Origin of the sequence: Nonomuraea sp. NPDC052634 (assembly GCF_040678535.1) — a bacterium.
GTDB classification, from domain to species: domain Bacteria; phylum Actinomycetota; class Actinomycetes; order Streptosporangiales; family Streptosporangiaceae; genus Nonomuraea; species Nonomuraea fastidiosa.
This window is the reverse complement of sequence record NZ_JBFATY010000008.1, coordinates 57,672-171,956: the sequence shown is the minus strand read 5'-3', so window position 1 is coordinate 171,956 and position 114,285 is coordinate 57,672. Positions and strand designations below refer to the sequence as shown.

Sequence of the window (114,285 nt, the reverse complement as noted above, 5' to 3'; positions counted from 1 at the left end):
GGCGCGATCGCCCGCAGCCCGGCCGCCGCCAGCTCGGGCATGACGTGCCGGTAGAGGAACGACCAGCTCGGCTCGCCGTGCAGCAGCACGACGGGCTCGCCGCCGGCGGGGCCGGCCTCGACGTACGCCATCCGCAGACCGTCGCCGACCTCGGCGTAGCGCGGCTCGTAGGGAAAGTCGGGCAGTCCGGTGAAGCGCTCATCCGGGGTGCGCAGAATCCGCATAGAACAATATTCTCATCAGCGCCGCTGGTGCCGTCCGGGAAACTCGCCGACAAGCACCTCCTTGGGCGTCACCCACAGCACGTCCGAGCCCGCCTGCGCCACCCCGCGCACCTCCACCCAATACCGGCGCTGCGTCGGATCGGAGGCGAACACCGCCACCCTGGGGTCCTCCTCGATGGCCCGCCACGCCTCGGTCTCGGCGATCAGCCGCAGCTCGCCCGACGAGGTGACGCCGGCCACCGCGCCCGCCACCCGGGGGCCGAGCGCGTCGCCGTAGGACAGCACGATGCTGCGGGCGTAGGAGAAGGTCTGGCGGACCTGCGCGTCCAGCGGGACCGAGGGCTCCGCGCCCATCGGCAGGTCGCACATGAGCATCGACGAGCGCCACGGGCCGGGACCGCCGCGCCACCAGGCGAGCAGCGCGCGCCCCGCGTACACCACGGCCGTCGCGAGCAGCGCGCCAAGCCCGATCCGCCACGGCCACGCCTGCCCCAGCAGGCCGCCCGCCGCGCAGCCCGCCGCGCCCAGCACCACCAGCGCCGCGGCCGCGGACAGCGCACGGTCGCCGTGCCGACGGGCCCGCAGGTAGCTCCGCACCATCGGGTACGGTACCGCCACCGCGGCCACCGCCGCCCGCGGCTCCACCGCCAGCGCGCCGCCCACCAGCGCCACCAGCACCGTCCACGTCCTGCCGAGCACGATCCACAGCAGCACGCCCACGTTGCGCCGGGCCGTGCGCTCGGCCGCGCGCGCCGGCAGCGTCTCGGCCAGCGCCAGGAGCGGACGTCCCCGCCACGTCTCGGCCAGCACCCTGACCGCCGCCAGTGCAGGCCAGCTCAGCACCACATAACCGGCCAGCCCCGCCCAGACCGGGTCCAAGGCGGGCGGCAGGGCCGGCACCGCGCCCAGCAGCAGCCAGGCGGCGAACGCCGGGATCGCCAGCGCCGCCGACACCACCGACACCCCCAGCCAGGGATCGCGGCACAGCATCGCCCTGGCGTACGCCCACGGCGTCACCCGCCGCGCGTGCCTGACGGTGAGCGGCACCAGCAGCGCCAGCACCGCGAACCCGCCGAGCCGCGCCTGCGCGCCCCAGTCGAGCAGCAGCGCGGCGGCGGCCACGGCCAGCGTGGCGATCGCCGGCAGCAGCCTGACCTGGCGCGACCACACCTCCAGCGCCCGCCTGGCCCGCCCCGTATCGCGGTGCGCGACCGGCCACGCCGGATCGTGGTGCGCGCGCGGCGGGTCCCAGCGCACCAGCGCCAGGCCCAGGTTGACGCGGGCCTGCGGGTTGCCGGGGTCGATGGCCAGCGCGGCCCGGTACGAGCGCTCGGCGCGTACGTGCTCGCCCCGCAGCAGCGCGAGGTCGCCCAGCATGACGGCGGGCGATGGCTGCTCGGGCGCGAACTTCCCGGCGAGCGCCGCGTGCTCGACGGCCTCCTGCCAGCGGCCGGGGATCCGGCGCAGCACCGAGGCGAGGCGCAGCCTGGCCGGCCATGAGCCCGGCGACAGCTCCACGGCGCGCCGGGCGGCGGGCAGGGCGTCGGCGTCGCGGCCGAGCCGCTCGTGGGCGAGGCTGATGAGCCGCTGCGGCCACTCGGCCGTGGGCTCGCGGTCGGCGGCGTAGCGCGCGGCGTCCAGCGCGGATTCTGGACGGCCGGCGTTCAGCCTGGTCACGGCCTCTTCGCACCATTCGCGGGAGGACCGGTCGGATGGCTCGGTGGTGCTGTCACGTCCGTCGGTCCCCACAGGTCCCATGATCGGCTGTCAATCGATCGATGGATAGATCCCGACATATGGCTGTATCTCTCTAGAGAGATCCGGCCTGACCGTGGATCGTCCGATACCGCTATGACAAGTGCCTGACATGGCCTAAGCTGCCACGCAAGCCCGAGCGCCGGAGCCACGACACCCCACCGCGGCTTCGCCGCCGGTCGATCAACAGCACGTGCGGGCCCTGTGATTCGGATCGGCCTGCAAGGAGGCCCATGACCGTCACACAGGCCGCACCCGTCGTACGCGTCGCCGACCGGAACCCCCAGGAGCGCCGCTGGTCCATCCTGGTGCTGCTCTGTCTGAGCCTGCTGCTCATCACGGTCGACGCGACCGTCCTGCACATCGCGGTGCCCGCGCTCACAGCCGCGCTCGAGCCCTCCGCGGTGCAGCTCCTGTGGATCATCGACATCTACTCGCTGGTCGTCGCGCCGCTGCTGATCATGTTCGGCACGCTCGGCGACAAGTACGGGCGTAAACGGCTCGTCCTCTGGGGGTTCGCGCTGTTCGGCGTGGCCTCGGCGGGTGCCGCGCTCGCCCCGACGCCGCTGACGCTCATCCTCGCCAGGGCGCTGCTCGGCGTGGGCGGCGCGATGATCATGCCGGCCACGCTGTCGCTGATCCGCCAGGTCTTCACCGACCGGCGCGAGCGGGCCATCGCGCTCGGCGTCTGGAGCGCGGTCGCCGCGGCCGGCGCCGCCGTCGGCCCGCTCATCGGCGGCGTGCTCGTCGGCATCTGGTGGGGCGCGGTCTTCCTCATCAACGTGCCGATCCTGCTGGTGCTGCTGCCCGCCGCCGTACGCCTGCTGCCCGAGTCGCGCGAGCGCCCCGACCGGCCGTGGGACGCCGCCAGCGCGATCCTGTCGGTGCTCGGCATCCTGGCGCTGGCCTTCGGGCTGAAGGAGGCCGGGTCGGGCAGCCTCATGCCGCTGTGGGCCTCGGTGCTGGTGTTCGCGGCCGGGCTGGGGCTGCTCGCGGCGTTCGTTCACCGGCAGACGCGGCTGCGCGAGCCGTTCCTGCAGATCGGGCTGTTCAAGCGGCGGCCGTTCACCACCGGCGTCGCCGGGGTGCTGCTCGGCGTGTTCGCGCTGGTCGGGCTCCAGCTCATGCTCGCCCAATACCTGCAGCTCGTGCTCGGCGACAGCCCCGTACGCGCGGCGCTGCGCATGCTGCCCCTGGTCGCCTCGGCCATCGCCGGCGGGCTCGCCGCCGCCCACATCCTGCCCAAGATCGGCATGCGGGCCACCATGAGCGGCGGCCTCGCCCTCGTCGCGCTCTCCCTGACCCCCACGCTGACCTGGGGCGTCGAGGGCCATCCCGTGATGCTCGCGTGCTGCTTCATCGGCATCGGCTTCGGTGTGCAGGTGGCGCTGCTCGCCGCGTCCGACACGATCATGGCGGCGGCGCCCGAGTCGCAGGCGGGCGGCGCGGCGGCGATCGAGGAGACCGCGTACGAGCTGGGCGCCGGGCTCGGCGTGGCCGTGCTCGGCACGATCACCACCATCGTCTACGCCCCCGGGCTCCCGCCCGTCCCCGGCGTGCCGGACAGCGGCATGGACGAGGCCCGCCAGTCGCTGGCCTCGGCCGCCCACGTCGCCGAGCAGATCGGCGGCCAGACGGGTGGTGCGCTGCTCGACGCGGCCCGGTGGGCCTTCGTCAACGCCCTGCACACGACCGTCGTCGTGAGCGTCGTCCTGCTCAGCCTGACCGCCGTGCTGGTGGCCATGCTGCTCCGCCGTGATTGAGGTGTGCCATGTCCCGATCAGGGCAGACATCTACCGTGAGACAGGCCCTCCGTGACCTCGCCGCTCTGGTCGCCCGCTTAGGCGTGGGCGGGATCTTCTTCTCCAACGGCTGGGCCAAGCTCGAAGACGGCCTGAAGATCACCGGCGCGAAGTTCATGGAGCAGGGCGCGCCCGCCCCCGGCGCCTGGGCCACGGTCACCATGCTCGCCGAGCTCATCGGCGGCGCGCTGCTCATCGCCGGGCTCGCCGTCTCCATCACGGGGCTCGTCCTCTTCGCCGAGGCGCTGGCCGTCTTCCTGGTCGCGCCGCCGCTCAACCCCATCACCCTCAACGAGCTGATCCTGCTCGCCGCGGCCTCGCTGCTGCTCGCCGTCGTCGGCGCGGGACGGGTGTCGGTCGATCACATGGTCGTCATCAGACGCAGGGAGTCGGAGGCAGCCGACGAGTTCGCCGCCGACACCGAGGCCGACCGCGTGATCGCCGCGCTCAAGGGGCCCGAGGCGCCCAAGCCGCCCGATCCGATCGAGAAGCCCGCCGAGCCCGCCGCCACACCGGCGCAGGCCCGTACGCCCGCCAAGCCCCCCGCGAAGACACCCGCCAAGCCCCCCGCCAAGACACCCGCCAAGCCCCCCGCCAAGACACCCGCGAAGCCCTCCGCGAAGACGCCCGCGAAGGCACCGGCCGCGGACGAGGACACCGTGCCGCACCCCAGGCCGGGCGCCACCGCCAAGGATCAGGGCGACGGCGGCGAGGATCAGGGCGACGGCGGCGAGGGCACGGCGTCCCCCAGCGACACGCTCGTGGCCGGGCGCAAGAAGTCCGCGCCGCGCAAAAGCCGGCCCGCCTCCGGGTGATCCGAAATCCCTTGGGTTCCAGCCCGCGCGGCGTTAGACTCCCCGACACATGAGACCGATGAAGATCCTCGCCCTGGCCGCGCTCGCCGTCTCGTTAACCGGCTGCCAGGCGGGCGGGCTCTTCGCGCAGGAGCCCAAGCCGGCGGCGGCCCGGTCCGCGAACGACACGGCCCAGGAGGCGGCACAGGAGACGGCACAGCAGCCCGCCCAGAAGCCGGCGCAGCCGGCCGCCCCGACCTCCACCGCACCGCCCGACAAGGTGCTGGCGAGCAGGGAGAGCTCGTTCGAGCACACCAAGTTCAGGGTCGACATCGTGCAGTTGCTGCGCCGCGACCGCTTCGTCAACCTCACCTTCACCGTCACGGTGCTCGATGATGGCGGCGATGTAACCGGCTGGAGTGTGCACAGCGCCTTCTCGGCCTCGCCCAGCGCTCAGCCGAAGGTGGACGGCGTCTTCCTGGTGGACGTCAAGAACGCCAAGAAGCACCTGGTGGCGGTCGACAGCGAGGGCAAGTGCGTGTGCTCCCGGATCCAGGCGCTGTTCCTCAAGAAGGACGACACCGCGGTGCTCTCGGCCACGTTCGCCGCTCCGCCGCCCGACGTGACGACCGTGGACGTGCACATCCCGAACGTGGGGACGCTGTCCGATGTTCCGATCTCTTAGCGCCGCCGCGCTGGCCCTGCTGCTCGGCGGCGCTGCCGAGCCGACCCAGCCGCCGCTCGCGGGGGAGACCCCGGTCAACGCGCCGGTCCTCGACATCGACCCCAGGACCCTCGACGTCAGCGGCAAGGTGCTCGACATCACCGAGCGGACCTCCAACCTGGACGAGTCGGTGACGAACGAGACCAGCGGCCGGCAGCGGACGATCATCGTCGCCGCCGACGTGCTGTTCGCCTTCGACAAGGCCACGCTCTCCGGCAAGGCCAAGAGCCGCCTCGACCAGGCGGCCGACGTACTGAAGAAGGAGGCGCAGGGCAAACCCGTCTCGATCGACGGCTACACCGACTCCAAGGGCTCCGACTCCTACAACCTCGACCTGTCCAAGCGGCGGGCCGAGGCGGTGCGCGACAAGCTGGCCGAGCTCGTGCCCGGCGTCCAGTTCAGCGTGGCGGGGCACGGCGAGGCCGACCCCGTCGCGCCGAACACCCTGCCGGACGGCAAGGACAACCCGGAGGGGCGCGCCAAGAACCGCCGCGTGGAGATCTCCTTCACGAAGTGAGCGGGGCTCACATGCCGGCGGTGAGGCGGGCGACCGTGCGCATCTTGTTCATCGCGTCCAGCGCCGCCACCTTGTACGACTCCGCCAGCGTCGGATAGTTGAACACCGCGTTGACCAGGTAGTCGATGGTGCCGCCGCACCCCATCACGGTCTGCCCGATGTGCACCAGCTCGGTGGCTCCCGTACCGAAGACGTGCACGCCGAGCAGCCGCCGGGTCTCGGGGGAGACCAGGAGCTTGAGCATGCCGTACGAGTCGCCGATGATCTGCCCTCTGGCCAGCTCCCGGTAGCGGGAGACGCCCACCTCGAACGGCACCTTGTCGCGGGTCAGCTCGTCCTCGGAGCGGCCGACGAAGCTGATCTCGGGGATGGTGTAGATGCCGATGGGCGGCAGCTCGGCCAGGTCGCCCGCCGGTTCGCCGCAGGCGTGCTGGGCGGCCAGCCTGCCCTGCTCCATCGAGGTGGCGGCCAGGGCGGGGAAGCCGATCACGTCACCGACGGCGTAGATGTGCGGCACCTCGGTGACGAAGTTCTCGTCCACCTTGATCCGGCCCCGGTCGTCGGCGGTCAGCCCGGCGGCCTCCAGGCACAGCTCGGCGGTCTTGCCCTGGCGGCCCGCCGAGTACATGACGCAGTCGGCGGGGATGATCTTGCCGCTCTCCAGCAGGGTGAGCGCGCCGCGGGGCCGCCGCTCGACGGCCGCCACGTTCTCGCCGAACCTGAAGGTGACCGCGAGGTCGCGCAGGTGGTACTTCAGCGCCTCGACGATCTCCAGGTCGCAGAACTCCAGCATGCGGTCGCGCCGCTCGACCACCGTCACCTTGGTGCCGAGCGCGGCGAACATGGAGGCGTACTCGATGCCGATCACACCGGCGCCCACGACGACCAGCGTCTCGGGGATGCGGTCGAGCCGCAGGATCGCGTCCGAGTCGATGATCGTCTTGTCGTCGAACTCGACGCTGTCGGGCCGGGCCGGCGAGGTGCCGGTCGCGATCACGATCTTGTCGGCGGTGACCTTCTTCTCCTCCTGGCCCTCGCCGGTGATGCCGATCGTGTGCGGGTCGAGAAAGCGGCCGGTGCCCTGGAGCACGGTCACGTGGTTGCGGGCGAGCTGGCTGCGGATCACCTGGATCTCGCGGCCGATGACGTGCTGGGTGCGCATGCCGAGGTCGGCGACCGTGATCTCCTCCTTGACGCGGTAGCTCGCGCCGTACAGCTCGCGCTGGTTGAGCCCCGTCAGATAGAGGACCGCCTCGCGCAGCGTCTTCGACGGAATCGTGCCCGTGTTGATGCAGACGCCGCCGATCATGTTCCGTTTCTCGACCACCGCCACGCGCCTGCCGAGTTTCGCGGCCGCGATGGCCGCCTTCTGACCGCCCGGTCCCGAGCCCAGCACCACAACATCGAAGTCCGCCACGCCGTCCAGTGTGCGGGCGGCACATCCGGCGGAAAACCCCCTTCTGGAAGACTCCGGGCTATGGCTCGCAGATTCACGCAGGTGGACGTCTTCTCCGACACCCCGTACCTCGGCAACGCGCTCGCGGTCGTGATCGACGGCGAGGGGCTGAGCACCGAGGACATGCAGCGCATCGCCAGGTGGACGAACCTGTCCGAGACCACCTTCCTGCTGCCGCCGGGCAGCCCTGAGGCCGACTACCGGGTCCGCATCTTCACCCCCGACCAGGAGCTGCCGTTCGCCGGGCACCCCACGCTGGGCTCCTGCCACGCCTGGCTGGAGGCGGGCGGCGAGCCCCGTACGAAGGGGCAGGTGGTGCAGGAGTGCGAGGCGGGGCTCGTCACGCTGCGGATCACCGATGACGGCCTGGCCTTCGAGGCGCCCCCGCTGGTCCGCTCGGGCCCGGTGGACGAGGGGCTGCTCGGCGGGGTGGCCGCCGCGCTCGGGGTGGAGCGCGGCGACATCGTGGCCGCCGAGTGGGTCGACAACGGCCCCGGCTGGATCGGGGTGCTGCTGGCGGACGCCGAACGGGTGCTCGCCCTGCGGCCCGGCACGATGCCGCAGGCGGTCGGCGTGGCCGGGCCGTACCCCGAGGGCTCGGAGTGCGCCTTCGAGGTGCGGGCGTTCTTCCCGCAGCACGGCGCCACCATCGAGGACCCGGTCACCGGCAGCCTGAACGCGTCGCTGGGGCAGTGGCTGCTGGGCAGCGGGCGGGCACGCGCCCCCTACATCGCCTCCCAGGGCACCGTGATCGGCAGGCGGGGCCGCGTCCGCATCTCCGCGGACGACGACGGCCGGGTCTGGGTGGGCGGCGCGGTCACCACCTGCGTCACCGGCGGCCTCACCCGCTGAACCGCTGCGCGAGCGCGAACCGCACCCGGTCGCCTGGCCGCAGCTGCGCGGCCACCGGCAGGTCCGCGCTCAGCACCACCGCGATCACCGGGTAGCCGCCCGTGGGCGGATGGTCGGCGAGGAACACGATCGGCTGCCCGCTGGGCGGCACCTGGATCGCCCCCGTGACCATGCCCTCGCTCGGCAGCTCGCCCTGCCTGGCCCGCGCCAGCTCGGCCCCGAGCAGCCGCACGCCCACGCGGTTGCTGTCCTGGCTCACCTCGTACGGCCGGTCGCACAGCACCTTCAGCGCGCCGGCCTCGAACCAGTCGTCGCGCGGCCCCGGCACCACCCGCAGCACGGGCGGCCGCGGCCCGGGCAGTGGCGCCTGATCGACGGTGATCGTCCCGTCGGGCACGCCGACCGGCAGCACCGTGCCCGCCCGCAGCGGCGGCGGCCCCAGCCCGGACAGCGAGTCGGTGGACCTGCTGCCCAGCACCGGCTCGACCGCGATGCCGCCGCGCACCGCCACGTACGTGCGCAGCCCCTCGGCAGGCAGGCCGAACCGCAGCTCGGCGCCGGCCGGCACCCAGAACGGCGCCCCCATGCCGGGCCGCACCCCGGACGCGCCCGCCGCCCGCACCTCCAGCGGCGCGCCGGTCACCGCCACCCAGGCGGCGTCGGCGAAGCGCAGCCGGGCGCCGCCGAAGGTCAGCTCGATCCCGGCCAGCCACTCGGCGTTGCCGACCAGGCGGTTGGCCAGCCGCAGCGCGGGCGCGTCCGCCGCGCCCGAGCAGGGCACTCCCAGATGCGCGAACCCCGGCCGCCCGAGGTCCTGGACCGTCGCGTACGGCCCCGGCGCCACGACCTCGATCATGCCGCCTCGAATCGCACCCGGGTGCCGGGACGGAACAGCGACGGCGGGTCGGCCGTCACGTCCCACACCCGCACCGGCGTCCGCCCGATCAGCCGCCACCCGCCGGGCGAGGCCGTCGGATAGACCGCGGAGTACGGCCCCGCGATCGCCACCGACCCGGCGGGCACCGACGTGCGCGGCGTGTCCAGCCTGGGCATCTCCAGCACCGGATCGAGGCCGGTGAGATAGGCGAAGCCGGGGGCGAACCCCAGCCAGCCCACCACCAGCTCGCGCCCGGTGTGCCGGGCGATCACCTCGTCCGCGGAGATCCCGGCGAGCTTCGCCACCGAGTCGAGGTCGGCCCCGTCATAGACCACGGGGATCGTCACCAGCGGCCGGTCGGGCGCGTCGCCCGCCGCCGCCCTGCCGCTCTCCTCGCGCACGACCGACTCCAGGCGCGCCCGCAGCCGTCCCTGATCGGCCCCAGGCGCCACCACCAGCACCGTCTCGGGGCCCGGCACGATCTCCACCACCCCTTCGGGACGCTCTTCCCGCAGCGCCGCGTCCACGCGGTGCGACAGCTCCAGCGATCCCGTCTCCACGAGCAGCCCGTGCTCCCCGGCCGTCCTGATCACGCGAACGCCTGGAGGACCACTCCGGCGGACAGCAACGCGTCGCGCACTCCCTGCGCCAGCCGGACCGCGTCAGGCGTGTCTCCGTGGACGCAGATGGATCGGGCGGAGATCGGCACCGAACCGCCGTCTACGGCCGTCACAGAGCCTTCCAGGGCCATCTGGCGGGCACGTGAGGCCACCGCCTCGGCGTCGTGGATGACCGACCCGGGCTCGCGGCGCGGCACCAGCGTCCCCTTCGGCGTGTAGGCCCGGTCGGCGAACGCCTCGTTCACCGTCGGCACGCCCTCGGCCGCGGCCACCTTGTGCACCACCGAGCCGGGCAGCGTCAGCACCGGCAGCGAGGGGTCGTAGTCGGCCACCGCCTCCACCACCGCCGTGGCCTGCGCCTCGTCGCGGCAGATCCGGTTGTAGAGCGCGCCGTGCGGCTTGACGTAGGAGACCCGGCCGCCCATCGCCCTGGCGATGCCGTCGACGGCGGCGAGCTGGTAGAGCACCTCCGCGCACAGCTCCTCGGGCTCGACCTCCATCTCCCTGCGCCCGAAGTGCGCCAGGTCGCGATAGGACACCTGAGCCCCGATCGCCACGCCCCGGTCGACGGCCGCCGCGCACGTGCGCCTGATCGTCACCGGGTCGCCCGCGTGAAACCCGCAGGCCACGTTCGCGCTCGTGACGATGTCCAGCAGCGCGAGGTCGTCGCCGAGCCGCCAGATGCCGAAGCCCTCGCCGAGATCGGCGTTCAGGTCGATCACCATGCCACCCACCATGCCACCCACCATGCCACCCACCATGCCACCCACCGTGCCGTCCACCATGCCATCCACCATGCCACCCATCATTGGGGCAACGGCTATCTCGGCGCGACGAACAACGTCTGACCGGCCGCGCCGATCTCGCCGTTCTCGTCATAAAGGGTGCTCCGGGTCAGGCCGCGGCCGGACGGGCCGTGCACGGTCGCGGAGTCCATGCACATCCATTCGCCGGTCGCGGCGCGGAACAGTGAGATCGTCAGATCGACGTTCACGAACAGGTGGGTGTCGAAGCCGAGCGCGGCGCTGATGCCGTTGCCGCTGTCGGCGAGCAGCGCCACCCGTTCGAACGGGGCCGGCTCCTCGCCCTCCACCAGCGGCACCCGCTGCCTGGCCCATACCGTCGCGGGGCCGGCCTGCGCGGGGCCTCCGGCGACGAAGCGCCACTCCATCGCGCGGCCGTAGCCGAAGCCGGAGGCGATCCAGGAGTCGTCGACCGGCGCCGAGCCGGGCGGGGCGGGCGCGTCCGCGGCGCCCACGGAGGAGGTCTCGGCGGCGCGGATCCGCCACAGGGTGGCCCTGACGTACTCGCGGCCGCCCGACGACACGCTCGCCGACAGGCACTGCACGCGCTTGCCGTCGCGTACGACGTCGGTGCTCACCTCGAGCTCGGCCACCGGCACCGGAGCGAACACGTCGGCGGCCAGCCTGGACGGCTCGAGCCCCGGGCGCGGCGCGGTCTGCGCCAGCTCGTGCGCGATCAGCGCGGCGACGGGGCCCATGTGCTGCGTACGCGGATCCCACGGGCCCTGGGTGTGCTCGGAGGCCAGGTAACGGCCGCGGGCGAGCCGCCGGTAGAACGCCATGGAAGAAGACTCTAAAACTCGTCCGGGATGTCCGCGATGTCGTCGAGCGCCGCCGCCAGCTCGTCGGGATGGCCGCCGATCCGCTCGACGATCTCGATCAGGACATGGAGCACGTCGTGGCGGTCGTGGCCGAGATCGAGCAGCCGCTGCGCCGCCTCCCAGAGCTGCGGCGGGTCGCCGTCCCACAGCCGGCTCGCGATCTCCTCGTGCCAGGCCAGGTGCTCCTGGTCCATGCCCGCGTCGTGGTCGATCTCGAGTAACGTACGGCGGTCCGCGGGGTCGGCCGGGTCGAGCCGGTCGAGGTCGATGCCGTTGTGCGTGCCCTGCAGGTAGGGGAAGGCGAAGGCCCGCCTGGCCAGCGCCGACAGGTCGCCGTCCGGCAGCAGCCGCTCGAGCAGCGCCCGGTCGAGCCCGAACGTCGTCGGGTCGCGGTAGGCCTCGGGGAACTTCCCTATCGCCTCCCACACCGCGTCGAGCGTGGCCTTGAGCCCCTGCTCGGGCAGGCCCGTGCGGCGCGCGGCGAAGCGCACCCACGCCGCCAGCACGTGCGGCATCGCCTCCTGCTCCGCCTCGCTCAGCATCACCTTGCGCGGCAGCCAGTCGAGCAGGAACGTCTCGCACTTGATCGGGCTCACCCGCAGCGGCCGGTTGAAGTCCTGCTCGCAGCCGTAGTCGATGATGTGGTCGGCGCAGCGCGAGGCCGCCGACGGGTCGGACAGGTGCTCGGCGTCGTCGGAGGCCAGGAACTCCGCCGCCAGCATGGCCCGCCGCTCCCTGCTGTAGGGGGCCTCGCTGTGCAGCGGCGCGGGCCGCTTGCGCCCGGGGGGCAGCGCCTTCAGCCTCGCCCTGGCGAAGGCGTGGTAGGCGCTGTAGCTGTCGCTGACCGGCGGCGGCGTCTTCGGCTCCCTGGTGGCCTTCATCGCCGACTCCAGCAGCGCCCTGGCCTGGTCGGGCTCGATCTCCTCGAAGATCAGCAGCGGGTTGTCCTCCGCCTCGGCCCTGGCCTGCTCCAGCAGCTTGTCGACCTGCGAGGAGACCCAGGCGTCGCGGGCCATGCCGTTCATGTTGTAGTCGACCACCAGGACCAGCGCGTGGCGGTCGATCGGCTGGTCGCTGTCGTTCCACCGGTAGGCGAAAGTGCAGATCACGGTGTCCTGGTCGCCGTAGGCGTCGCGCGAGACGTAGCAGCCGGCCGGCTTGACCGCGCCCACCCGGTCGGCCCAGCCGGGACGGGCCACGCCCGACTCCATCATCGCCAGCGCCGCGCCCTCGGCCTTGGCGCCCTGGCGCGCGGTGCCCAGGTAGGCCAGGCAGATCAGCAGGGTCAGCGAGGCCGGAGTGCCGGCCTTGGCGGCGTAGTCGACCAGCCCCTCCCCGAGCACCTGCTCGACGTCACCGCCCCTGACGCGCCTGCCCCACCAGGCGCCGATCATGTCGGAGACCATCAGCTCCGCGTCGAGGGGAGTGCGTACGGCCAGCAACTCACGAGCCGCCTGCAGCATCTCCTTGAACACGTCATCTGGAGGAGTGCTCTCCCCGGGAACTCGTCGGTGTCGGCGCACACCCTCACTCTCTCGTATTCCGGGCGCGGACAGTGCGGAGAACACGGCCCGGTGACCTCGATGTTATCGGCGATGGCGAGCGCGCCGGCACACGCCGATCAGGACACTTCGCGCCACGCCTGCCTCGTCCCGCGCGCCTCGCCGCTCCCTCAGCGGTGGCCGCGCGGCGGCGGCGCGGAGTTGACGATCGCGAGCAGGTGCTCGCGCGCGATGCGTTCTACGATCTCGGGTGTCGCCGAGATGCCCAGATGCTGCGCGCACGCGCACACGTCGGCCACGCATCGGTCGATCGTGTCCACGGGCACGGTCAGGAACTCTTCGGCCAGCCTGTGACTGACCGGCTCCCGCAGGAACCGTGTGGCCAGAGCGAGCATAGGAGTGAGATTCCTCTGGAACCCTAGGGGCAAACCCCCAGGAATGTCTGCAGGGCGACTTGCGCTCCCATTTCACCTTTTCTCGGGCGCGTGTCAAGGCTCCCTAGAGCCTGTGTTCACTTCACCCGGCGGGCTTTCATGCGAAGCTGTCTCCATGCGCATCCAGCTCGCCCAGCGGAGTGAGGCCGACGAGCTCCTCGGCCGCAGCCCGCTCGCCCTGCTCGTCGGCATGCTGCTCGACCAGCAGATCCCCATGGAGTGGGCGTTCACGGGGCCGTACACGATCTCCGAGCGGCTCGGGCACGACCTGACCGCCGAGGAGATCGCCTCCTACGACCCCGAGGCGTTCGCCGCCCTGCTCGCGGAGAAGCCGGCCGTGCATCGCTACCCCAAATCCATGGCGGCCCGCATCCAGGCGCTGGCTGCCTATATCGTCGAGCACTACGACGGAAGGCCGGAGAAGATCTGGGCCGACGCCGCCGACGGTCAAGAGTTGGTGAAACGACTCATGGCCCTGCCGGGATACGGCAAGCAGAAGGCCCAGATCTTTTCGGCATTGCTGGGCAAGCAGTTGGGGATCCAGCCACCAGGCTGGCGGGAAGCAGCCGGACTCTACGGCGAGGAGGGGTCGTACCGGTCGGTGGCCGACGTGGTCGACGCCGACAGCCTGGCCCGCGTGCGGGCGGCCAAACAGGAGGCCAAGCGCGCGGCCAAGGGCCAGTAGGGCCAAGAGGCCGTGGCGGGGATCCGCCCCGGCGATCTGGCGCTGTAACCTGATCTTGCTGCGCAATGTGGAGCGACTTTGACAGGATGCGTAGACCCTAGAGGCGACAGGGCCGCGGCGGGGGCTTCCGTCCGTACATGCCCATCGTCGATGATGTACTGCAGGATCCGGTCGCCCGGAGCTGCGCTACGCCGATACACAGTTATGGAGATGTGCCGCGTGGGAGACCCTGGCACGCGACGGAGGTGCGGACCATGAGCGCCGAGACCTCCGTTCCCCGTCCCCGGGAGTCGGATGTGGACATCTCAGACTCCGCCCTCTTCAAGGGCATGCTGTCGGAGGCCGAGTTCGCCTTCGCGTTCTTCGACGCCGAGGGCCGCATCCAGCGGGTCAACGACGTCTTCAGCGACGTCGTCAACGTGCCTGCGGACCGCATGCTCGGCCGGCAGCCGGTCGAGGTGCTGGCCGCCGACCTCAGCCAGATCATCACGCACGCCGTGCAGGCGGTCATCGAGGGTGACGCGCCGGTCACCGAGGGTCGCGTCCGCGTGCGCACCGCCGAGGGCGACACGCGGCACTGGTCGCTGTCGTTCTCGCCGGTTCACGACGACACGGGCGAGCTGCGCGCGATCGCCCTGATCGGCCTCGACGTGACCGAGAGCCGCCAGACCGAGGAGGCGCTGCGCCGCAGCGAGGAGCGCTACCGCTCGCTCGTCGAGGCGCAGTCCCAGCTCGTCTGGATCACCTCGCCCACCGGCGCCGTGGTCGAGGACGCGCCGCAGTGGCGCGCCATCACCGGCCAGGGCCTGGAGGAATACCTCGCCAACGGCTGGCTCGACGTCGTCCACCCCGAGGAGCGGCAGCAGACCGAGGAGGCCTGGCGCGAGGCGCTGCGCGGCCGCACGATGTTCGAGTGGAACTACCGGGTGCGCACCCGGGCCAGCGGCTACCGCCACTTCGAGGTGCGGGCCGTGCCGATCATCCGCCATGGCAGGGTGGTGGAATGGGTCGGCGCCAACACCGACGTCACGCCGCAGCGCGAGGCCGAGGAGATGCGCGGCAGGCTGACCGACCAGCTCGGCGCCGCCGCCCTGCGCACCGCCCGGCTGCAGGGCGCCACGGCCATGCTGGCCGAGGCGCTGACCGTCGAGCAGGTCGTCCAGGTCATCATCGACGTCGGCCGCACCGCCCTGGCCGCCGACCGCTCCGCCGTCGCGCTGCTCGACACCGACCGCGCCGCGCTCAAGCTGATCAACGGCGAGGGCATCATGGAGGCGTCGGGCGTCACCGGTGACGAGATCCCGCTGTCGCACTCCAACGTGATGACCATGGCGGTCAACAGCCGCCGCCCGGTCTTCGCCGAGTCCCCCGAGTCGCTGAAGGCCCAGCTCCTTGAAGCGGGCGGCGACGAGGAGATGCTGGAGCAGTTCCTCGCCCAGGGCGACGAGCAGGCGTGGGTCGGCCTGCCGCTGCTGGCCGCGGGCCGGGCGCTCGGCGCGCTGCGCTTCTCCTTCACCCGCCCGCAGAAGATCTCCCAGGAGGACGGCGTCTTCCTGGAGGCGCTGGCCGGCCAGTGCGCGCTGGCGGTCGAGCGGGCCACGCTGTTCGAGCGCGAGCACCGCACCGCCGAGACGCTGCAGCGCAGCCTGCTGCCCGACCGCCTGCCGGTGGTCAAGGGCCTGGTGCTGGCCCAGCGCTTCCGCTCCGGCAGCCGCCACGTCCAGGTCGGCGGCGACTGGTACGACGCGTTCGTGCTGCAGGACGGGCGTGTCGCGGCGGTCGTCGGCGACGTCATGGGCAAGGGCGTCAAGGCGGCGGCCGGCATGGGCCGCATCCGCAACGCCATGCGGGCGCTGGCGCTGACCAACCCGCCGCCCGCGGCCGTGCTCACCGGTCTCGACCGCGTCTTCGAGGCCACGGAGGAGGAAGAGCAGGTCACCACGCTCGCCTACATGGTGGTCGAGCCGGTCACCGGCGAGGGCACGCTCGCCATGGCCGGTCATCCGCCACCCGTCCTGGTATCGCCGCAGGGCACGGCGATTCTCTGCGACGCCGAGCCCGGCACTCCGCTAGGCTGGCCGACCAGCCGTCGGCAGTTCAGGTTCGTGGTGCCGCCCGGCCACACCGCCGTGCTCTACTCCGACGGTCTCGTCGAGAACAGGAAGCGGGGGCTGGATGCGGGACTCGCAGAGCTTTGCAGTGTTGTGACCGAAGCGCCGCCGGAGGTGGTGAGCAGTCCTCACATGCTGCTGGACTTCCTGGTTGACCGGATGTTGTCTGGATATGAACAGGATGATGACGTTACCGCGCTCGCAATTCACGTCCCACCGGCCACGAAGAGTGACTGAATGAAACAGTCATAACGGTTGCTTTCGGGTATCAGTGCCCCGCTTACGTACGCACTACTGTCTTGGTCGGCCTAGGGTGGAGGTCAACCGCCGGGAGGTGGCCGTATGGATCGCGGGGTCGTGCCACAATGCTGTGCAGGTCCGTCGCGGTCCGCACGGCCTCACCGATCTCCGAGAGAGGCAACAGCCCCCCAGCGGGCATCTGGGTCCATAGTCGCCACGCGTTCGTTCGAGAGGTGTTCGTGTCGCCTGCAAGTTCGACTCGCTCGAAGCCACAAGAGCTGAACGAGCCCGTCATTCAGCGACTGCTCGAGCGTGGGCGCTCGCAGGGTTTCCTCGAGTCTGAGGATGTCCGTCAGGCCTTCGAGGAGGCGGACATCCCCATGTCGCACGCCGCCGCGTTCTTGCGGAACCTCAGCAAAGAGGGCGTGACCGTGGTGGTGACCGCCGCGGATTCGGCTGCGCCGAAGAAGTCTCGTCCAGCAAAGCGCCGCACCGCCGCCCCCGTCAAGACCAAGACGGCGGCGGCCGCAAAAGAGCAGCAGCCCGAGACCGTGACCGCGGTCGTGGGCACCGCTGAAGCCGAGCCGGCCGCCAAGAAGGCGGCCCCTGCCAAGAAGGCCGCTCCGGCGGCGAAGAAGGCCGCGGCATCCGCCGCCGCCAAGAAGGCCGAGCCGAAGAAGAACGCTGGGCCTGCCGAGAGCAAGACCAAGGCGACCAAGGCGCCCAAGACGGCCGACGTCCCGCGCGCCGACGCCGATGACGACGAGGACCTTGAGCTCGACGGCGACGTAGTGCTCGACGACCTCGAGGACATCGACGTCGACGACGAGATCGTGACCGACGACGACGCCGAGGCCGACGCTGACGACGACGCCGACGACGACGACGCGCCCAAGGCCGCCGGGTCCGCCGACGAGAAGAACGAGGACGAGGTCCTCATCCTCTCCGACGACGACGATGACGCGCCGGTCGCCCAGGTCGCCGCCGCCGGCGCTACCGCCGACCCGGTCAAGGACTACCTCAAGCAGATCGGCAAGGTCCCCCTGCTCAACGCCGAGCAGGAGGTCGAGCTGGCCAAGCGCATCGAGGCCGGCCTGTTCGCCGAGGAGCAGCTGGGCAGTCCCGAGGCCGAAAACCTGCCGGTCGACGTCAAGGCCGAGCTGGAGTGGATCGCCGAAGACGGCCGCCGCGCCAAGAACCACCTGCTGGAGGCCAACCTCCGGCTCGTGGTCTCGCTGGCCAAGCGCTACACCGGGCGCGGCATGCTGTTCCTCGACCTGATCCAGGAAGGCAACCTGGGCCTCATCCGGGCGGTCGAGAAGTTCGACTACACCAAGGGCTACAAGTTCTCCACGTACGCCACGTGGTGGATCCGGCAGGCGATCACGCGTGCCATGGCCGACCAGGCGCGGACCATCCGCATCCCGGTCCACATGGTCGAAGTGATCAACAAGCTGGCCCGCGTCCAGCGGCAGATGCTGCAGGACCTCGGCCGTGAGCCCACGCCGGAAGAGCTGGCCAAGGAGCTGGACATGACGCCCGAGAAGGTCGTCGAGGTCCAGAAGTACGGCCGCGAGCCCATCTCCCTCCACACCCCGCTGGGCGAGGAGGGCGACAGCGAGTTCGGTGACCTCATCGAGGACTCCGAGGCCATCGTCCCGGCCGACGCCGTCAGCTTCACGCTGCTGCAGGAGCAGCTGCACTCGGTTCTCGACACGTTGTCGGAGCGCGAGGCGGGCGTCGTGTCGATGCGGTTCGGCCTCACCGACGGCCAGCCCAAGACGCTGGACGAGATCGGCAAGGTTTACGGGGTCACCCGTGAGCGCATCCGCCAGATCGAGTCCAAGACCATGTCGAAGCTGCGTCACCCGTCCAGGTCGCAGGTCCTCCGCGACTACCTGGACTGATCCTTCCCCTCGGGGCCCCGCGCGGGCGGCCCCGCCTGGGTGTGCCAGACGCCCCGCCGGAATGTGGTTCCGGCGGGGCGTTTCGGCGTTCCGCTGCGCCGCTTGGCGGGCCTACTTCCGCGGCGCTGCCGCTGCCCCCCTGATTCACGCAGTGCTGCTTCTGCGGCGCTGCTTCTGCGGCGCTGCGTTCGTGGTCCCGCTTCCGTGGGTCCTCTCCCGTGGCCCTGCGTCTGCGGCACTCGGGCCTTTCCACGCTGTGCCGGGACACGCCGTCCGGGCGCGTTGTGCCGGGACACGCCGTCCGGGGGCGCTGTGCCGGGTCGTGCTGTCCGGGCGCGTCGCCCGGGGTCCTTCGTCGGTCGGAGGGGTTGGTCGCGTTCAGGCCGACAGGTGCACGTCCAGGACCCAAGGGCGGGTGGCGCGGGCCGGAGCGGTGAGGCGGGTGATGTAGCCGAGGGAGTCGAGGAGTTTCGCCAGCTCGTCGGGGGTGGACGGCTGGGTGGGCTGGTGGAGGAGGGCGCGGGCGATCTCGCCCCGGGTGGCCTTGGCCATGTGGCTGACGACCTTGCCGTCCCTGAACACACGTACCGTCACCGAGCGCGACCCCGGCTGCCAGGCCCCCGCGTACGTGGCCGAACGCAGGTCCACCACCAGCCCCGGCAGCCGGTCGAGCTCCTTGGAGATCCCCGGACGCCAGAAGGCGGCAAGACCGCCGAGCGGCGGCAGGCTGACGCCCATGGACAGGCGGTAGGGCGGGATGCGGTCAGTGATTTTCACCACACCCCACAGGCCGGAGAAGATCAGCAGGCTCTCCTCTGCCCGCGCTCGCGCCTCGCCGTCCAGAGTCGCCAGGCCGAGGTTGTCGTACAGGACGCCGGTGTAGAGGGCGCCGGCGGGCAGGGTGGGCGCGGTCGCCAGCGCGAGGTTCTTGTCCAGCTCGCCCGCGAGGCCCGGCGTCAGGCCCAGCACCTCAAGGGCGTCGCGGCGCTTGGAGGCGCGTACGAGCGCGTTCATCACCCGCTTGCGTGACTTGCCGAGTGAGGGGAAGGACAGCTCGCCCACGGGCGGGCCGTCGCCCTCCGACGCCTTGCCTTCGGACGGCGGCAACAGGATCAGCACGGTCACCTAGCCTATGGCCCTTACCGGGGCACCTTTCCGAAGGGGCTCCCGGCTCCGCAAGGGCTTCCGGCGCGCGGGTGAAAGGTCCGTCGCTAGGCTGCGCGGGTGAATTTCGACCTGCTCGTTCATGAGGCTTGGCCCGCTTATGAGGTGCGGGCGTACGAGGGCTGGCTGCTGCGACACTCCGGCGGGGTGACCAAGAGGGCGAATTCCGTGCTGGCGCTGGAGCGGCCGGCCGATCTGGACCGGGCGATCCGGGCGGCCGAGGACTTCTACCGCGAGCGCGGGCAGCGGTGCGTGTTCTCGGTGGGTCCTGGGACCATGCAGGGGCTGGACGACGAGCTCGAACACCGGGGGTACGAGGTGGTCGATCCCACGCTCATCATGTCGGGGACGCCCAAGGGCGAGCCCGCCCCCGAGGTCAGGATCCAGGAGCGGCCCTGGCCGGGCTGGCTTGAGACCTGGTGGGCCGTGGACGGCCGGTACGCCGACGGGATCGCGGCGGCCGAGCGGATCTGCACCGGCGTGCCGGCCTGGTACGCCGCGTACGAGGAGGACGGCCGGGCGGTGGCCGTGGGCCGGGCGGTCCCGCAGGGCGACACGCTCGGCATCTACTGCATGGCGACGCTGCCCGAGGCCCGGCGCAGGGGACTGGCGAGGACGGTGCTGCGAGCGCTGGTGGCGCACGCGGGCGGCGGACCGGCGTACCTGGTGGTGACGTCGCGGAACGCGGGCGCGCAGGCCCTCTACCGCGGCGAGGGCTTCACCGCCGTGGGCCGCTACCACTACCGCGCGGCCCCTCTCTGACCCGCACCCCCTACCCCGGTATCACCGCGATCAGGTTCCCCGGTATGACGACACGGCGGCCACCTCCCCTCTAGCCTTCGCCCCCCAGGGATCGGCAGGCGGGAGCGAGGGGGAGACAGGCATGCGGCCGTACGAGACGGCGCCGTCCACCGCGAAGGCGACCACGGGCGCCGATCCCGGCCTGCCGCACGAGGGGACCGGCCTCGTCGGCTCCCGCCGCCGGGCGCTGCGCCGCACGCGCGCCGCCGCGGACCGGGGAGAGGCCGGTCCCGGCCCGAGTCCGTCCGAATCCGGGTCTTAGGCTGTGTCCATGACCTCGAAGGTCGTCGGTCCGCGCGCGGTGGTCGCGGGCTCGTCGCGCCGGTGGGTACGGCTGATGCCCGCGGTCACCGCGCTCGCGCTGTGCGTCTGCCTGCTGCCGGCCACCGGCATCCTGCTCACCAAGTTCTACGGCCTGATCGCCGGCGTCGGCGCCGTGCTGACCATCACGCAGGTGGCGCCGCTGCTCCTCGCCGTCGTACGGCCGCTGCCCGCCTGGGGCATGATGTTCACCGCCGACGTGGCCGGGGCGCTCGTCCTGCGCGCCGCGGACTTCCCTGAGCAGCTGATGTGGCCGTTCCCGTCCACGGTGATCCTCGCCCACACCGCGGTCTGCCTCGCCCTGGGCCTGAGCGAGCGGGGCCGGACGCTGCTGCTGGTGTGGACGGCCACGGCGGTCGCGAACGTGATGCTGCTGTTCTTCACACCGCACGGCGTCGAGGCCAGGAACCTGCTGTTCACCGTGCTCGGCGGGGCCGCCCTGCTGATCGGCGGCGTGCTGCGGGAACGCGCCGAGGTGCGGCGCAAACTGGTCGAGCAGGAGACGATCAGCGAGGCCGAGCGCGCCCGGCGGACGCTGCTGGAGGAGCGGGCCAGGATCGCCCGTGAGCTGCACGACGTGGTGGCGCACCACATGTCCGTCATCACCGTCCAGGCCGACACCGCCGAATACCGCCTCGACCGGTTGCCGCCGGAGGTGCGGGAGGAGTTCACGAACATCGCCGCGACCGCGCGCAACTCGCTCGGCGAGATGCGGCGCCTCCTCGGCGTCCTGCGCAGCAGCGAGGAGACGTACGAGGAGCTCGCGCCCCAGCCGGGCCTGGCGCAGATCGGGCAGCTCGTGGACGCGACCGCGCGGGCGGGCGTGCCGGTGGACTTCGTTCCCTGCGACGTGGAGGTGCCCGCCGCCGTCGGCCTGTCGGCGTACCGGATCGTCCAGGAGGCCCTCGCGAACGTCGTGCGGCACGCACCGGGAGCGCGCACGCAGGTCTCCTTGTCGGTGCCGGAGCCGGGCGACGGCGGCGACGGCGCCGGGCGGCTGAACGTCCTCGTCGTCAACGGGCCGCCTCCCCAGCAGCCCGCCGCGCCGTTAGAGTCGAGCAGCACCGGGCACGGGCTGGTCGGTATGCGCGAGCGGGTACGGCTGGTCGGCGGCACTCTCGAGCTCGGACCGCTGCCGGACGGCGGCTTCCGGGTGGCCGCTCGGCTGCCCTTGAGCGAAGAGGACTCCACGTGACGACACGCGTCATCATCGTCGACGACCAGGCCATGGTGCGCGCCGGTTTCGCGGCACTGCTGGCCGCGCAGGGCGACATCGACGTGGTGGGCGAGGCGTCCGACGGCGCGCAGGGCGTGGAGCTGAGCCGCCGCACCCGCCCCGACGTCGTGCTGATGGACGTGCGGATGCCCGTGATGGACGGCCTGGAGGCCACCCGCCGGCTGCTCTCGCCCCCGGCGGGGGTGACCCATCGGCCCCGCGTGCTCATGCTGACCACGTTCGACGTCGACGACTACGTCTACGAGGCGCTGCGGGCCGGTGCCAGCGGCTTCCTGCTGAAGGACGCGCAGCCGGGCGACCTCGTCGCGGCGGTCCGCATCGTCGCCAGGGGAGACGCGCTGCTCGCCCCGTCCGTGACGCGCCGGCTCATCGCGGAGTTCGCCAGGCAGCGTCCCCTGACCCGCGGCAAGTCCGCGCAGCGGCTGAAAGAGCTGACAGAACGCGAGACCGAGGTGCTGACCCTCGTGGCGCGCGGCCAGTCGAACCAGGAGATCGCCCAGACCCTGATCCTGGCGGAGCAGACCGTCAAGACCCACGTCAGCCGCATCCTCACCAAGCTCGACCTGCGCGACCGCGCCCAGGCCGTGATCTTCGCCTACGAATCCGGGCTGGTGACCCCGGGCGAGTAGCACGCCCGCACGCCACCCCCTACTGCGGTATCCCTGCTTTTGGCTCCCCGGTATGACGCGGCGGACACGGCCGCCGCCGCAGACTCCTACTCAACCTTTTGAGCCCATCCCCCACGTGAACGGGGTTCTTCCAGGTCTCGGCTCGAAGGTGAACGCCTGTCGCACACCGGGCCGACATCCGGCCTACGCGACCTGACGCCATCACCCAGGAGGTTCCGCAGTGCCACCACAGGACGACACGACCGCACCCGCCGCTACCGAGACGAAAATCGTACGGGCGGGTGACTTCGAGGTCGGGGTCATCGAGAGCGGGTCCGGCGTGCCGCTCGTGCTCGTGCACGGCGGAGAGAGCGACCGCACCCAGTTCACGGCGCTGCGGTCCCACTTCGGCCCGGGCATCCGGGCCATCTCGTACGACCAGCGCGACTCGGGCGTCACCGTCAACCCGCCGCATCCGTACACGATGGCCGACCTCGCCGACGACGTCGTGGCCCTGCTGGACGCACTGGACCTGCCTCAGGCGCACCTGCTGGGCACGTCGTTCGGCGGCGCCGTCGCGCAGCACGCCGCCCTGCGGCACCCCGAGCGGATCGCCTCCCTCATCCTGGTCGCCACCGCACCCAGCTGGGCCATGCAGAGCGGGGTGGCCGACGAGCTGCTGTCCATGAGTTACGAGGAGCGGCAGCGCAAGGCGCTCGACCTCTTCTTCACCCCCCAAGGCCAGGCCGCGCAGGGCGACCGGGTGAAGGTGCTCGTCAAGCGCAGCCCCGAGCAGAACGCCCGCCGCGAGCAGGTCATCCAGCAGCACGAGGTCCGTGACCGGCTGCCGGAGATCACCGTGCCGACCCTCATCGTGCACGGCTCGGAGGACCGGCTGGCCCCGTTCGCCGACGCGCAGCTGATGGAGAAGGAGATCCCGAACGCCCGGATGCGGGTCATCGAGGGCGGACGGCACGCGATCGCGACGGAGTTCCCCGACACGATCGCGCGGTGGGTGCGCGAGTTCATAGGGGTGGACGCGTGAGCGCCGCCGCCGCACCCCGGCACGTTCAGAAACGCAAGGAGATGCAGCATGAGTGACGCGGCCCGCGAGGTTGCGGATCAGATGGCCAAGGCGGCCGGGGAGTGGATCGACTCCCTGGACGCCGAGCAGCGCAAGCTGGGTGTCGGACCGGTTCCGGGCGCGGGGGAGGCGTCCGAGGCCGAACGCACCAGCTGGTACTACACGCCCACCGACCACGGCGGGCTGACGTTCTCCCAGCAGCGGCCGGCCCAGTACCGCATGGCGATGCGGCTGCTCGCGAGCGGGCTGTCGGAGGCCGGGTACAACACGGTCGCCACCGTCATCGGCCTGGAGAACGTGCTCGACCGCGTCGAGGACTTCTCGGTGTACTGGGGCCGCGAGCGCTCCCGCGACCCCGGCATGTACTACCTGCGCGTCTTCGGCGAGCCCGGCGGGACCGAGCCGTGGGGCTGGCGCTTCGGCGGCCACCACATCTCGGTCAACTTCCTCGTGATCGACGGGCGGGTCGCCGCCAGTACGCCCCTGTTCATGGGCGCGGACCCGGCCGCCTCGCCCCTGCTCGGCGGTGCGCTGCTGCGCCCGCTGGGAGCGCCCGAGGACCTGGCCGGCGAACTGGTCCGCTCCCTGGGGCCCGATGCGGCCAGGCAGGCCATCCTGCTGCCGCGGCCGCCGTACGACGTCGTGGCGGGCAACAGCCCCCGGGTCGACGACCGCCTGATCAAGCGCCGCGAGCTGTGGCGTCCCGAGCAGAACGTGCCGGACCGCCCCGACCAGCCGCACACCCTCCTGGACGACGAGGAGCGGCGCGCGGTGTCGCTCACGCCGCCGCTCAAGGGCGTGCCCGCATCCGAGCTCGACGCCGGGCAGCGTGAGCTGCTGCGCGCCCTGCTCGGCACCTACCTCGGCCGGGTGCAGGACGGCATCTCCCCGCTGTCGCGCTACGACGACCCGGCGCAGCTCGACGCCGTGCACTTCGCCTGGGCCGGCTCGACCGAGCCCGGCGCGCCGCACTACTACCGCCTCCACGGCCCGCGGCTGCTCATCGAGTGGACCAAGGTCCACCGGGGCGCCAACCACTCCCACGCCGTCTGGCGGGACCCGGAGACCGACTTCGGCGGCGACGTGCTGGCCGAACATCACGCCGCACACCACGCGTCCTGATTCACGGCGTCCCGAGCGCCCCCGCACCCCCGGTCCGGCACGTGACCCCGTCCCGCGTGTCCACCCCCCTCACGGCCCGAGCCCCCACGCGTACGCACGCCACGGGGCCGAGCCGGCGTGTACCCAAGCCACCCGTGCCCCCCGGAACGGAAGGTCACCATGGCCGGTCAGCACCACGCACCGACCGACGCACCGCCTCACCAGACCCGCCCCACGCTGCGCGGACTCTTCGGCATGTCCGCATCCACCCACTGGCTGGCCTCCGCGACAGCCCAGTCCGTGCTGGAACGCGGCGGCAACGCCTTCGACGCCGCCACGGCGGGCGCGTTCGTCCTCCACGTCGCCGAGCCCCACCTCAACGGGCCCGGCGGCGACCTCGTCGCCGTGCTGGCCACCGCCGACGACCCGGCCCCGCGCGTGCTGGCAGGTCAGGGCCACGCCCCGCGCGCCGCCACCATCGAGCACTTCCACGCCGAGGGGCTCGACCACGTCCCGGGAGCGGGCGCCCTGGCCGCCGCCGTCCCCGGCGCCGTCGACTCCTGGCTCTGGCTGCTGGCCGAGCTGGGCACCTGGGAGCTCGACGAGGTCCTCGCCTACGCCATCGAGTACGCCGAGCACGGCGTGCCCGTCGTGCCCCAGCTCGCCCGCGTCCTGGCCACGGTCGAGGACCTCTTCCGCGAGCACTGGCCGACCTCGTACGAGCTGTGGATGCCCGGCGGCCGCGTCCCGCACCCGTACAGCACGCTCACCAACCCCGTCTACGCCCGCACCCTGCGCAGGCTGATCGCCGAGGGCACCGGCATGACGCGCAGGGCGCGGATCGAGTCCGCGCGCCGCGCCTGGCGCTCCGGGTTCGTGGCGACCGCCGTGGAGGAGGCCGCCGCCGTGCCGCACCGGCACTCCTCGGGCACCGACCACGCCGGAGTCATCACCGCCGCCGACTTCGCCGACTTCGAGCCCTGGCTCGAACCCGCCGTCACCGCCAGGTTCCGCGGGATCACGGTGGCCAAGGCGGGCCTGTGGTCCCAGGGGCCCATGCTGCTGCAGGCCCTCACCATGCTCGACCACTTCGACGACGCGCGGATCGACCCGTCGACCGCCGAGGGCGTCCACACCATCACCGAGGCGCTGAAGCTGGCCATGGCCGACCGGGAGGCGTACTACGGGGACCTGGACCCGGCGGACGCCAAGAAGGTGCTGGGCCGGCTGCTGTCCCCCGAGTACGCCAAGGAACGCGCCGGTCTGATCGGCCCGGTCGCCGCCACCGAGTTCCGGCCCGGCGACATCGGCGTCAGGCGGCCGTACGTACCGCCTCTGGAGACGCGCCGGCCCGAGGTGCAGGCCGACGGCGTGGGCGAGCCCACCGTGCAGCAGACCGGGCAGACCAGGGGCGACACCTGCCACATCGACGTCGTGGACCGCTGGGGCAACATGATCTCCGCCACGCCGTCCGGCGGCTGGCTGCAGTCCTCCCCGGCCATACCCGAGCTCGGTTTCGCGCTCGGCACGCGGCTGCAGATGACGTGGCTCGACCCGGCCGCGCCCTCGTGCCTCGTGCCCGGCCGCCGTCCGCGGACGACGCTGACGCCCACCCTGCTGCTGCGCGACGGCGCCCCCGTGGCCGCGCTCGGCACACCCGGCGGCGACCAGCAGGACCAGTGGCAGCTCATCTACCTGGTGCGCACCCTCGCCCTGGGCTTCGACCCGCAGCAGGCGATCGACGCGCCCGCGTTCCACACCACCGCGGTGCCGAGCTCGTTCTGGCCGCGCACCTGGACGCCGGGCGGGCTGGTGATCGAGGGACGCGTGGACCTGGCGATCGTGGACGAGCTGCGCCGGCGGGGCCACGACGTCACCGTCTCAGGGCCGTGGAGCCAGGGCCGGCTCTCGGTCGTCACCCGCGACCCGGACAGCGGCGTCCTGGGGGCGGCGGCGAACCCGCGCGGCGCACAAGGCTACGCGGTGGGTCGATGAGCAGCGTGGCGACGATGGCGCGACGGGTCTCGCTTCCCGGCCTGATGCTCGCGCTCACCTTCGCGACGGGCGTCGTGGACGCCGTCGGATACCTGCGGCTCGACCAGGTGTTCGCGGGCAACATGACCGGCAACGTGGTCATCCTCGGCATGGCCGCCACGGGCACCACGGACCTGCCGGTGCTCGGCCCCGCCGTGGCGCTCGTGCTCTTCCTCGCCGGCGCCGCGCTGGGCGGGCGGGTGCTGCGCACCGCGGAATCCGGCTGGGACGTCCGGTGCACGGGCCTGCTGACCGGCGTCGCGCTGATCCTGGGCCTGGCGGCGCTCGTCCTGGTCGTCGCAGGGGCGGACGCCATCCCGGGCCTGCGCCCCGCGATCGCCGCCTCGCTCGCCCTGGCCATGGGGATGCAGGCGGCCACGGCCCGCCACCTGGCGGTCAAGGACGTCACCACCGTCGTGGTCACCTCCACACTCACCGGGCTCGCCGCCGACTCCCGGCTGGGCGCCGCCCGCTCCCAAGGCGCGTTGCGGCGGGCCGCCGCCGTCGCGTGGATCATCCTCGGCGCGGCGGCCGGCGCGGCGCTGTGCCAGGTGCACGAGGGCTTCGCGGTCGCGGTGGCGGCGCTCGTCGTCCTCGCCGTCAGCGCTCTCGGCCACCTCGCCGCCCGGTCTGATTCCCACCCGGTGCCGGCCACGACAGGACAAGCCACCCCTCCGGCGGACACCCCCGCGTCCGCGCGGCCGGTGGCGCGTACGGACAAGGGCGTCCCGCGTGCCACCGGCCCTCATCTCGCCCGGCACCAAGGGAAAGGACGCCCATGACCACACCCCCCACCGCCCCGCCGGTCCGCATGAGCAGGGCCGCCGTGGCGGCGCTCGCACTGCTGGCCATCGCCATGGGCTCGCTGGAGTCCGTCGTGGCGCCGACGCTGCCGCTCCTGCAGCGCGAGCTGAACATGACCCCGACGGAAGGGGCGCTGCTCAACATCGTGCTCGCCGTCACCGGCGCGCTCGTCGCCCCGATCGCCGGCAAGTTCGGCGACCGCTACGGCGGCAAGCGGGTCCTGATGCTGCTGACGGCCATCGTCTCGGCAGGCGGCCTGACCTCCGCCGTCGCGCCCAACCTGCCGGTGCTCCTGGTCGGCCAGATCCTGCAAGGCGCGATGGTGGGCTCGCTGCCCCTGGCGGTCATCGTGGTGCGCAAGCACCTGCCGCAGGGCGAGGCCAAGGCCGCCATCGGGCTGATCAGCGGGATGCTGGTCGGCGGCTCGATGGTGGGGCTGCTGGTCGCGGGACCGGTGGCGGAGTCGCTCTCCCGGCACTGGATGTTCGCGCTGCCCACCATCGTGATCATCGCGGTCACCCTGCTGACGAAGAAGCTGCTGCCCGCCGACGCGCCGGGGGCATCCGACGGCTCGCGCCTCGACTGGCCCGGCCTGCTGCTGCTCAGCGGCGTGCTGTGCACCCTCATGCTCACGCTGATCCTGGCGGCCGACGCGGTCTCGCAGCCGCTGCCGTTCATCGTGATGCTCGTCGTGCTGGCCGCCTTCGTGACCGGGTGGATCGCCGTCGAACGCCGCGCCACCGCGCCCATGATCGACCTGCGGATGCTGGCCCGCCCCGTGGTCTGGAAGTCGTGCGTGGTGACGTTCGTGATCTGCCTCGGCACCGCCAACGGCGCCTACCTCGTGCCTCAGCTGCTCGACGTGTCAGGCGACGGATACGGCTTCGGGCTGTCCCCCAGCGCGATCGGCTTGATCCTCCTGCCCGGCGCCGTCGCCTCGACGCTGGCCGGGCCGCTCGGCGGGATCGGCGAGCGGCGCTTCGGCCCGCGCGCGATGACCTTCGTCTCGACCGTCATGATGGCCGTCGCCCTGCTCGGCCTGGCCGTCGCGCACGACGAGATCTGGCAGGTCACGCTCGGCAAGGCGATGATCGCGCTGGCCAACGGCCTGTGTGTCACGGCCATGATGACCAGCGTCGCCTCCTCCGTCGCCGAGAACGAGACCGGCATCGCCACCAGCATCATCCTGGTGACCCGCGTCACGGGCGGGGCCGTGGGCGGCATGCTCGGCGGCGCGCTTCTCACCGCTCAGATTCCCCCCGGCTCACACGTGCCGGCCGAGTCCGGCTTCGTCACCGGCTTCTTCATCGCAGGCATGACCGCGGCGCTGTGCCTGTTCGTCGTCCGCACCATGAACAAAGGAGTCAAGGCATGACACTCACCGATGCATCCGGCGGCGGCCGCGTCTCGCCCGCCCGCACCGTCCTGGTCTCCGGAGCGAGCATCGCGGGTCCCGCCGTGGCGTACTGGCTGAAGCGCTACGGCTACGAGGTCACCATCGTCGAGAAGGCGCCCGCGCCGCGGGGCGGCGGCTACGCCATCGACATCCGCGGCACCGCCCTGGGCGTCATCGAGCGCATGGGCCTGCTGCCCTGGCTGCAGGAGGTGCAGGTCCATGTCAACCGGAGCACCTTCGTGGAGAACGACGGCGACGTGGTGGCCACCCTGCGCCCGCAGGCCGTCACCGGCAGCGTCGCGGGCCGGGACCTGGAGATCCGGCGCGGCGACCTGACCGAGGCGCTGATCTCGACGGTCCGCGACGACGTGGAGTTCATCTTCAACGACTTCATCGTCGGCATGAGCGAGACCGGCCACGGGGTGGACGTCACCTTCAAGTCGGGGACCGCCCGCACCTTCGACCTGGTGATCGCCGCGGACGGCATGCACTCGCACACCCGCGAGCTGGTCTTCGGCCCCGAGCAGCCGTTCCACCGCTACATCGGCTACTGCTTCGCCATCTACACCATGGACAACATCCTCGATCTCAAGGACGAGATCGTGATGTGGAACGATCCCGGCCGGGCCGCCGCCTTCTACGCGGCGAAGAACGAGGTGAACGCCATGCTCACCTGGGCCCAGCCGGAGACGCCGTTCCACGCCTTCGGCGACCTGCAGGCCCAGCGCGACCTGATCAGCGAGGTCTACGCCGGCGCCGGCTGGGTGGTGCCGGACATGGTGGCCGCCCTGCAGAAGGCGGACGACGTCTTCTTCGACGCGGTCGCGCAGATCCGCATGCCCCGCTGGACCAGCGGCCGCCTCGCGCTGGTCGGCGACGCCGCGCACGCGCCGTCGTTCCTCACCGGGCAGGGCACCAGCACGGCCCTCGTCAGCGCGTACATGCTGGCGCTCTCGCTCGCGCGCGCGAACGGGGACCACGTGGCGGCCTTCGCCGCGTACGAGCGCGACACCCGCGGCTTCGTCACCGCGAACCAGGACCTGGTGGGCACGGGCCGCGCCACCCTCATGCCGACCACCGCCGAGGAGCTGAGGAAGCGCGACGACAGACTGCGCAGCCTCAGCGAGCTGCCGCCCACGCAGGGCAACCCGGTGCATTCCTCGCTCGTCCTTCCCGAGCCTTACACCGGCCGGTAGGCCACCCGCCTCCCGGGTGCCGGGCGCGGTCTGGGGCCGGGCCTCCGGCGGGCGCCGACGACGCCGCTCGCCGCCGCCTTCGTCCCTCGGCCGCGCCCGCCACCCGGGCCTCCCAAGCCCCGTCCCGGGCCCTACCGGCGGCCTCCGGTCGCCCGGGACGGCTTCTCTCCTCGGCACGGACGCGGACGACACGGTCGCGGACCGGGCCGCACCGGCCCTGCTCCGGACGGTCATCGCGTGGTGGCGGAGAGCACCGGGTGGCGGACCGATGAAAGCACGACGGCGACTCCGAGCGGACCCGGAGTCGCCGTCGTGCGTTTCGCTCTATGTGGTTGTCTTACACGACCAGCGCCGTATCAGCGCTCGTCGTTGCGGGCGGTTGCAGGGGTTTCGCTGAGCCGGGCCGACTCGTCCACGATGTCGGCGCCCTTTTCGCGCAGCGCTGCGATGTGCTGACGCCCATGGTGAGCGCAGAACAGCAGCTCCCCACCCACAGGCAGGGTCGCGCGAATGTAGGCCTGGGCGCCGCAGCGGTCGCAGCGGTCGAGGGCCGTCAGCGGCTTAACGGGGGCGAGAGCTCCAGTCACGTATCGCCTTTCGTGTCACCCTCGCCGGAGCGAGGATCTGGCGTCAGTCACTTGGAACAACATCTAACCGGACGTGGACGTTCCCAACCGCCCCCTCGCTACGCCCAGAGCGGAATGTGTCCGAAAGTAATGACGATCAGCCCGTTGGTAACGGCAAACGAGCGGCCATGGCAAGCTTGTACGCGCGCGTGCGGTAAGAACGGTAGGCTACGCACACGTGTTCGATGACTAGGCCAGGGGAGCTGAAGTGACGCTAGTGGAGGCGGGTTACACGGCTCGTCACCTGTCGGTGCTCGAGGGTCTCGAGGCCGTCCGCAAGCGCCCGGGCATGTACATCGGGTCCACCGACAGCCGCGGGCTCATGCACTGCCTCTGGGAGATCGTGGACAACGGCGTCGACGAGGCGTTGGCCGGCTACTGCGACCGCATCGAGGTCGAGCTCTACGCCGACGGCTCGGTCGAGGTGCGCGACAACGGCCGCGGCATCCCCGTCGACATCGAGCCCAAGACCGGCCTGGCCGGCGTCGAGCTCGTCTACACCAAGCTCCACGCGGGCGGCAAGTTCGGCGGCGGCTCCTACGCCGCGTCCGGCGGCCTCCACGGCGTGGGCGCCTCCGTGGTCAACGCCCTGTCGGCGCGCCTCGACGTCGAGGTCGACCGCGACGGGCGGGTCCACGAGATCAGCTTCAGGCGCGGCGTCCCCGGCATCTTCGACGGCGAAGGCCCCAAGGCCAAGTTCAAGAAGAAGTCCGGCCTGCGCATCGGCGACACGATCCCTAAGAACGTCACCGGCACCCGCGTCCGCTTCTGGGCCGACAGGCAGATCTTCCTCCCCGACGCCGAGATCTCCCTCGACGAGATCCACGTGCGCCTGCGCCAGACCGCGTTCCTGGTCCCCGGTCTGACCCTGGCCGTCTACGACAGCAGGCACGAAGAGCGCACCGAAGAGGAGTTCCGCTTCGACGGCGGCATCGCCGAGTTCGTCGAGTTCCTGGCCCGCGACGAGCCGCTCTGTGACGTGCTGCGCCTGCAGGGCGTCGGCCACTTCCACGAGACCGTGCCCGTGCTCGACGAGCAGGGCCACATGACGCCCACCGAGGTTCAGCGCGAGCTGAGCGTCGACGTGGCGCTGCGCTGGGGCAAGGGCTACGAGTCCACCGTGCGCTCGTTCGTCAACGTCATCGCCACGCCCAAGGGCGGCACCCACCTGACGGGCTTCGAGCGCGGCCTCGTCCGTACGATCAACGAGGTCCTGCGCGAGACCCGCCTGCTCAAGAACGGCGACGACCCCGTCACCAAGGACGACATCTCCGAGGGCCTGACCGGCGTGGTCACGGTCAGAGTGCCCGAGCCGCAGTTCGAGGGGCAGACCAAGGAGGTGCTCGGCACCTCCGCCGCCAGCCGCATCGTCTCCCACGTCGTCTCGCGCGAGCTGAAAGAGCTGTTCACCAACCCGCCGCGCGGCTACAAGCAGCCGCTCAGGTCGGTGCTGGAGAAGATCGTCGCCGCCGCCAAGGCCCGCATCGCCGCCCGCGAGCACCGCGACAACCAGCGGCGCAAGAGCGCGCTGGAAAACTCCGCGCTGCCCGCCAAGCTGGTCGACTGCCGCAGCGACGACGTCGACCGCAGCGAGCTGTTCATCGTCGAGGGCGACTCCGCGCTGGGCACCGCCAAGCTGGCCCGCGACTCCGAGTTCCAGGCGCTGCTGCCGATCCGCGGCAAGATCCTCAACGTCCAGAAGGCGTCCGTGAGCGACATGCTCAAAAACGCCGAGTGCGCGGCCATCATCCAGGTCGTCGGGGCCGGTTCCGGGCGCACGTTCGACATCGACTCCGCCCGCTACGGCAAGGTCATCCTCATGGCCGACGCCGACGTCGACGGCGCCCACATCCGCTGCCTGCTGCTCACCCTCTTCCACCGCTACATGCGGCCGATGGTCGAGGCCGGGCGCGTCTTCGCCGCCGTGCCGCCGCTGCACCGCATCGAGCTGATCAACCCGGGGCGCGGCAAGGAGAAGTACATCTACACCTACTCCGACGCCGAGCTGCAGAAGGTGCTGCGGGACCTGGAGCGGCGCGGCAAGCGGTGGAAGGACCCGGTGCAGCGCTACAAGGGTCTGGGCGAGATGGACGCCGACCAGCTCGCCGAGACCACGATGGACCCGCGCCACCGCATCCTGCGCCGCGTCCGCATCGAGGACGCCGAGGCGGCCGAGCACATCTTCAACCTGCTGATGGGCAGCGAGGTCGCGCCGCGCCGCGAGTTCATCGTCAACAGCGCGGCCGAGGTCGACCGCGACCACATCGACGCCTGACCCCGCGCCATCGGGTCATCCGGTCTCATCGATCGGCCGGGCTGCCGCGGCGTGGCCCGGCCGGTCGCCCTGGCCTGACTCACGCGGGCCGCGGTCCGGGGAGGTCTGCTGGGCGGCGTTCGGCTCGGCCCGACGTCGCGATCGGCTCGGCCCGATGTCGCGATCGGCTCGGCCGGGGGCGCCTGATCCCGCGCCGGGTGGTTTCTCGGTGAGCAAGGCGGAGCGCGCAGCTCGCCCGCCGACCCGGCCGACGCGACCAGGCCGGTCGGATCGACTCACGAGGTCGAGTCGCTCGGCGCGACTCACGCGGCGGGGCTGGTCGGTTCGACTCGTGAGATCGGGCAGCTCGGCGCGACCCGCGCGGCGGGGTCGGTCGGTTTGACTCGCGAGGTCGAGCCGCTCGGCGCGACACGCGCGGGCCGCGCTGCCCGGCCTGAAGCGGTCGGCGGGGGCGCCCAGCCTGAACCGGTCCGCTGGACGCCTGTTCGCCGGTCCGCCCGACGTGCCCGGTCGGCCTGACGTGCCCGGTCGGCCTGACGTGCCCGGTCGGCTCGACGCGCCCGATCTGCCGGCCCGCGTCCGCGACGGCGGGGCGATTTATCGGGTCTCGGGCAGAGGTTGATCCGAAACGGCCTTCAGCGTGGCCCGAGAGGCTTCTGCGTAGGGCCGGGACGAAGCCAGAGACGGGAGGGGCCGACGGGCCTCAATGGGCTTGTGAGGCGTTTAAGGCGTGCCTTGGTCACCTTTGACCGCCTGCGGCTCTTGCCTTGCGCTGATGGCGTCTCAGGGCCGTACCGAAGCCCTTCAGCTCGGTCAGCCGGTGTACGGCGACAACCGGCCGGTGTGTACGTCGTAGATGGCGCCGGCCACCGGCATGTCCGAAGGCAGGAACGGTGTGCTCGCGATCCGGGTGAGGTCGTGGCGGAGCGCGGCGGCCTGGTCGGGGACGGTGTGGAACTCCAGGCTGCGGGTGTCCACCCCCTGGGCCAGGGTGAGCTCGTGTACGTCGGCGTCCGTCACCTTCGTCATGCCGCAGTCCGTGTGCGGCATCACGAGCACCCGCTCCACGCCGAGCAGGTAAACGGCCAGCACCAGAGTGCGCAGGACGTCATCGGTGACGCGAGCGCCGGCGTTGCGCAGGATCTTGGCGTCGCCGGGCTTGAGCCCGAGCAGGCCGAGCGGGTCGATACGGGAGTCCATGCAGGTGACCACGGCCAGCCCACGGGCCGCGCGGCCGGTCAGCTCAGAGGCGCCGAAGCTTTCGGCGAACGTGGCGTTGGCGGCGTAAAGGTCGTCGAACGCACTCATGCCTCAAATGATCCCGCACCTCATATAAGTGATGTTCGCGGGGGCCCGACTGGCCGTACTTGGCAAACGTCCCACGAAAGAGCCTCACTTCGAGTGATGATGTCGTAGCCGTACGTACGTCACCGAAGAAGGTTTGTCGTGAGTAGGTCAGAATCGCTCGCCGAGTACCTCCGTGCTCAAGCCCGGCGTCGCCTCGACCGCGTGGAGTCCAGGGATGAGGGGCGGAACGCCAGGTGCGCGCTCGCGCTCCTCGACGCCGCCGCCTACGCGGCCACCCTGCCTGACGACGACCCGCTCATACAGATGCTCGACCAGGCCGGTTGCTTCGGTCCGCTGGGGTGCGAGGAGTTCGATCCGGGGGAGGCCGGCACCAAGCTGATCCGGCACTGGGAGGGCGGGGAGCCGCACGATCTGCTCCTTGCTCTGCCCGCCGCCATCGCCGCCGCCGCTTCCTAGCCGGGCCGCCGGGCTCGCCGGTTGCGCGCACGCCGGACCGCCTCGGCGGCCGCACCGGGGCGCATGCTGGACCGCCTCGGCGGCCGCACCGGGGCGCATGCTGGACCGCCTCGGCGGCCGCACCGGGGCCCGGCGGCGCTGAGCATGCCGGACCGCCTCGGCGGCCGCACCGGGGGCCCGGCGGCGCTACGCATGCCGGCGTGGTGGACGCCGGTGCCGTGACGCACCGGCCGCGACAGCGCCCGGCCGAACCGCGCCGAACGGGTCTTGCGAGGCTGCCGAGGCGGTGCCGGACGAAGGGCTCAGGCAGGCTCGTTGCCCGGCTTCCACTTGATGCCGCAGCCGATCGACGGGTTCTGCTCCTGCGGCACCGGCTTGCCCTCCAGCACGGCGTCGATGGCGGCCCGCAGCGACGCGCCGGTCACCGGCTCCTTGTTCCCGGGCCGCGCGCCGTCGAACTCGCCCCGGTAGACGAGCCGCAGGTCGCCGTCGTACAGGAAGAAGTCAGGGGTGCAGGCGGCGCGGTACGCCTTGGCCACCTCCTGGGTCTCGTCCAGCAGGTACGGGAACGTGAACCCCGCACGCCGCGCCTGCTCGGCGAGGTGTGTGGGATCGTCATCCGGGTAATTCACACTGTCGTTGCTGCAGATGGCGACCATCGACAACCGCGCGCCGTAGTCCTTGGCCAGCGCGCCGATGCCGTCTTCGATGCGCCGCACGTACGGGCAGTGGTTCGACAGGAAGGCGACGAGCGTGGCGGGCGAGCCTTCGAGGTCCTTCAGCGAGACGCTGCCGCCGTCGATGGCGGTCAGGTCGAAGGCGGGCGCGGGAGTGCCGAGTGGAACCATGAACGAGTTAGCAGCCATGACGTCCATTGTCATCATGGAGAGGCGGGACAGTGATGGGCGGGATCGCCGCGTTCAGGACCACCGTGCTCGATTGCCCCGACCCTAGGGGGCTGGCGGAGTTCTACTCCCGGCTGCTGGGCTGGCCGATCACCTCGGCGGACGACGAATGGGTGGTGGTCACCGACGGCGGGTCGCCTTTCCGGCTGGCGTTCCAGCTCGCCCCCGACCACCGGCCGCCCGACTGGCCGGGCGGCTCGCGCCCGCAGCAGATGCACATCGACGTGACGGTCACCGACATGGACGAGGCCGAACGCCAGGTGCTCGCGCTCGGGGCGCGCAAGCACGAGCACCAGCCGAGCGAGGACGACTCCTTCCGCGTGTTCCTCGACCCGGCGGGCCACCCGTTCTGCCTCTGCGTCGATTCAGCAACCGACTGACGCGGGGCGTACGAGCCCGGGCCGGGCGATGGGGACTGCTCCCGGCCCGGGATGAGGGGCTGACCTCCGCACATCGCGAGAGGTCAGCCCCGACTCCCAGCGCGCAGCCCGAAGGCCAGAGCCCGGAGCCTCCGAGCGTCAGCGGGTCGCCTGGACCAGCAGGTCCACCGCCTTACGGACGTTCCCTGCGGCCACCTCATGGTCGGCGAGCGCCTGCAGGCCGGGGCGCTTGCCGGCCTGCCGCGCCACGTCGCGGGCGACCGACGCCACGGCGTCGTCCACCTCGTACGCATCGCTCTTCGACCGGTCGAGCAGCGTCGCGGCGGCCGCCGACGCGCCGAGCACCGTACGCCGGTCGCGGACGGAGCCGTCGGCGTTCCAGTGGCGGCAGGACAGGGCCGGGGTGAGCGCGAGTGCCGCCGCCTTGGACGCGACGTCGCCGCGCGCCGGCCGGTCGCGGGCCGCGGCGATCAGGTCGGCGACGGCGGCACCGCGTACGGCTCATCGACGACCGGGCCGGAGTGAGACGGGCGCGGGGGACGCCGGAGCGTCCCCCGCCCGCCGTTACTCCTCGTCGGAGGCGGACGATGTCTGCTCGGTGGCCGAGTCAGAGCCGCCCGGCAGGGCCTCGGGGCTGGAGGCCAGCGCGCCGCCGATGGCGCCGATGGTGTGGGTCAGGCGTACGCCGGAGCCGTCGCGGCGGCCCAGCTCGCCGGGCAGCGGCACCGGCTTGCCCACCGCGGAGACCGCCTTGGCCGGGGCCGGGCCCGCCCAGGCGAGCAGCAGCACGTCTTCGCCCTTGAGGAACCGCTGGGCGCGGACGCCGCCGGTGGCGCGGCCCTTGGGCGGGAACTCGGCGTAGTCGGAGACCTTGCCGCCGCCCACCTGGGTGCCGGGCAGCGCCGTGGAGGACCCGGCGATGGTGACCACATGGGCCGGACGCTGGGGATCGACGGAGCCGAACCAGATCACCCGCGCGCCCTCGTCGAGCCGGATGCCGGCCATGCCGCCCGCGGGCCGGCCCTGGGGACGTACGAGCGAGGCTGGGTAGCGCAGCAGCTGCGCGTTGGAGGTGATGAACACCAGGTCGTGCGACTCCGACACCAGCTCGACCGCGCCCACGACGCGGTCGCCCTCCTTCAGCGTGATCACTTCGAAGTCGTCGCGGTTGGCCGGATAGTCCGGCACCACGCGCTTGACCACGCCTTGGGCGGTGCCGAGCGCCAGGCCGGGACCCTCGGGATCGAGCGAGCCCAGCCCGACCACCTTCTCGTCGGGCTCAAGGGAGACGTACTCGGAGACCGGATGCCCGCCCGACAGCGACGGCGGGTCGTCCGACGACGGCAGCGTGGGCAGATCGACCACCTGGATGCGGATCAACCGGCCGTGTGAGGTGATGACGCCGACCTCGCCGCGTACGGATGTGCGCACCACGCTGACCAGCACGTCGTGGGCCGACCGCTGGCCGTCGCCGGGCAGCGGCGAGGCGTCGGCGGTGCGGGCCAGCAGGCCGGTCGAGGACAGCAGCGCCAGGCATGGGTCGTCGGCGACCTGCAGCTCCGTCACCGGGGCGCGGGTCACGCCCGGCGACTCCAGCAGCTCCGTGCGGCGCGGCGTGCCGTACTTCTTCGCGACGTCGGCCAGCTCGCTGGAGACCACCTGGCGCAGCTTGGTCTCGGAGGAGAGGATCTCGTTGAGCTTGGCGATCTCGTCGGTCAGCGTCTCCTTCTCCCGCTCCAGCTCCAGCTTGTCGTAGCGGGTCAGGCGGCGCAGCGGCGTGTCGAGGATGTAGGACGCCTGGATCTCGGTGAGGTCGAAGACCTCCATCAGGCGGGTGCGCGCCTGGGAGGAGTCGTCGCTGGACCGGATGACCTGGATGACCTCGTCGATGTTGAGCAGCGCGATGATGAGGCCGTCGACCAGGTGCAGGCGCTCCTCGCGCTTGCGCCGGCGGAACTCCGAGCGGCGGCGCACGACGTCGAGCCGGTGGTCGACGTAGACTTGCAGCAGCTCGCGCAGCCCGAGCGTGCGGGGCTCGTCGTCGACCAGCGCGACGTTGTTGATGCCGAACGTCTCCTCCATCGGCGTGAGGCGGTAGAGCTCTTCGAGCACCGCCTCGGGGATGAAGCCGTTCTTGATCTCGATGACCAGCCGCAGGCCCTTGTGGCGGTCGGTGAGGTCCTTCAGGTCGGCGATGCCCTGCAGCTTCTTGCTGGTCACCAGCTCCTTGATCTTGGCGACCACGCGCTCGGGGCCCACGTTGTACGGCAGCTCGGTGACGACGATGCCCTTGCGCCGCGGCGTGATCTGCTCGATGGAGCACTTGGCCCGCATGCGGAACGTGCCGCGCCCGGTCTCGTACGCGTCGCGCACGCCCTGCAGGCCGATGATCTGGCCGCCGGTCGGCAGGTCGGGCCCCGGCACGAACTTCATCAGCTCGTCGAGCGTCGCGTCGGGCTTCTTGATCAGGTGGCGGGCGGCGGCGACGACCTCGCCGAGGTTGTGCGGCGCCATGTTGGTGGCCATGCCGACCGCGATGCCGCTGGTGCCGTTGACCAGCAGGTTGGGGAAGGCCGACGGCAGCACGACCGGCTCGGTCTCCTGGCCGTCGTAGTTGGGCTTGAAGTCGACCGTCTCCTCGTCGATCGACTCGACCATCAGCATCGCCGCGGGGGCCAGCCTCGCCTCGGTGTAACGCATGGCGGCCGGCAGGTCGTCGGGCGAGCCGAAGTTGCCGTGGCCGTCGATGAGCGGCAGGCGCATCGAGAACGGCTGGGCCAGGCGGACCAGGGCGTCGTAGATCGCGCTGTCGCCGTGGGGGTGCAGCTTGCCCATGACGTCGCCGACGACGCGCGAGGACTTCACGTGGCCGCGGTCGGGCCGCAGGCCCATCTCGTTCATCGAGTAGAGGATGCGCCGCTGGACCGGCTTGAGGCCGTCGCGAGCGTCGGGCAGCGCCCGCTGGTAGATCACCGAGTAGGCGTACTCGAGATAGCTCCTGCGCATTTCAGAGGAGACGTCGATGTCGACGATCCGCTCCTCGAAGTCCTCGGGCGGGGGTGCTGTCGTGCGTCGGGCCATCGTATGCTGCGCGGCTGCCTCGGCCGTCGCGCCGAGGGGAAGCGCATCCTCCTTCTGTTCTTGTGCTCTAACCGTAGCCGTCAGCTCGCTGGAGAAGCGTCAGATCGGCGTGCGAGGCGGCGATGCGGCCCGTCTCCCGGCGCCGCGCGCGGGCGGCGGGCCGGCGCGGCCACGCGGCCGGAAGGGGTGGGGACGTCTTCGCCTATGGCAGATGATCGCACGAGCCAGGTCGTCTGTGGCGTATCCATGGTGTCGCTCACGCTTGGGGTGCCCGGGGAGAAGATGGCGTCGACCATCATGCCGAGGCTCCGATCCTACTCGATCCGTACGAGTTATCGCAGACTTGTTCGATCGGCGCGCGCTCCTTTGGCCGATCAACTGCTTGGTCTTGCGTTCGGTGCGAGGGATCCGCATCCGTCTCCGGAAGGCGTCATGATCGAGTTCCATCCCGTGACCGAGCACATCGGAGCGCCCGGGTTCCAGTGCGGGCTGCGCCGGCGCCCGGGCAGGCCGGCCTTCTGGGACATCCGCTCCACCCAGCACCACGCCGTCGCCGACTCCACCGAGCGCCGCCGCATGCACCGCGTCACGATCAACGCCTTCCCCGAGCACGCCGACCCGGCGTGAGCCGCGTCCGGGGGCGGGATCGGCGAATTCCGTCGCCCGGAGCTGGTAACAAGGGAGGCATGATTGATGCCCCCGACGCCGCGATGCTGCGGGAAGAGGCCGAAGAGCGGCTGCAGGCCCTGGCCGGCGAGCACGCCAGGCTGCGTGACGACCAGTGGGCCGCCATCAAGGCCCTGGTGCTCGACCGCCGCAGGGTGCTCGTCGTGCAGCGCACCGGCTGGGGCAAGTCGGCCGTCTACTTCGTGGCCACCGCGCTGCTGCGCGAGCTGGGCGAGGGCCCCACCGTGATCGTCTCGCCGCTGCTCGCGCTCATGCGCAACCAGATCGCCGCCGCAGAGCGCGCCGGCATCAGAGCCGTGACGATCAACTCCGCCAATCCCGAGGCGTGGGAGGAGATCTACGGCCAGGTCGCCGACGGCATGGTCGACGTGCTGCTGGTCAGCCCCGAGCGGCTCAACAACCCCGACTTCCGCGACAACGTCCTGCCTGAGCTGGCCGAGAGCGCCGGGCTCGTCGTGGTCGACGAGGCCCACTGCATCTCCGACTGGGGACACGACTTCCGGCCCGACTATCGCCGGCTGTCCACGCTGTTCGCGCAGCTCCCGCCCGGCATCCCCGTGCTGGCCACCACCGCCACGGCCAACGCCCGCGTCACCCGCGACGTCGCCGAGCAGCTGCGCCTGCCGCCCGAGCTGCGCGGCGAAGACGACGACACGCTCGTCCTGCGCGGCCCGCTCGAGCGCGACAGCCTCCACCTGAGCGTCGTCCGCCTGCCCACCGCCGAGCAGCGGCTGGCCTGGCTCGCCCAGACGCTGCGTGAGCTGCCCGGCTCCGGCATCGTCTACACCCTCACCGTGGCCGCCGCCCACGAGATCGCCGGCTACCTGCGCGACCAGGGCTTCGAGGTGGCCGCCTACTCCGGCCAGACCGAGCCGTCCGAGCGCCTGGCCGCCGAGGAGGCGCTGCTCGGCAACAAGATCAAGGCGCTGGTCGCCACGAGCGCGCTCGGCATGGGCTTCGACAAGCCCGACCTCGGCTTCGTGGTCCACGTCGGCGCGCCGCAGTCGCCGGTCGCCTACTACCAGCAGGTCGGCAGGGCCGGGCGCGGCGTCGAGCGGGCCGAGGTCATCCTGCTGCCCGGCGCCGAAGACCGCGAGATCTGGGCGTACTTCGCCTCGCTGGCCTTCCCGCCCGAGCCCCTCGTCCGTACCACGCTCAAGACGCTCGAAGAGCGCGGCGTCATGTCCACCCAGGCCCTGGAGTCCGCGGTCGATCTCAGCCGGGGCCGGCTGGAGATGATGCTCAAGGTGCTCGACGTCGAAGGCGCCGTACGCCGGGTCAAGGGCGGCTGGGAGGCCACCGGCGCGCCGTGGGAGTACGACACCGAGCGCTACTCCCGCATCGCGGCGGAGCGCCGCGCCGAGCAGGAGGCCATGCTGGCCTACCTCACCACCACCGAGTGCCGCGAGCAGTTCCTGCGCCGTCACCTCGACGACGACACCGCCACGCCCTGCGGCCGCTGCGACAACTGCACCGGCAGCCACCGCTCCACCGAGATCGCCGCACAGGCCGTCGAGACCGCGCGCGAACGCCTTACCAGGCCGGGCGTCGAGATCGAGGCCCGCAGGCAGTGGCCCACCGGCATGCCCGACCTGTCCGGGCGCATCAAGCCCGAGCTGGGCGCCGAGCCCGGCAGGGCGCTCGGGCGGCTCACCGACATCGGCTGGGGCAACCGGCTGCGCGAGCTGCTCGCCGGCGACGACGCCCCCGTGCCCGACGACGTGTTCGCCGCCGTGGTCAAGGTGCTGTCGGCGTGGGAGTGGAAGGAGCGGCCCGTCGCGGTGGTCAACGTGCCGTCGGCGAGCCGGCCGAAGCTCGTGCGCGGGCTGGCCGAGCGCCTCGCGCAGGTGGGGCGGCTGGCCTATCTGGGGGAGCTGGGCTACCGCGCGGGCTCGCCGGGGCGGCAGTACAACAGCGCGCAGCGGGTGCAGGCGGTCAGGGCCACCCTCGCCATGCCGAAGGATCTCAGCGCCGCGATCGGGCGGTGCGGCGGGCCCGTGCTGCTGGTGGACGATCGTGTCGACACCGGCTGGACCATGACGCTGGCCGCGGCTCAGGTGCGCCACGCGGGCGCGCCCGCGGTGCTGCCGCTGGCGCTCGCCGTGACCAGCTGAGGAAGGGCTTCCTTTGAGAACGGCCTGAGGGCTGGAACGGCGGGCCAGGGGCTCGAAGGGCCGCCGGAGCGAAACGGCGGGCCAGGCTCGGGCGGGCCGCCGGGCAGAAACGGCGGGCCCGGCTCGAAGGGCCGGCCGATCAGAACGGCGGGCGGGCGCCCAGGTGCAGGATCGCCTTGGACGCCAGCCTGCAACCCGAGGCCAGCGCCTCGGCCGGGGGCTTGCCCTCCAGCCACGGCGGCAGGAACCCGGCACAGAACGCGTCACCGGCCCCCGTGCCGTCGACGACCTTCTCGACCGGCTCGGCGGCCACCCGCACGGGGTCGGGGCGGCCGTTGCTGAACCACAGCGCGCCGTCGGCGCCCATCTTGATCACGACCTGCGGGAACCACGCCGTGAGCACCTTGGCCGCCGCCTCGGCGTCGTCGCGGCCGGTCAGCACCTTGGCCTGGTCGACGTTGGCGAACAGCAGCTTCGCGCCGTTGGTCCACTCGAGGAACGGCTCGGCTCCCGTACGCTCCAAAGGCGCCGACGACGCGCAGTCGACCGAGATCGACATCCCGGCGTGCCGCGCCATGTCGAGCGCCGCGAGCCCGGCCTCGCGCGACCCCTCGTTGATCAGCGTGTAGCCCGACAGGTGCAGGTGGGAGCCCTGGGTGAACAGGTCGCGCGGCAGGTCCTCGGGCGACAGGGCGGCGTTGGCGCCGGGGTCGGACAGCATCGTGCGCTCGCCCTTGTGGGTGACCAGCACCACGCACGTGCCGGTGGGACGCTCGGGGTCCATGACGAGCCGGGCGTCGACGCCGTAGCCCATGAGTTCCATGTCGCGGTTGCGACCTGTGATGTCGGCGCCTCTGCGGCCGATGAAGGCCACCTCCGCGCCCTCGACGGCGAGCCAGGACGAGATGTTCGCCCCCGAGCCTCCGCCGTGCATCGTCACGATCGCCGGGGTGTCGCTCGCCCGGGCGAGCGCATAACGGGCGCGCGCGACCGCGTCGGTCATGAGATCGCCCACCACGACGACCCGCGTCATGATGTCACCACCTTGCTGCCTACAGATCGAGCCTGGCCACGGCAAAACGCCACCGCAAAACTAACAGCTTCCGAGCTGCTCGTGGGGCGTACCCCTATTACCGGGCAGGAGTCGATGCACAAGCGTTGCCCAATGGGGCCCCAGCGTCTTGACATGTGGGATCCGGGTTTACGCTCGTGTCTGTGGAGGCACAATATCCGGCCCACTGGGAGGCCGATGTCGTCCTTGCCGACGGAGGCACCGCGCACGTGCGGCCCATCAAGCCCGCCGACGCCGACCGCCTCCGTTCGTTCTACTCCCGCCTGTCCGACGAGTCGATCTATTTTCGGTTCTTCGGCCCGCGCCCCCGGCTCTCCGACCGCGAGGTCGAGCGCTTCACCAACGTCGACTACGTCAACAGGGTCGCGCTGATCGCCACCATCGGCACCGAGATGGTGGCCGTCATCCGCTACGACCGCACAGGACCCGGCGAGGCCGAGGTCGCCTTCCTCGTCGAGGACGCCCACCAGGGCAGGGGAGTGGCGTCCGTGCTGCTCGAACACCTGGCGGCCACCGCACGCGAGCGCGGCATCGAACGCTTCATCGCCGACGTGCTGCCCGCCAACATGCGCATGATGGGGCTGCTGCGCCAGGCCGGTTACACGGCGCAGAGCCAGTTCGAGGACGGCGTCGTACGCATGACGCTCGACCTCACGCCCACCGAGACCTCCGCCGAGGTCACCGCCGCCCGCGAGCACCGCGCCGAGTCCCGCTCGATCGCCCGGCTGCTCACCCCCGGCTCCGTCGCGGTGATCGGCGCCTCGCGCGAGCCCGGCGGCGTCGGCCAGACCGTGCTGCGCAACCTGCTGGCCGCCGACTTCACCGGCCCTGTCTACCCCGTCCACCGCGAGGTGCGTGCGGTGGCGGGCGTGCGCGCGTACCCGAGCGTGACCGCCATCGACGACAAGGTCGATCTCGCCGTGGTCGCCGTGCCCGCCGAAGGCGTCATCGACATCGTCAAGGAGTGCGCGGAGAAGGGCGTGCACGGCCTGGTCGTGGTCTCGTCCGGCTTCGGCGAGACCGGCCCCGAGGGCAGGGCCAGGCAGGACGAGCTGGCCCGCATCGCCCGCTCCTACGGCCTGCGCGTCGTCGGCCCCAACTGCCTCGGCATCGCCAACACCGACCCCGCCGTCAAGCTCAACGCCACGCTCGCCGCCACCGTCCCCGGCCGGGGCAACGTCGGCTTCTTCAGCCAGTCGGGCGCGCTCGGCACCGCGCTGCTCCAGCGGGTCGCCCAGCGCGGCATGGGCATCTCGACGTTCGTCTCGGCGGGCAACCGGGCCGACGTCTCGGGCAACGACCTGCTGCAGTACTGGGAGGAGGACGACTCCACCGAGGTCATCCTGCTCTACCTGGAGTCGCTCGGTAACCCGCGCAAGTTCACCCGGCTGGCCAGGCGCATCTCCCGGCGCAAGCCCGTCGTGGTGGTCAAGAGCGGCGGCACCCCGTCCGGCCACTCGGCCGCCGAGCTGGGGCTGCCCGACTCGGCGATCAGCTCGCTGTTCGAGCAGGCGGGGCTCATCAGGGTGGACGACCTCATCCAGCTCTTCGACGTGGGGCAGCTGCTGGCGTACCAGCCGCTGCCCGACGGCCCGCGGGTCGCGCTCGTCACCAACTCCGACGCGCTCGGCCTGCTCGCCGCCGACGCCTGCCTGTCCGCGGGTCTCGAACCCCGAGAGCCCGTCAACCTCGGCCCGGCCGCGGGGCCCGGCGAGTACGGGGCCGCGCTCGCCGGCGAGCTGGCCTCCGGCGAGGTGGACGCCGCCGTCGTCATCTACATGCCGCCGATCCCGGGCGACACCGACGCGGTGGCCGCCGAGCTGCTGCGCGTCTCGAAGGGCTCCGGCAAGCCGGTGCTCGCCACGTTCGAGGGGCATCTCGGCATGCACCCGGCGCTGCGCGTCCCCGGGGACGAAGGGCCCGCACGCGGGTCCATCCCGTCGTACGCCGCCCCCGAGGAGGCCGTACGCGCACTCGCCCACGTCGTCCGCTACGCCCGCCGCCGCGCCCAGCCGGTGGCCCCGCCGCCCGAGCTGACCGGCATCGACACCCAGCGGGCGCGGACGCTGGTCCGCGAGACGCTGGCGGGCACCGCGCCCGAGACCCCGCCTGGCGGGTTCGCCCAGCCGGGGCCGCCCGTCGAGATCGACGCGGCCGAGCTGCTGTCCTGCTACGGCGTTGAGGTCTGGCCCGCCGAGGTCGTCCGCTCGCCCGACGAGGCGGTGGCCGCGGCCGAACGGCTCGGCTGGCCGGTGGTGGTCAAGGCGGCCGACCCCGCGGCCTCGCGGCGGGCGGGCACCGTACGCCTCGGGCTGACCGGCCCCGAGATGGTCCGCCACGCCTACGCCGAGCTGGTGCGCGAGCACGCGGAGCTGGCCGTGCAGCGGATGGCGCCGCAGCCCGCCGTGCCGACCGTGGTCGGGGTGATCGAGGACCCGGCGTTCGGGCCGGTGGTGTCGTTCGGGCTGGGCGAGGTGACCGCGCGGCTGCTGGCCGACCAGAGCTTCCGCCTCGCGCCGCTCACCCGCGAGGACGCCTCCGACCTGATCCGGTCCGTACGCGCCGCGCCGCTGCTCTTCGGCCAGTACGGCTACCCGCCCGTCGCGGTGGACGCCCTGGAGGACCTTCTCGTACGCGTCGGGCGGCTCTCCCACGATCTGCCCGAGGTGGCCAGGCTCGACCTCGACCAGGTGCTCGTGGGGGAGTCGGCGGTGGTGATCCTCAGCGCCCGCGCGACCCTGCGCACCCCGGCGGGGCCGCGGCTCGACGGCGGCCCGCGCCGGCTGTCGTGACCGGGCCTGTGGGCGCTGACGGGGGTGCGTCAGCCCTGAGCGAAGGGGGAGGGGCCGAGTGCCCGCTGATGACCCGGCAAAAGACGTTATAGAGCGTTATATCCGGCGGGTGAGTGCACTGCCCGTCCCTGGCAGGATGGAGCCATGAGGGAAACCCGAGTCTCAGCCGCGGGCCTGCGCGACGCGATCGAGCGCAGCGGCTACTACCCCGACCTCGTCACCGATGCGGTCGAATCCGCGCTGGGCAAGGAGGCCGTGACCGCGTTCGTGGTCCACCACGAGGCGACCTTCGATCCCGCGATGGAGGTGCGCCGCCACGTCACCGTGCTGGTGCTGACCGCGACCCGGCTGCTCGTCTGCCACACCGACGAGCACCCCGCGGTGGAGGGGGTCTCGGCGTCCCACGCCTCCACCACCACCGAGGCGGTGCGGCTGAGCCGCGTCCAGTCGGTCGCGGTCACCCGTGTGGTGCCCGACCCCGCCTCCTACGTGCCCGGCGTCCCTCCCACGGAGGTGACGCTCACCATCGGCTGGGGCGCCATCTCTCACGTCGATCTCGAGCCCGCCACCTGCGGCGACGAAAACTGCGAGGCCGACCACGGCTACACCGGCGCCATCACCGCCGACGACCTGTCGCTGCGCGTCAGCGAGGCCGCCGACGGGCCCGAGGCGGTCTCCCATGTGCTCGCCTTCGCCAAGGCCCTCTCCGAAGCCACCGCCCGCGCCACCGCCTGACCCTCGCCCACCCGCGCACCTCTCACCCGCCAACCGCCACCCCACCCGGCTGCGAGCGCCGCGCGCAGATCACCCGTGCCCGCGCCGTGTCGCCGCACGCGGATCAGGCCCGCTCCTGGGCCGTGTCGCCGCGCGGATCAGGCCCGCGCCCGCGCCGCGTCTCCGCGCGCCGTCCCGTGCTCGGGCTCGCGTGCGGTGTCCGCGTGGGCGGCTTCCGCTGTGCACGTGCTCGCGCACCTAGCGCGCTCAGCGCCGGCGTTCGTGCGGCGGGACTGTGGAGTGCCGTTCGCGCCGGGCGCCGACCCGTGCTGACGCATGCGGCACCTGGGCTTGCGGGCACTCGCCCGCGCCGCGCTGAGCGTGTCGGTCGCTGAGCGTGTCGGCCCGCTGAGCGGGCGCCGTTTCACGCCCCCGCACCCACGGCGAGTCGTCCGTGTCGGTGCCGTGCGCACGCCAGTCCGTCAAGAGCCGCTCGTGCCGGTGCTTGCGCGGTGGGCCTGCGGGGTGTTGTCCGCGTCGCGCGCCGCCCCCGGCGACGCCACCGGCGACTCCACCCGCGCCTGCGCGCTTGAGCACTGCCTGCGCCCTGACCCGTACCAGCGTCGTCCGCGCCGCGTGCTCGCGTCGACCTACGCCTGCGCCCGCCCCCGCCCTGGCCCGGGAGCGTTGGTCGCGTCGGTGGTCAGGTCGTCTCCGCGTCCGCCTGCTGGGCGTCGTCCGCCCTGCGTCTGTGTGGTGGGGCCGGCGCAGTCTCGGCGGTGCGGTTCCTGGGCGCTCGCCTGGCTTTTCGCGCTGCTCTGCCGCCCCTGCTGAGGGTGTCGCGGAGCGCCGGGCGGCCGATCGGGGCGGGGCTAGACTGAGGGGCATGCTGGTGCCCGGATACGGCGGCGCGTCGCTGGCCGACTTGCCGGGTTCCCTGCTGGCCGCGCTCGGGCTGCCAGAGCCTAACCTGCTCGACCTCGATGCCGCCGACCGTGTGTGCCTGTTCCTGGTCGATGGTCTCGGAGCGGAGCTGCTCGACGCCCACCCCGAGCGGGCCCCGTTCCTGGCGGCGCACCGTACGTCCAGGACGCTCAGCGCCGGGTTCCCCGCCACCACCGCCACCAGCCTGTGCACCCTGGGCACCGGCCTGACGCCCGGTGAGCACGGCATGGTGGGCATGATGCTGGCCGTGCCCGGCACCGGAAGCATGCTCAACTGCCTGCGCTGGACCTTCCCGGGCGACGAGCCGATCGACCCCGAGGTGTGGCAGCCGGCCCCCACCGTCTACCAGCGCGCCGCCGCAGCGGGCATCGAGCCGGTCTACGTCGCCCCCGCCGAGCTGGCGGGCACCGGTCTGAGCCGGGCCACCTTCCGCGGCGTCCGGCACGTGGCGGCCGGCTCGGTCGACGAAAGGGTGGCGAGGGTCCACGACGTGCTGCGGGAGCGCCGCCGTTCCCACGTCACCGTCTACTACGGCGACCTCGACGCCGCCGGCCACATGCACGGCTGGGGCGGCGACGAGTGGCTGCGGCAGCTCGAGATCGTCGACGCCATGGCGAGCCGCCTGGCCGAAGGCATGCCGCCCGGCTCCGCCCTCTACGTCACCGCCGACCACGGCATGGTCAACGCCACCGAGAAGATCGATGCGGAGAGCGTCCCCGAGCTGGCGGAGGGGGTGGCGATGCTGGGCGGCGAGGCCAGGGCACGCCACGTCTACACCCGTCCGGGGGCCGCAGGGCAGGTGCTCGACGCCTGGCGGGAGACGCTGGGCGACAAGGCGTGGGTGGTGTCGCGCGAGGAGGCGGTCGAGTCGGGCTGGTTCGGCCCCCGCGTACGCGAGCCGTGGCTCGCCCGCATCGGCGACGTCGTGGCCGTCCCCCGTACCGACCTGGCCATCACCGCTCCCAGCAGGCATCCCGTCGAGGCGCAGTTCGTCGGTTACCACGGCTCGCTGACGGCGGCAGAACAGCACGTCCCGCTTCTGGAGGTACGCCCGTGACCAGCCCGCTCATCACACCCGCCGCGCTCGCGGAGCTCGCCGATCGTGGCGGGGTCACCGTGCTCGACGTGCGCTGGCGGCTCGGCGGGCCGCCCGGCATCGAGTCCTACCGCGAGGGCCACATCCCGGGCGCCGTCTACTGCGACCTCGACACCGACCTGGCCGGCCCGCCCGGCACGGGCGGGCGACACCCGCTGCCCAGTGCGGAGGCGTTCCAGAGCGCGATGCGGCGGCTCGGCGTCTTCGACGGCCGCCCTGTCGTCGTGTACGACGACGCGGCCGCCACGACCGCCGCCCGCGCCTGGTGGACGCTGCGCTACTTCGGCCACCAGGACGTCCGCGTGCTCGACGGCGGCCTGCCCGCCTGGATCGCGGCCGGTCACCCCGTCACCAAGGAGGTGCCCGCACCCGTCGAGGGCGACTTCACCGCCAGGCCGGGCGGCATGCCGATGCTGTCGGCCGACGAGGCGGGCGAGCTGGCCGGGCGCGGCGTGCTGCTGGACGCCCGCGCCGCCGAGCGCTACCGCGGCGAGGTGGAGCCCGTCGATCCCGTGGCCGGGCACGTCCCCGGTGCGGTCAGCGCCCCGACCACCGACAACGTCGGCCCCGACGGGCGCTTCCTGGCGCCCGATGAGCTGCGGTCGAGGTTCGCCGGGCTGGGCGTCGGCGAGGGGACGCGGGCGGGCGCGTACTGCGGCTCCGGCGTGACGGCCGCACATGAGGTGCTGGCGATGGAGATCGCGGGCCTGCCGGCGGCGCTGTACGTCGGCTCCTGGTCCGACTGGGTCAGCGACCCGTCCCGCCCCGTCGCCACCGGCTGACCGGCAGCGCCTGCGCCAGGGCGCCCCGGGGTCAAGCGGCCAGGGTCGGGTGACTCGGCTCAGGTGGCCAGGGCTGGGCGACCTCGGCTCAGGCGTCCGGGCTCAGTAGAGCGGGAAGTCGCCTGCGCCGAAGCAGGTGAAGCCCACCTCGCCGGTCTTGGCCGCCGCACACGCCAGCGCCGCGTCGGGTGCCTGCCCGGCCGCCACGAGCTCGTGGAAGGTGCTCATCACCGCCCGTGCCTCCTCGTCGCCTATCGGCACCATGCCGGCGATCACGCACGACGAGCCCTTCGCCAGGAACGTCCCCGGCAGCCCGAGCGGCGCGCCCTCCATGGGCGTCCGCGACATCCCGGAGTTGCACGCCGACAGCACCACCAGCCCGGGCGTCCGTGGCAGTTCCAGCAGGTCGTACGCCATGAGCGCGCCGTCCTCCAGCGTGATGCCCGACCCCAGCGGGGTACGCGCGTGGAACGTCCCGTGCGCCGCCAGGTGCACGACGTCGGCCGTGGACAGCGCCTCCCGCACCGGCCCCACCCGCCCCTCTGTGAGCCGTCCACCGGGGTGGCAGCGCACGACGTGGGCCACCTCGGTACGAGCGTGCTCCAGCTCCGGGCCCGCCGCGGCCACCACCACGGGCGGGCTCCCGGGCCGGCGAGCAGCAGCGTCGGCGTTGGCACGCGCCCGCAGCCAGGCGGCGGTGCCGGCCGCCACGCTCACCGGGCGTTCGCGGAGGGCGGGGAGCGCGCCCCAGGGGAGCTTGTGCAGGCCGGCCACCGGCACGATCACCAGCGGTCGATCATCGAGGTCGGCCAGCAGGGGCCGCAGGACGAGCTCTTCGAGGGCGACGGCGGCCGCGTCGGTGTCGTGGCGCTGGGTGGGGCGGCGCAGGGCGTACCGCAGGCGCAGGATCGCCTCGCTGATCTCCTGAAGGTCGCCGACCCGCCGCAGCAGCAGGTGCCGCTCGGTGATCATGACGGCGAGCAGTGCGCCGCGGTCGGCCACATACTCGACCAGGGCGCTGCCTCCCAGCTCCGCCCGTACGCGTTCGGGGTCGGGGAGCGCGCTCGCGTGGGCGGGCGAGGCGACGGCCCGCCAGCGTTCGGCCCACTCGAACACGGTGCTCGCGCTGCCCTCCCGTACGGCCAGCTCCAGCCCGAACGCCGCCAGCCGCTCGCCCGACCTGGCCGCGTGCGCGCGCAGCGACGGGTCGTCGAAGCCCTCCACGCGCCCGCTCACCTCGGCCAGCCCGTCGCGGACGGCGGTGAAGGCTCCGGCGGGGTCGTCCAGGAGCGCCGACTTGAGCGCGAGCGCGTGCTGGCGCACCGTTCCCGGGATCAACGCGGCCCGCACCGGTCGTCCGGCCCGCGCCGCCTCGGAGTCCGGCGCCCGCTCCCCGACCCGCTCATCGGGCCGTCCAGCAGGCTGTTCTGCCGCCCTGGTGAGGTGGGTGAGCTGGTCCAAGGCCGTGCGGCGGTCGTCCAAGGAGAGCGCCGTCTCGGCCGCGACCAGCCGCAGTGCCGCCGCGACGGCCACGTGAGCGTCGCACTCCTCCAGCTCTCCGGCGCACTCGGCCAGCTCGGTCAGCAGCTCGCGGGTGACGGGACCGAGCGCCAGCCGTGAGCGCAGCACCACCTCCCTGGCCAGCGGCAGCCACGTCGTACGCTGCTGCGCCGCGAGCTCGGCGGCGGCCTGCTCGGCCACCTGCAGGGCCCGGTGCGGGTCGCCGGTGAGCAGTTCCACCTGGGCGAGCTTCAGCCGCGCCTCGGCCAGCGCCACCAGCGCCCCGGACGCCTCCAGGTCGGGTACGGCCAGGTCCAGCATCGCCCTGGCCTCGCCCGGCTGGTTCACGGCCAGGAGGGCATCGGCGAAGTCGGCCCGCATCGTGGCCAGCCGTTCGGGAAAGCCGAAGAGGGCGTCCTCGGCCTCGTGGTAGTGCTTGAAGGCGGCGGCGAGGTCGCCGCGACGTACGGAGAGAAAAGGCAGGTTGGCGGCGGACAGCCGGGCGAGGTGCCGCAGCCCGGCCTCCTTGGCGATGCGCAGGCAGTCCGTGAGGTCGCGTAGCGCCGCGTCCCAGTCGCCCCGGTACGAGTGGATGAGCCCTCGGTTGAGCAGCCCGCCGGCCAGGAACCTGCGGTCGTCCATGGTGCCCGGCGCCTCCGCGAGGGCCCGTATCGCACGGTCGCAGGACGAGATGGCCTCCTGGTGATGCCCCAGCCGGGCGAGCGCGACCGCGCGCTGCGTGTCGAGCTTGGCGCGGTCGATCGGCGACAGATGAGCCCAGGCCAGGGCGGCCACGCGCAGTGCCTGGAGCGGATGGCCACGCTCGGTGCGTACGGTCACCAGCGACAGCCGCGCCTGCGCGACCCGCCCGGGCGGAGCGTCCGGCAGGGCGATGGCCTCCAGCAGGTGGTGCTCGGCGCTCTCCAGGTCGCCCAGCTCGCGCGCGGCCAGCGCCATCGACCGCAGCGCCACGGTTTCGGCCTCGGGGCACCCGTCACGCCTGGCGGCCTCCCTGATGGCGCCGGCGACTCGCAGCGCGCGGTCGGGTTCGACCAGCGAACGCATCAGCGCGGACTCCGCCGCCTGGACGAGCGGATGGACGCCCCTCGTGACCTGCTGGTCCGTCGCTGCGCTCATAACCGGCCTCGGAGGAGGAGACGGCCGGGAGCAACGCGCGGACTCCCGGCCGGGTCAGGGGTGGGTGCGCACCCCCGTGGCCGGTGTCGGGTCAGGGGTGGGTGCGCACTCACGTGGTCGGTATCGGTCAGGGGCGGATGCGCACCCACGTGGTCTGTACGGGTGGGTGCCCCGGCCTGTGGCACACCACGCTCAGCCACCCGGGCGGCAGGCCCGTGGCGACGAAGTGGCCGGTGGGGGCGATGCGCCGGGTCAGGGTCAGGTGCGGCGACCGTACGTCGACGAGCGCGCCTTCGCCGGGATAGGGGGAGATGTGACCGGCGACGTCGATGAGCCCGTCGCCCTCCGTCACCTCCAAATCGAACGTGAGGCCGGCGGCGATGAACCGCACCAGATGGGAGCTGTCGTTGTCGCGCACGCTGCGGATCGTGGCGGACTCGGTGTGGGCGGCGGTCACGGCCATCGGGACCCGAAGCCGATAGGCGTCACGTGCGGCGGCGGAGACGTGACCCGGGATCGGGTCGTTCCCGGCGGCCAGCCGGAGGGCCGCCAGGAAGTACTCGTCGTTGATCATTGCGCTGTCTCCTGTAGTGAGAGCAGAGTGCGCAGTTTCTCCAGGCAGCGTGCCTTGGTGGGCCCGATGCTGCCGTCGGGCAGCCCGAGCCGTGACGCCACCTGCTGGTTGCCGACCTCGTACGCGACAAGTTCCAGGATCGAGCGGCAGGGTTCTTGCAGTGTGGAGACCGTCTTCCAGAGCCGGCGCCGCCCGTCGGCCTCCAGCACGGCGGCGGCCGGGTCGGGCTCGTCGACCGGATCGGTCACGGAGACGAGGGGCGGCTCCTTGCGCTGCATGGCAAGGGCCTCGCGACGAACGGTGGTCACGAGCCAGCCGCCCACGCTCGCCGGTTCCCTGATGTCGTGCAGATGCTGCAGCAGGCGGAGCCAGGCGCCCTGGACCGCGTCGGCGGCGTCGACCGGGCTCAGGCCGCAGGCGCGGGCCACCGCCCACATGCGCGGCCCGTACCTCGCTTCGAGCTCGTCCCATGCGGCCCGGTCGCCCTTGGCCGCGGCCGCGAGCAGCTCCGCTGGATCACGCAGATCCCGCATACGGCCTCCTTCCGCCCGGCCAGGGGAGGCGATCATGCCTCCCCGTGATGCTCCGGGGACTGAGCGTAAACTCTACAGACTCGCCGGGAAGAGGACTCCCAGATCCTGAATTTGCGGGGTCGCCTCGGAGTCGAGGAGCCTGTCGATCCACTGCCGTGCGGGTTCGTTCCTGGCGGCGTCGGCGATGGCTCCGGCCACCAGCGCCGTGGCGAACGACGTGCCGCTCCACGCCGCGTACCCCTCGAAGTCGCCGGTGTGCAGGTAACTGCTCGTCAGCCAGTCGCCCCGGGCGCAGGCGTCCACCCACGTGCCGTAGCCGGAGTAGGGGGCCCGGCACTGCTGGGAGGCGTCCACGGCGGCCACGCCGACCACGAAGGGCAGCGCCGCGGGCCAGAACGGGTGGTCGGAGGCGGTGTTGCCGGCGCAGGCCACGGTCACCGTGCCGGTCGGCGTGGCGGCGAGCTCGGCGATGGCGTCCGACAGCAGGGGCGGCGGCCGGCCGTCGAAGGTGTAGCCGCCGAACGACAGGTTGAGCACGTGGGGCGGCCGCTCGCGCATGCGGTGCAGGGCGCGTACGACGGTCGCCTCGTCGGTCACGCCGTCGCCGTCGAGCACCCGGTGCACGCGCAGCGACACGCCCGGGGCCCGCCGGGTCAGAAGTCCGGCGATGAACGTGCCGTGCCCCGCCTGCTGGCCCTCCATGGCGTCGGCCTCCTGGGGGCCGAGCCTGGCGTACCAGTCGCTGCCCGCCCACCACGGGTGCTTGGCCACGCCGGTGTCGAGCAGCCCCACGACGACGTCGGAGCGCGGCCGGTGATGCGGCCGGTGACCGATCGGAGGCGTGGGGAAGGGCCGTGAGGCCGGGCCGCCGAAGAACAGCGGCTGGCCGCGGAAGACGTGGTTGGGAGAGGCCCGCAGGCCCTGGTCGCGCAGCTCGGCGGTGAGCTCGCACGGATCGACGCCGTCGGCCAGATGGACGACGCAGACGCCGTCGGCCTCGGAGACCGCCTGGGTCCAGCGGCGCGCGGCGGACAGCGCCGTGCGGTCGGTCAGCACCTGACGTGGGCGGACGAACGCCTCCCCGACTGATTGGATGTCCATGAGCCGGTATCTTTCCTTGGGAGGCGACCTGTCACCCGCCACTTCAGCACCAACTTGGTATGGCCCCCCTCTGGTGCCGATCAGCGACCGACGGTAGTCTCTCCCTAGTCACTTGTGATCATCCCGGGACGAGGCCGTTGGGGAAGGCGCACCTCGTACCGAACGGGAGGTCCGGTGTCTGCTCGTGGCGTTCTTTACGTCCACTCGGCTCAGCCCGCGCTGTGCCCTCACATCGAATGGGCAGTCGCGGGTGTCCTTGGCGTGCCCGTAGACCTGACGTGGACTCCGCAGCCCGCCGCGCCCAATGTCGTGCGGGCCCAGGCGGAGTGGGAGGGACGGCCTGGCATCGCGGCGGCCATAGCCTCCTCCCTCATGGGCTGGCAGCGTCTCAGGTTCGAGATCACCGAGGATGCCTCACCCGGGGTCGACGGCTCCCGCCATGCCTACACGCCGTCGCTCGGCCCGTTCACGGCCGTGATCGGCGCGAACGGCGACATCATGATCCCCGAAGACCGGCTGCGCACCGCGATGATGATGGCCGCGCAGGGGCGGTGCGTGCTTGAAGACGAGCTGGACAAGCTGCTGGGCCGGCCGTGGGATGAGGAGCTGGAGCCGTTCCGGTACGCCGGGGACGGCGCGCCCGTCAGGTGGCTGCACGCGGCCGTGTGATCGCCGGGGACGAGGCCGCCGGGGTGCGAGGGAGGCTCCCCGTGCGCCCGTCCCGCCGCCTGACGCGCGTGACGAACGCCTTTGACACGTGTAGAGCCCTGATCAGTCTGAAGAGCGCCTGCTGCTCGTAGAGAGCGCCTGTGAAAGACGAACGAGGCCCCGCACCGAAAGACGGTGCGGGGCCTCGTTCGTATCGCTCTAGCGGCTGCACAGCCGCGCCCTGGGGCGGTCCTACAGCGGGATGTTGCCGTGGGCGCCCCTGGCCGGGGTGGCCTGGGAGAGCACCTTGGCGATCGCGCCGCGCGTCTCGGCGGGCTTGATCACCTCGTCGATGACGCCCAGCTCCTGGGCCCTGACCAGCCCGCCGGCGAGCTGCTTGTGCTCTTCGGCCAGGCGCTGCTCCAGCTCGGCCCGCTCCTCCTCGGGGACCGCGGCGAGCTCGCGGCGCTTGAGCACGCGCACCGCGGCCACCTCGCCCATGACCGCCACCTCGGTGGTCGGCCAGGCGAAGACCTTGGTGGCGCCCAGCGCGCGGGAGTTCATCGCGATGTACGCCCCGCCGTACGCCTTCCTGGTGATCAGCGTGACCCGCGGCACCGACGCCTCGGCGAAGGCGTGCAGCAGCTTGGCTCCGCGCCGGACCACGCCGTCGTGCTCCTGGCCGACGCCGGGCAGGTAGCCGGGCACGTCCACCAGCACGACCAGCGGCACGCCGAACGCATCGCACATGCGGACGAACCGGGCGGCCTTCTCGGCGGAGGTCGCGTCGAGGCAGCCGCCGAGCCGCATCGGGTTGTTGGCGATCACGCCGACCGTGCGCCCGCCCATGCGGCCGAGCGAGGTGACGATGTTGGGCGCCCACTTGGGGTGCAGCTCCAGGCCGGGCTCGTCGAGCAGGCCGTTGACCAGCGGCTTGACGTCGTAGGCGCGGCGCGCGGAGTCGGGCAGCAGGGACGAGAAGTCGACCTCGCCGATCTCGCCGAGGCGGATGCGGCCCTGGTGGCCGAGCAGCGTGGCGAGCCGGCGCGCCTTGACGAAGGCGTCGGTCTCGGTCTTGGTGACGATGTGGGCCACGCCGCTGCGCTTGGCGTGCGGCTCGGGCCCGCCGAGCGCGGCGGCGTCGACGTTCTCGCCGGTGACGCTGCGGACGACGTCGGGGCCGGTGACGAAGATGCGGCCGGTGTCGGCCAGGATGACGAGGTCGGTGAGCGCGGGACCGTAGGCGGCGCCGCCGGCGGCGGGGCCGACCACCACGGAGATCTGCGGCACGACGCCGGACGCCTTGGTCATGGCGGCGAAGACCCGGCCGACCGCGTGGAGCGACTCGACGCCCTCGGTGAGGCGGGCGCCGCCGGAGTGCCAGATGCCGATGATCGGCACCCGCTCGCGTACGGCGACGTCGTAGGCGTGCACGATGTGCTCGCAGCCCTCGCCGCTCATGGCGCCGCCCTGGACGCGGGCGTCGCTGCAGAACGCGACGACGGGAACGCCCTCGACGCGGCCCGTGGCGGCCAGCGCGCCGCTCTTGTCCTCCGGAGTGATCAGCCGCAGCGAGCCCTCGTCGAGCAGCGCGGTCAGGCGGACGACGGGATCGCGGGGATCAGCGGGCTCCTGATCGGAGCCCTCGCTCACCACCCGGTTGTCGAGCACGGTCATTTAAGCCCCCTTAAAGACGACGGCCACGTTGTGACCGCCGAACCCGAACGAGTTGTTGACCGCGGCGATGTCGCCCTCAGGCAGCGCGCGGTTCGCCTCGTGGACGAGGTCGACCTCGATGCCGTCGTCGAGGTCGTCGATGTTGATCGTGCGCGGGACGATCCGCTCGTGCAGGGCCTTGATGGTGAAGACCGACTCGATGCCGCCGGCTCCGCCGAGCAGGTGTCCCGTCATGGACTTGGTGGAGGTGACGAGCGGGTGGCTGCCGATGGCCTTGGCGATGGCCTGCACCTCGCCGACGTCGCCTGCCGGGGTCGAGGTGGCGTGGGCGTTGACGTGCTTGACGTCGTTGCCGGAGATGTCGGCGTCGGTGAGCGCCATCGTCATCGCCATGATCTGGCCGCGGCCCTCGGGCTCCGGCTGGGTGATGTGGTGCGCGTCGGCGGAGTAGCCGACGCCCGCGCAGTAGGCGTAGATGCGCGCGCCGCGCGCCTTGGCGAACTCCTCCGACTCCAGCACGACGATGCCCGCGCCCTCGCCCAGCACGAAGCCGTCACGAGCGCGGTCCCACGGGCGGGAGGCGCCCTCGGGGTCGTCGTTGCGGGTCGACATGGCCCGCGCGGCGGCGAAGGCGGCCATGTTGAGCCCGTGGATGGCGGCCTCGGTGCCGCCCGCCACGACCACGTCGGCACGGCCGGCCCTGATCATGTCGAGCGCGTAGCCGATGGCCTCGGCGCCGGACGCGCAGGCCGACACCGTGGCGTGCACGCCGGCCTGGGCGCCCAGGTCGAGCCCGACCCAGGCGGCCGGGCCGTTGGGCATGAGCATCGGCACGGTGAACGGCGACAGCCGGTTCCAGCCGCGCTCGCGGTAGGTGTCGTAGGCCGACAGCGTGGTGTTGATGCCGCCGATGCCGCTGGAGACCACGACGCCCAGCCGCTCGGGCGCCACCTCGGGGGCGCCGGCGTCCTTCCATGCCTCGCGGGCCGCGACCAGCGCGAACTGCTCGCTGCGGTCGAGCCGCCGGGCCTCGGGCCGCGGCAGCACCTCGGTGGGATCGACCGCGGCCGTCCCCGCGAACTTCACGGGGACGGTGTCGACCCAGTCGGTCTCCAGGGTCTTGACGCCCGACCGACCGGCGAGGAGCGCCGACCAGGTCGAGGTGACGTCTCCACCGACGGGCGTCGTCGCGCCAAGCCCGGTGACGACGACACGTACCCGGTTCGCACTCACGTTTCGCGCTCCTTGCTGGTCAGTGATCGGTTGATCGGTGAAACAATCCGAGGTCAGCCCTGGATGAAGTTGAGGACGTCCTTGACCGTCTTCAGGTTCTTGAGCTGGTCGTCGGGAATCTCGACGCCGAACTCGTCCTGGGCGGCCACGGCGATCTCGACCATGGACAGGGAGTCGATGTCGAGGTCGTCCACGAAGCTCTTCTCGGGGGTCACCTCCGAGGCCGGAATGCCGGTGATCTCGTTGATGATCTTGCCGAGGCCTTCGAGGATCTCCTGCTCGGTGGCAGCCATGTCGCTAGTTCTCCTTTGATTTCCTGGGTTCTGTACGGGCGATGCCGCACAAGTCTGGAAGGGCGAGCGGGACCCCGTCAGGGGATCTCGATCACCTGTCCGGCGTACGTCAGACCCGCGCCGAAGCCGAGCACCAGCGCCAGGCCACCCGACTGCACTTCGCCGCGCTCCAGCATGCGCGAGAGCGCGAGCGGGATGGAGGCGGCCGAGGTGTTGCCGGCGTGGACGATGTCGCGGGCGATGACGGCCTTGTCGGCGCCCAGCTTACGGGCGATCGACTCGACGATGCGCAGGTTGGCCTGGTGAGGCACGAACGCGGCGAGCTCCGACGGATCGACGCCGGCGCGCCGGCAGGCCTCGAGCGCCACCGGGTGCAGGGCGGTGGTGGCCCACCGGAAGACGGTCTGGCCCTCCTGGTGGAGGCTTTCGTTGCGGTTCTTGATGTAGATGGCGTCGGCCTTGTCGCCGGCGCTGCCCCACACGACGGGGCCGATGCCGGGCGTCTCGGCCGGACCGACGACCGCCGCGCCGGCGCCGTCGGCGAAGATCACGGCAGTGGAGCGGTCGGTCCAGTCGACCCACTGCGACAGCTTCTCGGCGCCGATGACCAGGACGTGCTTGGCCGAGCCCCCGCGCACGGCGGCGCTGGCGGTGCCGAGCGCGTAGCAGAAGCCGGCGCAGGCGGCGTTGATGTCGAAGGCGCCGGGGGCGGTGATGCCCAGGCGGTGCGCCACGACGGCCGAGGCGTTGGGGATCTGGGTCTCCATCGTGCAGCTCGCCACGATGACGAGGTCGATGTCGTCGGGCGTCAGGCCGCTGGCCGCGAGTGCCTTGCCGCCGGCGATGGTGGCCATGTCCTCGACGGTCTCGGCCGGGGAGGCGATCCTGCGCTCCTTGATGCCGACCCGGGACTGGATCCACTCGTCGTTGGTGTCCATGGTCTTGGCCAGGTCGTCGTTGGTGACGACGTTGGCCGGCTGGTAGTGGCCGAAGGCCAGCACCTTGGCGCCGGGAACGATGTCGGGGATCTTCATGGGATCAGCTCCCTGGCCGCGTCGAGGTCGTCGGGGGTCTTCAGCGCCACGGTGCGCACGCCGCGCAGCCCGCGCTTGGCCAGGCCGGTCAGCGTGCCGCCGGGCAGCAGCTCGATCATGTCGGTCACGCCGAGCGCGGCCATGGTCTCCATGCAGGAGTCCCACCTGACAGGGCTGCTCACCTGCTTGACCAGCTTCCGCAGGAACTCGGCGCCGCTCGCGACGGCCTGGCCGTCGGCGTTGGACAGCAGCGTGACCTTGGGGTCGGCGGGCTCGACGGCCTCGGCCGCGGCGCGCAGGCTCTCGACCGCCGGTGCCATGTGGTGGGTGTGGAACGCTCCCGCCACCTTCAGCGGAATGAGGCGGGCGCGGGCCGGCGCGTCCTCCTTGAACGCGGCGAGCTGCTCGAGCGTGCCGCCCGCCACGATCTGGCCGGCGCCGTTGATGTTGGCGGGGGTCAGGCCGTGCTTTTCGATGGCCGCGAGCACGTCGGCCTCGACGCCGCCGAGCACCGCGGTCATGCCGGTCTCGGTGACGGCGGCCGCCCTGGCCATGGCCCTGGCGCGCTCGCGGACGAGGCCCAGCGCCTGCTCGGGGGTGAGCACCCCGGCGAGCGCGGCGGCGGCGAACTCGCCGACGCTGTGGCCGGCCAGCACGTCGGGGCTCGCGCCGAGCGCCTCGGCGGCGGCCAGCGCGGCGGCGACGAGGAGCGGCTGAGCCACGGCGGTGTCGCGGATCTCGTCGGCTCCAGCGGTGGTGCCGTAAGCGATCAGGTCGAGCTCTACGACTTCGGACCAGGCGCCGAGCCGGTCGGCGAGGCCGGGCAGCTCGAGCCAGGGAGTCAGGAAGCCCGGTGTCTGGGCACCTTGGCCCGGGGCGACGAGTACAAGCACAAAAACCACCTTGCCCTGTAGGACTTCGACACGCGGATAGAGATCCGCACGAACTTTGTCCGGGGTGATTTGTAGGTTCCCTACAGTGGGAGTTTCGGCGGCATTACGTTAGCGATCGCCATGTTTCGGCGTTTTCGGACAGCCTGCCGAGGATGAGACCCACCTGCAGAGTGAACGCCGAGCGGCCCTCGGTCGGCTGGTAGCCGGTCAGCTCGGTGATCTTCTTGAGGCGGTAGCGCACGGTGTTGGGGTGCACGAACAACAGCCGCGCCGTCGCCTCCAGCGAGGTGCCCTGCTCCAGGTACGTCGCCAGCGTGTCGAGCAGCGGCGTGCCGGCCAGCGGCAGATAGACGTTCTCGATGAGCTGCTGCCTGGCGTCGGCGTCGCCGTCGAGCGCCCGTTCGGCCAGCAGGTCTTCGGCGTGCACCGGCCGGGGCGCGTCGGGCCAGCCGCAGGACGCCTTGAGCCCGGCCAGCGCCGCCCTGGCCGACCTGGCGGCGGCGTGCAGGTCGGGCACCTCGGGGCCGATGACGATGGGGCCCACCCCGAACCTGGACACGACCTGCTTGGCGGCGTCGTTGGCGTTGCTCGCGCCGCCCACGATCACGATCAGCCGGTCGGCCTGGACTCCGGCCAGCAGGTCCATGCCGATGCGCCGGCCCTTTTCGCGCAGCCCGTCGATGACCGCGCGCGGGTCGTCGTCGGGCGCGTTGCCGGCGATGACCACCACGGGGGAGGAGGTCCAGCCGAGCGCGGCGGCCCAGGAGTGCAGGCCGTCGTCCACCTCGCCGCGCACGAGCGCGTCGACGATCAGCGCTTCGAGCCGGGCGTCCCACGAGCCCCTGGCCTCGGCCTCGCGCGCGTAGACCTGGGCGGCGGCGAAGGCGACGTCGCGGGTGTAGCGCAGCATCGCCTGCTGGAGCTGGTCCTCGCCGCCGGGTGCGGCCAGCTCGTGGGTGCGCGCCTCGACGACCTCGACGACGACCCTGACGACGTCGACGGTCTGCTGGAGCGAGATGGAGCGCTTGAGCTCGCGCGGCGCCGTACCGAAGAACTCGATGCTGGGTGTGGGACGGTTCTCGCCGGCGTGCTGGAACCATTCGACGAACGCCGCGATGCCGGCCTGGGCCACCAGTCCCACCCACGAGCGGTCCTCCGCGCTGAGCGCGCGGAACCACGGCAGTTGCTCGTCCATGCGCGCCATCGCCGCGGTGCCGAGCGCGCCCATGGCGCGCTCGAGCCTTCGTGTGGTGTCCTCCCGGGTCCGGTCTGTCACGCCTCCTAGAGTGCCAGGTCCCCCCGGATGTCCGGAACGGCGGTCAGCGCCGTACCGGGAGGGCGGTTCAGATGACCGCGACGGCGGTGATCAGGCCGATCGCGACGTGCGTGGTCGCGAGCAGCCGGGCGCCGGGCTGCAGCTCCTGCTCCTTGATGAGCTCGCGGACGGAGATGCCGACGATCTTGTCGAACAGCAGCATCGCCAGCGTCTGGACCACGATGCCGACCAGGCCGTACACCGCCGTGCTCGCCAGGCCCTCCGACAGCCGGCCGCCCGCCGCCCAGATGGAGGCGGCCACGATGAGGCCGATCGCGATCATGGCGGAGGTGGCGAGCAGGGTGGCGTTGGGGTTGCGCTCGGAGCGGATGACCTGGCTGAGCTTGCCCGGCGTGGCCAGGTCGATCACGTAGAAGCCGACGATCATCAGGATGACGCCGACGGCGGCGTACGCGGCGATGATGCCCGAGCCACGGGCGAGGGTCTCAAGGAGGGTCACTGCAGTTCCATTCGAATGAAGGACACGGGTCGGGACAGGTCAGTCAGCGATGCGGTGCGGGACGAAGGAGGAGGTGTCGTCGGTGATGTAACCGGTCGTCTCCCTGATGCCGAGCCCGGCCGCCTCGTCGGCGACCACCCAGGCGCCCAGCACCGGCCGCTGCCCTTCGAACTCCGGCAGCGGCTCGAAGGCCTGATGCACGTAGCCTTCGCGGCCGTACATGCCGGGCGTCTCCCGGACGCCGCCCGGGGTCACGATGCGCATCGACGCGCCTTCCCTGCCGAGCAGCGGCTTGGAGATGAACGAGGTCAGCTCGCGCGGCCCGTCGAGGTAGGCGGGCAGCAGGTTGGGATGGCCGGGGTTGAGCTCCCACAGCACGGCCAGCAGCGCCTTGTTGGACAGCAACGCCTTCCATAGCGGCTCGACCCACGTGCCGTAGCGTACGGCGTGCCGCCCGAACTCGTCGGCCAGCATCCACTCCCACGGGTACAGCTTGAACGTCGAGCGCATCACGCGCCCCTCGACGTCCACGAAGCAGCGGTTGAGCGGGTCCCAGCCGATGTCCTCCATGGCGATGGCCACGGTCTCGATGCCCGCCTGCTCGGCCGTCTCCTGCAGGTAGGCCACGGTCATGGCCTCCTCGCCGGTCTCGTCGGCGTTGGTGAAGGCGAAGTGGGTGGGGCCGGGCGGCAGGCGCAGCTCGCGCCAGCGGTCGATGAGCCGCTCGTGCACCGAGTTCCACTGGTCGCCGCCGGGGAAGACGTCCTGCAGCCAGAACCACTGCACCACCGACGACTCCACCAGCGACGTGGGCGTGTCGGCGTTGTACTCCAGCAGCTTGGCCGGGCCGGTGCCGTCGTAGCGCAGGTCGAAGCGGGCGTACAGGTGGTCGTCGCGGCGCTCCCACGAGCGGGCCACCGCCTCCCAGGCCCACTCGGGGATGGCGAAGTCGGCGAAGCGGCCGGTGGCGACCACGTGGTCGGCGGCCTGGAGGCACATCCGGTGCAGCTCCTCGACCTGGCTCTCCAGCTCTTCGACCTCGTCCATGGAGAAGACGTAGTGCACGGACTCGTCCCAGTACGGGCGGCTCAGCCCGGCCGGGTGGGCGGCGCGGTGGTAGGCCAGGCCGTGGCCTTCGATGATCTTCTCCCAGCCGTCCCTGGGAGGGGAGTGCTCGCGGCGCATCGCTCAGCCCCCGGAGCCCCAGCCGCGGCCGCCGAAGCCGCCTCGCTGGATCGACTTGCCGCTCCTGCTGCTGATGGTCACGTTGGACGGCTTGAGCGTGGTGCCGTCCATGACCCGGTTGCCGACCCGGCGGCCGCCGTAGTACCAGACGTACGCGCCGTGGGAGCCGCCGTAATAGTGGTGGCGGGTCGAGGTGCCGTCGTCGTCGCAGTAGGAGTCGTCCACCACCACGTAGCCGTCGCCAGCCGGCGTGCTGCCGGGGGTGGCCGTGAGCGGGCTCGGGCTGTCCGTCGGGGTCTGGGTCGGAGTTGAAGTCGGGGTCGGGGTCGGGGAGGCGCTGTCGCTTGCCGAGAGGGAAGCGGACGGGGAGGCGGTCGGTGTCGCGGGGAAGTCGCCGTAGCCGGGTGGCAGGTCGCCGTCCAGCAGGACGCAGTCGGCCGTGACCTGCTCGTCGTCGTCGACCGCCGCGCAGTAACCCACGACCATCACCGACACGACGCCGAGGACGGTCAGTGGGATGACTTTGGACGATTTGCGTGGCGGTTGCTTGGACGCCTTGGACGGCTGTGGCATGAAACTCCTGCTTTCCTGAGCCGATCACACTAGCGGCGGCCCTTACCCCCGATCAATGGCCCCTGGCAGATTTGCCCTGTTCAGGGTTGGTGCTCCCGGTCGCCGCCCTACTGGGGTAGGACTGGACGCATGGATCCCGTCGAGGCCCTGCGCGAGATCGCCTTTCTCCTCGAGCGCGCGGGTGAGCCCCCGTACCGCGTGCGTGCCTTTCGCCGCGCCGCCGCGGTGATCGACGAGCTGTCCCCGCAAGAGCTCGCCCGTCTCACCCGCGACGGCGGGCTCGGTGATCTCCCCGGGATCGGGAAGGTCACCGCTCTTGTGGTCAACGAAAGTGTTAAAGGTCAGGTTCCGACCTATTTGCGGCGAATGCGGGCGACCGTAGACGTCCAGCTCGACGAGGAGACCGCGCGGCTGCGGGCGGCGCTCAAGGGCGATCTGCACAGCCACTCCGACTGGTCGGACGGCGGTTCGCCGATCGAGGAGATGGCGCGGGCGGCCATGGCGCTCGGGCACGACTACTGGGCGCTGACCGACCACTCGCCGCGCCTGACCGTGGCCCGGGGGCTGACGGCCGGGCGGCTGGAGCGGCAGCTCGACGAGGTGGCCGCGCTGAACGAGCGGCTCGCGCCGTTCAGGATCCTGACCGGCATCGAGGTGGACGTGAACCCCGACGGCTCGCTCGACCAGGAGCCCGAGCTGCTCGACCGGCTGGACGTGGTGGTCGCCGGCGTGCACTCCAAGCTGCGCATGGGATCCGAGGACATGACCCGCCGCATGGTCACCGCCATCGCCGACCCCCGTGTGGACGTGCTCGGCCACTGCACCGGGCGCATCGTGCAGGCGGGCGGCAAGCGCGGGGCCAAGCGGCCCGAGTCGGAGTTCGAGGCCGAGCTGGTCTTCGAGGCGTGCCGTCAGTTCGGGGTGGCCGTCGAGATCAACTCGCGGCCCGACCGGCTCGATCCGCCCAAGCGGCTGTTGCGGCTGGCGTACGAGATGGGCTGCCTGTTCGCGATCGACTCCGACGCGCACGCGCCGGGGCAGCTCGACTGGCAGCGCTTCGGGTGCGAGCGGGCCGCCAGGTGCGGGATCGAAGCGGACCGCATCGTCAACACCTGGCCGCTCGACCGGCTGCTGGAGTGGACGCGCGCCTGACACGCCCGCCCCCTGGTCACCGCGCCTGACGGACCTCCTGCCGTGCCGCGCGCGTCCGCCTGCCGTGCCGCGCGCGTCCGCCTGCCGGCCCTGCCCGCTGGAGTGGACGCGCCCGTGAGCGGAAGAATCGCCGATCGTCACGTGGTGGAAAGCCGGGCGAGGCGCACCTGCACTCGCGTGAGGTGCCGCGCTCCGCTCGGCCGCCGGCGGAGGCGTGAGACTTCCCTGGCGGCGGGGTTACCTGGGTGTCGCGGGGCCGCCGCGAGGCCCGCGATTGTCGGTGGCGGCGCGTAGCGTTCCGGCTGTGAACCGTACCGACCGGCTCTACGCGCTCGTCGAAGAGCTGCGCGCCATCGCGCCCCGCTGCCGCTCGGCCCGCGAGCTGGCCGAGCGGTTCGAGGTGAGCGTACGCACGATCGAGCGCGACATCACCGCGCTGCAGGAGTCGGGCGTGCCGATCTACGCCGAGCCAGGCCGCAAGGGCGGCTACGCCATCGACAGGAAGGTGTCGCTTCCCCCGCTCAACTTCACGCCCGCCGAGGCCGTCGCCATCGCGGTGGCGCTCAGCAAGGCGGGCGACCAGCCGTTCGGCCGCCAGGCCCGTAGCGCGTTACGCAAGGTGGTGGCCGCCATGCCGGGCCCCGAGGGCGAGCTGGCCAGAGAGCTGGCCCGCCGCGTGCTGCTCGCCAGGCCGCAGTCCGAGCCGGGGGAGGAGATCCGGCCGCTGGGCGGCGAGGGCATCTCCAGGGCCATCGAGGAGGCGCTGCTGCGCCGCCGGGTGCTCAGGCTCGAATACGCCGACGCGAAGGGTGCGCTGACCACGCGCGACGTCGAGCCTGGGGTGTTCCTGGGCGGGCGCGGCGGGTTCTGGTACCTCGTGGGGTGGTGCCGGCTGCGCGACGACGTACGCGTCTTCCGCCTCGACCGCATCGCGTCCGCCACCGTCACCGCCGAGCGCTGTCCCGACCGGCCTTTGGAGGGTTTCGCCACCGATGTGCCAGAGATGGTCGTCCACGGCACCGTACTCGACTGACAATCCGATAATTCTTTCGAAAACACCGACATAGGGTTGTCGCCTTCGCCGGTCATCGTGGATCTGTCCGCACCCCCGAGGAGACGACGGCGTCCATGAACCTTCATCTCAGGTGATCATCCGCTCGCCGGTCGGAGAGAGCGCCTTCCCCGCGAGATCCCGGCACGGCGAGCGGGCCGCCCCGCGGCACGGGGCGGGTCACCCATCGCCCTGGACACGCCGCCGATCGCCGAGCGGCGGCGCGTCCAGGGCCCTGCGCCGGCGCCCCCAGCGTCCCCGAGCGTCCCCGAGCGTCCCCGAGCGTCCCCGAGCGTTCCCCGGCTTCCCCGAGCGTCCCCCGGCGTACCCGGTGCCCGCCTCCTTGCGCCGGCGTTCCCTGACGTCCCCCCTTCCCGCGCCGGCTTCGGAAGTGGGCGGCCCTGGGCGATCGCTCAAGGGCAGGCCGCCGCCGCTGCGGCCGTCCCTGGGCGGCCGTTCGGCGGCGGTCGTCTTACAAGGAGGCGGCCGACAGCCAGCGGTCGAGCAGGTCGCGGTCGCCGTGCACGGTGACCGCGCCGGGGGAGCGGCGGTTGTAGAGCACGAGCAGCAGGTCGCGGACCGGGCCCCGCAGGGCCACGTCGCCCTTGGCGTGCCCGCGCTCCCACGTGATCTTCCCGGCGGGGCCCTGCGTGATGGTCCACTCGCCGTCGGCGTCGCTCGCGTGGAGGTGGATCGTGGCCCCCTCCACGTCGAGCTCGGCCAGCGGTTTGGTGACCCAGCGGGCCTCCGGCAGGTTGTGCAGGAGCTCCTCGATGCCGTCGATCGCGGTCTCCGCCGGGAACTCCGGCTCGACGCCGAGCGCGATCTCGACGTCCGCCCGGTGCACCAGCAGCTCGAAGAACATCCGGCGCGGCCACCACGAGGCCCGCTTGTCCGGGCCCCACGTCCACACGGTCGTCGACGGGTCGGTGGCGCGCAGCGTCTCCAGCATCTCGGCGGCTCCCGCCGTCAGCCACGCCGCGTCGCCGTGGGCGCCCTCCGGCAGTCCGGTGGGCACCTGAAACGACCAGATCCGCTCTTGCACCTGGTTGCGCAGCACGTGCACCGCCCAGCGGTGCATCTGCCCGACGTGGGTGACCACGTCGCCGACCGTCCAGCCCGGGCAGGTCGGCACCGGGACCGTCAGGTCGTCCGCCAGCGTCGCCAGCCTGGCCGTCTCGGCCTCGATTCGAGCGAGGTAATCAGTCACCGTGCCTACATTAGGCGGCCGGGCACGTCGTTCCCTTCTGCGGCATCTTGCCTTCGATCAGGTACGCGTCCACCAGGCCCTGGACGCACTTGCTGCCCGACAGGTACGCCCCGTGCCCCTCACCCTCGTACGTCACCAGCGTCGCGGTCTTGAGCTGGGCCGTCAGCTTGGGCGCCCACTCGTACGGCGTGGCCGGGTCGCCCTTGCCGCCCACCACCAGGATGGGCGCGGAGCCGGTGGCGTCCACGTGCCGTGCCTCGTCGCTGCCCTTGGCCGGCCAGACCGAGCACAGCCCGCCCGAGCCCTCGCTGCCGAACAGCGGCGAGATCTTCAGCGCCGCCGCCTCGGTGCGCCGCAGCGTCGCCTCGTCGGGACGTTCGGCGGTGTCGACGCAGGTGATGGCGGGGAAGCTGGTCATCTGCGTGGAGTAGTTGCCGTTCGGATCGCGCCCGGTGTAGGAGTCGGCGAGGTAGAGCAGCGCGTCGCCCCGCCCCTTGAGCGCCTCGCCCAGCGCCCGCTCCAGGAACGGCCAGGTCAGCTCCGAGTAGAGCGCGGCGGCCACGCCGGTGGCGGCCAGGCCCTGGGTGAGCGCGCGGCCGCCCACCTGCAGCGGCTTGGTGGTGAGCTGGTTCATCAGCCGGGTGACGTTGGCGTCGGCCTCGGCCTGGGTCTTGCCGACCTCGCAGTTGCCCTCGGCCACGCACGCCTTCAGGAAGCTCTCGTACGCCTTCTGGAAACCGCGCGTCTGGGCGATCGTGCGCTGCTCGAAGGTGACCGTCGGGTCGAGCGGCGCGTCCAGCACCATGCGGCCGACGTTCTTCGGGAACAGCGTGGCGTAGACGCCGCCGAGCTGGGTGCCGTACGACATGCCCACGTAGTTGAGCTTGGCGTCGCCCACGGCCTCGCGGATGCGGTCCATGTCGCGGGCGGCGTTCACGGTGCCGATATGGGGCAGGATCTTGCCGGAGTGCTGCTGGCAGAGGGAGGCGAACTCCTTGTTGACCGCGTCGGCCTCCCGGCGCGTCTCCTCGTTCGCGGGAAGCGTGTCGAGCGAGGTGAACCTGTCCATCTCGGCGCCGTCGCCGCAGCGCACGCCCGAGCTGCGCTCGACGCCGCGCGGGTCGAAGCTGACCAGGTCGTAGTGGGCGCGCAGCGTGGTGAGCGCCTTGGCGGCCTGGTCGAGCGTGTCCACGCCGGACGCCCCAGGCCCGCCGAAGTTGAACACCATCGAGCCCAGCTTCTTCTTGCCCGTGGCGGGCAGTTTGATCAGCGCCAGCTCGATCTTCTCGCCGCCGGGCTTGGCGTAGTCGAGGGGCACCGCGAGCTTGCCGCACCGTACGGACTTGTCCTGGGCGGCCGGAGGCTCGCCGTCGGGACGCTTGATGTCGGTGCACGGACCCCAGGCGATCGAGCCGGACCCGGCGGCGGGCGCGGGGCTGGACCCGTCACGGGCCTCGGAGGCCGGCTGGGCCGGTGCGGTGGAGCAACCTGCGGCCGCCAGGACCAGGGCGGCGGCGATAACGCGACGCATGACGAAACTTCCCCTCACATCTCTTCAGGGGGAAGTAGTGCCCACAATACGGCAACCTGCACCAATGGCCGGTGAAGCGGCACGCACCCCTCCTGAACGTGCCGCCTCACCAGCGCGACGGGGCGGACGGCAGAATATGACGGCGCTCCCGCGAATCATTTCCCACGGGAGCGCCGGACGACGGATGGCTCAGACGCCCATCGACTGGGTGTCGTTGCTCTCCGCGCCGCCCGCCTCGGTGACGCCGTTCTTGAGGTGGTAGCGGGCGATGGCCTCGCGCAGCACCTCGCCGTCGAGCTCGCCCCGCTTGACCAGGCTGTTCAGCACGGCCAGCGTGATCGAGGCGGCGTCGACGTGGAAGTGGCGGCGCAGTGCCGAGCGCGTGTCGGACAGGCCGAACCCGTCGGTGCCCAGCGAGGTCCAGTCACCCGGCACCCACTGCGCGATCTGGTCCGGCACGGCCTTCATGTAGTCGCTGACGCCCACGAACGGGCCCTGCGCCTCCGACAGCGCCTGCGTGACGTAGGGGACGCGGCGCTCGGCGTCGGGGTTGAGCAGGTTGTGCTCGTCGCACTTGAGCGCCTCGCGGCGCAGCTCCGACCACGACGTCGCCGACCACACCGCGGCCGACACGCCCCAGTCCTCGGCGAGCAGCCGCTGCGCCTCCATCGCCCACGGGCCGGCCACGCCGGAGGCCAGGATGTTGGCCTTGGGCCCCTCGGTCTGCGGGCCGTCGGCGAACTTGTACAGGCCCTTGAGCAGGCCCTGCACGTCGATGCCCGGCGGCTGGGCCGGCTGCAGGTAGGGCTCGTTGTAGACGGTCAGGTAGTAGAAGATGTCCTCCGGCTGGTCGCCGTACATCCTCCTGAGGCCGTCCTTGACGATGTGGGCCAGCTCGAACGCCCATGACGGGTCGTAGATGACGGCAGCCGGGTTGGTCGAGGCGAGCAGCGGCGAGTGGCCGTCCTCGTGCTGCAGGCCCTCGCCGTTGAGCGTGGTGCGGCCCGCGGTGGCGCCCAGCAGGAAGCCGCGGCCCATCTGGTCGCCCATCTGCCACATCATGTCGCCGGTGCGCTGCCAGCCGAACATCGAATAGAAGATGTAGACCGGGATCATGTGCTCGCCGTGCGTGGCGTAGGAGGTGCCGGCCGCGATCGCCGAGGCCATCGAGCCCGACTCGCTGATGCCCTCGTGCAGGATCTGGCCCTGCACGGCCTCCTTGTACGACAGCAGCAGCTCGCGGTCGACCGCCTCGTACGTCTGCCCGTGCGGCGAGTAGATCTTGGCCGTCGGGAACATGGCGTCCATGCCGAACGTGCGGGCCTCGTCGGGGATGATCGGCACGAACCGGTGGCCGATCTCCTTGTCGCGCATGAGGTCCTTCAGCAGCCGGACGAACGCCATCGTGGTGGCGACCTGCTGCTTGCCCGAGCCCTTCTGGAAGGTGGAGTAGACGTCGTCGCCGGGCAGCTTGACCGGCTTGGCGCGGACCACCCGCTTGGGCAGCACGCCGCCGAGCGCCGCGCGGCGCTCCTTCATGTACTGGATCTCGGGGTCGTTCTCGCCCGGGTGGAAGTACGGCGGCAGGTCGGCCTCCAGGGCCGAGTCGGGGATCGGCAGGTAGAGCCGGTCCCTGAACTCCTTCAGCTCGGCCTTGGTGAGCTTCTTCATCTGGTGGGTGGCGTTGCGCGCCTCGAAGTCCTTGCCCAGCGTCCAGCCCTTGATGGTCTGGGCGAGGATCACCGTCGGCTGGCCGACGTGCTCGCGGGCCGCTTTGAACGCGGCGTAGACCTTGCGGTAGTCGTGGCCGCCGCGCGACAGCTTGCGGATGTCGTCGTCGGACAGGTGCTCGACCATCTTGCGCAGGCGCGGGTCGGAGCCGAAGAAGTGCTCGCGGATGTAGGCGCCCGACTCGACGGAGTATGTCTGGAACTGGCCGTCGGGCGTGGTGTTCATCTGGTTGACCAGCACGCCGTCCACGTCGGCCGCGAGCAGCGGGTCCCAGTCGCGGCCCCACACGACCTTGATCACGTTCCAGCCGGCGCCGCGGAAGAACGCCTCCAGCTCCTGGATGATCTTGCCGTTGCCGCGTACCGGGCCGTCCAGCCGCTGCAGGTTGCAGTTGATCACGAACGTGAGGTTGTCGAGCTCCTCGCGTGCCGCCAGGCCGATCGCGCCCAGCGACTCGGGCTCGTCCATCTCGCCGTCGCCGAGGAAGGCCCAGACGTGGCTGCGGCTGGTGTCCTTGATCTGGCGGTTGAGCAGGTAGCGGTTGAACCGCGCCTGGTAGATCGCCGCGATCGGGCCAAGACCCATGGAGACCGTGGGGAACTCCCAGAAATCGGGCATCAGCCGCGGGTGCGGGTAGGAAGGCAGCCCGTGGAAACCGTGCGACAGCTCCTGGCGGAACGCGTCGAGCTGGGCCTCGTTGAGCCGGCCCTCGAGGAAGGCGCGCGCGTAGATGCCCGGGGCCGCGTGACCCTGGAAGAAGACCTGGTCGCCGGACTCGCCGTGGTCCTTGCCGCGGAAGAAGTGGTTGAAGCCCACCTCATAGAGGGACGCGGCGGATGCGTACGTGGCGATGTGGCCGCCGACGTTGGTGCGGGCGTTGGCCCTGGACACCATGACGGCCGCGTTCCAGCGGATGTAGGCGCGGATGCGGCGCTCGATGTGCTCGTCACCCGGGAACCAGGGCTCACGCTCCGGCGGGATCGTGTTGATGTAGTCGGTGCTGCGCAGGCCCGGCACGCCGACCTGGTGCTCGCGGGCCCGCTCCAGCATGCGCAGCATGAGATAGCGGGCTCTGGTGCGGCCTTCGGTCTTGACGACGCTGTCGAGAGACTCGAGCCACTCGTTGGTCTCGCTGGGATCGACATCAGGCAGCTGGCTGGGTAGGCCGTCGCTGATGATCGAGAATCGCTGGCGTCCGGAAGCCACTGGGTCTCGCCTTCCGAGATGGACTGATGTCTGGTCTGGGTCGCCTTCCATCCTGGTCGCTAGCCGGAGAAAACGCATCTCTACTAGCAAGTAACCAGAGTGTCCCTGCTGGCAGGGCAGCCCCTGATGGCCTAGACCACCGATGGTAGGACGAATCGCCACCAAAGGTTACATGTCGCAAGCAATTTAACAAGACCAGAAAACTCACGAAATTTCGCTCGAATCCTGGCTGCTTGCGCGATGTCTCCTCCGTAGTCTTAGCCTCCCCCCTAGGGGAGGCTTCTCACGCGTGAGCGGGCGAGTCTATCCGCCCTGCTCGCCGGGGCGCTCCAGGATGGCTTTAAGACGACAACCCCCGACCGGCCCCTATGCCACGAATCCGCCCCTGGCTTTCGCGCGGCGAACCCCTCGGTATGGGGGCACCTATCGGTATGGGGACACCTTAGGGAACGGAGCGCCACAAATTCGTCCATAACGGACAGAGCGCGCTCGTCGTCCCGTGCCTCAGACTCCTGTTCCTCGGCCGTTCCTCGGCCCGGTCGGGCGATCGAGGGTGCTCGTGGGCTCTTGGTGCAACGCCCGGCGCCGTCTCGGACGCGGTGCCGGCGCGGCCGGGTGCTCTACGCGTACTACTACAGGTGCTGTACGCGTACTACTAAGGGAGACGCTACTAAGGGAGACGCTACTAAGGGAGACGCTACTAAGGGGGAGACGCTCCGCGCCTACCGAGGGAGACGCTCCGCCTCCGCCTACTAAGGGGAGGCGCTCCGCGGTTCGCTGAAGGGGCCGAGGGCTCTCCGCCGTCACTTCGATCGCCTTCGCCGCCATCTTGCCGCGCCGCTCCTCAGCATGCCTCCTTAATCAGAAGGTCTCCTTACAAGTCGCCTCGCTCCTGCCAAGGGGCCGGCGGCGGCATGCGTCGGTGATGCGTCCCCCTCGGCGGGTGATCGGTGGGGCGGGCCTGGTCGCTTGGGGCCGCGCTCGGGACCGGCTGAACACGGGGCTATCCGAGTCTGGCGGCATTCGGCCTGGCGGGATTCGAAGCCCGGCATCGAGCCGGCCCGGCACGAATCCGGCCCGGCATCGAGCTGGCCCGGCACCGGACCTGGCACCGGCCGGACCTGGCGCCGACGGGATCTGAAAACGGCCGGGAGCGTAACCTGCCGGGCCTGGAAGTGCTCGAAGGTGTGGGCCGGCGGTACCCAGGCGGGGCACCGCCGGCGGCGAGCGGGCCCAACGCATCCGCCCCTTCTCCGTAACAATTCGGTCATGATTTTCCGTCGCCCTCCAGAAGCGGCAAAACTTAGGAATCTCGCTTTTCATCCGGCATTCCGCGTACCAATGTGAGAGGTATGAATGCGACGGTTGGCGACCGCCTCCTGGTACATGGCAATACCGTTGGTGAAAGGGACAGGAGCGGCGTGATCACGGAGGTCCGGGGGCCGGACGGGGCGCCCCCGTACATCGTGGCCTTCGACGACGGCCACACCGGGATCGTCTTTCCGGGGCCCGATGCCGTGGTGCTGCATCAGTAAGATTCCCGCGTGAGATCTGAAATCATCGCTGTGGCCACCGGTTCCCGGGAGACGGTGCACGACATCACGGCCCAATGCGCCGATTTCGTGCGGGCTCAGGGCGGCGACGGGTTGCTGCACGTGTTCGTGCCGCACGCAACGGCCGGGGTCGCACTGCTCGAGCTGGGTTCGGGCAGCGACGACGACCTGCTGGCCGCTCTGCGTGATCTGCTGCCCGCCGATGATCGCTGGCGCCATGCCCACGGCTCGCGAGGTCACGGCCGGTCGCACGTCATGCCCGCGTTGATCCCGCCGTACGCCACGATCCCCGTGCTGGGCGGGCGAATGGCGCTCGGCACGTGGCAGTCGGTCGCCTTGATCGACTTGAACGTCGACAACCCGCAACGCCAGGTTCGCCTGTCGTTTTTGTCTGATTGATTCCGGCCGACCAGGGCCGTACCCGTGGCGACCGTTGACGACTGAGGGTCACAGCGTGTGGACTGTGCCGAAGCGATAAACCGCATAAGCGGGGCCACTCAAGCAGGAGGGATAAACGTGAGCGCGACCGCGGGTCAGGCGCAGGGCGAGCGCGGCCTGGCCGAACGGCTCGGCCTCAAGCCGGGTCAGGTGGTGCAGGAGATCGGTTGGGACGAGGACGTCGACGACGAGCTTCGCGAATCCATCGAAGACCTGACCGGCAACGAGCTGCTGGATGAGGACGCTGATGAAGTCGTCGACGTGGTGCTGCTGTGGTGGCGTGACGGTGACGGCGACCTCTTCGACGCTCTGACCAACGCCATGCGAGCACTCGCCGACGGCGGCCAGATCTGGCTGCTGACTCCCAAGGCCGGGCGCGAAGGCCACGTGGAGCCGAGCGACATCGGGGAGGATGCCGCCACCGCGGGTCTCTCGCAGACCAGCAGCATCTCCGCCGCGGCCGACTGGTCCGGGACCAGGCTCGTCCCGCCGAAGGGCAGCCGCCGATAGGGGCCGCAGCGCCTGCCGTACGGCAGGATGGACCTGTGAACGCACATCCTGCCGAGGTCGGCGCCCAAGCTCCTGATTTCGAGCTACAGGACCAGCACGGCACCCCGGTGAGCCTGCGACAGTTCCGGGGCGAGAAGGTCGTGCTGGTCTTCTACCCGCTGGCGTTCAGCGGGATATGCGGCAGCGAGCTGTCCGCTCTGCGCGATCAGCCCATCGAGGGTGCGCGGTTGCTGACCGTGTCCGTGGACTCGGTCTTCGCACTCCGCGCGTGGGCTGATCGCGAGGGCTACGCGTTCCCCCTGCTCTCTGATTTCTGGCCACATGGACAGGTCGCTCAGGCGTACGGTGTGTTCGATGAAGAGAAGGGCGTCGCCCGCCGGGGGACCTTCATCCTCGACGGCGAGGGCGTGATCCGGTGGTCGGTGGTCAATCCGATCTCCGAGGCGCGTGACATCGCCGACTATGTCAAGGCACTCGCCGACATCACTTGACGTTCAAGGACATCGCCGACTTCGGAGGATACGATGCCCTGCTTCCGGTGCGGGGCCCGGCAGACGGACCCGGTGCGCGGAGTGAGCCCGTGGCAGCGCGGGGTGCGCAACGATTCCCAGGTGCTCATCTGCCCGGACTGTCAGCGGCTGCACGACCTCGACCTCGACTCCTGCGCGACGTGCGGGTCCACGGCGCTGTTCTGCCGGCTGGGCGAGGTCGAGTGCAGGGGCTGCGGGGCCGTGTGGATGGCCCGCTCGTCCGCGGGCCCGATCGACCCGGCCGCCGTCGCCGCGCCGCCCGGGCTGTCGGCTGAGGTGGAGGCCGCGCTCAACCGCGTCCTCGGGCGGGCCTGAAGGGCCCTGTACGGTCCCCGGGGCGCCCGTTCGGCTCCCTCGCTCCTCACAGCGGTTTGCGGGGCTCTGTGATGCTTTGGGACCTCGTGGGCACGTACGTGCGGTTGAGCCGAGGAGGCAGGGCCGGCCGGCGAAGTGCTGATCGGCATCCCCGTTCACCTGCCGATCTCGCCGATCTTGTCTCTGGGGCCGGACACCCTTTCCAGACATTTGCTGAGCTGCGCTATCGTCTCCTTCCGTGTCCGCAATGAGTTCGTTCGTCGTCGCGCTTGACGTCGGTGGCACGTCCATGAAGGGCGGCCTGGTCAGCGAGTCCGGCGCGGTGCTGCTGAGCGAGCGGCGCCCCACCCCTCGGAGCGAGGGACCGGAGGCGGTCGTGGCCGCGATCTCCGACTTCATCAGCCACCTGGCCGCCTCGGGCGACGGCATCCCCGCCGGCGTCGGGCTGGCCGTACCCGGGCTGGTGACCGAGGACACCGCCGTGTACGCGACGAACCTCGGGTGGCGCGACGTCCCCGCCACGGACTTCACCACCCTGGACATCCCGGTCATGCTCGGGCACGACGTCCGCACCGGGGGCCTGGCGGAGAGCATCCTCGGCGCGGGCCGCGGCGTGTCGGACTTCCTCTTCCTTCCCATCGGCACGGGCATCGCCGGCGCCTCGATCATCCGCGGCGAGGCGTACGGCGGCGCCGCCGGCTGGGCGGGCGAGATCGGCCACACCCCCGTCTTCCCCGACGGCGAGCAGTGCGCGTGCGGGCAGTTCGGCTGCCTGGAGACGTACGCGTCGGCGGCCTCCGTCGGACGCCGCTACAGCCAGCGGGCCGGCGTCGAGGGCGTCAAGGCCGAGCAGGTGGTCTCCTCCGACGACCCCATCGCCATCGAGGTCTGGGACGAGGCCGTGGAAGCGCTGTCGCTGGCGCTGGCCACGTACACGCTGCTGCTGGACCCGTCCCTCATCATCCTGGGCGGCGGTCTCGCCGAGGCCGGTCCCGCCCTGTTCGATCCCGTACGCACGCGCCTGGTCAAGCGCCTGGCCTTCCGCGAGGCGCCCCCGCTCGTACCCGCCGCGCTCGGCGTCGACGCGGGCATGCTCGGCGCCGCCCTCCTCGGCTGGCGCGCCGCCGGCCGCCCCGAGCTGGGACCCGGGTGGGTGGTGGATGTGCGATCGGGCCCGTTGGTGTCGTAAGGTGTAGTGCCGATCAGGGGCGGTTAGCTCAGCGGTAGAGCACTCGCCTTACAAGCGAGGGGTCACTGGTTCGAACCCAGTACCGCCCACCTGCGACATCAGCCCCGTCTCCACTTAAGGAAACGGGGCTTCGTGCCATGAGCGTGCCATCAGGCTCCGGCGTCGCCGGTGATCTTCGCGTTCATCGCATCTCGCGGCTCCATGCGTGATCATGGGCCGGATCCGGTGCCGGGGTGGACCGTCTCGGTGACGGCTGTGGCGGAGTGGTCCGCCAGGCGTGAGATGCCCCCGGAGGGGAGAAAGCGGGCGGTTACCGGACTTCCCCTGCCTTCTGGTTCCATGATCGTCCATGAACGCAGCCCGAACGACCGTCCGGAGAAGGTGGCTCAAGCTTCTCACGGCCCTTCTCGCCATCCTCCTCCTCGGGTCGATGGGCCTGTACGAGCTGATGAACGCCCGGACCTGCCAACTTGCGGGAGACCTGACCGACCGCGTGGCGACCGGTGAGAAGGTCGTCGCCCTGACCTTCGACGACGGCCCTGACGAGCACACCCCCGAGATCATCGACGTCCTCGCCGAGCAGCGCGTTCGCGCGACGTTCTTCGTCGTCGGCTCTCAGGTCGAGGCCCGGCCGCAGGACGCGCGGGCGCTGGTCGCCGCAGGCCACCAGCTCGCCAATCACACCTACAACCATCGGCGAATGGTCTTCGTTTCCCCCGCCACGGTGGCGAGTGAAATCGAACGCACCGATGCGGCCATCCGGAGGGCCGGGCAGCGCGGCGAGATTCTGTTCCGCCCGCCGACCGGCAAGAAATTGCTGGTGCTACCGCTGTATCTGGCCGGCAACCAGAGGCGCACGGTGATGTGGGATGTGGAGCCGGATTCGGGTAAGACTCCGACCGCCACCGAGATCGTCACGGCTGTGCGCAAGGAGACGAAGCCAGGATCGATCATCTTGCTCCACCCCTGGTACGCCGGCGGGCGGAACACTCGCGAAGCCATTAAGGGCCTGATCACCGGCCTTCGTGAGGACGGATACCGATTCGTCACGGTCTCAGAGCTGCTCGCCTTGCGAGATCGTTGACATGGGTCCTGCCCTTGTCTCATTGCGTTAGGCCGCTGCTTCGAACCCGGTACCGCCGCCCGGTCCGGGGCTCATGTCGTCCGGTACGTTCCGCGCTGCTCCCGCCAGTGCCGCGACCACCGGTGGCGCTGCCGGCGTCGCGGCGCGAGGCACCGGCGAAAATGAGAAGCGCTCGTGAAGGGCGTTCTGACGGTGGCATAAGGCGGAAAGCGCTTCGAAGATACCTTCAAACCGCTTCAGCGGCAGCTTTCCGTCTTTGCGTCCCCCAATTGAACAGCACCTTCCCGGTGCGACGATCGATGCGGTTTCGCTGTATGAAGCCGCCGCCGTCAGTTTCTCGGGAGGGATAAGATGCCGGAGAACGTGCCCGGTGCGAAGGCGAGGAATGCTTCGTTAAGGTGCCGGAGAAATCCGGTTCCCTGACCCGGGTCTCGTCGGCTCGGCCGGCGGATCCTGGCTTATAGCCCTTCGCCGCTTGGATCTCGGGCACGTTCTCCTGAACGGATCCCTCCCGGTCTAAGTCCGAGGAGGATCCGTCGTCTCATGGCGAAGTTCAACCACGCCGCGCGCACGGCCGCGACGTCTCCGGTCGTCACGGAGCGGACGCCGTCCGTGCGCACGTACGAGGGCGCTCCCGGCTACGTACGCGACGCCAAGAGCGAGCTCTTCCTCCTCGCGGTCACTCACATGGTCGGCGAGCCCACCATGTACGAACGGCCCAGGAAGCGCGACCGGCGGTTCCGGAGGCTCGTTCACCAGGTGGCGGTCGAGGACGGCGAGTGGCTGGCCAGGTTCCTGCCGTGGCTGCGTACCGAGGCGAACATGCGTTCCGCTCCGGTCGTCGCCGCGCTGGAAGCGGTCAGGGCGCGGCTCGACGCGGGGCTGCACGGACTGAACCGGCAGCTCGTCGACGGCGTGCTCCAGCGCGCCGACGAGCCGGGCGAGGCGCTCGCCTACTGGACGTCCAGGTACGGACGATCCATCCCGAAACCGGTCAAGCGCGGCATCGCCGACGCCATCCGTCGTCTCTACAACGAGCGGAGCTTGCTCAAGTACGACACCGCCTCCAAGGGCTACCGCTTCGGCGACGTCATCGACCTCGTCCACCCGTCCCCGCACCCGGACAAGCCGTGGCAGGGCGACCTCTTCAAGTACGCGCTCGACCGGCGCCATAGACGCCGTAACGGCATCCCCGAGCGGCTGTCGGTGCTGCGCCGGCGCGCGCACCTGATGGCGCTGCCGGTCGCCGAGCGGCGCGCCGTGCTCACCGGCGACAATCCCGAGGAGGTGGCGGCGAGGCTCGCCGGGGCGGGCATGACCTGGGAGGCGCTCGCCGGATGGCTCCAGGGGCCCATGGACGCCGCGGCGTGGGAGGCCGTCATCCCGAGCATGGGGTACATGGCCCTGCTGCGGAACCTGCGCAACTTCGACCAGGCGGGCGTCGGCGACGCCGCGGCCGGGAAGGTCATGGCCAAGCTCGCGGACCCGGACGAGGTGGCCAGTTCGCGGCAGCTCCCGCTCCGGTTCTACTCCGCTTACGTGGCGGCGTCGTCCCGGTGGCGGCCTGCGCTGGAGCGGGCGCTCGCCCTCGCGACCTCGTGCATGCCGTCGTTCCCTGGCAGGACGCTCGTCCTCGTCGACACGTCCGGGTCCATGACGTGGCTTCGGATATCGGCGCGTTCTACGGTCTTGCCGGTGCAGACGGCGGCGCTGTTCGGCGCCGTCCTCGCCGCCCGGGGCGACCAGGTGGACCTGTACGGCTTCGCCGACGGCGTCTTCAAGCACCGGGTCCGGCCGGGCGGCTCGGTACTGGAGGAGGTGCAGGCGTTCTGCGAGCGGATCGGCGAGGTCGGTCATGGAACGCGCATCGCCGATGCGGTGCGGGCGACGTACCGGGGGCATGATCGCGTCGTCATCCTGTCGGACATGCAGGCCATGATCGGGTTTGCGAGCGACGGCGTCATGGACTCGGCGCCGGGCGACGTCCCGATGTACGGCTTCAACGTGCTCGGCTACAAGACCGCCGCGATGGCGACAGGGCGGGCTGACCGGCACGAGTTCGGCGGCTTCTCCGACGTCGCGTTCAGGCTGATCCCGCTGCTGGAGGCCGGGAAGAGCGCCGACTGGCCGTTCTGAGCCTCACGGGCTCGTGGTCGGGACCCAGTAGCGGCGCTTGCGTTCGGTGATGCCGATGAGCCGCCCGCCGTTGGCCTCGATGACCCGGCGTGAGGCGACGTTGGTCAGGTCGCACATGATCAGGGCCCGGTCGATGCCCAGCGAGCGGGCGATCGGCAGCGCGGCGGCCAGCATGGCCGTCGCGTGGCCCTGGCGGCGGGCGCTGGGGCGGACGTCGTAGCCGATGTGCCCGCCCTGCTCCTCCAGGGCGGGGGTCAGGCGGTGGCGGATGGCCAGGCGGCCGAGGAACCGGTCGCCCTCGGCCCACCAGAGGGTGGTCATCGGTACGAAGCCCGGCCGCACCCCCTCCTGGGAGCGCTCGTTGAGCACCCGCGTGACGTACGCCTGGAAGGCCGCCGGGCTCGTCAGGGCCTGCGGATCGACGTCCTCGACGAACCACGGCACGGGAAAGGCGCGGTCGGCGCGGAACTCCGCCACCGCGTCCCGGAAGGACGGCAGCAACGCGGGGTCCGGGTCGATCAGCTTCGGCATGGCGACCATGGTGCCCGCGACAGGGCGCGACGCCAAGTCTCACCTCCGGGAGGCGGGCCGCCTCGGGCCGTAAGGTCGTGTTGTGGATGATCAGAGGGCCCAGGCTCACGCTGCCGCTGGAGCGCTGTTCTTCGACGACGTCGGCCGGTTGCTGCTGGTCACGCCTACGTACAAGTCCTCTCTGGACATTCCGGGCGGGTACGTCGAGCCGGGGGAGACCCCGCACGAGGCGTGCGTCCGTGAGGTACGGGAGGAGCTGGGCATCCAGCCGGCCATCGGGCGCCTTCTCGTGGCCGACTGGGCGCCGGACTCCAGGGACGGCGACAAGGTGCTGTTCGTGTTCGACGGCGGGGTGCTGAGCGACGAGCTGCTCGGGCGGATCACGTTCGCGGACGGCGAGCTGAGCGCGTACGCGTTCCACCCCGTCGAGGAGCTGGACGAGCTGCTGATCGAGCGGCTCGCCCTCCGGCTCAAGGCCGCCGTCACCGCGTACGAGCGCGGCGAAACCGCCTATCTCGAACACGGCAGGCCGGTCTAGATGGCGGCAGGAGACCCACGCGTGGTTCCACGCGCACCTGATCGACCCGAATGACGTCGATCCCCGCGTCTACGATTGCGAGCTGAACCCGCAGGCCATGGCCTGGTTCAAGCGGGAGGCCACGCACTCACTCGAGCGGGTGCCCGGTTATCTCGCGATCCTCGCCAGGCACGGGGTGGAGTGCGTGCGGGTCAGAGGGACGATCCGGGCAGGGTGATCTACGAGGACCCCCATCAGATCGTCGCCGTCCCGTACGGCGGGAGTTAGCGGCGCCGGCCCCGGCGGTTGCGTGGGGGAGAGGTGCGGCGGGCGGTGCTCTTCTGCGCGGGCTTTCTGGATGTGCGGGGCTTCTCCGCCGGTGCGGTGGCGGCGGGGGTGCGGCCGCGGTGGCTGTTGACGGTCCGGCCGCGGACGATGCCGATGAAATCTTCCATCAGGTCCGTGGTGGCGTCGGCGAGCCAGGCGAGCCCGATCTGCGACTGCGGCGCGTCCGTCACCGGCCGGTACGTGAGGTCCTTGCGGTGGTAGAGCCGGGCCAGTGACTGGGGGACGAGCACGAGCCCCGCGCCGGAGGCCACCAGCGGGATGGTCTCGGCCGTGGTGTCCGGGCGGGTGAAGGCGGGCAGGCCGGGGCGTTCCGTCCACTCCAGGGCGTCGTCGAGCGGGTGGAAGATCTCCTCGTCGGCCAGGTCGGCCAGCGTCACCTCGTCGGCGGCGGTCACCACATGGTCCTTGGGCACCACGACCACCGTCGTCTCGATGTAGAGGGGGATGACGTTGAGCCCGTCGCGGTCGATCGGCAGCCGGACGAACCCGGCGTCGGCCCCGCCCTCGCGCAACAGCGACAGCACCTCGGGGGTGGGCGCCATGACCAGGGTGATCGGCACGTCGGGCTGCCGCTCGGTCCACACCCTGGCCCACTTCGCGGGGGTCACGCCGGGCGCGTACGCCAGCCGGAACGTCTCACCATCGGTCACCGCCACAGCGTACCGATGTCAGCGAACCCGCCCCGACTGGCTACGCTTGGCGACATGACCTCGTCCAAACCGAAGAGCATCCAGACGATGAAGCCCGAGACGGCGGCCAAGAAGCTGGGCGTGCTCTTCTCGGCGACCCCTGCCGAGTTCCGCGCGGGCGTCGTCTCCAGGGACGAGCTCAACGCGATGCAGAAAGAGCCGCCCGCCTGGCTCACCGAGCTGCGCCGCAACGGCCCGCACCCCAAGCAGGTCGTGGCCGCCAAGCTCGGCGTCTCCATCTCGGGCCTGGCCAGGGCCGGCATCACCGAGCCGCTCACCACCGCCGAGATCGAGCAGATCAAGGCGGAGCAGCCGGAGTGGCTGGAACGCGAGCGCTCCGTCTACGCCGAGGCCCGCAAGGAAGCCGCCCGCCTCAAGCAGCAGAAGCAGGACAAGCAGGACTATCAGGAGAAGCGGGAAAGGCGGCAGCGTTAGCCTGCCGCCCCGAGCGCTCCCGCCCCCACTCCCGCCGTCTTCAGGCCGCGCTTCTCGCTTGAGGCCGTGAGTCCCGGCGGCTCAGGTGTGCGGGTGGACGGTGACGAAGATGCCGCGCACCTGGGTGCCGTCCGGGTCGTCCCAGACGCCGGAGACGTGCCCGATCGCGTCCTTCGGGAGCGGCGCGGCGACCTGAAGGACCCGGTGCAGGCGCAGGGTCGCGCCGGGCGGGCCGGGCAGCGTTGTGCCCTCGGCGTCATCGGCGCTGTCGGCGGTGCCGCGCGCCGCCGTCCCCTGCGCCGCGGGGGCGGTGTAGGCGCGGGTGACCGTGGGGTCGGGGGTGTCGCTGACGTTCTGGGCCTGGGCCTGGACGCGTCCCGCCACGAACGCGGTGAGCTGGGTGATCAGGACGGGGTCGTGGCAGCCGTCGTAGATCCAGCGCCGTCCCAGCACCCCGTGCTCGGCGGTGCCGAGCAGCGCGTGCTCGGCGCCGTCCAGCGCGGCTCCCCGATACGTCAGCGGCACCAGGTACGTCGTCGCCGCACCGCCCGACACATCGTTGAGCACCATGAACTCGATGCCGACCTCTCCCTCGGGGTCGTCGAGCCGGAAACCGCCCGCCCTGACCAGCTCGGGCCGAGCCGGGCCGCCGCGGTACCACGGCCGGGTGGGCAGCCAGGGCGTGAGCAGCTCCAGCTTGGTCGGCTTCATCGTCGTGCGGTGGATGACGGCCATACCGGGAGATCCCTCTCGTCGAGCGGACACGGACCTCCCGGATTGTACGGATGCATCCCCGGTGTCAGACCGTCATGGGCTCGCCGTTGGCGATGACGTTCTTGAGCACGAGGTTCTCGACGTTCTCGATGACGTTCGGGGTGGCGGTGGTGCCGAAGTCCACGTCGGTGAGCGTGACGTCGCGGATGGGCGCGTCCGGGTAGCCGCGCAGGTTGAGCGCGCGTTCGGCGGTCCCCACGGTGACGTCCCTGACGTCGATCCCGCGTACGGACGGGTTGAACCCGTGCCCGGGCCCCTCCTCGTAGAAGAAGTTCACGTCGATCACCGAGCCGCCGACCTGGCCGATCTCCAGGTCCCTGGCGTGGAAGCCCTCGATGAAGCCGCCGCGCACGGAGTTCGTCTTGAACCGCAGCGCGATGTCGAGGTTGGGGCTGGACATCGCGCAGTCCCTGATGAACACCTCGCGCACGCCGCCGGACATCTCGCTGCCGATCGTCATGCCGCCGTGCCCGTCGCGCATGGTGCACTTCTCGACCAGGATGTGCTCGCTCGGCACGTTGACCCGGCGGCCGTCGGCGTTGCGGCCCGACTTGATCGCGATGCAGTCGTCGCCCGTGTCGAACGTGCAGCCGCGGATCACCACCATGCGGCTCGACTCGGGGTTGCAGCCGTCGTTGTTGGGGCCGTGAGAGACGACGGTGACGTTCTGGACGAGGACGTTCTCCGACAGCGTCGGGTGGATCTCCCACATGGGCGAGTTGACGATGGTGACGCCCTCGATGAGCACGTTGTGGCACCGGTACGGCTCGATGAAGGACGGCCGCAGATAGCCGCCCTCACCGTAGCGGCGCCGGGCCACCGGCACACCCCCCTCGGCCTGGGCGAACAGCGCGGCGCGCGCTGCTGACTGCTCGGGTTCGCCCGGGTCCCAGCCGTGGTCGCGCTGCCCCTTCCACGGCCACCAGTGGTCGTTGCCGGCCTGACCGTCCAGCGTGCCTGAGCCGGTCACCGCGATGTCGCTGCGGCCGTAGGCGTAGATGAGCGGCGAGTAGTTGAACAGCTCGACGCCCTCGAACCGGGTCAGCACCAGCGGCAGGTACGCCTTCGGGTCGGTGCTGAACAGCAGCGTCGCACCCTCCTTGACGTGCAGGTCCACCCGGTCGAGCAGGTGGATGGGGCCGGTGAGGTAGCGGCCTCCCGGCACGTCCACATGGCCGCCGCCCGCCTCGTGGCAGGCCCTGATCGCGGCGCGGATGGCGGCGGTGCAGTCGGTCGTGCCGTCGCCGCGCGCGCCGAAGCGGGTGATGTCGAAGCGGCGGTGCGGGAAGACCGGCGGGCGGACGCGGGCGGCGATGCGGTTGGCACGGGCCCAGGGTGCTCCCGGGTGCGCGGTCGACGCGCCGGCGGAGGACTCGCGGGCGAGGGCGGCTCGGGGGGTGAGAATCGGAACGGCGGCGGACATCGCCAGGGCACGCATGGCGGCACGGCGGCTCAGCACGGCAACTCTCCCTGTCACGCTCGGGGTGGCCCGGAGCATATGCCGACCCGTTGCGGTGATCTAGGGGTCAGGCGGCTGTTCGTGCTGGAAACGCGGTGCAAACGGTTGCAGGATTCGTGCAGGGGCCGCGCGCGGGACGGCCGCAGGGGCCACGGCGGCGCGCAGGGCTGTCAAGGGCGGCGCCGCAGGGCTGTGCGGCAGGGCGCCGCGACCGCCCAGGCATGGGCGGTCGCGGCGCGGAGCGGGCTCAGCAGGTGCTGGCGCCGTCGAAGTTGCGGACGCCGCGGGGCACCTTCGACCAGATGGTGCCGCCGGGACGGACCGTGTGGCAGCTGCCGTCGGTGCCGTGGGCCCACACGATCTTCAGGCGCAGGGTTCTGCTGCAGTCGTTGCGGGCGTAGCCGGTCTTGGTGATGGTGCCGGTGGTCTGCCAGACGACCACGCAGGACGGCGCGTTACCGGCGGGCGCCATGGCCTGGGCGGGAGCGGCGGCCGCGCCGAGGGCGCAGCACGCGACGGCGAGGGTGGTAAGAGTCTTGCGCACGGAACGTGTCCTTCCTGATGCCATCAGTTACCCAACGAGTAGTAATCGATTGACTACAGGAAGTCAACGACATGGATCATAAGGAAAGTGTCCGCATATCTATACAAAACGGACATCGAGCTACTAACCTGGCATCGCTCCAGTGGGGGCCGCCTGGAGCGCCAAACGTCGCAGACGTCGGGGCCCCTCCCGCCCCCGGAGGGGCCCCGCGCCCATGTCTCGGGGTCCCGTTGAGTCCCTCATATGGCGAAAAATCGAATGAGGGCGACTCGCTGCACCTCTAGGGTGTGATCCGTGACCAAGCTCAATCAGATCCTCGCCGTCGAGAAGGGTGTGAAGTCGGACGTCCAGCGCAAGGTGACGGACGCCTACAACCGGATCCAGAAGGCGCCCCTGCTGTCCGGTCTCTCTCGCACGTACCAGCCGATCGACGATGAAGGCGAGCAGCTGCCGCCCGAGTCGACGCGCGTGCAGGTGCAGGCCGAGGAAGTGCTCAAGGACGTCGGTACGGCGCTCACCCGGCTCTTCGACGTGACCGCCACCAAGGACTGGGCCAACTGCGAGGCCAAGGCCGACGTGGTGGTCGACGGCGAGGTGCTGCTCGAGGACGTGCCGGTGACGTACCTGCTCTTCCTGGAGAAGCAGCTCAGCGAGGTCTACGCGTTCGTCTCCAAGCTGCCCACCCTCGACCCGGCCGAGACCTGGACGCGCGACGAGGCCACCGACACCTGGCGCACCGAACCCGTCAAGACCACCAGGACGAAGAAGGTGCCGCGCAACCACGTGCTCGCCGAGGCGACCGACAAGCACCCGGCGCAGGTGCAGGTTTACAACGAGGACGTCGTCGTGGGCTACTGGACGAAGATCGCCTTCTCCGGCGCGATGCCGCAGCGGCGGGTGAACGAGCTGCTGGCCCGCGTACAGAAGCTGCAGGACGCGGTGAAGTACGCGCGCGAGGAGGCGAACGGCACGGAGGTCGTCGACCGTAAGATCGGAGACAAGGTGTTCGCCTACCTGTTCAGGTGAACCCTCCCCTAGACCCCCTCGCCTTCGGGCGAGGGTGCGCCAGGAGCGCAAGCTGAGGCTGAGGGCTGAAGCTGAACGGCGGTGAGTTGGGGGTTCGAGTCCTCCCCGGGGGCACATGCCCCAGGTGGCCCAAATGGTAGAGGCAACCGCCTGAGACTCAGATTCTCGCTCCAGATTCAGCATTCGCCGCCGGACGCCGAAGTGACCGAGGACGGGCTGTGATGGTGAGATGCCGGTTCGACTCCGGTTCGGGGCTCTTTCCTGCCCCGGTGGCTCAATGGTAGAGCGCACGTCATAACGACTGATCCGTTCTCTTGAAAGACTCCGGCGCCGAATATGGCGGCATCACTCAGGCCCCCCGGTATGGGTAGACCGGGGGGCCACCGCCTTTTCGCAGGTTCTTCACACGCCGTGTGATCAGCGGCGGCGCAGCCTGCCGGCGGCCAGATCCAGGACATGGATGCGCTCGTGGTGGGCGCCCGAGCCGCCGCCCCGTCAGCGCCCCCGACGCCCCCGACGCCCCGGACGCCCCGGACCGCCCGTACAACGTGGAAAAACTGCTCTAGGGCCCTTGCCGGGGCGCGGCCGCGGGACGATGGTGGAAAGAGACCCGGCCGGGGCCTGCTACCCGGCGGGAAGTCCCGCCCGGACGGCGAGATGGGTGGCGGTGACCGGCGAGGCCACCAGACCTGCCGCCGCTTGACGGCACCTCGGCCGCTCCGGGTGGGACGCGGGTCGCCGGCAGGCGCCCTCGCCCGGCGCGCCGGACCAGAGCCTTCCCAGCGCGCGCTACCAACGGTGGTGGACCTGCGGGCGGATGAGCTCGTCGTAGACGTCGCGGACCGTCGCGAGCGCCGCCTCGTCGAGCGGGGGCAGGGCGTCGGCGGCGGCGTTGGCCCTGGCCTGCTCGGGGTTGCGGGCGCCCGGGATCACCACCGAGACCCCCTCCTGGTCGAGGATCCAGCGCAGCGCGAACTGCGCCATCGTCGCCCCCGGCGGCACCAGCGGCGCCAGGCGGCGCACCGCCTCAAGGCCGGTGGCGAAGTCCACGCCCGAGAACGTCTCACCGACGTCGAACGCCTCCCCATGCCGGTTGAACGTGCGGTGGTCGTCGGGCGCGAACGTGGTGTTCTCGTCGTACTTGCCCGACAGCAGGCCGCTGGCCAGCGGCACGCGGGCGATGATGCCGACCCCGGCGGCGCGGGCGGCGGGCAGGACCTGTTCGAGCGGCTTGAGGCGGAAGGCGTTCAGGATGATCTGCACGGTCGCCACGCCGGGCCTGGCGATCGCGGTCAGCGCCTCCTCGCAGGTCTCCACGCTCACGCCGTACGCGGCGATCTTCTTCTCCGCCACCAGCGTGTCCAGCGCGTCGAACACCGCGTCCGTCGAGTAGACCGGCGTCGGCGGGCAGTGGAGCTGCACCAGGTCGATGGTGTCCACGCCGAGGTTCTTGCGGGAGCGCTCGTTCCAGGCGCGGAAGTTCTCCATCACGTAGTTCTCGGGGATCTGCTCCACCCGGCGGCCCATCTTGGTGGCCACCGTCAGGCCCGGGTGCTCCTTGGCGAAGCGGCCGACGATCTGCTCGCTGCGGCCGTCGCCGTAGACGTCGGCGGTGTCGATGAAGGTGACGCCCGCGTCCACCGCCGCTTCGAGCGTGGCGATCGCGTCGGACTCCGTCACCTGGCCCCAGTCGGCGCCGAGCTGCCAGGCTCCGAGGCCGACCACACCGACCTGGCGTCCGGTACGTCCCAACACGCGCTGTTCCATGGGTGTCTGCCTTTCTCGAACGTGACCAGGCACCAGTGTCCCGGATGCCAGGACCCTCAGCGCACGCCGGGGCCAGGGGAGCGCGCGAGGCGGGGGAGCGCGGCACGTACCCTAACTGCCATGATTCGTCCCGCCACACCCGCTGACGTGCCCGAGATCGTCAGCATGATCCGCGAGCTCGCCGAGTACGAGAAGGCCGCACACGAGGTGCGCGTGACCGAGGAGCAGCTCCGCGACACCCTCTTCTGCGACCACCCCGCGGCCTTCGCGCACATCGCCGAGCAGGACGGCGAGGTGGTGGGGTTCACGCTGTGGTTCCTGACCTACTCCACCTGGCGCGGCGTGCACGGCATCTACATGGAGGACCTGTACGTCCGCCCGCAGTACCGGGGCGGCGGCCACGGCAAGGCGCTGATGCGCGAGCTGGCCAGGATCTGCGCCGAGCGCGGCTACGCCCGCCTGGAGTGGGCGGTCCTCGACTGGAACGAGCCGTCCATCGCCTTCTACGAGAAGCTGGGCGCGGTCAACCAGAGCGAGTGGTACCGCTACCGGCTGACCGACGAGCCGCTGCTCCGCCTGGCCGGCGAGGCGGCCGCCCGACCGTGATCCCGCCGTGAACGCGGCCACGCAGGTCACGCACAGTGACGTGACCTGCGTGACACAAATGCGGATCAGACGCCGGCGTGCGTCCTGCTCCGCGTGCTCTCGGACTGATCGAACATGCCCATCTCGGGCTCCTCGAGCTCGCGGTGGGTCTCCTCTATCCGCAGCGCGACGCCGATCGCGAAGAACGTCGGCGCCCACTCGCCTACGAAGATCCCCCACCTGTCGGCCCGGTCGAGCCCGGCCTTCTCGGCCTTCGTCGATACCGCCCAGCTGGCGAAGGCCAGCGCGATCGACGCCAGGCCGCACGTGTACATGTGGCCGGACTTCACGCCCATCTTGTGCAGCTGTTTGATCATGATTCCCCCCTTGTCTGAGAGCTGTTACCCCAGCAGGGGGCCGATAACCGATCATTAACGCCATGTTTCGAGGGTGACGGTTGTGCGGTGCTTGTTACCGAGGTGAATCACACGTAACGAACGCACAGCCACGCAGGGTCATCGTGCGTAATGAGCCCTTCCTACCTTGGGCATCCCCGGACGCCGAGCGTAGGAGAGGTCGATGGCGCGCTGGATCGCCGAGTGGCACCCCGATGACCCAGCCTTCTGGGAGAGCACTGGCCGGCGGGTGGCCCGGCGTAACCTGATCTTCTCGATCGCGGCCGAGCATCTCGGCTTCACCGTATGGACGTTGTGGAGCATCGTGGCGACCAAGCTCGGGTCGTACGAGTTCTCCACCGACCAGCTTTTCTGGCTGGTCGCGCTGCCCAACTTGATCGGCTCCGTGCTGCGGGTGCCCTACACGTTCGGTCCCGCCAGGTTCGGCGGGCGCAACTTCACCGTGGCGAGCGCGCTGCTGCTGCTCATCCCGGCGGTGCTGCTGGGCGTGGCGGTCAACAACCCGGGGACGCCGTACTGGCTGTTCCTGGTGATCGCGGCGCTGGCCGGGTTCGGCGGCGGGAACTTCGCCTCCAGCATGGCCAACATCACCTACTTCTATCCGCGCAGCAAGCAGGGCATCGCGCTCGGGCTGAACGCGGCGGGCGGCAACATCGGCGTCAGCTCGGTGCAGCTCGTCATGCCGCTGGTCATCGGCTCGCTGGGGCTGGCCGCCGCCGGATGGTTCTGGGTGCCGTTCATCGTGGCGGCCTCGATCTGCGCGTACTTCTTCATGGACAACCTCACCAGCGCCAAGGCGAACCCGCGTGAGCAGCTCGCGGTGGCGGGCAAGGCGCAGACCTGGGTGATGTCGTTCCTCTACATCGGCACGTTCGGCTCGTTCATCGGCTACTCGACGGCCTTCCCGCTGCTCAGCCAGAGCCTCTTCCCCGACGCGCCGTACGCGGCGGTCGCCTTCGTCGGCCCGCTGCTCGGCTCGCTGGTCAGGCCGGTCGGCGGCTGGCTCGCCGACAGGCTCGGCGGCGCCCCGGTCACCTTGTGGAACTTCGCCGCGATGGGCGGCGGCGTGCTGCTGGTGTGGCTGGCCGGCGCGGGCGGCTCGTTCTGGCTGTTCTTCCTCGCCTTCCAGCTGCTGTTCGTCACCTCCGGCATCGGCAACGGCTCCACGTACCGGATGATCCCGGCGATCTTCCAGGCCAAGGCCGTGGCCGAGCGCGGACCCGGCGAGGAGGCCCTGCTGCACGGCAAGCGCCAGGCCAGCGCCGCCATCGGCATCATCTCGGCGGTCGGCGCGCTCGGCGGGTTCCTCATCAACCGGGCGTTCGGGATGTCGTTCGCCGCCTCGGGCAGCCCCGCCGCCGCCTTCCTCGCCTTCGGCCTGTTCTACGCATCCTGCTTCGCCCTGACCTGGTGGTGCTACACCCGCAAGGTCGGCGTCAACATGGTGGCGAGCCTCGCGCATGCCAGGGTCTGACGTGACCGCGACGCACTGTCCGTACTGCGCGCTGCAGTGCGGCATGAAGATCGGGCCTGGGCCGGCCATCACTCCGCGCACGGACATCCCGGCCAACGCCCCCGGCTCGCTGTGCCAGAAAGGGTGGACCGCCGGCGAGCTGCTCACCAACGGCGAGCGCCTCACCACCCCGCTCCTGCACGGCGAGCCCGTGGAGTGGGACGTCGCGCTGGACTACGTGGCCGAGCGGCTGTCCGCCATACGCGCCGAACACGGCCCCGACGCCGTGGCCGTGTTCGGCGGCGGCGGGCTGACCAACGAGAAGGCGTACTCGCTGGGCAAATTCGCCAGGGTCGCGCTCGGCACCAGCCAGGTCGACTACAACGGCCGCTTCTGCATGTCGTCGGCCGCCGCCGCGTCCATCAGGGCGTTCGGCATGGACCGGGGCATGCCGTTCCCGATCACCGACCTGGCCGAGGCCGACGTCGTCATGCTGGCCGGGGCGAACGTGGCCGAGACCATGCCGCCGTTCGTCCGCCACCTGAGCGGGCCCCGCCTCATCGTCGTCGACCCGCGCCGCTCGCCGACCGCCCGCCTCGCCTGGCTGCACCTGCAGCCCACCCCCGGCACCGACCTGGCGCTCGCGCTCGGCCTGCTGCACATCGCGATCGGCGACGGGCTCGTGGACGAGGAGTACGTGGCCGCCCGCACCACCGGTTTCGACGAGGTGCGCACCGCGCTCGCCTCCTGGTGGCCGGAGCGGGTCGAGCGGATCACCGGCGTGCCGGTGCACAAGATGCGCCAGGCGGTCAGGGCGCTCGCGGCGGCGGAGCGGGCGTACATCCTGACCGGACGCGGCGCCGAGCAGCACGCCAAGGGCACCGACACCGTCACCGCGTTCATCAACCTGGCGCTCGCGCTCGGCCTGCCCGGCACGGAGGGCTCCGGCTACGGCTGCGTGACCGGGCAGGGCAACGGCCAGGGCGGCAGGGAGCACGGCCAGAAGGCCGACCAGCTCCCCGGCTACCGCAAGATCGACGACCCGGCCGCCCGCGCGCACGTGGCGGGCGTCTGGGGGATCTCGCCCGACGACATCCCGGGGCCGGGGCGGTCGGCGTACGAGCTGCTCGACGCGCTCGGCACCCCCGAAGGCCCCAGGGCGCTGCTGCTGTTCGGGTCGAACCCGGTCATCTCGGCGCCCGCCGCCGAGCACGTCGCCGAGCGCATCGGCTCGCTGGAGCTGCTGGTGACCTGCGACTTCGTCATGTCGGAGACCGCCGCGCTGGCCGACGTGGTCTTCCCGGTCACGCAGTGGGCCGAGGAGACGGGCACGATGACCAACCTGGAGGGCCGGGTGCTGCTGCGCCGCAGGGCGCTGACCCCGCCTCCGGGGGTGCGCAGCGACCTCGACGTCATCGCCGCGCTGGCCGCGCGGCTCGGCCACACCTTCGAGACCGAGCCCGCCAAGGTGTTCGACGAGCTGCGCCGCGCCAGCGCCGGCGGGCCCGCCGACTACTCCGGCATCACCTACGAGCGCATCGCGAACGAGACCGGCGTGTTCTGGCCGTGCCCGTCGGAGGAGCACCCGGGCACGCCCCGCCCGTTCCTCGACCGCTTCGCGCATCCCGATGGCCGGGCCAGGTTCGTGCCCGTCCAGCACCGGGCCGCCGCCGAGGAGATCGACGACGACTACCCCGTCTACCTGAGCACCGGCCGGGTGCTGTCCCACTACCAGAGCGGCGCGCAGACCCGCAGGATCGCGCCGCTCGTCGAGGCCGCACCCGAGCCGTACGTCGAGCTGCACCCCGACCTGGCCGAGCAGCTCGACATCGCGGCCGGTGACGTCGTGCGCGTCAGCAGCAGAAGGGGCGAGAGCAAGGCCGTGGCCAGGATCAGCGACGCCATCAGGCGCGACACCGTGTTCATGCCCTTCCACTGGGAGGGCGCCAACAGGCTGACCAACCCGGCCCTGGACCCGGTGTCGCGGATGCCGGAGTTCAAGGTCTGCGCCGTCAGGGTGGAGAGGGATTCATGAGGCTCGTCGTCGTGGGCAACGGGATGGCCGGGTCACGCCTGGTCAGCGAGGTACGCACGCGTGACCCGCACATGAAGATCACCGTGTTCGGTGCCGAGGAGCGGCGCCCGTACAACCGGATCCTGCTGTCCAACGTCCTGGCCGGCAGCGCCAGGCCCGATCAGGTCCGCCTCGTCGACCCGGGCTGGTACGAGGCCCACGGCGTCGAGGCCGTCTTCGGCGACCCGGTCGCCCACATCGACAGGGAGACCCGGCACGTCGTCACCCCCGGCGGGCGGCGTGAGCCGTACGACCTGCTGGCCCTCGCGACCGGCAGCGACGCGATCGTGCCGCCGATCCCCGGCGTGGAGCGGGCCGTCCCCTTCCGCACGCTCGACGACTGCGAGCGCATCATGCGGGCGGCCGAGCAGGCCCGCGCGGCCGTCGTGATCGGCGGCGGGCTGCTCGGCATCGAGGCCGCCCGCGGCCTGGCCGGGCGCGGCCTGCCGGTCACGCTGCTGCACCTGGCGGGCCACCTCATGGAACGCCAGCTCGACGTGGAGGCGGGCCAGGTGCTCGGCGAGACACTGACCGGGCTCGGCGTCGGCATCCGCACCGGCGTCAGCGCCTCCGCGGTCGAGGCGGACGGCGTCCGCCTCGACGACGGCGAGCTGATCCCCGCCGATCTGGTCGTGCTGGCCTGCGGCGTGCGGCCGGTGACCGGGCTCGCCGCGGACGCCGGGCTGGAGGTGCGGCGCGGCATCGTCGTGGACGACGAGCTGCGCACCGACGACCCGTCGATCTTCGCGATCGGCGAGTGCGCCGAGCACGACGGCACCGTGTACGGCCTGGTCGCGCCCGCCTGGGAGCAGGCCACGGTGGCCGCCGAGGTCATCACCGGCGGCAAGGCGCTCTACCGGGGCTCCCGCCTGGTCACCAGGCTCAAGGCCAAGAGCGTCGAGCTGGCCGCGATGGGCGAGACCCAGCTCGGCGAGGAGCAGGCCGAGGTGGTGCGCTTCAGCCACCGCGCCCGCGGCACCTACCGCAAGCTCGTCATCAAGGACGGCCGGCTGGTCGGCGCGATCCTGCTGGGCGAGAGCGACGCCGTCGGCACCCTCACCCAGCTCTTCGACCGCGGCGGGCCGGTGCCGGGCGACCGGGCCGGGCTGCTGTTCCCCGGGCTGGCCGCGGCGCCCGTGGCCGACAGCCCGACGCTGATGCCGGACGCGGCGACCGTCTGCCGCTGCAACAACGTGACCAAGGGCCAGATCAGGGCGTGCTGGGAGGCGGGCGCCCGCGACGTGGACGGAGTGGCGGCCGCCACCAGGGCCACCACCGGATGCGGAACCTGCCGCGACGCCGTGGAGGGCATCGTCGGCTGGCTGTGCGAGCAGGAAGGGATCTCAGTGTGAACAGGATCGTCGTCGTCGGGTACGGCCCGACCGCCCACCGGCTCGTCGAGACGCTCACGAGCAAGGGCTTCCACGGCAGCGTGACCGTCATCGGGGAGGAGCCGCGACCGGCCTACGACCGCGTCCACCTCACCTCCTACCTGTCCGGCACGTCGGCGGACGACCTCACCTACGCGGTGCCGGACGGCGTCGTCACCCGGCTGAACACCCGGGTCACCGGCATCGACCGCGAGGCCAGGCGGGTGACGCTGGCCGACGGCGGGACCGAGCCGTACGACGTGCTCGTGCTGGCCACCGGCTCGACCCCGTTCGTGCCGCCGGTGCCCGGCGCCGAGCACGCCTTCGTCTACCGCACCATCGAGGACCTCGACGCCATCAGGGCCGCCGCCAAGGACGCCGAGCAGGGTGTGGTCGTCGGCGGCGGGCTGCTCGGCCTTGAGGCCGCCGACGCGCTGCGCGGGCTCGGCCTCAAGACCCACATCGTGGAGATGAGCCCCTGGCTGATGCCGCGCCAGGTCGACGAGGGCGGCGGCTCGGTGCTCAAGTCGCACATCGAAGGGCTCGGGCTGACCGTGCACACCGGCGCGGGCGTCCAGGAGATCGTGCACGACGACGGCGAGGTGAGCGGCCTGCGCAAGCCCGACGGCACCGTCATCGACGCGCAGGTCGTGGTCTTCTCCGCGGGCATCAGGCCGCGCGACGAGCTCGCCAGGCAGGCCGGGCTGGAGGTCGGGCCGCGCGGCGGCATCGTGGTCGACTCCGGCATGCGCACCTCCGACCCCGCCATCTACGCCGTCGGCGAGTGCGCGCTGGCCGGCGGCATGATCTACGGCCTCGTCGGGCCCTGCAACACGATGGCCGAGGTGGCCGCCGACCGCATCATGGGCGGCTCGGCCACGTTCGAGGGCGCCGACATGTCCACGAAACTCAAGCTGCTCGGCGTCGAGGTCGCCCAGTTCGGCGCCATGGACGGCGCGCTCGACGTCACCTATATGGACCCGGTGGCCGGCGTCTACAAGAAGCTGTTCATCAGCGACGACGCCCGCACCCTGCTCGGCGGCATCTGCGTGGGCGACGGCGGGCCGTACACGGCGCTGCGGCCCTTCGTCGGCAAGGAGCTGCCCGCATCGCCGTCCGACCTGCTCTTCGCCGGGGCCGGCGCGGCGCTCGACCTGCCCGACGAGGCGCAGGTCTGCTCCTGCAACAACGTGTGCGCGGGCGACATCCGCACCGCCATCGCCGACGGCGCCACCGAGGTGCCCGCCATCAAGGCGTGCACCCGGGCCGGCACCACCTGCGGAAGCTGCGTGCCGATGCTCAAGCAGCTGCTGGAGAAGTCGGGCGTCGAGGTCAGCAAGGCGCTGTGCGAGCACTTCGCGTACTCGCGGGCCGAGCTGTTCGACATCGTACGGGTGCGCGGCATCACCACCTTCTCCGAGCTGATCGCCCAGCACGGCCAGGGCAGGGGCTGCGACATCTGCAAGCCCGCCGTGGCCTCCATTCTCGCCTCCCTGCACAACGGGCACGTGCTGGAGGGCGAGCGGGCCGCCCTGCAGGACACCAACGACGCTTTCCTCGCCAACATCCAGAAGAACGGCACGTACTCGGTCGTCCCGCGCATCCCCGGCGGCGAGATCACGCCCGAGAAGCTCATCGTGATCGGCGAGGTGGCCCGCGACTTCGGCCTCTACACCAAGATCACCGGTGGGCAGCGTATCGACCTGTTCGGCGCCCGCATCGAGCAGCTTCCCGAGATCTGGCGGCGGCTCGTGGACGCCGGGTTCGAGTCGGGCCACGCCTACGGCAAGGCCCTGCGTACGGTGAAGTCCTGTGTCGGCTCCACCTGGTGCCGCTACGGCGTGCAGGACTCCGTGGGCATGGCCATCGCGCTGGAGCTGCGCTACCGCGGCCTGCGCTCGCCCCACAAGATCAAGTCGGCCGTCTCCGGCTGTGCCCGCGAGTGCGCCGAGGCCCGCTCGAAGGACTTCGGCGTCATCGCCACCGAGCAGGGCTGGAACCTGTACGTCGGCGGCAACGGCGGCTTCAAGCCCCGCCACGCCGACCTGCTCGCCAAAGACCTCAGCACCGACGAGCTGATCAGGACCATCGACCGGTTCCTGATGTTCTACATCCGCACCGCCGACCGGCTGCAGCGCACCGCCGCCTGGATCGAGTCTCTGGACGGCGGGCTCGACTACCTACGCGAGGTGATCATGGAAGACTCGCTCGGCATCTGCGCCGATCTCGACGCGCAGATGGAGCACCACATCGCCACGTACGCCGACGAATGGGCCGCCACCCTGGAGGACCCCGAGAAGCTGAAGAGGTTCGTCAGCTTCGTCAACGCCCCCGGCGTTCCCGACCCGTCCATCGTGTTCGCCAGCGAGCGCGGCCAGATCAAGCCGGTGATGTCCCGATGAGCTGGACCGAGATCTGCGCTTACGACTCCCTGCTCCCGGAGACCGGCGTCTGCGCCCTCGTGGACGGCGTCCAGGTCGCGGTCTTCCGCACCTTCGACGGCGAGCTCCACGCGCTCGGCAACCTCGACCCGTTCAGCGGCGCGTACGTGCTCTCGCGCGGCATCGTCGGCACCAGGAAGGGCGAGCCGACGGTCGCCTCACCGCTGCACAAGCAGGTGTTCTCGCTGGTGACCGGGCGGTGCCTGGGCGACGAGAGCGTCTCGGTGCCGACCTATCCGGTACGCGTGAACGCGGCGGGCGTCGTCGAGGTCACCCTGGAGGCGCCCGGCCACGAGGCGCCGGCGATGCCCGGCTACGCGCCGGTCTCGCTGTCCGCCTCCAGGGTGCCGGCGTCGGCCGGTGGATAGACGTGGGGGCTGCGATGCGCCACCGGGAGCACGCACCGCCGTCCTGACTCGACGCTTTCGCAGCGTTCGGCGTCCTCGCGCTGCGGGAGGGGTTCGGGGTTCGCCATGATTCGCGGCACTGTAGGCACGCTATCGGCGCACCCCGGCCCGCTGGTATCAGGACGGCAACGAAAGAACCTCTGACCTGTCTCTCCCGAACCCGTTAACCGCTACCGTCTGAAATACCCGCACCCGGTAAAGGTGCCGTGCGAAGTGGCTAAACCCCGCATTCGCCGTTGAGCGGCGGGGGCATCTAAGCGGCCATGAGCAAGATTTTTCAGCGCAGGGCACTCCTGCTGGCCGCGATCGTCCCCGCCCTCATGGTTGCGGGCTGCGCCGCCAACACCCAGGCCATGAAGGGGGCCGCGAGCCCCACCGAGATGGAATCCCCAGGTGCCGACACCTCTCCTGAGGACTCGGCCTCGCCGGGCGACACCGCGGGCGGCGGGCAGGCGGAGACGGCCGTCCAGGGCTTCTTCGACGCGCTCAAGTCGGGCGACGTGGACCAGGTCACCGACACCTTCGCCGACGACGCGGTGGTCCTGCTCGCCGGGCAGCCCACGGCGGAGGGCAGCGAGGCTATCAAGTCGCTGTTCGAGAAGCAGCTCCAGGGCGGCAACGGCATGAAGCAGGCCACCCACACCATCGACGAGACCCGCACCGCCGGCGCGGACGACGCCATCGTCCGGGCGACGAGCAAGCAGGGCAACGACAACATGCGCGAGCTGTTCGTGCTCACGCGGGAAGGCGAGGAGTGGAAGATCTCGCAGTTCATGAACAACAAGGGCTGACGAGATCCGATCCGTGACGCCCTGATCGGGGGATTGACGAGCGCGCCGCGAGGAAACCGCCTCGCGGCGTTCAGGCGCTCGCCGCAGGGCGTCGTCAAGGCGCTGTACAAGGCGCTGTCATGGTGTGGAAGCGGGGGAGGCGGCGGGTCGCAGAGGGCCGGCCGCCGCCCTGACCGGCCCGCGAACGTGGCCGAGCCGGGCGCTGCCAGGGCCGCGTGTATCGCGAAGGGGGCGGCGCTGCTGGAGCCGGTATCGCGACCGGGACGCTGCCAGAGCCGGTATCGCGACGGGGACGCTGCCAGAGCCGGTATCGCGACGGGGACGCTGCCAGAGCCGCGGGCATCGCACAAGGGGCATCGCCGGAGCCGCGCGTCGGCGGCGCCGAGCCCGGCGCTGGGTTCGCAGGTCCGGCGCTAGGTACGCGGGGATCGGCCGGGGATGCGGGGGCTGATACGCCGCTGGTCCACCAGCGCGAGGTAGACGGCGAAGGCCCCGCGAGTCCACATGTCGGCCTGCTGCGCGGTCAGGCTGATCTCCTCGCCCTCATGCGAAACGATCATGTATCCGTTCAGCGGCAGGGGCTTCCACGCCACCAGCACGTTCTCGTAGACGAGCAGGTCGAGCATCGCGGATAGATATTCGCGTCCCGAGGCGGACACGGCGCAAGCCTCCTCGCTCCTCGCCGAATTCTCGCCCTCGCCTTTCTCGCCTCCCATTGTGCGCGCCTGGAGGGGATTTTCGCGCCTGCTCCGAAGGGAAAACGGCCCGCCGATCGAGAAATGGGCCCGCCGATCGTTCCGGGTACCGGGAACCTCTGCCGGGCCTGCGGTGTATGGGGACCGGAGGTGGTTCTCATGCGGAGAACGATGATCGCACCGGCCGCGCTGGCGCTCGCGGCGGCCCTGCTACCGGCCCTTGATTCCGGGGCGGCATTACCGGCGTCCGCTTCTGAGACGAGGTCCGCAGTGGCGTCCGCTGCTGAGGCGGTGGGCCTGCGTGCGGGGGCGGCGGGGGCTTCTGCGGTGGTGGGCGTTCGTGCGGGGGCGGCGGGCGCTTCTGAGGCGGCCGGTGTGCGCGCGAAGGCGAATGGTGGATGGGCGGTGACGTTGCTCGATCCCGTGCCGACCCGGTTCGAGAGCGGGCACACGTACGCGGTGGGGTTCTGGGTGCTGCAGCACGGCACCCACCCGTTCGAGGGGGAGCTGGAGCCGGTCGGGCTGCGGCTTACCCGGGCGGACGGCCGCAGCGTGACCTTCCCGGGGACGCCCCTGCCCGAGGCCGGGCACTACGCGACGTCGGTGGCGGTGCCGCGGGGGGAGTGGAAGGTGGAGGCGCTGCAGGGGTGGTTCCCTCCGTACGAGGTGGGGGTGCTCAAGGTGCCCGGTGACTTGCGCGTCGCGCCGGTGCCCGCCCAGATGGTGTCGGGCCGGCGTACCGAGGAGCGCTGGGGAGCGATCCGGCCTCCGGAGGTCGAACCCGGCGAGGTCCCGGTCTACGTCCCCGCCCCTGCCGCCGCGCTCGATCGGGTCGCGGCCCCCGCCAAGAGCCCGGCACCCGGCGCCCAGGCCCAGGGCACCACGCCTCCGGTGACGGACGCGACCACCGGTGACAGCACGGCGGGCGAGGATGGCACGGCGGACACGAACGGGACAGCGGCCGATGCCGGCTCGGCGAGTGTGGCGGGCGGGCGGAGTGCGGCCCCGGAGGCCGGGGTGCCCGCCTACGCCCTGCTGATCGCCGCCGTTGCCGGCGCCGGGCTCGCGGTGGCGGCGCTCCGGCTGGCGGCACGGCGACGGCGGCAGGAGCCGGACCCGCCGACGGACCCCTCAGCGGACACCCTCGCCTTCCCGTAACGGCCGCACCCGTGCCGGATGCCCTGGCCGTGAGGGCGGTGCCCAGGCCCGGTCATCCGCGCCTTCCCGTGACGGCCGCATTCGCGCGGGATGCCCTGGCCGTGAGGGGGTGCCCAAGCTGACGCTCCCGCTTCACCGTGACGGCCGCACCCGCGGCGGTCAGCGGCGTGCGGTGAGCCTCAAAGGTCTTGTTCCTGCTTGTCCAGGAGAGCGATCGAGACGGCGACGGCCTTGGCGCAGTCGCGGTTTTCGATGGCCTCCAGCAGATCGGCGTGCCAGGGGTCCGGCTCGAAGGCCGCCTCCTCCTGGTCCCTGACGCTGTCGTGCAGCGCCTCGCTCATGCTGCGGTAAAGGTCGCCGAGCAGCGCGTTGTGGGCGGCCATCGCCACGCTGACGTGGAAGTCCACGTCGGCGTCGGCGAACGCGTCGAGGTCGCTCGCCTCGGCGGCGGCGTCTCGGCGGGCCAGGGCCGCACGCATCGCGGCCAGGTCGTCGTCGGTGCGCCGCTGCGCCGCCAGCCGGGCGGCGACGAGGTCGAGGCCGCGCCGTACGTCGATGATGTCCATCGCCGCCGCCTTGTCGAGCCGGCGCCGCAGGGCGACCTCGGACTCGTCGGTGGCGGTGACGTACGTGCCGTCGCCCTGCCGGGTGTGCAGCAGCCCGGCGTGGGCCAGGACGCGTACCGCCTCGCGTACGGACAGCCTGCTCATGCCGAGGCTCTCCGCGAGCCGGCTCTCCGACGGGATCTTGGTGCCGACCGGCCACACCCCTTCGGCGATCTCCCGGCGAAGCTCGGCGATGGCGGCGTCCACGAGTGAGGTCCGAGCGACGTTACGCATCCACGTTCTCCTCAAACGGCTGACGCCATCCACCCTAGATGCCGGAAGGGGCGGTTGGACGATCACCCCTGGGGCCGGGCGAGTTCGGCGGCCAGCCGTTCGATGGTCTCGCGGCCTTCGAGCGGGCGCAGCCAGGCGGCGGGCAGTGCCTCGCGCCCGCGCAGCGCGCCGACGATGTTGCCGCACACCGAGCCGGTCGAGTCGCTGTCGCCGGAGTGGTTGACCGACAGCAGCAGGGCACGCTCCACGTCGGGCTCGGCGAGGGCGCAGTAGACGCCGATGGCCAGGGCCTCCTCGGCCACCCAGGCGCCGCCGAGCGACTCGACCGCCTCAGGGCCGGGCGTGCCGGTCGCGGCCAGGTCGAGGGCGGCCTGGAGCGCGGCGGAGGTCTCCTCGTGCTTCGGGTAGCCGGCCAGCAGGCCGAGGGTGCGGCGTACGGCGGGTTCGAGCGCCTCGCCCGCCATGAGGTGCGCGATGATCGCGGCGAACGCGCCGGCGGCCAGGTAGCCGGTGGGATGGCCGTGGGTGATCTGCGCGCAGGCCGCCGAGAGCTCGAACGCCTCCCTGACCGCCCGCTCCCCGCCCTCGGGCGGTGCGATCAGGCCGAACGGGGCGGAGCGCATCACGGTGCCGCAGCCCTTGGAGTCGCGGTTCACCGGACCGGGCTCGCCCCACGGGGCCGGTCCCGGGAAGGGCCGGTGCAGGCCGGACAGGCAGGCGTTGCCGGGGGCGCGCCTGGAGTACAGCCAGCCCTCCTCGCGCAGCGAACCCGTGTGGTGCGGCAGCGAGGCAGGGGGCGGGGTCCGGTAGTCCTGGGTGTCCAGCCACCGCAGGTACGCCTGCCGCACCGCCTCCACCGTGTCGCTGTTCACCCGGCCCACGTCCACCGGATTCTCGTCCACCGGGCGCCCGTCCACGGGGCCGGTGTCCGTGCGCACGCCCCGCGCGTCGGCGGGCGCTTTGGTCGCCGCTTCGTTACCGTGAGCCGCGGATGTGGAGGCGCGGGCGGTCAGGAGGCCCTCGACGGTGAAGAGCGTCATCTGGGTGTCGTCGGTGATCAGCCCGGTCGTGCCCCGCAGGCCCTCGACGTACCCGCCTATGCCGGCGGCGCCGTGAGCCCTGCGGATGTCCCGCAGCGAGTCGAACTCGATCGGCGCTCCCAGCGCGTCACCGATCGCACCGCCCAGGAGACAGCCCAGCACCCGATCCAGAACATCCATACGTCGGATCTTGCCACCTTCCTGACCGTCTGAGACGGTGGCGCTTGTTCACCAACGTCCCGGAGGTCACGCGTGTCACAATTACGCCCAGCCCTCTTCGCGGTCGCCCTCACCCTCGCGATCGCGACCCCGGCCCAGGCCGCGACCGGTCCGGCCATCACCGTCAAGGACGGCCGCACCCAGCCGGTCTTCTCGTACGCGGACGCGATCCGCGAGCACGTATATGTCGAGTCCACCGTCGACAGCGACTCCGACGGCGCGCTCGACAGGGTCAGGGTGGACATCATCCGGCCCAAGGAGTCCGGCCCGGCGCTCAAGGTGCCGGTGATCATCGATGAGAGCCCGTACTACGACAACTCGGGTCGCGGCAATGAGGGCGAGCGGAAGGTGTACGACGCCGCCGGAAATGTCGTGAAATTCCCGCTGTTCTACGACAACTACTTCGTCCCGCGCGGCTACGCCGTCCTCAACGTCGACATGCTCGGCACCACCAAGTCCGACGGCTGCCCCGACATCGGTGGCAAGGCCGACGTGCTGGGCGGCAAGGCGGTCATCGACTGGCTGAACGGCCGCGCCAAGGCGTACCGGGCCGACGGCACCCCGGCCGTGGCCGACTGGACGACCGGCAAGGCCGCCATGATCGGCAAGTCGTACGACGGCACCCTCGCCAACGCCGTCGCCGCGACCGGCGTGGACGGCCTGAAGACCATCGTCCCGATCTCGGCGATCAGCTCCTGGTACAAGTACCAGCGCTCGAACGGCGTCATCTACAACTACGACTACGCCTCCTGGCTCGCCGGCTACATCGACACCGACCCGGCGGAGAAGTGCGCGCACGTGCGCGACAGGATGGACGCCGAGGACGGCGACGACACCGGAGACTACAACCGGTTCTGGGCCGAGCGCGACTACATCAAGGGCCTGCTCGGCGACGCCTCCAAGGTCAAGGCGAGCGTCTTCGTCGTCCACACCGTCAACGACCTCAACGTCAAGCCCGACAACTTCTCCGTCTGGTGGAAGGCGCTTGCCGACCGCAACGTGCCGCGCAAGATCTGGGTCGGCCAGACCCAGCACGTGGACCCGTTCGACTTCGAGGGCCGCAGGGGCCTGTGGGTGGACACGCTGCACCGCTGGTTCGACCACTGGCTGCTCGGCGTGCGCAACGGGATCATGAACGAGCCCCGCGCGGACGTCGAGGTGGCCCCGGCGAAGTGGATCACCCAGCGCGACTGGCCGGCTCCGCTCGCGCTCAAGGTGCCGCTGCGCCCGTCGGCCGACGGCACGCTCGGGCTGAGGCCCGCCAAGCGCAACAGCACCGCCTCCTTCACCGACGTGCGTATGAGCGAGAACGACATGGTGGCCGACGTGGGCACGGACAAGCCCGGCCGGGTCGCGTTCACCACGGGCCCGCTCCCGCTGAACCTGCGCCTGTCCGGCACGCCGACCGCCGACCTGCGGGTGAAGCTGGACAAGCCGGCGGCCAACCTGACCGCGCTGCTGGTGGACTTCGGCACCGACACGCGCGTCGACTGGCGCAACAACCAGGGCATCACCACGCTCACCGAGGAGGACTGCTACGGCGAGAGCACCGCTGAGGACGACGCCTGCTACCGCAAGGTCGTCACGAACGTGGCCACCCGCCCGCTGGAGATCGTCGCCCGCGGCTGGATCGACGTGCAGAACCGCGACTCGCTCAGCGAGGCCAAGCCGCTGCCCGTGGGCACGTACGGCACGGTCAAGTGGCTGACGCTGCCGCAGGACTACACGTTCAAGAAGGGCCACCGCATCGGCCTGATCGTGGCCGGCACCGACTCCACCTACACCGGTGAGCAGGCCACCGGCGCCAACGTCACCATCGACCTGCGCAACAGCAGCGTCAGCGTGCCGTTCGTGCTCGGGACCCCGCTGGCCGACGTGCCGAAGGACGCGACGACGTTCCGCGGCCCGGCCGAGCCGGCGCTGCCGGAACCCGAGCCGGGGTTCCACTTCTTCTAAAGATCCCTCTCGGGTAGGGGGCCCGCACCGGGCCTCCTACCCGGCTCCTGCCCGGCTGCTATCCGCAGCTCGCGTCGGGGGAGGGCGTCCAGGCGACGTTCAGGGTGAGCGTGCCGCCGGCGGTGGTGGTGCCGCCCGTGGTCTCGCCGTCGCCGGTCGCGGTGCCCGCCCACTTGACGGTGATCTTCCCGCGCCGTACGTCAGGCCAGGCGTCGCAGCGCTCCAGCCGGTCGGGGACCCGGAAGCGGGTGCCCGAGACGGTGATGCCGTCGCTGCCGGTCGCGGAGACGATCTCGCAGTCGCCGGTGCACGCCAGCGCGAACGATCCCGTACGCCGCTCGCCCAGCCACGCCGACGACGGCGACAGCTCGGCCACCGGGGCCGCGGGCTTCGGCAGGGCGCTCTTCCTGGGCACGGCCTTGATGCCCGATCCGGCGGCCTCATCGGCACCCGCACCGGACGGCTCCCGGCCCTGCGCCTCTCGCCCGGTCGCCTCTGGCCTGGCCTTATCGGCCTTCGACTCCCTGCCCGCCGCCTCACGTCCCGTCGTATCGGAGCCTGGCGCCTCGCGCGCCGGCTCCTCGGGCCGCGCGCTGCTCCCGGCCTCCGGCTGCGGGCTGGTCGCGGCCTTGCTCTCGGAGCCGCCCCCACCGCCGCCGGCGGAGCCGGGCGTCGCGCTGGACTGGGCGGCGGCCTTGCTGAGCGCCGGCTGCCCCGCCTGGCCGTTCATGAGTGCCCAGATCAGCCCGGCGGCCAGCAGGCCCACGCCGGAGATCAGCGCCAGCCTGACCACAGTCCTGATCGGGGCGCCCTGCTCGGGGTCGTCGTCGGGCGGCTCGCGCCAGTACTGCTGCCACTGCCCGCCGTCCCCGCCGGGCGGCTGGACGAAGTTCGCCACCGTGATTCCGCCGTACCGGATGACCGGGGCCTCGTGGCGCACGCCGTTGCTCTCGCCCTTGAGCGCGGTGCTGTAGACGAGCTTGTCGCCGTTCACGCCGCCCCGGAAGGGCCTGGCGCGGCTCGGCGGCGTGAACGGATGCCGCCCGCGCACCGACGGCGCCGCGATGGGCTCCTCGGGGGCCTGATCGACGGCATCGCGGCCGGTTCCGATATCAGCGCCGGTGCCTGCGCCGGTGTCCGTGTCGTACTCGGCGTACGTGGGGGCGGCCAGCGGCATCGGCATCGGCTGACGTGGCGCGGGCGGCTTCGTGATGCCCTCCAGCGGCAGCCGCGCCGCGGGGATGGTCGGGGGCTCCTGGTCGGCGGCGGCCGCGCCCGCCGCCGACCAGGGCTCTCCCGGGGTCGCCGTCGTGGGGCCGGCGACCCGGGCGGACGGCATGGCGTCGGCGACCGGCGGAGACTGCGACGACGTCTCCACCAGTGTGCGTGCCTGCACCGGGAAGCCGTCAGCCCGCCAGAGAGGTCCCTCGCCGGGCAACGGCTGCGCGGACGCCAGCCGGTTGGGAAGCGTGCCGGGCAATGTGGCGATGGGCAGGCGGCGCAGCAGCGCGGCCGCCGTCATCGTCCTGGGCGCGGCCCGGCAGGACGCGCAGGAATGGATGTGCCGGCCGATCCTGGCCCTGGCCCGGCGGCCGGGCGCGGCGACCCACGCCTCCATTCGGGCGGCCAGGTCGGGGCAGCCGTCGCGGGAGCGGGCCGCGATGATCGCGGCGAACCACTCCTCCAGGCCGGATGCGGCCCTGGCGACGATGCCGTGCACCTCGGCGGCGGGCAGCTCGAAGATCACGGCCAGCTCGGCGTCGGACAGGCCGTGCCGTACCGAGAGGTCGAGCAGCTCACGCTGCGGCCGCTCCAGCGACAGCAGGGCCTCGGGCAGCAGCTCCGACATGCGGCCGGGGCGCGACCAGGAGCCGATGCTCGCCGGTGTCGCCACGAACGCCCGGTGCGCGCGGGCCACCGCGTACAGCCAGGGGCGGCGCAGGGCGGGATCCACCACGCGGTCCGCGTACAGGTGCGCCGTGATCGCGGCGCCGGCCACGGCCTGCTCGGCGTCGCCTGCGGCGAGCTCGGTGCGGCAGTAGTCGTAAAGGCGGGCGCCGTGCTTGTCGCACAGGTCACGGATGGCCTGGCGTGCGTCGTCCGGCAGGGTTCGCCACATCCGGTGTCACCTCCTCCATTCGGTACGCGGGCGGGTGGCGGTCAAGCGTCAGGCCCTCCCCACGGCTTTGGGCACGGCGTTCTGGATCGGCTTCACGGGATGCGGCACCGGGTCGAGCAGCGACGCCTGGGCCAGGTAGGCGCGGGTGGCATCGGGGTCGCCGGCGATGGCCCGCAGCCCGGCCATGGCCGCTTCGAGCCTGGCGCTGTCACGTTCCCGCACGCCGGCGGGCCGTGTCTCGCCGCGCGGGATCACCCGGTGCATGAGCACCGAGCGCCGCCGCCACGCCCACGCCTCCAGCGCGGCCGCGGGGGCGTACCCGCCGATCACCGCCGCGATCACCTTGGCGGCCTCGGCGGCGTCGTGGATGCCCGCGTTCATGTTGAGCCCGCCGATGGTGGAGGTCGAGTGCGCCGCGTCGCCCACGAACAGCACCCGTCCGCACCGGTACGAGGTCAGCACCCCGCGCGAGAGCTGGAACCTGTCGGCCCCCGTCACCCTGATGGGCTCGGTGGCGCCCGGCAGAGACCGGCGGACCAGCAGCGACAGGTTCGACGGCGACAGTGGCTCGTGCGCCTCGCACGGCAGCTTGAAGATGATCCGCCAGTGGTCGGGCAGCGCGAGCAGCGTGCACGACTGCTGCACGTCGCGTACGTACGTCAGCGGCGCCAGGCTCGGCAGCAGCCGGTCGAGCGGCGCGTCGGTGAAGACCCGCAGCGCCTGGGCCGTGCAGGTGTTGCGGGGGAACGGCAGGCCGAGCGACGCCCGCACGGTGCTGTGCGCGCCGTCGGCGGCGATCATGTACCGGGCCCGCGTCCAGGTGTGGCCGACGCGGACCCGGATGCCCGTGCCGCCCTCGGCGATGCCGTCCACCTGCGTGCCGAAGCGCACGTCCACGCCGGGGTAGACGTTGAGCGCCTCCAGCAGCAGCGGCGTCAGCGCGCTCTGGTCGGCGTGAATCCTGAAGGGGTGCTTGGTCAGGCCGTCGAGCCGGTTCATGCCCATCTCGGCCAGCACGAGCCCCGACCTGTCGCGCCACTGCACCCGGTCCACCACCCGGCCGCCGGCGACCAGCCTGGCGGCCACGCCGAGGTCGGCGAGCAGGTCGAGGGTAGCGGGGTGGAAGGTGCAGGCGCGCGGCTGCCTGGGCAGCTCGGTCTCCCGCTCCAGCACGGTGACCGGGATGCCGGCCCTGGCCAGGGAGAGCGCGGCGGTCAGTCCCGCCGGCCCGGCTCCGGCGACGATGACGCCGTTCATGCCCTGCCTCCCGTGTGCGCCACCCTCCGCACGACCGTCCTGCGGTGGGGGAGGGGGCTGAACGTCACCTGCCGCCCGAACGCCCTGGACAGCGACCACCAGGCCACGCAGAGGTTGGTGGTGAGCAGCCTGCGCTCGTTGCCGGTGGTCAGCGGCCCGAGCACGGGCAGGGTCGGCAGGCCGGTGCCGGTGAACAGCAGCGCCGCGTCCTCCGGCGGCTCGGCCGACTCGACCTGGGCGATCAGCTCCTCGGGGGTGACCGCGTACGAGGAGTAGCCGTCGCTCGCGCGGATCTGCACGACCTGCGTGACGGTGACGCCGGCCGTCTTCCAGAACCGTTCGGCGAGTTCGGTCACCCACGGCTCGTACGGCGAGACCAGCACGATCTCGCTCACGCCGAGATGGTCGAGCGCTTCGCGGGTGGCCATCGTCGCCGAGGCGACCGGCAGCTTCGTCGCCGCCGTCAGCTCCATGCACTGGGCGCGGTCCTCGTCGGGGCCCAGCAGGTAGCGGGGCTCCGTGCAGGCCATGACCAGCGCGTCCAGCCGCAGGCCGCCGAAGGCGCGCGCCATCGCGGGCAGCGCGGCGTTGTAGCTCTCCAGGCGGTCGGTCAGCGCGGGCAGCGGGCTGATGGGGAGGCGGGTGACGTACATGTCGGCACGCGAGCCGAACAGCCGGGTGAGTTCCGGCTCGGCGGAGGGGTTCTCCGGCGCGACGATCACGCCGATCCTGCCGCGGCTCACAGCGTGCCCCGGACGGTGCGCATGGTCTTCCTCCTGTGCGGGAAGGCGAGAAACGGTCACGAGGCTCGGTGCCGGAGCGCCTGGTCGATCTCGGTGATGGCCTCGACGGACACCTGCCGGATGCGGCGCAGCCGGTGCACGGTGCGCGCCTGCGGAGGCGGGCCCGCCCTGTCCTCGTCGCCGTGGGGTGGCGGCGGGCCGGGCCTCACGCCCCGCGGGTGCACTTCGTGCGGTTGTGACCTGCGCGTTTCGTCGGTGAGCATGGGCGCTCCTGATCTATAGCGGGGGTCCTGATCGGTTGCGGGCGAGGTCGGGGGCCTGCGGGCGGGCGCGGCCGCGTGCCGCGTACCCGGCCGGAGGCGGCGCGCCGTGCGGCGAGGAGCCGGCGCGGGACCGCCGGCCCCTCCTCCGCCGCGCGCTGAGATCGTCGTCCGGTCTCACGTCCCGCCGCCACGGCGACCCGCACCAGCGCCGTGGCGGCGAGCAGAACGGCGGCCGGCGGGACGGCCGAGGGCCCGTGCCCTGGCACTGCCGCCCGCCGGGACGGCCGGTCGATCGGCTCTGTGGCGCCCGCCCTGCCGATCGACCCGCCGATGCCGCGAAGATGAAGCCGGCCCCAGGCGCTACCCCTCGAGTTGGCCAGCACGCCAGCCGCTACCGCGCTGGCCAACAGCACCGCGCCGACTGAGTCGGGCACGTGCCGCACGGTGCCGGAGGGGCGGGGAAGCGCCGGGGCCGGCGCTGGGTGCGCTGCCACCGTTCCCGCACTGTCGGCGTACGGGCTTGGCAGGCCGCGCGCGGCCCGCACCCTCCCGTCGCCTGATGGCAGCGCCGGCATTCCGGCGCCTGCGCTCGTGCGCACCGGCGCGCCGCCCGAAGGCGGCCGGCCGGTCGAGTGAGCGCCGGTGTACGGCGCGAGCGAGGCGGAGAACCGCGCCGCGGCGCCGATGTCGGGACGGGACCCGTGAGGACGCCGGCCGTCGCCACGGAACCCGTCAGGACGGAAGCCATCCGAACGGGGCCGCCCTCCCCGCTGTCCTGGCCGGGGTGCGGCCGTGATGACCGCGGTCGCGCCCGTGCCTCGTGTGGTCGTCATCGGGCCGTCACCGCTCTCGCGGCCACGTTCGGGACGCTGACGCAGACCATGCGCTCCGTCAGCCCGGCACCGTGTGCCACCAAGCGGGGCCCGGCCGTCCGCGTACGCACCGGTCCCGCACCACCGGCGACCGTACGCGCGACCTTCGAGGCCAGGACGAGGTGCTCGCCGCAGCGCCGGGCCACCTTGGCCTCGAGACCGGCCACCTGCGCCAGCCTCAGCCGCATCGGCTCCAGCGACGACCGGCGTTCGAGCCCTTCGAGGTCGGCCAGCCTGGCGGGCCAGCGCAGCGCGTCGGCGCAGCGGGCCTCGACCTCGGCGGGCACGTCCCGCGCAGGGTGCCCGTCGTGGCACAGCCGGGTGGCGAGCATGACGGCGGTGAACGCCGTCTTGTCGAAGTCGGCCAGCCGTCCCTTGAGGGCCGCGCCCAGCATCCTGACGCGGTGGCTCAGGCAGACCGCACTCCACCCGAGCAACAGCAGCCGTTCCGGTCCCGTCTCCGTGTGCCAGCCGGCCAGCCGCAGCTCGCGGGCCATCCGGTGGTAGTAGCGCCAGCGGTGACGGGGGCTGTCCAGCCAGACCTGGAGGCCGCCCAGAGGCAGCTCGGCGACATGAACCTCGTCGCCCGCCTCATGCCCGGCCACGCGGGCGCAGATGCGGCGCACCGCCTGTTCCTGCCCGGCGGAGACCGGATCCTCCAGGAACCGGGAACCATCCCGGTGCTCCATGGTCATGTCCGGTGCCACCTCCTTACCCGGGGAACTCTCCAGAACCCGTAGGCTGTTAAGCCACAGTTACCACGCACTCCTGATAGTCCGCTTATATGGTGGGATATGTCAACTCACAGTTTGCGAATAAGTTGATACCCCTTCGCGTGGCAGAGCTTGCCCGCATGGCAGGGGACACCGGGCCCCGCGTCCCTTACGCTGGAAAAGTTCACGGGCGGTAGGAGGTGCGCCGTGGCGAACTTCGCCGAGCGGCTCGATCTCGCGCTGACCAAGCGCGGTTACACCGGCGCGCAGGTCGCCGCCGCCCTGACGGAGGCCGGCATCCCGATCACGCGCGCCTACATCAGCCAGCTGCGCACCGGCAAGCAGACCAACCCGACGCTCCAGGTGCTCAGGGCGCTGGCCTCGTGCCTGCAAGTGAGCGTGGGCTGGCTGGTCGGTGACGACTACCTCGAATCGGGCTCGGTCGAAGACCTGCAACTGCGGGCCGCCTCACTCGGGCTGGCCGCGTCCGGGCTGTCGGAGAGCTCGCTCGAAGTGCTGCGCGGCGTGGTCGAGCTGGCGCGCAAGGCCGAGGGCCTGCCGGAGGAGCCCGAGCGCGAGCGCACCGCCGACATCCCCGACGCGGTCGCGCCGCTGAGCGATCCGCAGCGCCGGGCGCTCGGCAAGCGGCTGCACGGCCTGCGCGTGTCCGCCGGGCTCTCGGCCGAGCAGGTCGAGACCGCGCTCGGCAAGGGCGCCGCGGCGATCCCCGCCATCGAGGAGGGCCGCATCGCGCCCGCGCCCATCACGGTCGAGCGCCTGCTGACCCTTTACGGCGTCACCGCGCCGCCCATCCGCGAGTACGTCCTGAGCCTGGCCAGGGGTGAACGCGAGGCCGCCTGGTACGACGCCCAGACGGTGCCGGTCTGGCTGGCCACCGGCTACGCGCTCGAACAGCGCGCCACCGTGATCCGCAGCTACCACACCCAGTTCGTCCCGCCGCTGCTGCAGACCGAGGAGTACGCGCGGGCCGCCATCACCGTGGCCGGCCCCGCCACCTACGGCCAGCAGACCGTCGACGAGGCCGTGGCCCTCGTCATGGCCCGCCAGGAGGCGCTGCCCCGCGACAACGGGCTGGTGCTGTGGGCCGTGATCGACGAGAGCGTGCTGACCCGCTCGATCGTCGGGCGGCACGTCCAGCTGCGCCAGCTCGACATGCTCCTTGAGCATGCCAAGCGGCCCAACGTCTCGCTGCACGTGGTGCCGATGGACGATCCCGTGTACGTGCCGCGCACCGGGCCGTTCACGATCTGGCGCTTCGCCGAGGCGTACGAGCCCGACATCGCCTGCGTCCACGGCATCGAGTCCGACACGCTGATCAGCGACGCGGCCTCGGTGGAGGTGTACCACCAGGCGTTCACCAAGCTGTCGGTGACGACGACCACCCGGGACGAGACGTTCGAGGTGCTCAACCAGCATCGCGAAAGGCTTTCGCGTTCGCTCGGGAAATGAGCGGCTTACCGCCGCACTAGATCTTTCACGCCGCGCCGCTTTCCGCCTGCCGGAAAGGTCGCTTCCTGCCGGTTGAATCGTCGAATACCGGGCCGCGCGCCACCCTGCCGAGATCGCCCTGGTTGGGCGGAGTAACCGCCTTGCGAGATCGTTCGTGCCGCGTCGCGCGCCTGCCCCACGAGCTCGTTGATGCGGGGCCGTACCCCGTCCCGTGAGATCGTTGTGCCGGGACCGCGCGCCTGCCCCGTGAGGTCGTTGATGCGGGGCCGCACTCCCGCCCCGTGAGGTCGTTGACGCAGGACCGCTTCCCGCCCGCGAGATCGTTGATGCGGGGCCGCTTCCCGCCTGCGAGATCGTTTATGCCGGGGATGGGGTAACTGACATATACCCAAAACCAATAGTTTTTCCGGTTGTTTTTCCCGGTCTGCGGGGGATCATAAGGCTTGGGTCATCGAGTGGGGTCCGTAAGGACAACTTTCTCCGAGATTGTGGGCGAGGGGAAAGGGGCAACACTCAATGCGTCAGCGTGCCATCCGAAATCTGGCGAAGCTGGAGCTGACCCAAGCGAGAGTCACCCGGATTCTCGACGCCGCGGCCGGCGGGAAGAACCATTTCTCGGCCGATCGTGACGTCGTGCGGCGCTACGACCAGGCCGCACCCGTCACCACCACGGCCGCCCGTGCCGTGCTGCGGTTCCTGACCCGGGTGGTCCACCACCTGGCGCTCCAGGGAGTGGACCAGTTCGTGATCGTCGGCAGCGGGGTGCCCAGCGGCCTGCCGCCGGGCCGGCAGTTGCACGACGTCGCGCGCAGGGGGCTGGCCGCGTCCGTGCCTCGCGTGGTCTACGTCGAGAACGACCCGATGGTGCTGGCCGGCGCGCGCGCCACCATCGAGCCCATCACCGATTGCGTCCGCGTCGTCGAAGGCGACCTGAGCGAGATCGACGAGGTGCTCGACGACCCCGTGCTGCAAACGTTCCTCGACTGGGACCGGCCCATGGCCGTGCTGCTGCTGTCGGCCTACAGCCTCAACGACGACGAGTACTTCCACTACGTGATCAAACGTATCCGCCAGGTGGCCCCCGAGCAGAGCTACCTGACGCTGGTGCAGACCACGTTCGACGCCATACCCGCCGAGCTGCTGCCGGCCATCCACGACCTGCTGGCGATGACGCTGCCGGGGCACGCCGTACGCACCCGGGAAGAGGTCAAGGCGCTGCTCGAAGGTCTGAACCTGGTCGAGCCGGGGCTGGTGTGGGTCCCGGACTGGCGGCCCGACGCCCTGGAGGACTGCGATCCCGGCGCGTCCGGCACGTACGGGGCCGTCGCGCACATCCCATGACACGGACGGCGGGGCCGGACAAGAACCGGCCCCCGCGCGAACGGCCCCTTCGAGCGGGGCCCGGTCGGCCCGGCCCGGCCCGGTCCGGTGGGCTCAGTCCCACCAGAACGACCAGGCGTGTCCCCCGATGATCTGCTCGGCGTACCCCTGCAGGTCGCCCGGCCCCTGCACCACGTTGTCAGGACAGAACGTCCAGTGCTCGGCCGCCACGTGCAGCGCGTGATCGGGATCGACCGGCGGCGCCGCCACGCTCAGGTCGAGCGTGTTGAACCCGACGCTCACCACTCGCGCCCCGAAGCGGTCCTCCCAGCTCCGCACGACCGCGGCCATCGGCACCATCCACTCGTTGTGGTGCAGCGCCCCCTGCCAGCCCATGACGGCCAGCGCGTCGGCGCCCCTGCCGGCCGCGACCAGCCCCAGCGGCATCCCCTTGGCCGCGAGCTCGCCGGCCAGCCACTCGGCCACCGCCTCGGGATCGGCCCGCAGCTTGCCGGGCGGTGCGGGACCCGGACAGATCGCGCCGAACGGCTCTAACTCCGACAGCGCCTCAGGCGGCATCTGCGCCACCCACTCCTCCCACACCTCGGCCATGAAGCCCTCGGCGGTGAAGTGGTCGATCTGGCGGGGATCGTCCGGCACGACCTGCCCGACCCCCCATGGCTGCGCCGACTCGTCCAGCAGCAGCGGCCACAGACCACTGTGCGGGTGCCATTCGCGCAGCAGCGCCCAGTCGGCGCCGGTCGCATGGTCATCGCTCATCCAGAACGCCGGTCGCGGTGCCTTGCCCTGCCCGGTGTAGCCGGGGTCCGGCCAGACGACGTCGCCGGGAGGCAGCGTGATGGGCAGTCTCCTCCCCCTGCCGCCGTCGGCGAACAGCTGGCACAGCTCGCGTGGCAGCTGATGATCGCTCATGCCCTACCGTTCCGATACCGAATGCTGTCTCGGAGATGGTAGTGCGGCCGGTCGTCTCGGCACCTGCGGCGGGGGCAGGGGTTGCGCGCACCGGGCAGAATGGTGGGCTGTGATCCCCTTCGACGCGGTTCTCACCGACTTCGACGGCGTGCTGCGCCACTTCGACCACGCTGCCCAGGCCGAGATCGAGGCCCGTTACGGCCTGCCGCTCATCAAGACGGCCTTCGACCCCGAGCTGATCATGCCGGCCACGCTCGGCCGGCGCACCGAGGCCGAATGGGCCGAGTCGATCGCGGTGGCCCTGGGCGGCGACGAGCGCGCCCGGCAGGCGGTGGCCGAGTTCATCGAGATCAGGTTCTGGGTGGACGAGCAGGTCAAGGAGCTGCTCGCCCGGGTGCAGGCGCACGTGCCCGTGGTCATCGTGACCAACGCCATGGACACCCTGGAGTCGCACATCGACATGCTCGGGCTCACGTACTTCGCCGACGCCGTGGTCAGCAGCGCCAGGGTCGGCGTGGCCAAGCCCGACCGGCGCATCTACGAGATCGCCGCCGAGCAGGCGGGTGCCGCGCCGGAGCGCTGCCTGTTCGTGGACGACCGGCTGCAGAACGTCGAGGCGGCCAGGGCGCTCGGCATGACCGGCGTCCACTACCGCACGTTCGACGATCTCGCCGCAGTGCTGGGTTGAACCGGGCCGGGTCGAACCGGGCCGGCCTGAATCGGGCCGGGTTGCATCGGGCGGGGATGAGCGGCGCCGGATTGAACCGGGCCGGGATGAGTGGGGTGGGGCGCCGCGCGATCGGGCGCCAGGAGCGAGCGGGCGTCTCCGGCGCGGCTCGCGCCGTCCGCGCCGGAGACCTTCCGGCCGCCGTCCCCCGCCCCTGCGGGCGGGCTGCGCTCCTCGCCGGGCTGGAGGAACGGCGGCTGAGCGCCGGTCAGTACCCGCCGTAGGGATTCTGGGAGGGGGGCCGGGTGGCTGGGGCGCTCGTCTTCTGGCCCGACGGCTTCGGCGCAGCGGCCGCCCCGTTCGAGCTGACCTTCGTGCCCTTCGGCGCGATCACGCCGATCAGGCCGTGCTTGGTGCCGTCGATGCCGGCGGAGAACCACAGGGCCTTCTCGCCGCCGGTCGCCGCGGTGCCACGCTCCAGGTCCCACAGACCGGGCAGCACGATCGGCTTGCCCGCGGAGTCGCGCAGCGCGCCGAGGTGACGGCCCCGCTTGTACGCGTGCACGGTGCCGTCGCCGAAGTTGCCGACGAGCAGCGCGCCCGCGTACTCGCCCCAGCCCTTGGGCGCGGCGGTCAGACCCCAGGGGGCGTTGAGCCCGGCCCGGGAGATGCGCCCGGTGAGCCGCCCGTTGGCGTTGAACCGGCTGACGAAGCCCTTGCCGTTGCCGAAGACCGGCTTGCCGGTCTTCGGGTCGCGCAGGGCGTAGGCGACCCAGATGTTGCCGTTGACCACCGCCACGTTGTAGGGCTTGTAGCCCTTGGGCAGCGCCGAGTCCCTGAACTGCCAGCGGGCCAGCTTGACGCGCCGGAAGTCCTGGTCGAAGGCGTGGATGCGGCCACTGGCGAAGTCGGCAGCCAGCAGGAACGCCTCGTCCTCGGTCTGGACGAGCTCCAGCCCCTTGTAGTCGGCGCCGCGGGTGAAGGCCGCGATGATCGCGTTGGCCGGGTCGACCTCCGCGTTCCAGCCGGTGATGGCGCCGCTCGGGCTGGAGAAGATGAACGTGGCCGGCTTGCCCTTGACGGTGAAGCCGTTGCCGGGGTTGAACACCTGGCCGGTCGGGGCTCCGCCCGGGATCGCCACCTCCGTCTTCTCCTTCTTGCCGGTGCCGGAGTAGACGGTGGCGGTGCCGGTCCCGGTGTTCGAGACCCACAGAGTCTTGCCCATGGCCAGGCCCCACGGGTTGACGACCTTGGGGTCGGTGACAGGGGCTTTGCCCTTGACGTCCGACACAAGGTTGATGACGTCGAAACGCGTCCTGGTGGTGGCGTGTGCGGGAGTGGTGAGAGTCGCTCCCAGAACGACCGCAACAGCGCAGAGTGTGATGATGCGTGGCCGCATCCGGTGCCTCCTAATGAGCGCTTGTGACGCGAGATACGTGGGCGGCGGGTAGCGGGTTCAGCCGGACCGGAAATGGAGTTCTCAGCCGTCCTGAGGGGGA

The 114,285-nt window shown here is 71.6% G+C and carries 101 protein-coding genes and 1 tRNA gene (1 of these 102 cut by a window edge); 53 read left to right on the top strand and 49 right to left on the bottom strand.

Features of this window, described 5'->3' with window-relative positions; translation table 11 throughout:
• A protein-coding gene (locus AB0K67_RS29810; RefSeq protein WP_364066985.1) for a haloalkane dehalogenase crosses the window boundary here: on the bottom strand, nt 1–224 show its start. 673 nt of this gene lie to the left of the window's left edge; the window shows 224 of its 897 coding nt (coding positions 1–224); the start codon lies at nt 222–224; its stop codon lies off the left edge, out of view.
• Between the two features lie 15 nt (nt 225–239).
• Nucleotides 240–1,901 carry a hypothetical protein gene (locus AB0K67_RS29805; protein ID WP_364066983.1) on the bottom strand — a complete coding sequence of 554 codons (1,662 nt, stop codon included), beginning with the start codon at nt 1,899–1,901 and terminating at the stop codon, nt 240–242.
• Nucleotides 1,902–2,212: 311 nt separating this feature from the next.
• On the opposite strand from AB0K67_RS29805, the gene AB0K67_RS29800 reads away from it, so the two are divergent.
• From AB0K67_RS29800 to AB0K67_RS29785, 4 genes are read left to right on the top strand one after another with little or no spacing between them, the layout of a single operon-like run.
• On the top strand, nt 2,213–3,742 hold the full coding sequence (locus AB0K67_RS29800) for an MFS transporter (protein WP_364066981.1): 1,530 nt from the start codon (nt 2,213–2,215) through the stop codon (nt 3,740–3,742).
• 35 nt (nt 3,743–3,777) lie between these two features.
• Nucleotides 3,778–4,596, top strand: a complete 819-nt coding sequence (locus AB0K67_RS29795) for a DoxX family protein (RefSeq protein WP_364066979.1) — start codon at nt 3,778–3,780, stop codon at nt 4,594–4,596.
• 49 nt (nt 4,597–4,645) lie between these two features.
• On the top strand, nt 4,646–5,260 hold the full coding sequence (locus AB0K67_RS29790) for a hypothetical protein (protein ID WP_364066977.1): 615 nt from the start codon (nt 4,646–4,648) through the stop codon (nt 5,258–5,260).
• On the top strand, nt 5,244–5,816 hold the full coding sequence (locus tag AB0K67_RS29785; protein ID WP_364066975.1) for an OmpA family protein: 573 nt from the start codon (nt 5,244–5,246) through the stop codon (nt 5,814–5,816). The genes AB0K67_RS29790 and AB0K67_RS29785 overlap by 17 nt, the downstream gene beginning before the upstream one ends.
• Nucleotides 5,817–5,823: 7 nt before the next feature.
• Here the strand turns inward: AB0K67_RS29785 and sthA are convergent, their stop codons facing one another.
• Complete coding sequence (gene sthA / locus AB0K67_RS29780; RefSeq protein ID WP_364066973.1) at nt 5,824–7,233, bottom strand: Si-specific NAD(P)(+) transhydrogenase; 1,410 nt, start codon at nt 7,231–7,233, stop codon at nt 5,824–5,826.
• A gap of 60 nt (nt 7,234–7,293) precedes the next feature.
• On the opposite strand from sthA, the gene AB0K67_RS29775 reads away from it, so the two are divergent.
• Nucleotides 7,294–8,124 carry a PhzF family phenazine biosynthesis protein gene (locus AB0K67_RS29775; RefSeq protein ID WP_364066971.1) on the top strand — a complete coding sequence of 277 codons (831 nt, stop codon included), beginning with the start codon at nt 7,294–7,296 and terminating at the stop codon, nt 8,122–8,124.
• Here the strand turns inward: AB0K67_RS29775 and AB0K67_RS29770 are convergent.
• The 6 genes from AB0K67_RS29770 to AB0K67_RS29745 all read right to left on the bottom strand — a co-directional run bounded on the left by AB0K67_RS29770 (nt 8,114) and on the right by AB0K67_RS29745 (nt 13,142).
• Nucleotides 8,114–8,980, bottom strand: coding sequence for a biotin-dependent carboxyltransferase family protein (locus AB0K67_RS29770; protein ID WP_364066969.1), 867 nt, complete (start codon nt 8,978–8,980; stop codon nt 8,114–8,116). The two genes, AB0K67_RS29775 and AB0K67_RS29770, sit on opposite strands and share 11 nt — an antisense overlap.
• Nucleotides 8,977–9,594 carry an allophanate hydrolase subunit 1 gene (locus AB0K67_RS29765; protein ID WP_364066968.1) on the bottom strand — a complete coding sequence of 206 codons (618 nt, stop codon included), beginning with the start codon at nt 9,592–9,594 and terminating at the stop codon, nt 8,977–8,979. The genes AB0K67_RS29770 and AB0K67_RS29765 overlap by 4 nt, the downstream gene beginning before the upstream one ends.
• Nucleotides 9,591–10,346: a 5-oxoprolinase subunit PxpA gene (locus AB0K67_RS29760; protein WP_364067200.1), complete on the bottom strand. Its 756-nt coding sequence runs from the start codon at nt 10,344–10,346 to the stop codon at nt 9,591–9,593. The genes AB0K67_RS29765 and AB0K67_RS29760 overlap by 4 nt, the downstream gene beginning before the upstream one ends.
• Nucleotides 10,347–10,441: 95 nt before the next feature.
• Complete coding sequence (locus AB0K67_RS29755; RefSeq protein WP_364066966.1) at nt 10,442–11,206, bottom strand: thioesterase family protein; 765 nt, start codon at nt 11,204–11,206, stop codon at nt 10,442–10,444.
• A gap of 11 nt (nt 11,207–11,217) precedes the next feature.
• Nucleotides 11,218–12,708 carry a hypothetical protein gene (locus AB0K67_RS29750; protein ID WP_364067198.1) on the bottom strand — a complete coding sequence of 497 codons (1,491 nt, stop codon included), beginning with the start codon at nt 12,706–12,708 and terminating at the stop codon, nt 11,218–11,220.
• A gap of 209 nt (nt 12,709–12,917) precedes the next feature.
• On the bottom strand, nt 12,918–13,142 hold the full coding sequence (locus AB0K67_RS29745; protein WP_364066965.1) for a hypothetical protein: 225 nt from the start codon (nt 13,140–13,142) through the stop codon (nt 12,918–12,920).
• A gap of 154 nt (nt 13,143–13,296) precedes the next feature.
• Between AB0K67_RS29745 and AB0K67_RS29740 the strand changes: the two genes are divergently transcribed.
• From AB0K67_RS29740 to AB0K67_RS29730, 3 genes are all read left to right on the top strand, one after another.
• On the top strand, nt 13,297–13,866 hold the full coding sequence (locus AB0K67_RS29740) for an HhH-GPD-type base excision DNA repair protein (RefSeq protein ID WP_364066963.1): 570 nt from the start codon (nt 13,297–13,299) through the stop codon (nt 13,864–13,866).
• Between the two features lie 254 nt (nt 13,867–14,120).
• Nucleotides 14,121–16,214, top strand: coding sequence for a SpoIIE family protein phosphatase (locus tag AB0K67_RS29735; RefSeq protein ID WP_364066961.1), 2,094 nt, complete (start codon nt 14,121–14,123; stop codon nt 16,212–16,214).
• Nucleotides 16,215–16,456: 242 nt separating this feature from the next.
• Nucleotides 16,457–18,124, top strand: a complete 1,668-nt coding sequence (locus AB0K67_RS29730) for an RNA polymerase sigma factor (RefSeq protein ID WP_364066960.1) — start codon at nt 16,457–16,459, stop codon at nt 18,122–18,124.
• Nucleotides 18,125–18,502: 378 nt separating this feature from the next.
• Here the strand turns inward: AB0K67_RS29730 and AB0K67_RS29725 are convergent, their stop codons facing one another.
• On the bottom strand, nt 18,503–19,243 hold the full coding sequence (locus AB0K67_RS29725; RefSeq protein ID WP_364066958.1) for a peroxide stress protein YaaA: 741 nt from the start codon (nt 19,241–19,243) through the stop codon (nt 18,503–18,505).
• 105 nt (nt 19,244–19,348) lie between these two features.
• Between AB0K67_RS29725 and AB0K67_RS29720 the strand changes: the two genes are divergently transcribed.
• The 9 genes from AB0K67_RS29720 (at nt 19,349) to AB0K67_RS29680 (ending at nt 29,870) form a co-directional block, all read left to right on the top strand.
• Nucleotides 19,349–20,050 (top strand): GNAT family N-acetyltransferase, encoded by a 702-nt coding sequence (locus AB0K67_RS29720; protein ID WP_364066957.1) that lies wholly within the window; start codon nt 19,349–19,351, stop codon nt 20,048–20,050.
• A gap of 310 nt (nt 20,051–20,360) precedes the next feature.
• Entirely contained in the window at nt 20,361–21,605 is a 1,245-nt protein-coding gene (locus tag AB0K67_RS29715; protein WP_364066956.1) for a sensor histidine kinase, read from the top strand.
• Complete coding sequence (locus AB0K67_RS29710; protein WP_364066954.1) at nt 21,602–22,276, top strand: response regulator transcription factor; 675 nt, start codon at nt 21,602–21,604, stop codon at nt 22,274–22,276. Before AB0K67_RS29715 ends, AB0K67_RS29710 begins: the two co-directional genes overlap by 4 nt.
• Before the next feature lie 220 nt (nt 22,277–22,496).
• Nucleotides 22,497–23,300, top strand: a complete 804-nt coding sequence (locus AB0K67_RS29705; protein ID WP_364066952.1) for an alpha/beta hydrolase — start codon at nt 22,497–22,499, stop codon at nt 23,298–23,300.
• Between the two features lie 48 nt (nt 23,301–23,348).
• Nucleotides 23,349–24,461, top strand: coding sequence for a DUF3500 domain-containing protein (locus AB0K67_RS29700; RefSeq protein ID WP_364066950.1), 1,113 nt, complete (start codon nt 23,349–23,351; stop codon nt 24,459–24,461).
• A 234-nt stretch (nt 24,462–24,695) separates the two neighbouring features.
• Complete coding sequence (locus AB0K67_RS29695) at nt 24,696–26,435, top strand: gamma-glutamyltransferase (protein ID WP_364066949.1); 1,740 nt, start codon at nt 24,696–24,698, stop codon at nt 26,433–26,435.
• A gap of 14 nt (nt 26,436–26,449) precedes the next feature.
• Complete coding sequence (locus AB0K67_RS29690) at nt 26,450–27,256, top strand: YoaK family protein (RefSeq protein ID WP_364066947.1); 807 nt, start codon at nt 26,450–26,452, stop codon at nt 27,254–27,256.
• The gene (locus AB0K67_RS29685) at nt 27,253–28,653 is read left to right on the top strand and encodes an MFS transporter (RefSeq protein ID WP_364066945.1); all 1,401 of its coding nucleotides are present in this window, start codon (nt 27,253–27,255) and stop codon (nt 28,651–28,653) included. The genes AB0K67_RS29690 and AB0K67_RS29685 overlap by 4 nt, the downstream gene beginning before the upstream one ends.
• Nucleotides 28,650–29,870, top strand: a complete 1,221-nt coding sequence (locus tag AB0K67_RS29680; protein WP_364066943.1) for an FAD-dependent monooxygenase — start codon at nt 28,650–28,652, stop codon at nt 29,868–29,870. Before AB0K67_RS29685 ends, AB0K67_RS29680 begins: the two co-directional genes overlap by 4 nt.
• Before the next feature lie 356 nt (nt 29,871–30,226).
• On the opposite strand, the gene AB0K67_RS29675 is transcribed toward AB0K67_RS29680, so the two are convergent.
• Nucleotides 30,227–30,457, bottom strand: coding sequence for a hypothetical protein (locus AB0K67_RS29675; RefSeq protein WP_364066941.1), 231 nt, complete (start codon nt 30,455–30,457; stop codon nt 30,227–30,229).
• A 247-nt stretch (nt 30,458–30,704) separates the two neighbouring features.
• Between AB0K67_RS29675 and AB0K67_RS29670 the strand changes: the two genes are divergently transcribed.
• Nucleotides 30,705–32,771: a DNA topoisomerase IV subunit B gene (locus AB0K67_RS29670; RefSeq protein WP_364066939.1), complete on the top strand. Its 2,067-nt coding sequence runs from the start codon at nt 30,705–30,707 to the stop codon at nt 32,769–32,771.
• Between the two features lie 813 nt (nt 32,772–33,584).
• On the opposite strand, the gene AB0K67_RS29665 is transcribed toward AB0K67_RS29670, so the two are convergent.
• Nucleotides 33,585–34,079, bottom strand: a complete 495-nt coding sequence (locus AB0K67_RS29665; RefSeq protein ID WP_364066937.1) for a carbonic anhydrase — start codon at nt 34,077–34,079, stop codon at nt 33,585–33,587.
• 138 nt (nt 34,080–34,217) lie between these two features.
• Between AB0K67_RS29665 and AB0K67_RS29660 the strand changes: the two genes are divergently transcribed.
• Nucleotides 34,218–34,535: a hypothetical protein gene (locus AB0K67_RS29660; RefSeq protein ID WP_364066935.1), complete on the top strand. Its 318-nt coding sequence runs from the start codon at nt 34,218–34,220 to the stop codon at nt 34,533–34,535.
• Nucleotides 34,536–34,837: 302 nt separating this feature from the next.
• Here the strand turns inward: AB0K67_RS29660 and AB0K67_RS29655 are convergent, their stop codons facing one another.
• The gene (locus tag AB0K67_RS29655) at nt 34,838–35,401 is read right to left on the bottom strand and encodes a thioredoxin family protein (RefSeq protein ID WP_364066934.1); all 564 of its coding nucleotides are present in this window, start codon (nt 35,399–35,401) and stop codon (nt 34,838–34,840) included.
• A gap of 35 nt (nt 35,402–35,436) precedes the next feature.
• Here AB0K67_RS29655 and AB0K67_RS29650 point away from each other — a divergent pair, with 35 nt between their 5' ends.
• Nucleotides 35,437–35,820 (top strand): VOC family protein, encoded by a 384-nt coding sequence (locus AB0K67_RS29650; protein WP_364066932.1) that lies wholly within the window; start codon nt 35,437–35,439, stop codon nt 35,818–35,820.
• A gap of 138 nt (nt 35,821–35,958) precedes the next feature.
• Here AB0K67_RS29650 and AB0K67_RS29645 read toward each other — a convergent pair whose 3' ends face one another.
• Together AB0K67_RS29645 and AB0K67_RS29640 are read right to left on the bottom strand one after the other, a co-directional pair.
• Nucleotides 35,959–36,165: a hypothetical protein gene (locus AB0K67_RS29645; RefSeq protein WP_364066931.1), complete on the bottom strand. Its 207-nt coding sequence runs from the start codon at nt 36,163–36,165 to the stop codon at nt 35,959–35,961.
• Nucleotides 36,166–36,384: 219 nt separating this feature from the next.
• Nucleotides 36,385–38,901 (bottom strand): DNA topoisomerase IV subunit A, encoded by a 2,517-nt coding sequence (locus tag AB0K67_RS29640; protein ID WP_364066929.1) that lies wholly within the window; start codon nt 38,899–38,901, stop codon nt 36,385–36,387.
• Nucleotides 38,902–39,333: 432 nt separating this feature from the next.
• On the opposite strand from AB0K67_RS29640, the gene AB0K67_RS29635 reads away from it, so the two are divergent.
• Nucleotides 39,334–39,528: a hypothetical protein gene (locus tag AB0K67_RS29635; RefSeq protein WP_364066927.1), complete on the top strand. Its 195-nt coding sequence runs from the start codon at nt 39,334–39,336 to the stop codon at nt 39,526–39,528.
• Between the two features lie 59 nt (nt 39,529–39,587).
• Nucleotides 39,588–41,702 carry a RecQ family ATP-dependent DNA helicase gene (locus AB0K67_RS29630; protein ID WP_364066925.1) on the top strand — a complete coding sequence of 705 codons (2,115 nt, stop codon included), beginning with the start codon at nt 39,588–39,590 and terminating at the stop codon, nt 41,700–41,702.
• A 139-nt stretch (nt 41,703–41,841) separates the two neighbouring features.
• On the opposite strand, the gene AB0K67_RS29625 is transcribed toward AB0K67_RS29630, so the two are convergent.
• Nucleotides 41,842–42,735 carry a sugar kinase gene (locus AB0K67_RS29625; protein ID WP_364066923.1) on the bottom strand — a complete coding sequence of 298 codons (894 nt, stop codon included), beginning with the start codon at nt 42,733–42,735 and terminating at the stop codon, nt 41,842–41,844.
• A gap of 182 nt (nt 42,736–42,917) precedes the next feature.
• On the opposite strand from AB0K67_RS29625, the gene AB0K67_RS29620 reads away from it, so the two are divergent.
• The 4 genes from AB0K67_RS29620 to AB0K67_RS29605 all read left to right on the top strand — a co-directional run bounded on the left by AB0K67_RS29620 (nt 42,918) and on the right by AB0K67_RS29605 (nt 49,103).
• Entirely contained in the window at nt 42,918–45,566 is a 2,649-nt protein-coding gene (locus AB0K67_RS29620; protein ID WP_364066922.1) for a GNAT family N-acetyltransferase, read from the top strand.
• A gap of 144 nt (nt 45,567–45,710) precedes the next feature.
• Nucleotides 45,711–46,301 (top strand): DUF5998 family protein, encoded by a 591-nt coding sequence (locus AB0K67_RS29615; RefSeq protein ID WP_364066920.1) that lies wholly within the window; start codon nt 45,711–45,713, stop codon nt 46,299–46,301.
• A gap of 865 nt (nt 46,302–47,166) precedes the next feature.
• Nucleotides 47,167–48,282, top strand: coding sequence for a nucleotide pyrophosphatase/phosphodiesterase family protein (locus AB0K67_RS29610; protein WP_364066918.1), 1,116 nt, complete (start codon nt 47,167–47,169; stop codon nt 48,280–48,282).
• A complete protein-coding gene (locus AB0K67_RS29605) occupies nt 48,279–49,103 on the top strand; it encodes a sulfurtransferase (RefSeq protein WP_364066916.1) in 825 nt (274 codons plus the stop codon). The genes AB0K67_RS29610 and AB0K67_RS29605 overlap by 4 nt, the downstream gene beginning before the upstream one ends.
• A 102-nt stretch (nt 49,104–49,205) precedes the next feature.
• On the opposite strand, the gene AB0K67_RS29600 is transcribed toward AB0K67_RS29605, so the two are convergent.
• The 4 genes from AB0K67_RS29600 to AB0K67_RS29585 all read right to left on the bottom strand — a co-directional run bounded on the left by AB0K67_RS29600 (nt 49,206) and on the right by AB0K67_RS29585 (nt 53,948).
• Entirely contained in the window at nt 49,206–51,740 is a 2,535-nt protein-coding gene (locus tag AB0K67_RS29600; protein WP_364066914.1) for a CHAT domain-containing tetratricopeptide repeat protein, read from the bottom strand.
• A gap of 127 nt (nt 51,741–51,867) precedes the next feature.
• Nucleotides 51,868–52,314: a hypothetical protein gene (locus AB0K67_RS29595; RefSeq protein ID WP_364066912.1), complete on the bottom strand. Its 447-nt coding sequence runs from the start codon at nt 52,312–52,314 to the stop codon at nt 51,868–51,870.
• On the bottom strand, nt 52,311–52,847 hold the full coding sequence (locus AB0K67_RS29590; RefSeq protein ID WP_364066910.1) for a sigma-70 family RNA polymerase sigma factor: 537 nt from the start codon (nt 52,845–52,847) through the stop codon (nt 52,311–52,313). Before AB0K67_RS29590 ends, AB0K67_RS29595 begins: the two co-directional genes overlap by 4 nt.
• Nucleotides 52,848–52,919: 72 nt before the next feature.
• A complete protein-coding gene (locus AB0K67_RS29585) occupies nt 52,920–53,948 on the bottom strand; it encodes a S8/S53 family peptidase (protein WP_364066909.1) in 1,029 nt (342 codons plus the stop codon).
• Nucleotides 53,949–54,122: 174 nt separating this feature from the next.
• Between AB0K67_RS29585 and AB0K67_RS29580 the strand changes: the two genes are divergently transcribed.
• Nucleotides 54,123–54,617 (top strand): DUF3145 domain-containing protein, encoded by a 495-nt coding sequence (locus tag AB0K67_RS29580; RefSeq protein WP_364066907.1) that lies wholly within the window; start codon nt 54,123–54,125, stop codon nt 54,615–54,617.
• A 231-nt stretch (nt 54,618–54,848) separates the two neighbouring features.
• On the opposite strand, the gene AB0K67_RS29575 is transcribed toward AB0K67_RS29580, so the two are convergent.
• The 9 genes from AB0K67_RS29575 to AB0K67_RS29535 form a co-directional block, all read right to left on the bottom strand.
• Complete coding sequence (locus AB0K67_RS29575) at nt 54,849–56,273, bottom strand: carboxyl transferase domain-containing protein (protein WP_364066905.1); 1,425 nt, start codon at nt 56,271–56,273, stop codon at nt 54,849–54,851.
• On the bottom strand, nt 56,274–57,506 hold the full coding sequence (gene fabF / locus AB0K67_RS29570; RefSeq protein WP_364066903.1) for a beta-ketoacyl-ACP synthase II: 1,233 nt from the start codon (nt 57,504–57,506) through the stop codon (nt 56,274–56,276). It lies immediately after the preceding gene.
• 53 nt (nt 57,507–57,559) lie between these two features.
• A complete protein-coding gene (locus tag AB0K67_RS29565; protein WP_364066901.1) occupies nt 57,560–57,799 on the bottom strand; it encodes an acyl carrier protein in 240 nt (79 codons plus the stop codon).
• Between the two features lie 77 nt (nt 57,800–57,876).
• The gene (locus AB0K67_RS29560) at nt 57,877–58,833 is read right to left on the bottom strand and encodes a beta-ketoacyl-ACP synthase III (protein WP_364066899.1); all 957 of its coding nucleotides are present in this window, start codon (nt 58,831–58,833) and stop codon (nt 57,877–57,879) included.
• Entirely contained in the window at nt 58,830–59,726 is an 897-nt protein-coding gene (locus AB0K67_RS29555; protein ID WP_364066897.1) for an ACP S-malonyltransferase, read from the bottom strand. Before AB0K67_RS29555 ends, AB0K67_RS29560 begins: the two co-directional genes overlap by 4 nt.
• 103 nt (nt 59,727–59,829) lie before the next feature.
• Nucleotides 59,830–60,954, bottom strand: coding sequence for a helix-turn-helix domain-containing protein (locus tag AB0K67_RS29550; RefSeq protein ID WP_364067197.1), 1,125 nt, complete (start codon nt 60,952–60,954; stop codon nt 59,830–59,832).
• 115 nt (nt 60,955–61,069) lie between these two features.
• Entirely contained in the window at nt 61,070–61,501 is a 432-nt protein-coding gene (locus tag AB0K67_RS29545; protein WP_364066895.1) for a DUF350 domain-containing protein, read from the bottom strand.
• 39 nt (nt 61,502–61,540) lie between these two features.
• Nucleotides 61,541–62,686: a glutathionylspermidine synthase family protein gene (locus tag AB0K67_RS29540; RefSeq protein ID WP_364066893.1), complete on the bottom strand. Its 1,146-nt coding sequence runs from the start codon at nt 62,684–62,686 to the stop codon at nt 61,541–61,543.
• Between the two features lie 3 nt (nt 62,687–62,689).
• Nucleotides 62,690–63,259 carry a hypothetical protein gene (locus AB0K67_RS29535; protein WP_364066891.1) on the bottom strand — a complete coding sequence of 190 codons (570 nt, stop codon included), beginning with the start codon at nt 63,257–63,259 and terminating at the stop codon, nt 62,690–62,692.
• 129 nt (nt 63,260–63,388) lie between these two features.
• Between AB0K67_RS29535 and AB0K67_RS29530 the strand changes: the two genes are divergently transcribed.
• A complete protein-coding gene (locus tag AB0K67_RS29530) occupies nt 63,389–64,411 on the top strand; it encodes a PHP domain-containing protein (RefSeq protein ID WP_364066889.1) in 1,023 nt (340 codons plus the stop codon).
• A gap of 304 nt (nt 64,412–64,715) precedes the next feature.
• Complete coding sequence (locus AB0K67_RS29525; protein WP_364066887.1) at nt 64,716–65,444, top strand: YafY family protein; 729 nt, start codon at nt 64,716–64,718, stop codon at nt 65,442–65,444.
• A 490-nt stretch (nt 65,445–65,934) separates the two neighbouring features.
• On the opposite strand, the gene AB0K67_RS29520 is transcribed toward AB0K67_RS29525, so the two are convergent.
• The 3 genes from AB0K67_RS29520 to aceE all read right to left on the bottom strand — a co-directional run bounded on the left by AB0K67_RS29520 (nt 65,935) and on the right by aceE (nt 71,140).
• A complete protein-coding gene (locus AB0K67_RS29520) occupies nt 65,935–66,672 on the bottom strand; it encodes a maleylpyruvate isomerase family mycothiol-dependent enzyme (protein ID WP_364066885.1) in 738 nt (245 codons plus the stop codon).
• Between the two features lie 10 nt (nt 66,673–66,682).
• Nucleotides 66,683–68,203 carry an alpha/beta hydrolase gene (locus tag AB0K67_RS29515; RefSeq protein WP_364066883.1) on the bottom strand — a complete coding sequence of 507 codons (1,521 nt, stop codon included), beginning with the start codon at nt 68,201–68,203 and terminating at the stop codon, nt 66,683–66,685.
• A gap of 189 nt (nt 68,204–68,392) precedes the next feature.
• Complete coding sequence (gene aceE, locus AB0K67_RS29510; protein ID WP_364066881.1) at nt 68,393–71,140, bottom strand: pyruvate dehydrogenase (acetyl-transferring), homodimeric type; 2,748 nt, start codon at nt 71,138–71,140, stop codon at nt 68,393–68,395.
• Between the two features lie 1,352 nt (nt 71,141–72,492).
• Between aceE and AB0K67_RS29505 the strand changes: the two genes are divergently transcribed.
• The 9 genes from AB0K67_RS29505 to AB0K67_RS29465 all read left to right on the top strand — a co-directional run bounded on the left by AB0K67_RS29505 (nt 72,493) and on the right by AB0K67_RS29465 (nt 78,895).
• A complete protein-coding gene (locus AB0K67_RS29505) occupies nt 72,493–72,675 on the top strand; it encodes a DUF1918 domain-containing protein (protein WP_364066879.1) in 183 nt (60 codons plus the stop codon).
• A gap of 9 nt (nt 72,676–72,684) precedes the next feature.
• Nucleotides 72,685–73,092, top strand: coding sequence for a secondary thiamine-phosphate synthase enzyme YjbQ (locus tag AB0K67_RS29500; protein WP_364066877.1), 408 nt, complete (start codon nt 72,685–72,687; stop codon nt 73,090–73,092).
• A gap of 117 nt (nt 73,093–73,209) precedes the next feature.
• Nucleotides 73,210–73,641 carry a DUF3052 domain-containing protein gene (locus AB0K67_RS29495; RefSeq protein WP_364066875.1) on the top strand — a complete coding sequence of 144 codons (432 nt, stop codon included), beginning with the start codon at nt 73,210–73,212 and terminating at the stop codon, nt 73,639–73,641.
• A 35-nt stretch (nt 73,642–73,676) separates the two neighbouring features.
• Entirely contained in the window at nt 73,677–74,132 is a 456-nt protein-coding gene (locus tag AB0K67_RS29490) for a peroxiredoxin (RefSeq protein ID WP_364066873.1), read from the top strand.
• 102 nt (nt 74,133–74,234) lie between these two features.
• Entirely contained in the window at nt 74,235–74,486 is a 252-nt protein-coding gene (locus AB0K67_RS29485; RefSeq protein WP_364066871.1) for a hypothetical protein, read from the top strand.
• A 247-nt stretch (nt 74,487–74,733) separates the two neighbouring features.
• On the top strand, nt 74,734–75,675 hold the full coding sequence (locus AB0K67_RS29480) for an ROK family protein (RefSeq protein ID WP_364066870.1): 942 nt from the start codon (nt 74,734–74,736) through the stop codon (nt 75,673–75,675).
• Between the two features lie 17 nt (nt 75,676–75,692).
• Nucleotides 75,693–75,764 (top strand) — tRNA-Val (locus AB0K67_RS29475).
• A 341-nt stretch (nt 75,765–76,105) separates the two neighbouring features.
• Nucleotides 76,106–76,759: a polysaccharide deacetylase family protein gene (locus tag AB0K67_RS29470; protein WP_364066868.1), complete on the top strand. Its 654-nt coding sequence runs from the start codon at nt 76,106–76,108 to the stop codon at nt 76,757–76,759.
• Nucleotides 76,760–77,302: 543 nt separating this feature from the next.
• Nucleotides 77,303–78,895: a TROVE domain-containing protein gene (locus AB0K67_RS29465; RefSeq protein WP_364066866.1), complete on the top strand. Its 1,593-nt coding sequence runs from the start codon at nt 77,303–77,305 to the stop codon at nt 78,893–78,895.
• A gap of 3 nt (nt 78,896–78,898) precedes the next feature.
• Here AB0K67_RS29465 and AB0K67_RS29460 read toward each other — a convergent pair whose 3' ends face one another.
• Nucleotides 78,899–79,426, bottom strand: a complete 528-nt coding sequence (locus AB0K67_RS29460) for a GNAT family N-acetyltransferase (protein WP_364066864.1) — start codon at nt 79,424–79,426, stop codon at nt 78,899–78,901.
• A gap of 82 nt (nt 79,427–79,508) precedes the next feature.
• On the opposite strand from AB0K67_RS29460, the gene AB0K67_RS29455 reads away from it, so the two are divergent.
• Entirely contained in the window at nt 79,509–79,964 is a 456-nt protein-coding gene (locus AB0K67_RS29455; protein ID WP_364066862.1) for an NUDIX hydrolase, read from the top strand.
• Nucleotides 79,965–80,227: 263 nt separating this feature from the next.
• Here the strand turns inward: AB0K67_RS29455 and AB0K67_RS29450 are convergent, their stop codons facing one another.
• Nucleotides 80,228–80,941 carry a LysR substrate-binding domain-containing protein gene (locus AB0K67_RS29450; protein ID WP_364066860.1) on the bottom strand — a complete coding sequence of 238 codons (714 nt, stop codon included), beginning with the start codon at nt 80,939–80,941 and terminating at the stop codon, nt 80,228–80,230.
• A gap of 54 nt (nt 80,942–80,995) precedes the next feature.
• Here AB0K67_RS29450 and AB0K67_RS29445 point away from each other — a divergent pair, with 54 nt between their 5' ends.
• Complete coding sequence (locus tag AB0K67_RS29445) at nt 80,996–81,415, top strand: DUF5997 family protein (protein ID WP_364066858.1); 420 nt, start codon at nt 80,996–80,998, stop codon at nt 81,413–81,415.
• Between the two features lie 81 nt (nt 81,416–81,496).
• Here AB0K67_RS29445 and AB0K67_RS29440 read toward each other — a convergent pair whose 3' ends face one another.
• The 3 genes from AB0K67_RS29440 to AB0K67_RS29430 form a co-directional block, all read right to left on the bottom strand.
• Complete coding sequence (locus AB0K67_RS29440; RefSeq protein ID WP_364066856.1) at nt 81,497–82,150, bottom strand: 1,4-alpha-glucan branching protein; 654 nt, start codon at nt 82,148–82,150, stop codon at nt 81,497–81,499.
• Between the two features lie 64 nt (nt 82,151–82,214).
• The gene (locus AB0K67_RS29435; RefSeq protein WP_364066854.1) at nt 82,215–83,648 is read right to left on the bottom strand and encodes a glycoside hydrolase family 28 protein; all 1,434 of its coding nucleotides are present in this window, start codon (nt 83,646–83,648) and stop codon (nt 82,215–82,217) included.
• Between the two features lie 247 nt (nt 83,649–83,895).
• A complete protein-coding gene (locus tag AB0K67_RS29430) occupies nt 83,896–84,192 on the bottom strand; it encodes a hypothetical protein (protein ID WP_364066852.1) in 297 nt (98 codons plus the stop codon).
• A 294-nt stretch (nt 84,193–84,486) separates the two neighbouring features.
• Between AB0K67_RS29430 and AB0K67_RS29425 the strand changes: the two genes are divergently transcribed.
• Nucleotides 84,487–85,218 carry a hypothetical protein gene (locus AB0K67_RS29425; RefSeq protein WP_364066850.1) on the top strand — a complete coding sequence of 244 codons (732 nt, stop codon included), beginning with the start codon at nt 84,487–84,489 and terminating at the stop codon, nt 85,216–85,218.
• 789 nt (nt 85,219–86,007) lie between these two features.
• On the opposite strand, the gene AB0K67_RS29420 is transcribed toward AB0K67_RS29425, so the two are convergent.
• Nucleotides 86,008–86,985, bottom strand: a complete 978-nt coding sequence (locus tag AB0K67_RS29420) for an aldo/keto reductase (protein WP_364066848.1) — start codon at nt 86,983–86,985, stop codon at nt 86,008–86,010.
• A gap of 120 nt (nt 86,986–87,105) precedes the next feature.
• On the opposite strand from AB0K67_RS29420, the gene AB0K67_RS29415 reads away from it, so the two are divergent.
• The gene (locus AB0K67_RS29415) at nt 87,106–87,591 is read left to right on the top strand and encodes a GNAT family N-acetyltransferase (protein WP_364066846.1); all 486 of its coding nucleotides are present in this window, start codon (nt 87,106–87,108) and stop codon (nt 87,589–87,591) included.
• A 65-nt stretch (nt 87,592–87,656) separates the two neighbouring features.
• On the opposite strand, the gene AB0K67_RS29410 is transcribed toward AB0K67_RS29415, so the two are convergent.
• Nucleotides 87,657–87,947 carry a hypothetical protein gene (locus tag AB0K67_RS29410; protein ID WP_364066844.1) on the bottom strand — a complete coding sequence of 97 codons (291 nt, stop codon included), beginning with the start codon at nt 87,945–87,947 and terminating at the stop codon, nt 87,657–87,659.
• Between the two features lie 202 nt (nt 87,948–88,149).
• On the opposite strand from AB0K67_RS29410, the gene AB0K67_RS29405 reads away from it, so the two are divergent.
• The 6 genes from AB0K67_RS29405 (at nt 88,150) to AB0K67_RS29380 (ending at nt 96,522) form a co-directional block, all read left to right on the top strand.
• Nucleotides 88,150–89,460 (top strand): MFS transporter, encoded by a 1,311-nt coding sequence (locus tag AB0K67_RS29405; protein ID WP_364066842.1) that lies wholly within the window; start codon nt 88,150–88,152, stop codon nt 89,458–89,460.
• Complete coding sequence (locus AB0K67_RS29400; RefSeq protein ID WP_364066840.1) at nt 89,447–91,474, top strand: molybdopterin-dependent oxidoreductase; 2,028 nt, start codon at nt 89,447–89,449, stop codon at nt 91,472–91,474. Before AB0K67_RS29405 ends, AB0K67_RS29400 begins: the two co-directional genes overlap by 14 nt.
• The gene (locus AB0K67_RS29395) at nt 91,471–92,865 is read left to right on the top strand and encodes an FAD-dependent oxidoreductase (RefSeq protein WP_364066838.1); all 1,395 of its coding nucleotides are present in this window, start codon (nt 91,471–91,473) and stop codon (nt 92,863–92,865) included. The genes AB0K67_RS29400 and AB0K67_RS29395 overlap by 4 nt, the downstream gene beginning before the upstream one ends.
• On the top strand, nt 92,862–95,285 hold the full coding sequence (nirB, locus tag AB0K67_RS29390) for a nitrite reductase large subunit NirB (protein WP_364066836.1): 2,424 nt from the start codon (nt 92,862–92,864) through the stop codon (nt 95,283–95,285). The genes AB0K67_RS29395 and nirB overlap by 4 nt, the downstream gene beginning before the upstream one ends.
• Complete coding sequence (gene nirD / locus AB0K67_RS29385) at nt 95,282–95,692, top strand: nitrite reductase small subunit NirD (RefSeq protein ID WP_364066834.1); 411 nt, start codon at nt 95,282–95,284, stop codon at nt 95,690–95,692. The genes nirB and nirD overlap by 4 nt, the downstream gene beginning before the upstream one ends.
• A gap of 302 nt (nt 95,693–95,994) precedes the next feature.
• Entirely contained in the window at nt 95,995–96,522 is a 528-nt protein-coding gene (locus AB0K67_RS29380) for a nuclear transport factor 2 family protein (protein ID WP_364066832.1), read from the top strand.
• A gap of 413 nt (nt 96,523–96,935) precedes the next feature.
• Here AB0K67_RS29380 and AB0K67_RS29375 read toward each other — a convergent pair whose 3' ends face one another.
• Complete coding sequence (locus tag AB0K67_RS29375; protein ID WP_364066830.1) at nt 96,936–97,181, bottom strand: hypothetical protein; 246 nt, start codon at nt 97,179–97,181, stop codon at nt 96,936–96,938.
• Between the two features lie 441 nt (nt 97,182–97,622).
• Between AB0K67_RS29375 and AB0K67_RS29370 the strand changes: the two genes are divergently transcribed.
• Nucleotides 97,623–98,375 carry a hypothetical protein gene (locus tag AB0K67_RS29370; RefSeq protein WP_364066829.1) on the top strand — a complete coding sequence of 251 codons (753 nt, stop codon included), beginning with the start codon at nt 97,623–97,625 and terminating at the stop codon, nt 98,373–98,375.
• A gap of 179 nt (nt 98,376–98,554) precedes the next feature.
• On the opposite strand, the gene AB0K67_RS29365 is transcribed toward AB0K67_RS29370, so the two are convergent.
• Both AB0K67_RS29365 and AB0K67_RS29360 read right to left on the bottom strand, forming a co-directional pair.
• On the bottom strand, nt 98,555–99,214 hold the full coding sequence (locus AB0K67_RS29365; RefSeq protein WP_364066827.1) for an FCD domain-containing protein: 660 nt from the start codon (nt 99,212–99,214) through the stop codon (nt 98,555–98,557).
• A 62-nt stretch (nt 99,215–99,276) separates the two neighbouring features.
• Nucleotides 99,277–100,434 carry an ADP-ribosylglycohydrolase family protein gene (locus AB0K67_RS29360; protein WP_364066825.1) on the bottom strand — a complete coding sequence of 386 codons (1,158 nt, stop codon included), beginning with the start codon at nt 100,432–100,434 and terminating at the stop codon, nt 99,277–99,279.
• Between the two features lie 72 nt (nt 100,435–100,506).
• On the opposite strand from AB0K67_RS29360, the gene AB0K67_RS29355 reads away from it, so the two are divergent.
• Nucleotides 100,507–102,429, top strand: a complete 1,923-nt coding sequence (locus AB0K67_RS29355; protein WP_364066823.1) for a Xaa-Pro dipeptidyl-peptidase — start codon at nt 100,507–100,509, stop codon at nt 102,427–102,429.
• A 58-nt stretch (nt 102,430–102,487) separates the two neighbouring features.
• Here the strand turns inward: AB0K67_RS29355 and AB0K67_RS29350 are convergent, their stop codons facing one another.
• From AB0K67_RS29350 to AB0K67_RS29330, 5 genes are all read right to left on the bottom strand, one after another.
• Complete coding sequence (locus tag AB0K67_RS29350; protein WP_364066821.1) at nt 102,488–104,548, bottom strand: hypothetical protein; 2,061 nt, start codon at nt 104,546–104,548, stop codon at nt 102,488–102,490.
• A 48-nt stretch (nt 104,549–104,596) separates the two neighbouring features.
• On the bottom strand, nt 104,597–105,805 hold the full coding sequence (locus AB0K67_RS29345; RefSeq protein ID WP_364066819.1) for an FAD-dependent monooxygenase: 1,209 nt from the start codon (nt 105,803–105,805) through the stop codon (nt 104,597–104,599).
• Entirely contained in the window at nt 105,802–106,527 is a 726-nt protein-coding gene (locus tag AB0K67_RS29340; RefSeq protein ID WP_364066817.1) for a hypothetical protein, read from the bottom strand. Before AB0K67_RS29340 ends, AB0K67_RS29345 begins: the two co-directional genes overlap by 4 nt.
• Before the next feature lie 77 nt (nt 106,528–106,604).
• Complete coding sequence (locus AB0K67_RS29335; protein WP_364066815.1) at nt 106,605–106,811, bottom strand: hypothetical protein; 207 nt, start codon at nt 106,809–106,811, stop codon at nt 106,605–106,607.
• A gap of 829 nt (nt 106,812–107,640) precedes the next feature.
• Entirely contained in the window at nt 107,641–108,378 is a 738-nt protein-coding gene (locus AB0K67_RS29330) for a hypothetical protein (protein WP_364066813.1), read from the bottom strand.
• A gap of 225 nt (nt 108,379–108,603) precedes the next feature.
• Here AB0K67_RS29330 and AB0K67_RS29325 point away from each other — a divergent pair, with 225 nt between their 5' ends.
• Together AB0K67_RS29325 and AB0K67_RS29320 are read left to right on the top strand one after the other, a co-directional pair.
• A complete protein-coding gene (locus tag AB0K67_RS29325) occupies nt 108,604–109,866 on the top strand; it encodes a Scr1 family TA system antitoxin-like transcriptional regulator (protein ID WP_364066811.1) in 1,263 nt (420 codons plus the stop codon).
• 516 nt (nt 109,867–110,382) lie between these two features.
• Entirely contained in the window at nt 110,383–111,207 is an 825-nt protein-coding gene (locus AB0K67_RS29320) for an SAM-dependent methyltransferase (protein WP_364066809.1), read from the top strand.
• 93 nt (nt 111,208–111,300) lie between these two features.
• Here the strand turns inward: AB0K67_RS29320 and AB0K67_RS29315 are convergent, their stop codons facing one another.
• The gene (locus AB0K67_RS29315; protein WP_364066807.1) at nt 111,301–112,119 is read right to left on the bottom strand and encodes a DUF4253 domain-containing protein; all 819 of its coding nucleotides are present in this window, start codon (nt 112,117–112,119) and stop codon (nt 111,301–111,303) included.
• Between the two features lie 109 nt (nt 112,120–112,228).
• Between AB0K67_RS29315 and AB0K67_RS29310 the strand changes: the two genes are divergently transcribed.
• Entirely contained in the window at nt 112,229–112,807 is a 579-nt protein-coding gene (locus AB0K67_RS29310) for an HAD-IA family hydrolase (protein WP_364066805.1), read from the top strand.
• A gap of 247 nt (nt 112,808–113,054) precedes the next feature.
• Here the strand turns inward: AB0K67_RS29310 and AB0K67_RS29305 are convergent, their stop codons facing one another.
• The gene (locus AB0K67_RS29305; protein WP_364066803.1) at nt 113,055–114,077 is read right to left on the bottom strand and encodes a TIGR03118 family protein; all 1,023 of its coding nucleotides are present in this window, start codon (nt 114,075–114,077) and stop codon (nt 113,055–113,057) included.
• Nucleotides 114,078–114,285 lie beyond the last annotated feature (208 nt).

What these genes read in the sequence shown, in the direction of transcription:
- AB0K67_RS29575 (WP_364066905.1), bottom strand. Translation starts at nt 56,273, where the DNA reads ATGACCGTGCTCGACAACCGGGTGGTGAGCGAGGGCTCCGATCAGGAG.
- AB0K67_RS29560 (WP_364066899.1), bottom strand. Translation starts at nt 58,833, where the DNA reads ATGAAGATCCCCGACATCGTTCCCGGCGCCAAGGTGCTGGCCTTCGGC.
- AB0K67_RS29470 (WP_364066868.1), top strand. Translation starts at nt 76,106, where the DNA reads ATGGGCCTGTACGAGCTGATGAACGCCCGGACCTGCCAACTTGCGGGA.
- AB0K67_RS29335 (WP_364066815.1), bottom strand. Translation starts at nt 106,811, where the DNA reads ATGCTCACCGACGAAACGCGCAGGTCACAACCGCACGAAGTGCACCCG.
- AB0K67_RS29625 (WP_364066923.1), bottom strand. Translation starts at nt 42,735, where the DNA reads ATGACGCGGGTCGTCGTGGTGGGCGATCTCATGACCGACGCGGTCGCG.
- AB0K67_RS29630 (WP_364066925.1), top strand. Translation starts at nt 39,588, where the DNA reads ATGATTGATGCCCCCGACGCCGCGATGCTGCGGGAAGAGGCCGAAGAG.
- AB0K67_RS29380 (WP_364066832.1), top strand. Translation starts at nt 95,995, where the DNA reads ATGAGCAAGATTTTTCAGCGCAGGGCACTCCTGCTGGCCGCGATCGTC.
- AB0K67_RS29610 (WP_364066918.1), top strand. Translation starts at nt 47,167, where the DNA reads ATGCTGGTGCCCGGATACGGCGGCGCGTCGCTGGCCGACTTGCCGGGT.
- AB0K67_RS29745 (WP_364066965.1), bottom strand. Translation starts at nt 13,142, where the DNA reads ATGCTCGCTCTGGCCACACGGTTCCTGCGGGAGCCGGTCAGTCACAGG.
- AB0K67_RS29590 (WP_364066910.1), bottom strand. Translation starts at nt 52,847, where the DNA reads ATGCGGGATCTGCGTGATCCAGCGGAGCTGCTCGCGGCCGCGGCCAAG.
- AB0K67_RS29770 (WP_364066969.1), bottom strand. Translation starts at nt 8,980, where the DNA reads ATGATCGAGGTCGTGGCGCCGGGGCCGTACGCGACGGTCCAGGACCTC.
- AB0K67_RS29460 (WP_364066864.1), bottom strand. Translation starts at nt 79,426, where the DNA reads ATGCCGAAGCTGATCGACCCGGACCCCGCGTTGCTGCCGTCCTTCCGG.
- AB0K67_RS29790 (WP_364066977.1), top strand. Translation starts at nt 4,646, where the DNA reads ATGAGACCGATGAAGATCCTCGCCCTGGCCGCGCTCGCCGTCTCGTTA.
- AB0K67_RS29735 (WP_364066961.1), top strand. Translation starts at nt 14,121, where the DNA reads ATGAGCGCCGAGACCTCCGTTCCCCGTCCCCGGGAGTCGGATGTGGAC.
- AB0K67_RS29350 (WP_364066821.1), bottom strand. Translation starts at nt 104,548, where the DNA reads ATGTGGCGAACCCTGCCGGACGACGCACGCCAGGCCATCCGTGACCTG.
- AB0K67_RS29800 (WP_364066981.1), top strand. Translation starts at nt 2,213, where the DNA reads ATGACCGTCACACAGGCCGCACCCGTCGTACGCGTCGCCGACCGGAAC.
- AB0K67_RS29410 (WP_364066844.1), bottom strand. Translation starts at nt 87,947, where the DNA reads ATGATCAAACAGCTGCACAAGATGGGCGTGAAGTCCGGCCACATGTAC.
- AB0K67_RS29655 (WP_364066934.1), bottom strand. Translation starts at nt 35,401, where the DNA reads ATGGCTGCTAACTCGTTCATGGTTCCACTCGGCACTCCCGCGCCCGCC.
- AB0K67_RS29505 (WP_364066879.1), top strand. Translation starts at nt 72,493, where the DNA reads ATGAATGCGACGGTTGGCGACCGCCTCCTGGTACATGGCAATACCGTT.
- AB0K67_RS29400 (WP_364066840.1), top strand. Translation starts at nt 89,447, where the DNA reads ATGCCAGGGTCTGACGTGACCGCGACGCACTGTCCGTACTGCGCGCTG.
- AB0K67_RS29445 (WP_364066858.1), top strand. Translation starts at nt 80,996, where the DNA reads ATGACCTCGTCCAAACCGAAGAGCATCCAGACGATGAAGCCCGAGACG.
- AB0K67_RS29420 (WP_364066848.1), bottom strand. Translation starts at nt 86,985, where the DNA reads ATGGAACAGCGCGTGTTGGGACGTACCGGACGCCAGGTCGGTGTGGTC.
- nirD (WP_364066834.1), top strand. Translation starts at nt 95,282, where the DNA reads ATGAGCTGGACCGAGATCTGCGCTTACGACTCCCTGCTCCCGGAGACC.
- AB0K67_RS29615 (WP_364066920.1), top strand. Translation starts at nt 45,711, where the DNA reads ATGAGGGAAACCCGAGTCTCAGCCGCGGGCCTGCGCGACGCGATCGAG.
- AB0K67_RS29440 (WP_364066856.1), bottom strand. Translation starts at nt 82,150, where the DNA reads ATGGCCGTCATCCACCGCACGACGATGAAGCCGACCAAGCTGGAGCTG.
- AB0K67_RS29415 (WP_364066846.1), top strand. Translation starts at nt 87,106, where the DNA reads ATGATTCGTCCCGCCACACCCGCTGACGTGCCCGAGATCGTCAGCATG.
- AB0K67_RS29690 (WP_364066947.1), top strand. Translation starts at nt 26,450, where the DNA reads ATGGCGCGACGGGTCTCGCTTCCCGGCCTGATGCTCGCGCTCACCTTC.
- AB0K67_RS29405 (WP_364066842.1), top strand. Translation starts at nt 88,150, where the DNA reads ATGGCGCGCTGGATCGCCGAGTGGCACCCCGATGACCCAGCCTTCTGG.
- AB0K67_RS29665 (WP_364066937.1), bottom strand. Translation starts at nt 34,079, where the DNA reads ATGAGTGCGTTCGACGACCTTTACGCCGCCAACGCCACGTTCGCCGAA.
- AB0K67_RS29680 (WP_364066943.1), top strand. Translation starts at nt 28,650, where the DNA reads ATGACACTCACCGATGCATCCGGCGGCGGCCGCGTCTCGCCCGCCCGC.
- AB0K67_RS29785 (WP_364066975.1), top strand. Translation starts at nt 5,244, where the DNA reads ATGTTCCGATCTCTTAGCGCCGCCGCGCTGGCCCTGCTGCTCGGCGGC.
- AB0K67_RS29695 (WP_364066949.1), top strand. Translation starts at nt 24,696, where the DNA reads ATGTCCGCATCCACCCACTGGCTGGCCTCCGCGACAGCCCAGTCCGTG.
- AB0K67_RS29685 (WP_364066945.1), top strand. Translation starts at nt 27,253, where the DNA reads ATGACCACACCCCCCACCGCCCCGCCGGTCCGCATGAGCAGGGCCGCC.
- AB0K67_RS29600 (WP_364066914.1), bottom strand. Translation starts at nt 51,740, where the DNA reads ATGAGCGCAGCGACGGACCAGCAGGTCACGAGGGGCGTCCATCCGCTC.
- AB0K67_RS29480 (WP_364066870.1), top strand. Translation starts at nt 74,734, where the DNA reads ATGAGTTCGTTCGTCGTCGCGCTTGACGTCGGTGGCACGTCCATGAAG.
- AB0K67_RS29760 (WP_364067200.1), bottom strand. Translation starts at nt 10,346, where the DNA reads ATGGTGATCGACCTGAACGCCGATCTCGGCGAGGGCTTCGGCATCTGG.
- AB0K67_RS29550 (WP_364067197.1), bottom strand. Translation starts at nt 60,954, where the DNA reads ATGGGCGCGCTCGGCACCGCGGCGATGGCGCGCATGGACGAGCAACTG.
- AB0K67_RS29715 (WP_364066956.1), top strand. Translation starts at nt 20,361, where the DNA reads ATGACCTCGAAGGTCGTCGGTCCGCGCGCGGTGGTCGCGGGCTCGTCG.
- AB0K67_RS29365 (WP_364066827.1), bottom strand. Translation starts at nt 99,214, where the DNA reads ATGCGTAACGTCGCTCGGACCTCACTCGTGGACGCCGCCATCGCCGAG.
- AB0K67_RS29635 (WP_364066927.1), top strand. Translation starts at nt 39,334, where the DNA reads ATGATCGAGTTCCATCCCGTGACCGAGCACATCGGAGCGCCCGGGTTC.
- AB0K67_RS29640 (WP_364066929.1), bottom strand. Translation starts at nt 38,901, where the DNA reads ATGGCCCGACGCACGACAGCACCCCCGCCCGAGGACTTCGAGGAGCGG.
- AB0K67_RS29750 (WP_364067198.1), bottom strand. Translation starts at nt 12,708, where the DNA reads ATGCTGCAGGCGGCTCGTGAGTTGCTGGCCGTACGCACTCCCCTCGAC.
- AB0K67_RS29540 (WP_364066893.1), bottom strand. Translation starts at nt 62,686, where the DNA reads ATGCGCCGCGAGCACTCCCCTCCCAGGGACGGCTGGGAGAAGATCATC.
- AB0K67_RS29465 (WP_364066866.1), top strand. Translation starts at nt 77,303, where the DNA reads ATGGCGAAGTTCAACCACGCCGCGCGCACGGCCGCGACGTCTCCGGTC.
- AB0K67_RS29595 (WP_364066912.1), bottom strand. Translation starts at nt 52,314, where the DNA reads ATGATCAACGACGAGTACTTCCTGGCGGCCCTCCGGCTGGCCGCCGGG.
- AB0K67_RS29320 (WP_364066809.1), top strand. Translation starts at nt 110,383, where the DNA reads ATGCGTCAGCGTGCCATCCGAAATCTGGCGAAGCTGGAGCTGACCCAA.
- AB0K67_RS29650 (WP_364066932.1), top strand. Translation starts at nt 35,437, where the DNA reads ATGGGCGGGATCGCCGCGTTCAGGACCACCGTGCTCGATTGCCCCGAC.
- AB0K67_RS29315 (WP_364066807.1), bottom strand. Translation starts at nt 112,119, where the DNA reads ATGAGCGATCATCAGCTGCCACGCGAGCTGTGCCAGCTGTTCGCCGAC.
- AB0K67_RS29515 (WP_364066883.1), bottom strand. Translation starts at nt 68,203, where the DNA reads ATGCGTCGCGTTATCGCCGCCGCCCTGGTCCTGGCGGCCGCAGGTTGC.
- AB0K67_RS29530 (WP_364066889.1), top strand. Translation starts at nt 63,389, where the DNA reads ATGGATCCCGTCGAGGCCCTGCGCGAGATCGCCTTTCTCCTCGAGCGC.
- AB0K67_RS29565 (WP_364066901.1), bottom strand. Translation starts at nt 57,799, where the DNA reads ATGGCTGCCACCGAGCAGGAGATCCTCGAAGGCCTCGGCAAGATCATC.
- AB0K67_RS29755 (WP_364066966.1), bottom strand. Translation starts at nt 11,206, where the DNA reads ATGGCGTTCTACCGGCGGCTCGCCCGCGGCCGTTACCTGGCCTCCGAG.
- AB0K67_RS29775 (WP_364066971.1), top strand. Translation starts at nt 7,294, where the DNA reads ATGGCTCGCAGATTCACGCAGGTGGACGTCTTCTCCGACACCCCGTAC.
- AB0K67_RS29395 (WP_364066838.1), top strand. Translation starts at nt 91,471, where the DNA reads ATGAGGCTCGTCGTCGTGGGCAACGGGATGGCCGGGTCACGCCTGGTC.
- AB0K67_RS29585 (WP_364066909.1), bottom strand. Translation starts at nt 53,948, where the DNA reads ATGGACATCCAATCAGTCGGGGAGGCGTTCGTCCGCCCACGTCAGGTG.
- AB0K67_RS29700 (WP_364066950.1), top strand. Translation starts at nt 23,349, where the DNA reads ATGAGTGACGCGGCCCGCGAGGTTGCGGATCAGATGGCCAAGGCGGCC.
- AB0K67_RS29740 (WP_364066963.1), top strand. Translation starts at nt 13,297, where the DNA reads ATGCGCATCCAGCTCGCCCAGCGGAGTGAGGCCGACGAGCTCCTCGGC.
- AB0K67_RS29360 (WP_364066825.1), bottom strand. Translation starts at nt 100,434, where the DNA reads ATGGATGTTCTGGATCGGGTGCTGGGCTGTCTCCTGGGCGGTGCGATC.
- AB0K67_RS29345 (WP_364066819.1), bottom strand. Translation starts at nt 105,805, where the DNA reads ATGAACGGCGTCATCGTCGCCGGAGCCGGGCCGGCGGGACTGACCGCC.
- AB0K67_RS29330 (WP_364066813.1), bottom strand. Translation starts at nt 108,378, where the DNA reads ATGACCATGGAGCACCGGGATGGTTCCCGGTTCCTGGAGGATCCGGTC.
- AB0K67_RS29535 (WP_364066891.1), bottom strand. Translation starts at nt 63,259, where the DNA reads ATGCCACAGCCGTCCAAGGCGTCCAAGCAACCGCCACGCAAATCGTCC.